The 115,343-nt window shown below is 64.9% G+C and carries 100 protein-coding genes, 2 tRNA genes and 1 other RNA gene (1 of these 103 running past the window's edge); 53 read left to right on the top strand and 50 right to left on the bottom strand.

Features of this window, described 5'->3' with window-relative positions:
- The 3 genes in view from ACETPF_RS00515 to grpE are tightly spaced (at most 42 nt apart) and all read left to right on the top strand, a layout consistent with a single transcriptional unit that may run on beyond the window.
- Nucleotides 1–24 carry the final stretch of a DUF6438 domain-containing protein gene (locus ACETPF_RS00515; RefSeq protein WP_373932318.1) on the top strand. It extends 486 nt beyond the left edge of the window, so only the last 24 of its 510 coding nucleotides appear in the window; the start codon falls outside the window, past its left edge; the stop codon is at nt 22–24.
- Nucleotides 25–66: 42 nt separating this feature from the next.
- Nucleotides 67–1,110: a heat-inducible transcriptional repressor HrcA gene (hrcA, locus tag ACETPF_RS00510; RefSeq protein ID WP_373932317.1), complete on the top strand. Its 1,044-nt coding sequence runs from the start codon at nt 67–69 to the stop codon at nt 1,108–1,110.
- Nucleotides 1,107–1,658: a nucleotide exchange factor GrpE gene (grpE, locus tag ACETPF_RS00505; RefSeq protein ID WP_373932316.1), complete on the top strand. Its 552-nt coding sequence runs from the start codon at nt 1,107–1,109 to the stop codon at nt 1,656–1,658. The genes hrcA and grpE overlap by 4 nt, the downstream gene beginning before the upstream one ends.
- A 26-nt stretch (nt 1,659–1,684) precedes the next feature.
- Here grpE and ACETPF_RS00500 read toward each other — a convergent pair whose 3' ends face one another.
- The 3 genes from ACETPF_RS00500 to ACETPF_RS00490 all read right to left on the bottom strand — a co-directional run bounded on the left by ACETPF_RS00500 (nt 1,685) and on the right by ACETPF_RS00490 (nt 5,655).
- The gene (locus ACETPF_RS00500; protein WP_373932315.1) at nt 1,685–3,313 is read right to left on the bottom strand and encodes a phytoene desaturase family protein; all 1,629 of its coding nucleotides are present in this window, start codon (nt 3,311–3,313) and stop codon (nt 1,685–1,687) included.
- A gap of 4 nt (nt 3,314–3,317) precedes the next feature.
- The gene (locus ACETPF_RS00495; protein WP_373932314.1) at nt 3,318–4,604 is read right to left on the bottom strand and encodes an aromatic ring-hydroxylating oxygenase subunit alpha; all 1,287 of its coding nucleotides are present in this window, start codon (nt 4,602–4,604) and stop codon (nt 3,318–3,320) included.
- A 61-nt stretch (nt 4,605–4,665) separates the two neighbouring features.
- A complete protein-coding gene (locus tag ACETPF_RS00490; RefSeq protein WP_373932313.1) occupies nt 4,666–5,655 on the bottom strand; it encodes a bile acid:sodium symporter family protein in 990 nt (329 codons plus the stop codon).
- Between the two features lie 100 nt (nt 5,656–5,755).
- On the opposite strand from ACETPF_RS00490, the gene ACETPF_RS00485 reads away from it, so the two are divergent.
- Nucleotides 5,756–6,514 (top strand): enoyl-CoA hydratase-related protein, encoded by a 759-nt coding sequence (locus ACETPF_RS00485; protein ID WP_373932312.1) that lies wholly within the window; start codon nt 5,756–5,758, stop codon nt 6,512–6,514.
- 51 nt (nt 6,515–6,565) lie between these two features.
- Here the strand turns inward: ACETPF_RS00485 and ACETPF_RS00480 are convergent, their stop codons facing one another.
- Both ACETPF_RS00480 and ACETPF_RS00475 read right to left on the bottom strand, forming a co-directional pair.
- A complete protein-coding gene (locus ACETPF_RS00480) occupies nt 6,566–6,877 on the bottom strand; it encodes a hypothetical protein (protein ID WP_373932311.1) in 312 nt (103 codons plus the stop codon).
- 85 nt (nt 6,878–6,962) lie between these two features.
- Entirely contained in the window at nt 6,963–7,463 is a 501-nt protein-coding gene (locus ACETPF_RS00475; protein ID WP_373932310.1) for a MarR family winged helix-turn-helix transcriptional regulator, read from the bottom strand.
- Between the two features lie 129 nt (nt 7,464–7,592).
- On the opposite strand from ACETPF_RS00475, the gene ACETPF_RS00470 reads away from it, so the two are divergent.
- A tRNA-Gln gene (locus ACETPF_RS00470) sits at nt 7,593–7,667 on the top strand.
- Between the two features lie 212 nt (nt 7,668–7,879).
- Nucleotides 7,880–10,156 carry a glycoside hydrolase family 3 N-terminal domain-containing protein gene (locus tag ACETPF_RS00465; protein WP_373932309.1) on the top strand — a complete coding sequence of 759 codons (2,277 nt, stop codon included), beginning with the start codon at nt 7,880–7,882 and terminating at the stop codon, nt 10,154–10,156.
- 854 nt (nt 10,157–11,010) lie between these two features.
- Here the strand turns inward: ACETPF_RS00465 and ACETPF_RS00460 are convergent.
- Nucleotides 11,011–11,433 carry a sugar transporter gene (locus ACETPF_RS00460; protein ID WP_373932308.1) on the bottom strand — a complete coding sequence of 141 codons (423 nt, stop codon included), beginning with the start codon at nt 11,431–11,433 and terminating at the stop codon, nt 11,011–11,013.
- An 87-nt stretch (nt 11,434–11,520) separates the two neighbouring features.
- Here ACETPF_RS00460 and ACETPF_RS00455 point away from each other — a divergent pair, with 87 nt between their 5' ends.
- Nucleotides 11,521–12,024, top strand: a complete 504-nt coding sequence (locus ACETPF_RS00455; RefSeq protein WP_373932307.1) for a 2'-5' RNA ligase family protein — start codon at nt 11,521–11,523, stop codon at nt 12,022–12,024.
- Here the strand turns inward: ACETPF_RS00455 and ACETPF_RS00450 are convergent.
- From ACETPF_RS00450 to ACETPF_RS00440, 3 genes are all read right to left on the bottom strand, one after another.
- Nucleotides 12,021–13,247, bottom strand: a complete 1,227-nt coding sequence (locus ACETPF_RS00450; protein ID WP_373932306.1) for an NAD(P)/FAD-dependent oxidoreductase — start codon at nt 13,245–13,247, stop codon at nt 12,021–12,023. The two genes, ACETPF_RS00455 and ACETPF_RS00450, sit on opposite strands and share 4 nt — an antisense overlap.
- 70 nt (nt 13,248–13,317) lie before the next feature.
- The gene (locus ACETPF_RS00445; RefSeq protein WP_373932305.1) at nt 13,318–15,072 is read right to left on the bottom strand and encodes a hypothetical protein; all 1,755 of its coding nucleotides are present in this window, start codon (nt 15,070–15,072) and stop codon (nt 13,318–13,320) included.
- Complete coding sequence (locus ACETPF_RS00440; RefSeq protein WP_373932304.1) at nt 15,069–16,775, bottom strand: Hsp70 family protein; 1,707 nt, start codon at nt 16,773–16,775, stop codon at nt 15,069–15,071. Before ACETPF_RS00440 ends, ACETPF_RS00445 begins: the two co-directional genes overlap by 4 nt.
- Before the next feature lie 141 nt (nt 16,776–16,916).
- Between ACETPF_RS00440 and purU the strand changes: the two genes are divergently transcribed.
- Nucleotides 16,917–17,771, top strand: coding sequence for a formyltetrahydrofolate deformylase (purU, locus tag ACETPF_RS00435; RefSeq protein WP_373932303.1), 855 nt, complete (start codon nt 16,917–16,919; stop codon nt 17,769–17,771).
- A gap of 4 nt (nt 17,772–17,775) precedes the next feature.
- On the opposite strand, the gene ACETPF_RS00430 is transcribed toward purU, so the two are convergent.
- A complete protein-coding gene (locus ACETPF_RS00430; RefSeq protein WP_373932302.1) occupies nt 17,776–18,291 on the bottom strand; it encodes a hypothetical protein in 516 nt (171 codons plus the stop codon).
- Nucleotides 18,292–18,430: 139 nt separating this feature from the next.
- On the opposite strand from ACETPF_RS00430, the gene ACETPF_RS00425 reads away from it, so the two are divergent.
- The 6 genes from ACETPF_RS00425 (at nt 18,431) to ACETPF_RS00400 (ending at nt 25,223) form a co-directional block, all read left to right on the top strand.
- Complete coding sequence (locus tag ACETPF_RS00425; RefSeq protein WP_373932301.1) at nt 18,431–18,943, top strand: hemerythrin domain-containing protein; 513 nt, start codon at nt 18,431–18,433, stop codon at nt 18,941–18,943.
- 19 nt (nt 18,944–18,962) lie between these two features.
- Nucleotides 18,963–19,305, top strand: a transfer-messenger RNA (tmRNA) gene (gene ssrA, locus ACETPF_RS00420).
- A 245-nt stretch (nt 19,306–19,550) separates the two neighbouring features.
- Nucleotides 19,551–22,157, top strand: a complete 2,607-nt coding sequence (locus ACETPF_RS00415) for a TonB-dependent receptor (protein ID WP_373932300.1) — start codon at nt 19,551–19,553, stop codon at nt 22,155–22,157.
- Between the two features lie 280 nt (nt 22,158–22,437).
- The gene (locus ACETPF_RS00410) at nt 22,438–23,979 is read left to right on the top strand and encodes a GspE/PulE family protein (protein WP_373933030.1); all 1,542 of its coding nucleotides are present in this window, start codon (nt 22,438–22,440) and stop codon (nt 23,977–23,979) included.
- Nucleotides 23,980–24,189: 210 nt separating this feature from the next.
- Nucleotides 24,190–24,480: a hypothetical protein gene (locus ACETPF_RS00405; protein ID WP_373932299.1), complete on the top strand. Its 291-nt coding sequence runs from the start codon at nt 24,190–24,192 to the stop codon at nt 24,478–24,480.
- Nucleotides 24,477–25,223, top strand: a complete 747-nt coding sequence (locus tag ACETPF_RS00400; protein ID WP_373933029.1) for a prepilin peptidase — start codon at nt 24,477–24,479, stop codon at nt 25,221–25,223. Before ACETPF_RS00405 ends, ACETPF_RS00400 begins: the two co-directional genes overlap by 4 nt.
- Before the next feature lie 12 nt (nt 25,224–25,235).
- Here ACETPF_RS00400 and ACETPF_RS00395 read toward each other — a convergent pair whose 3' ends face one another.
- From ACETPF_RS00395 to ACETPF_RS00355, 9 genes are all read right to left on the bottom strand, one after another.
- Nucleotides 25,236–27,008: a DEAD/DEAH box helicase gene (locus ACETPF_RS00395; protein ID WP_373932298.1), complete on the bottom strand. Its 1,773-nt coding sequence runs from the start codon at nt 27,006–27,008 to the stop codon at nt 25,236–25,238.
- Nucleotides 27,009–27,328: 320 nt separating this feature from the next.
- A complete protein-coding gene (rplA, locus tag ACETPF_RS00390; protein ID WP_373932297.1) occupies nt 27,329–28,027 on the bottom strand; it encodes a 50S ribosomal protein L1 in 699 nt (232 codons plus the stop codon).
- A gap of 4 nt (nt 28,028–28,031) precedes the next feature.
- Nucleotides 28,032–28,463 (bottom strand): 50S ribosomal protein L11, encoded by a 432-nt coding sequence (gene rplK, locus ACETPF_RS00385; RefSeq protein ID WP_373932296.1) that lies wholly within the window; start codon nt 28,461–28,463, stop codon nt 28,032–28,034.
- Between the two features lie 188 nt (nt 28,464–28,651).
- Nucleotides 28,652–29,188 (bottom strand): transcription termination/antitermination protein NusG, encoded by a 537-nt coding sequence (gene nusG, locus ACETPF_RS00380; protein ID WP_373932295.1) that lies wholly within the window; start codon nt 29,186–29,188, stop codon nt 28,652–28,654.
- Between the two features lie 21 nt (nt 29,189–29,209).
- Complete coding sequence (gene secE / locus ACETPF_RS00375) at nt 29,210–29,416, bottom strand: preprotein translocase subunit SecE (RefSeq protein ID WP_328280623.1); 207 nt, start codon at nt 29,414–29,416, stop codon at nt 29,210–29,212.
- Nucleotides 29,417–29,586: 170 nt separating this feature from the next.
- Nucleotides 29,587–29,662: transfer RNA gene (locus ACETPF_RS00370), tRNA-Trp, on the bottom strand.
- A gap of 64 nt (nt 29,663–29,726) precedes the next feature.
- The gene (locus ACETPF_RS00365; protein ID WP_373932294.1) at nt 29,727–30,641 is read right to left on the bottom strand and encodes a YihY/virulence factor BrkB family protein; all 915 of its coding nucleotides are present in this window, start codon (nt 30,639–30,641) and stop codon (nt 29,727–29,729) included.
- 60 nt (nt 30,642–30,701) lie between these two features.
- On the bottom strand, nt 30,702–34,163 hold the full coding sequence (mfd, locus tag ACETPF_RS00360) for a transcription-repair coupling factor (RefSeq protein ID WP_373932293.1): 3,462 nt from the start codon (nt 34,161–34,163) through the stop codon (nt 30,702–30,704).
- Nucleotides 34,164–34,304: 141 nt separating this feature from the next.
- Nucleotides 34,305–34,568, bottom strand: coding sequence for an FAD assembly factor SdhE (locus ACETPF_RS00355; protein ID WP_373932292.1), 264 nt, complete (start codon nt 34,566–34,568; stop codon nt 34,305–34,307).
- Nucleotides 34,569–34,656: 88 nt separating this feature from the next.
- Here ACETPF_RS00355 and recG point away from each other — a divergent pair, with 88 nt between their 5' ends.
- Nucleotides 34,657–36,720 carry an ATP-dependent DNA helicase RecG gene (recG, locus tag ACETPF_RS00350; protein WP_373932291.1) on the top strand — a complete coding sequence of 688 codons (2,064 nt, stop codon included), beginning with the start codon at nt 34,657–34,659 and terminating at the stop codon, nt 36,718–36,720.
- Nucleotides 36,721–36,957: 237 nt separating this feature from the next.
- Here the strand turns inward: recG and uvrC are convergent, their stop codons facing one another.
- From uvrC to ACETPF_RS00315, 7 genes are all read right to left on the bottom strand, one after another.
- Entirely contained in the window at nt 36,958–38,871 is a 1,914-nt protein-coding gene (uvrC, locus tag ACETPF_RS00345) for an excinuclease ABC subunit UvrC (protein ID WP_373932290.1), read from the bottom strand.
- A 50-nt stretch (nt 38,872–38,921) separates the two neighbouring features.
- Complete coding sequence (locus ACETPF_RS00340) at nt 38,922–39,644, bottom strand: SDR family NAD(P)-dependent oxidoreductase (RefSeq protein ID WP_373932289.1); 723 nt, start codon at nt 39,642–39,644, stop codon at nt 38,922–38,924.
- Nucleotides 39,645–39,751: 107 nt separating this feature from the next.
- Complete coding sequence (locus ACETPF_RS00335; RefSeq protein ID WP_373932288.1) at nt 39,752–40,366, bottom strand: F0F1 ATP synthase subunit B family protein; 615 nt, start codon at nt 40,364–40,366, stop codon at nt 39,752–39,754.
- The gene (locus ACETPF_RS00330) at nt 40,359–40,853 is read right to left on the bottom strand and encodes a F0F1 ATP synthase subunit B family protein (protein ID WP_373932287.1); all 495 of its coding nucleotides are present in this window, start codon (nt 40,851–40,853) and stop codon (nt 40,359–40,361) included. The genes ACETPF_RS00335 and ACETPF_RS00330 overlap by 8 nt, the downstream gene beginning before the upstream one ends.
- 89 nt (nt 40,854–40,942) lie before the next feature.
- Nucleotides 40,943–41,170 carry a F0F1 ATP synthase subunit C gene (locus ACETPF_RS00325; RefSeq protein WP_004207392.1) on the bottom strand — a complete coding sequence of 76 codons (228 nt, stop codon included), beginning with the start codon at nt 41,168–41,170 and terminating at the stop codon, nt 40,943–40,945.
- Nucleotides 41,171–41,214: 44 nt separating this feature from the next.
- Nucleotides 41,215–42,000, bottom strand: coding sequence for a F0F1 ATP synthase subunit A (locus ACETPF_RS00320; protein ID WP_373932286.1), 786 nt, complete (start codon nt 41,998–42,000; stop codon nt 41,215–41,217).
- Nucleotides 42,001–42,030: 30 nt separating this feature from the next.
- Nucleotides 42,031–42,372 (bottom strand): AtpZ/AtpI family protein, encoded by a 342-nt coding sequence (locus tag ACETPF_RS00315; RefSeq protein WP_373932285.1) that lies wholly within the window; start codon nt 42,370–42,372, stop codon nt 42,031–42,033.
- Nucleotides 42,373–42,557: 185 nt separating this feature from the next.
- Between ACETPF_RS00315 and ACETPF_RS00310 the strand changes: the two genes are divergently transcribed.
- The 8 genes from ACETPF_RS00310 to ACETPF_RS00275 all read left to right on the top strand — a co-directional run bounded on the left by ACETPF_RS00310 (nt 42,558) and on the right by ACETPF_RS00275 (nt 48,739).
- On the top strand, nt 42,558–42,863 hold the full coding sequence (locus ACETPF_RS00310) for a metalloregulator ArsR/SmtB family transcription factor (RefSeq protein ID WP_373932284.1): 306 nt from the start codon (nt 42,558–42,560) through the stop codon (nt 42,861–42,863).
- A 55-nt stretch (nt 42,864–42,918) separates the two neighbouring features.
- A complete protein-coding gene (recO, locus tag ACETPF_RS00305) occupies nt 42,919–43,653 on the top strand; it encodes a DNA repair protein RecO (protein ID WP_373933028.1) in 735 nt (244 codons plus the stop codon).
- A gap of 49 nt (nt 43,654–43,702) precedes the next feature.
- A complete protein-coding gene (gene leuB, locus ACETPF_RS00300; protein WP_373932283.1) occupies nt 43,703–44,746 on the top strand; it encodes a 3-isopropylmalate dehydrogenase in 1,044 nt (347 codons plus the stop codon).
- Between the two features lie 61 nt (nt 44,747–44,807).
- Entirely contained in the window at nt 44,808–45,800 is a 993-nt protein-coding gene (locus tag ACETPF_RS00295; protein ID WP_373932282.1) for a threonine dehydratase, read from the top strand.
- Complete coding sequence (locus ACETPF_RS00290; protein WP_373932281.1) at nt 45,797–47,005, top strand: trans-sulfuration enzyme family protein; 1,209 nt, start codon at nt 45,797–45,799, stop codon at nt 47,003–47,005. Before ACETPF_RS00295 ends, ACETPF_RS00290 begins: the two co-directional genes overlap by 4 nt.
- 31 nt (nt 47,006–47,036) lie before the next feature.
- Nucleotides 47,037–47,447, top strand: a complete 411-nt coding sequence (apaG, locus tag ACETPF_RS00285) for a Co2+/Mg2+ efflux facilitator ApaG/CorD (RefSeq protein WP_373932280.1) — start codon at nt 47,037–47,039, stop codon at nt 47,445–47,447.
- Nucleotides 47,444–48,235 carry a LysR family transcriptional regulator gene (locus tag ACETPF_RS00280; RefSeq protein WP_373932279.1) on the top strand — a complete coding sequence of 264 codons (792 nt, stop codon included), beginning with the start codon at nt 47,444–47,446 and terminating at the stop codon, nt 48,233–48,235. The genes apaG and ACETPF_RS00280 overlap by 4 nt, the downstream gene beginning before the upstream one ends.
- Nucleotides 48,236–48,241: 6 nt before the next feature.
- Nucleotides 48,242–48,739 (top strand): hypothetical protein, encoded by a 498-nt coding sequence (locus tag ACETPF_RS00275; RefSeq protein WP_373932278.1) that lies wholly within the window; start codon nt 48,242–48,244, stop codon nt 48,737–48,739.
- Between the two features lie 6 nt (nt 48,740–48,745).
- On the opposite strand, the gene ACETPF_RS00270 is transcribed toward ACETPF_RS00275, so the two are convergent.
- Both ACETPF_RS00270 and parE read right to left on the bottom strand, forming a co-directional pair.
- Nucleotides 48,746–50,026 carry a serine hydrolase gene (locus ACETPF_RS00270; RefSeq protein ID WP_373932277.1) on the bottom strand — a complete coding sequence of 427 codons (1,281 nt, stop codon included), beginning with the start codon at nt 50,024–50,026 and terminating at the stop codon, nt 48,746–48,748.
- 92 nt (nt 50,027–50,118) lie between these two features.
- On the bottom strand, nt 50,119–52,095 hold the full coding sequence (gene parE / locus ACETPF_RS00265) for a DNA topoisomerase IV subunit B (protein ID WP_373932276.1): 1,977 nt from the start codon (nt 52,093–52,095) through the stop codon (nt 50,119–50,121).
- 163 nt (nt 52,096–52,258) lie between these two features.
- Between parE and ACETPF_RS00260 the strand changes: the two genes are divergently transcribed.
- The gene (locus ACETPF_RS00260) at nt 52,259–53,113 is read left to right on the top strand and encodes an outer membrane protein (protein ID WP_373932275.1); all 855 of its coding nucleotides are present in this window, start codon (nt 52,259–52,261) and stop codon (nt 53,111–53,113) included.
- Between the two features lie 70 nt (nt 53,114–53,183).
- Here ACETPF_RS00260 and ACETPF_RS00255 read toward each other — a convergent pair whose 3' ends face one another.
- On the bottom strand, nt 53,184–53,870 hold the full coding sequence (locus ACETPF_RS00255; RefSeq protein ID WP_373932274.1) for a GcrA family cell cycle regulator: 687 nt from the start codon (nt 53,868–53,870) through the stop codon (nt 53,184–53,186).
- Between the two features lie 118 nt (nt 53,871–53,988).
- Here ACETPF_RS00255 and ACETPF_RS00250 point away from each other — a divergent pair, with 118 nt between their 5' ends.
- Nucleotides 53,989–54,858 carry an ABC transporter permease gene (locus tag ACETPF_RS00250; RefSeq protein WP_373932273.1) on the top strand — a complete coding sequence of 290 codons (870 nt, stop codon included), beginning with the start codon at nt 53,989–53,991 and terminating at the stop codon, nt 54,856–54,858.
- Nucleotides 54,859–54,861: 3 nt separating this feature from the next.
- Here the strand turns inward: ACETPF_RS00250 and ACETPF_RS00245 are convergent, their stop codons facing one another.
- Nucleotides 54,862–54,984, bottom strand: coding sequence for a hypothetical protein (locus ACETPF_RS00245; RefSeq protein ID WP_373932272.1), 123 nt, complete (start codon nt 54,982–54,984; stop codon nt 54,862–54,864).
- Nucleotides 54,981–56,294, bottom strand: coding sequence for a UDP-glucose dehydrogenase family protein (locus ACETPF_RS00240; RefSeq protein WP_373932271.1), 1,314 nt, complete (start codon nt 56,292–56,294; stop codon nt 54,981–54,983). The genes ACETPF_RS00245 and ACETPF_RS00240 overlap by 4 nt, the downstream gene beginning before the upstream one ends.
- A 158-nt stretch (nt 56,295–56,452) precedes the next feature.
- Between ACETPF_RS00240 and wecB the strand changes: the two genes are divergently transcribed.
- The 5 genes from wecB to ACETPF_RS00215 all read left to right on the top strand — a co-directional run bounded on the left by wecB (nt 56,453) and on the right by ACETPF_RS00215 (nt 62,256).
- Nucleotides 56,453–57,565, top strand: coding sequence for a non-hydrolyzing UDP-N-acetylglucosamine 2-epimerase (gene wecB / locus ACETPF_RS00235; protein ID WP_373933027.1), 1,113 nt, complete (start codon nt 56,453–56,455; stop codon nt 57,563–57,565).
- 163 nt (nt 57,566–57,728) lie between these two features.
- Nucleotides 57,729–57,965 carry a hypothetical protein gene (locus ACETPF_RS00230; RefSeq protein WP_373932270.1) on the top strand — a complete coding sequence of 79 codons (237 nt, stop codon included), beginning with the start codon at nt 57,729–57,731 and terminating at the stop codon, nt 57,963–57,965.
- Between the two features lie 94 nt (nt 57,966–58,059).
- Entirely contained in the window at nt 58,060–59,355 is a 1,296-nt protein-coding gene (wecC, locus tag ACETPF_RS00225; protein WP_373932269.1) for a UDP-N-acetyl-D-mannosamine dehydrogenase, read from the top strand.
- 99 nt (nt 59,356–59,454) lie between these two features.
- Entirely contained in the window at nt 59,455–60,150 is a 696-nt protein-coding gene (locus tag ACETPF_RS00220) for a polysaccharide biosynthesis/export family protein (protein WP_373932268.1), read from the top strand.
- A gap of 81 nt (nt 60,151–60,231) precedes the next feature.
- The gene (locus tag ACETPF_RS00215; protein ID WP_373933026.1) at nt 60,232–62,256 is read left to right on the top strand and encodes a GumC family protein; all 2,025 of its coding nucleotides are present in this window, start codon (nt 60,232–60,234) and stop codon (nt 62,254–62,256) included.
- A 147-nt stretch (nt 62,257–62,403) separates the two neighbouring features.
- On the opposite strand, the gene ruvX is transcribed toward ACETPF_RS00215, so the two are convergent.
- Both ruvX and ACETPF_RS00205 read right to left on the bottom strand, forming a co-directional pair.
- Entirely contained in the window at nt 62,404–62,874 is a 471-nt protein-coding gene (ruvX, locus tag ACETPF_RS00210; RefSeq protein ID WP_373932267.1) for a Holliday junction resolvase RuvX, read from the bottom strand.
- 16 nt (nt 62,875–62,890) lie between these two features.
- Nucleotides 62,891–64,012 carry a DUF3089 domain-containing protein gene (locus ACETPF_RS00205; RefSeq protein ID WP_373932266.1) on the bottom strand — a complete coding sequence of 374 codons (1,122 nt, stop codon included), beginning with the start codon at nt 64,010–64,012 and terminating at the stop codon, nt 62,891–62,893.
- A gap of 126 nt (nt 64,013–64,138) precedes the next feature.
- Between ACETPF_RS00205 and gatC the strand changes: the two genes are divergently transcribed.
- The 4 genes from gatC (at nt 64,139) to ACETPF_RS00185 (ending at nt 67,943) form a co-directional block, all read left to right on the top strand.
- Nucleotides 64,139–64,426 carry an Asp-tRNA(Asn)/Glu-tRNA(Gln) amidotransferase subunit GatC gene (gatC, locus tag ACETPF_RS00200; RefSeq protein ID WP_373932265.1) on the top strand — a complete coding sequence of 96 codons (288 nt, stop codon included), beginning with the start codon at nt 64,139–64,141 and terminating at the stop codon, nt 64,424–64,426.
- A 120-nt stretch (nt 64,427–64,546) separates the two neighbouring features.
- Nucleotides 64,547–66,031, top strand: coding sequence for an Asp-tRNA(Asn)/Glu-tRNA(Gln) amidotransferase subunit GatA (gene gatA, locus ACETPF_RS00195; RefSeq protein ID WP_373932264.1), 1,485 nt, complete (start codon nt 64,547–64,549; stop codon nt 66,029–66,031).
- Nucleotide 66,032: 1 nt separating this feature from the next.
- On the top strand, nt 66,033–67,535 hold the full coding sequence (gene gatB, locus ACETPF_RS00190) for an Asp-tRNA(Asn)/Glu-tRNA(Gln) amidotransferase subunit GatB (protein WP_373932263.1): 1,503 nt from the start codon (nt 66,033–66,035) through the stop codon (nt 67,533–67,535).
- 24 nt (nt 67,536–67,559) lie between these two features.
- Nucleotides 67,560–67,943 (top strand): hypothetical protein, encoded by a 384-nt coding sequence (locus tag ACETPF_RS00185; RefSeq protein WP_373932262.1) that lies wholly within the window; start codon nt 67,560–67,562, stop codon nt 67,941–67,943.
- A gap of 162 nt (nt 67,944–68,105) precedes the next feature.
- Here ACETPF_RS00185 and ACETPF_RS00180 read toward each other — a convergent pair whose 3' ends face one another.
- The 4 genes from ACETPF_RS00180 to ACETPF_RS00165 all read right to left on the bottom strand — a co-directional run bounded on the left by ACETPF_RS00180 (nt 68,106) and on the right by ACETPF_RS00165 (nt 75,336).
- A complete protein-coding gene (locus ACETPF_RS00180; protein WP_373932261.1) occupies nt 68,106–71,315 on the bottom strand; it encodes an autotransporter outer membrane beta-barrel domain-containing protein in 3,210 nt (1,069 codons plus the stop codon).
- Between the two features lie 89 nt (nt 71,316–71,404).
- Nucleotides 71,405–73,855, bottom strand: coding sequence for a TonB-dependent receptor (locus ACETPF_RS00175; RefSeq protein WP_373932260.1), 2,451 nt, complete (start codon nt 73,853–73,855; stop codon nt 71,405–71,407).
- Entirely contained in the window at nt 73,839–74,768 is a 930-nt protein-coding gene (locus ACETPF_RS00170) for a FecR family protein (protein WP_373932259.1), read from the bottom strand. The genes ACETPF_RS00175 and ACETPF_RS00170 overlap by 17 nt, the downstream gene beginning before the upstream one ends.
- A gap of 55 nt (nt 74,769–74,823) precedes the next feature.
- Nucleotides 74,824–75,336 carry an RNA polymerase sigma factor gene (locus ACETPF_RS00165; RefSeq protein WP_373933025.1) on the bottom strand — a complete coding sequence of 171 codons (513 nt, stop codon included), beginning with the start codon at nt 75,334–75,336 and terminating at the stop codon, nt 74,824–74,826.
- A gap of 140 nt (nt 75,337–75,476) precedes the next feature.
- Here ACETPF_RS00165 and ACETPF_RS00160 point away from each other — a divergent pair, with 140 nt between their 5' ends.
- The 9 genes from ACETPF_RS00160 to ACETPF_RS00120 all read left to right on the top strand — a co-directional run bounded on the left by ACETPF_RS00160 (nt 75,477) and on the right by ACETPF_RS00120 (nt 95,451).
- On the top strand, nt 75,477–76,670 hold the full coding sequence (locus tag ACETPF_RS00160; RefSeq protein ID WP_373932258.1) for a serine hydrolase domain-containing protein: 1,194 nt from the start codon (nt 75,477–75,479) through the stop codon (nt 76,668–76,670).
- Between the two features lie 156 nt (nt 76,671–76,826).
- Nucleotides 76,827–79,298: a glycogen/starch/alpha-glucan phosphorylase gene (locus ACETPF_RS00155; RefSeq protein WP_373932257.1), complete on the top strand. Its 2,472-nt coding sequence runs from the start codon at nt 76,827–76,829 to the stop codon at nt 79,296–79,298.
- Nucleotides 79,298–81,457, top strand: coding sequence for a 1,4-alpha-glucan branching protein GlgB (glgB, locus tag ACETPF_RS00150; protein ID WP_373933024.1), 2,160 nt, complete (start codon nt 79,298–79,300; stop codon nt 81,455–81,457). The genes ACETPF_RS00155 and glgB overlap by 1 nt, the downstream gene beginning before the upstream one ends.
- 32 nt (nt 81,458–81,489) lie before the next feature.
- Nucleotides 81,490–82,752, top strand: coding sequence for a glucose-1-phosphate adenylyltransferase (gene glgC, locus ACETPF_RS00145; RefSeq protein WP_373932256.1), 1,263 nt, complete (start codon nt 81,490–81,492; stop codon nt 82,750–82,752).
- Nucleotides 82,753–83,024: 272 nt separating this feature from the next.
- A complete protein-coding gene (gene glgA / locus ACETPF_RS00140) occupies nt 83,025–84,473 on the top strand; it encodes a glycogen synthase GlgA (protein ID WP_373932255.1) in 1,449 nt (482 codons plus the stop codon).
- Nucleotides 84,470–86,341, top strand: a complete 1,872-nt coding sequence (glgX, locus tag ACETPF_RS00135; protein ID WP_373932254.1) for a glycogen debranching protein GlgX — start codon at nt 84,470–84,472, stop codon at nt 86,339–86,341. Before glgA ends, glgX begins: the two co-directional genes overlap by 4 nt.
- A 109-nt stretch (nt 86,342–86,450) precedes the next feature.
- A complete protein-coding gene (locus ACETPF_RS00130) occupies nt 86,451–92,918 on the top strand; it encodes a hypothetical protein (protein ID WP_373932253.1) in 6,468 nt (2,155 codons plus the stop codon).
- Between the two features lie 529 nt (nt 92,919–93,447).
- Complete coding sequence (locus ACETPF_RS00125; protein ID WP_373932252.1) at nt 93,448–94,719, top strand: sensor histidine kinase; 1,272 nt, start codon at nt 93,448–93,450, stop codon at nt 94,717–94,719.
- 300 nt (nt 94,720–95,019) lie between these two features.
- Complete coding sequence (locus tag ACETPF_RS00120) at nt 95,020–95,451, top strand: GNAT family N-acetyltransferase (RefSeq protein WP_373932251.1); 432 nt, start codon at nt 95,020–95,022, stop codon at nt 95,449–95,451.
- On the opposite strand, the gene ACETPF_RS00115 is transcribed toward ACETPF_RS00120, so the two are convergent.
- The 6 genes from ACETPF_RS00115 to ACETPF_RS00090 all read right to left on the bottom strand — a co-directional run bounded on the left by ACETPF_RS00115 (nt 95,448) and on the right by ACETPF_RS00090 (nt 100,977).
- A complete protein-coding gene (locus tag ACETPF_RS00115) occupies nt 95,448–95,999 on the bottom strand; it encodes a hypothetical protein (protein WP_373932250.1) in 552 nt (183 codons plus the stop codon). The two genes, ACETPF_RS00120 and ACETPF_RS00115, sit on opposite strands and share 4 nt — an antisense overlap.
- Before the next feature lie 68 nt (nt 96,000–96,067).
- Nucleotides 96,068–96,682: an outer membrane protein gene (locus ACETPF_RS00110; protein WP_373932249.1), complete on the bottom strand. Its 615-nt coding sequence runs from the start codon at nt 96,680–96,682 to the stop codon at nt 96,068–96,070.
- 345 nt (nt 96,683–97,027) lie between these two features.
- Complete coding sequence (locus tag ACETPF_RS00105; RefSeq protein WP_373933023.1) at nt 97,028–97,858, bottom strand: alpha/beta fold hydrolase; 831 nt, start codon at nt 97,856–97,858, stop codon at nt 97,028–97,030.
- 747 nt (nt 97,859–98,605) lie between these two features.
- Nucleotides 98,606–99,538, bottom strand: coding sequence for an SDR family NAD(P)-dependent oxidoreductase (locus ACETPF_RS00100; RefSeq protein ID WP_373932248.1), 933 nt, complete (start codon nt 99,536–99,538; stop codon nt 98,606–98,608).
- Between the two features lie 245 nt (nt 99,539–99,783).
- Complete coding sequence (locus ACETPF_RS00095; RefSeq protein ID WP_373932247.1) at nt 99,784–100,413, bottom strand: FMN-dependent NADH-azoreductase; 630 nt, start codon at nt 100,411–100,413, stop codon at nt 99,784–99,786.
- Between the two features lie 84 nt (nt 100,414–100,497).
- Nucleotides 100,498–100,977: a carboxymuconolactone decarboxylase family protein gene (locus ACETPF_RS00090; RefSeq protein ID WP_373932246.1), complete on the bottom strand. Its 480-nt coding sequence runs from the start codon at nt 100,975–100,977 to the stop codon at nt 100,498–100,500.
- Nucleotides 100,978–101,217: 240 nt separating this feature from the next.
- Here ACETPF_RS00090 and ACETPF_RS00085 point away from each other — a divergent pair, with 240 nt between their 5' ends.
- Nucleotides 101,218–101,541 (top strand): hypothetical protein, encoded by a 324-nt coding sequence (locus ACETPF_RS00085; protein WP_373932245.1) that lies wholly within the window; start codon nt 101,218–101,220, stop codon nt 101,539–101,541.
- Between the two features lie 267 nt (nt 101,542–101,808).
- Here ACETPF_RS00085 and ACETPF_RS00080 read toward each other — a convergent pair whose 3' ends face one another.
- Nucleotides 101,809–102,315 carry an Rrf2 family transcriptional regulator gene (locus tag ACETPF_RS00080; protein WP_373932244.1) on the bottom strand — a complete coding sequence of 169 codons (507 nt, stop codon included), beginning with the start codon at nt 102,313–102,315 and terminating at the stop codon, nt 101,809–101,811.
- 99 nt (nt 102,316–102,414) lie between these two features.
- Nucleotides 102,415–103,095, bottom strand: a complete 681-nt coding sequence (locus tag ACETPF_RS00075) for an alternative oxidase (RefSeq protein WP_373932243.1) — start codon at nt 103,093–103,095, stop codon at nt 102,415–102,417.
- 168 nt (nt 103,096–103,263) lie between these two features.
- Here ACETPF_RS00075 and ACETPF_RS00070 point away from each other — a divergent pair, with 168 nt between their 5' ends.
- The 5 genes from ACETPF_RS00070 (at nt 103,264) to ACETPF_RS00050 (ending at nt 106,683) form a co-directional block, all read left to right on the top strand.
- Nucleotides 103,264–103,656, top strand: coding sequence for a group III truncated hemoglobin (locus ACETPF_RS00070; protein WP_373932242.1), 393 nt, complete (start codon nt 103,264–103,266; stop codon nt 103,654–103,656).
- A 155-nt stretch (nt 103,657–103,811) separates the two neighbouring features.
- A complete protein-coding gene (gene hmpA / locus ACETPF_RS00065) occupies nt 103,812–105,026 on the top strand; it encodes an NO-inducible flavohemoprotein (RefSeq protein ID WP_373932241.1) in 1,215 nt (404 codons plus the stop codon).
- A 3-nt stretch (nt 105,027–105,029) separates the two neighbouring features.
- On the top strand, nt 105,030–105,251 hold the full coding sequence (locus ACETPF_RS00060) for a hypothetical protein (RefSeq protein ID WP_373932240.1): 222 nt from the start codon (nt 105,030–105,032) through the stop codon (nt 105,249–105,251).
- Between the two features lie 287 nt (nt 105,252–105,538).
- The gene (locus ACETPF_RS00055) at nt 105,539–106,225 is read left to right on the top strand and encodes a response regulator transcription factor (RefSeq protein ID WP_373932239.1); all 687 of its coding nucleotides are present in this window, start codon (nt 105,539–105,541) and stop codon (nt 106,223–106,225) included.
- A 77-nt stretch (nt 106,226–106,302) separates the two neighbouring features.
- On the top strand, nt 106,303–106,683 hold the full coding sequence (locus ACETPF_RS00050; RefSeq protein WP_373932238.1) for a response regulator: 381 nt from the start codon (nt 106,303–106,305) through the stop codon (nt 106,681–106,683).
- Here the strand turns inward: ACETPF_RS00050 and ACETPF_RS00045 are convergent.
- A complete protein-coding gene (locus tag ACETPF_RS00045) occupies nt 106,680–107,348 on the bottom strand; it encodes a response regulator transcription factor (protein WP_373932236.1) in 669 nt (222 codons plus the stop codon). The genes ACETPF_RS00050 and ACETPF_RS00045 overlap by 4 nt on opposite strands.
- A 281-nt stretch (nt 107,349–107,629) precedes the next feature.
- Here ACETPF_RS00045 and ACETPF_RS00040 point away from each other — a divergent pair, with 281 nt between their 5' ends.
- The 4 genes from ACETPF_RS00040 to ACETPF_RS00025 all read left to right on the top strand — a co-directional run bounded on the left by ACETPF_RS00040 (nt 107,630) and on the right by ACETPF_RS00025 (nt 112,338).
- Nucleotides 107,630–109,210 (top strand): MFS transporter, encoded by a 1,581-nt coding sequence (locus tag ACETPF_RS00040; protein WP_373932234.1) that lies wholly within the window; start codon nt 107,630–107,632, stop codon nt 109,208–109,210.
- On the top strand, nt 109,207–110,385 hold the full coding sequence (locus tag ACETPF_RS00035; protein ID WP_373932232.1) for an HlyD family secretion protein: 1,179 nt from the start codon (nt 109,207–109,209) through the stop codon (nt 110,383–110,385). Before ACETPF_RS00040 ends, ACETPF_RS00035 begins: the two co-directional genes overlap by 4 nt.
- Nucleotides 110,382–111,785: an efflux transporter outer membrane subunit gene (locus ACETPF_RS00030; RefSeq protein WP_373932230.1), complete on the top strand. Its 1,404-nt coding sequence runs from the start codon at nt 110,382–110,384 to the stop codon at nt 111,783–111,785. Before ACETPF_RS00035 ends, ACETPF_RS00030 begins: the two co-directional genes overlap by 4 nt.
- A 133-nt stretch (nt 111,786–111,918) precedes the next feature.
- Nucleotides 111,919–112,338, top strand: a complete 420-nt coding sequence (locus ACETPF_RS00025; protein WP_373932228.1) for an Ohr family peroxiredoxin — start codon at nt 111,919–111,921, stop codon at nt 112,336–112,338.
- Nucleotides 112,339–112,342: 4 nt separating this feature from the next.
- On the opposite strand, the gene ACETPF_RS00020 is transcribed toward ACETPF_RS00025, so the two are convergent.
- The 4 genes from ACETPF_RS00020 to ACETPF_RS00005 all read right to left on the bottom strand — a co-directional run.
- Nucleotides 112,343–113,317 carry a LysR family transcriptional regulator gene (locus tag ACETPF_RS00020; protein WP_373932227.1) on the bottom strand — a complete coding sequence of 325 codons (975 nt, stop codon included), beginning with the start codon at nt 113,315–113,317 and terminating at the stop codon, nt 112,343–112,345.
- Nucleotides 113,275–113,673, bottom strand: a complete 399-nt coding sequence (locus ACETPF_RS00015; RefSeq protein ID WP_373933022.1) for a DUF6438 domain-containing protein — start codon at nt 113,671–113,673, stop codon at nt 113,275–113,277. The genes ACETPF_RS00020 and ACETPF_RS00015 overlap by 43 nt, the downstream gene beginning before the upstream one ends.
- A 405-nt stretch (nt 113,674–114,078) precedes the next feature.
- Nucleotides 114,079–114,546: a cupin domain-containing protein gene (locus ACETPF_RS00010; protein ID WP_373932225.1), complete on the bottom strand. Its 468-nt coding sequence runs from the start codon at nt 114,544–114,546 to the stop codon at nt 114,079–114,081.
- An 8-nt stretch (nt 114,547–114,554) separates the two neighbouring features.
- Nucleotides 114,555–115,343 (bottom strand): IS3 family transposase (locus tag ACETPF_RS00005; RefSeq protein ID WP_373932223.1); only part of this gene is annotated, 789 nt, incomplete at its 5' end.

The raw sequence follows: 115,343 nt of genomic DNA, 5'->3' as shown, positions 1-115,343 counted from the left end.
AAACCGGGACCGAGCGCCCGATGAGGACATCTTGAGCCGACCTGCGCTTGGGCCTAGATAAGGACCATGTCGGTCATCCCGGTTTCCGAACTCAATGATCGCGCACGCGATGTTTTCCGCCTGGTGGTGGAGAATTATCTGGGCACTGGCCTGCCGGTGGGATCGCGCACCATCAGCAAGATGGCGTCGCTCAGCCTCTCGCCCGCCTCGATCCGCAATGTCATGCAGGATCTGGAGGAGTTGGGCCTGCTCGCCGCGCCGCATACATCGGCGGGGCGGATGCCGACCGAAACAGGGCTGCGCCTGTTCGTCGACGGCATGATGCAGGCGGCCGAGCCGTCCGAGCAGGAACGGCGCGCGATCGAGGCGGGCATCGCCGAAAGCGGCCCGATCGAGGAAGCGTTGTCGGCGGCGACGGCGGCGCTCAGCGGCCTTTCCGCCTGCGCCGGCATCGTCATGGTGCCCAAGCGCGAGCCGGTGCTGCGCCAGTTCGGCTTCGTGCCGCTCAACGCGCGCCAGGCGCTCGCGGTTCTGGTCGGGCAGGACGGGTCGGTCGAAAACCGGGTGCTGGACCTGCCCGAGGGCGTGACGCCGGTGATGCTGAATGAGGCGGCGAATTTCATGTCGGCGCGCTTTGGCGGCCTCACCCTGCGCGAGGCTGGAGAGGCGCTGGCGCGGGAGATGGAGGCGGAGCGGGGCGCGCTCGACCGCGCGGCGCAGGAATTGGTGCGGCGTGGCATCGCCATCTGGTCGCACGACGCCGACGACCGCCCGGTGCTGATCGTGCGCGGCCAGTCGCACCTGCTGGACGACGGCACCGCCGCCGACCTGGAGCGGGCGCGGCAACTGCTCGAAGCGTTGGAAGGCAAGCAGGAGATATTGGACCTGCTGCGCGGCGCGCTGGCGGGGACCGCGACCAAAATCTTCATCGGGTCGGAAAACAAGCTCTTTTCCCTGTCGGGTTCTTCGGTCATAGCCGCGCCCTACCGGGGGGCGGACGGCCGGGTCGTCGGCGTGGTCGGCGTGATCGGCCCGACGCGCTTGAACTATGCCCGGGTGATCCCCATGGTGGATTTCACCGCACAGACGCTGTCGAGATTGATGAGATGAGCGAAGACAAGAATTTGGAAAATACCGAAGCTGTTGACACCCTGCCCGAGGACGCCGCGCCTGCGGCTGATGGCGTGACGGACCGGATCGCCGCGCTGGAGGCCGAACTGGCGACCGCCAGGCAGGACATTCTCTACGCCCATGCCGATACGCAGAATGTGCGCCGCCGGCTGGAAAAGGAACTGGCCGATGCGCGCGCCTATGCCGCGACCGCCTTCGCCCGCGACATGCTGTCGGTAGCCGACAACCTCAGCCGTGCGCTCGCCGCGATCCCTGCCGAACTGCGCGATGATGAGAAGTTCAAATCGCTGGTCGTTGGCCTCGAAGCCACCGGGCGCGAGTTGGACAGCGTGTTCGGCCGCAACGGCATCACCAGGCTGGAGTCGGTGGGCCAGCCGCTCGATCCCAACAAGCATCAGGCGATGATGGAAGTGCCGTCCGCCGACGCCGCGCCGGGCACGATCCTCGTCGAAATGCAGCCGGGCTACATGATCAAGGACCGCCTGCTGCGTCCCGCGATGGTGAGCGTGGCAAAAGCGCCGGAATGATGGCTTAGCCGATCGCGTCGGGCCGGCTATGGTCTTCCCCGGCCTTCGCGGGCGCTCCGCCATCGCCCCAACAGCGTCCCGTCCTTCAACACCGCCCGCGCCGCATTATGCCCCGGCGCGCCGGTCACGCCGCCGCCCGGATGCGTCCCCGCGCCGCACATATAGAGGCCCTTCACCGGCCCGCGATAGGCGCCATGGCCCAGCACCGGGCGCGCGGCCCACATCTGGTCCAGCGTCAGATTGCCGTGCATGATGTCGCCGCCGACCAGCCCGAACTTGCGCTCCAGGTCCAGCGGCGAGTGGATCTGCCGCGCGATCACGCTCTTGGCGAAACCCGGCGCATGGGCCTCCACCGTCGCGATGATCGCGTCCGCCGCCGCCTCGCGCTCGTCGTCCCAACTTCGTCCGTCGGGCAACTCCGGCGCGAACTGCTGGCAGAACAGGCTGGCGACATGACAGCCCTCGGGCGCCAGACTGTCGTCGATGGTCGACGGGATCAGCATCTCGACGATCGGTGCCTTCGACCATCCGTCGCGCTTCGCGTCGATGAAAGCGCGATCCATATAATCGAGCGTCGGCGCGATGATGATGCCCGACCTATGATGCTCGCCCACGCCCGGCAGGCAGGCGAAATCGGGGAGGGCGGACAGCGCGACATTCATGCGGAATGTGCCTGACCCCGCTTTGAACGTCTTGATCCGCTTCACGAAATCACCGGGCAAATCGGCCGCATCCATCAACCGCTCGTAAAGCAGCTTGGGCCCGACATTGGCGATGACCGTGCGGCCCATCACCTCTTCGCCGCTTTCCAGCCGCACGCCGACGGCGCGCGCGCCATCCACCAGCACCCGCGCCACCGGAGCGTCGAGGCTGATCTCCACCCCCATGGCGGTCACGACCTTCGCCATGATCTGCGTGATCGCCCCCATGCCGCCGACGCAATGGCCCCACGCGCCCTTCGTGCCGTTCACCTCGCCGAACACATGATGCAACAGCACATAGGCGCTGCCCGGCGTATCGGGCGAGGCGTAATTGCCGACCACCGCGTCGAAGCCGAATGCCGCCTTCACCGCCTCGCTCTCGAACCAGCCGTCCAGGAAGGATCGCGCCGACTTGGTGAACAGGTCCAGCACATCACGCTGTTGCTCTAGGCTGAGCGCCGCGACGCGCCGCCCCTGTTTCAGCGCCTCGACCACCATGGTCATGCCGTCACCGACATTCGGCGGGCTTTTCAGCACCAGGTCGCGCAGCACGTCGGCCACGACTTCCAGCGCGTCATAATAGGCCGGCAGCGCCTCGGCGTCCTTCGCGCTGAACTTCGCGAACTCCGTCCGCGTGCGCGCGAGACCGCCGCCCAGCTTGAGGTAACCGCCATCCTCTGTAGGAAGGAAATTGCTGATCGGCCGCTCGATCACGCGATACCCATGGTTGGCGAGTCTCATGTCGCGGATGACCTTGGGATTGAGCAGGCTGACCGTGTAGCTCGCGGTCGAATTGCGGAAGCCGGGATGGAATTCCTCGGTCACCGCCGCCCCGCCGACGACATCGCGTCGCTCCAGGATCCGCACCTTATATCCCGCCCGCGCCAGGTAGAAGGCGCAGACCAGGCCATTATGCCCGCCTCCAATGATGACGGCGTCATAGGATTTGGTCATTATGTTACCTTCGCCTCTTTAGCCCCTCCCCTTTAGGGGAGGGGTTGGGGTGGGGCCATGCGTCTGGCGCGGGGTTCGGCGTGGGGCACGCCCCCACCCCTCGGTCCCCTCCCTTAAAAGGGAGGGGATGAGAAGAAGACCATCCCGCTCGCGGCGCTTCCCGCAACCGCGCCTCCGGTATCAACCCGCGCACCCGCGCGCAGAAATGCCGCAGCGCCACCTCCTGCTCGCTGAGCGGCCCCACGGTAAAACTCCACGACGCCATCCCTGCCTGCACGCGGCTCACCAGTGCGGTGTCCTCGGCATTGACCTGCCGGTTGATGCGCCAGTTGAGGTAGCGCGCCGCCTTCATCTCACGCCGGGCGTCGGGCAGCGCATAGCTGATCTCGCGGATCAGCGTCTGTGTCGGCGAGACCGGCAGCCAGGCCATGAAATCCACCTGATCGGGGTAGATGTCGAAGGCGAAATTGGGCCACAGCTTGAAATAGGTCCACAGCCGTTGCCGATCTGCCGGTAGATGCGGCACGGCGGGCAGGAAATGCTGGTAGGCGCGCTCCGACAGGTTGGCGGAGGGCTTGTCGACGATCGGCCCCCACATCTTGTCGGCATGGCCCGACGCCGCGACGCCATAGCCGTCGCCCATCAGCCTCTTGAGGCCCGGATGCGCGACCGCGATATGCAGCCCGTCCGAATAATTGTCGCCGATATTCTTCCAGTTCACGGCGCGAGGCCGCAGCGGCACGCGCCCGAGCGCCCGCAATTCGGGGAAGCGATAATGCGCGATCTCCGCCGCGTAGGGGGCCATCATCTCCGCGACCGAAGGCCCGTCCTCATCCTCCAGCCGCACGAACAGGAAGCCCTGCCAGCTTTCGACCGACACCGGGGCCAGCCCATGCGCCGCCACGTCGAACCCCGCGCCATAGCTCGCCTTCATCGGCACGCCGGTCAGCCGCCCGTCGGTCGCATAGGTCCAGCCATGATAGGGGCAGACCAGCTTCTTCGCGCAACCGCTTGCGCCATCCACGATCCGCGCGCCGCGATGCCGGCAGACATTGGTGAAGCCGCGAGCGACGCCATCCTCGCCCCGGATCAGGAGGATATTTTCGCTCAGAAAATCAAAGGTCTGATAGTCACCGATGTTGGCGATATCGCTTTCATGGCAGACGATCTGCCAGGCCGGGCGAAAGATGCGCTCGACCTCCGCCGCGAAAAAATCGGGGTCGCGATAGGTCCAGGCCGGCAGGCTCCATCCCGCATCGGCATCATGACCCTGTTCGCTTCCCCCATTCATCGGACCGCCCCCAGCCGCAGATATTTTTACGCTCGTATAACAGCCGCCGATTGATGTCGAATCAGTTGTCCAGCTCGCTGTCCAAATCCGGGTCGGTCCGCCCCGCATAGCGCCGCGCCAGCACTGCGCAGGCCATCAGCTGAATCTGGTGGAACAGCATGACGGGTAGCAGGATCGGCCCCACCGCGCTCGCCGGAAACAGCACCCCCGCGATCGGCACGCCCGACGCCAGGCTCTTCTTCGACCCGCAGAATTGCAGGACGATGGCGTCCTCCCGCGACAGCCCCATCGCTCGCGCCAGGCCCCAGGTAAGCAGCAGCACCACCGCGAGCAGCCCGACGCACCATCCCGCCAGCACCGCCAGTTCCGCCGCCGACACCTTGGCCCAAAGTCCTTCGACCACGGCGGCGGAAAAGGCGGCATAGACGACCAGCAGGATCGATCCCCGGTCGACCCGCCCGATCGCCGCCCGGTGCCGCTCGACAAAGCCGCCGATCCACGGCCGCAGCAGATGCCCGATGACGAAGGGCAACAGCAGTTGCAGCACGATCCCTTCGACCGCGCCGATCGATATCAGGCTGCCGTCGCCGCTTCGCTGCATCAGCATCGCAACCAGCAGCGGCGTCGCGACGATGCCGAGCAGGTTGGAGAAGGACGCGCTCACCACTGCCGCTGCCACATTGCCGCGCGCGATCGCGGTAAAGGCGATCGACGACTGCACTGTCGATGGCAGCAATGTCAGGAACAGCAGCCCCGTCCGCATGTCGGCCGGCACCATGCCGCTGTGCGCCACCGCCAGCCCGAGAATCGGGAAAATCACGAAGCTCGTCGCCAGCGTCGCCAGATGCAGCCGCCACGCCGCTGCCCCGCCGACGATCGCCGCACGCGACAATTTGGCTCCGTGCAGGAAAAAAAGCAGCACGATCCCCCCGTCCGCCGCCACGTCCGCGACCCGCGCGCCGACACCGCGCGCAGGCAGAGGCGACGCTAGGGCAACGGTCAGGATCAGCAGCAGCAGGAACGGGTCCAGCGCCTGGCGCAAGCGGCGCATTCTTGTCTCCGATGGGCAATCAGCAAAAATAGGGGGATAGACGCGGGGCGCTGGCTGCGCCAACAACTTCGCCTTGGACCCGCGCAAGGAGAGGCAAGGCGTGACCGACCATATCGTCGTCCAGGATCAGGATGGGGTGATCGAGATTCATATCGACCGCCCGGACAAGAAGAATGCGCTGACGGCGGCCATGTATCGCCGCATGATCGCCGTGCTGGCGGACGCTGCCGCGCGCCCCGATGTCGCCGTGGTGCTGATCGCCGGGCGGGGTGACGCCTTTTGCGCCGGCAACGACCTTAAGGATTTCATGGCGGGTCCGGAGGGCGGGGCCGCCGCCTTCGACTTCATTCGCGCCATCGCCGCCTTCGACAAGCCGGTCGTCGCTGCGGTGCAGGGCCTTGCCGTGGGCGTCGGCACGACGATGCTGTTCCACTGCGACCTGATATACGCCGCGCCCGACGCGCGTTTCGTCATGCCTTTTGTGAATTTGGGGATCGTGCCGGAAGCCGGCTCCAGCCTGATCGCGCCCGCCATGATGGGGCATCCGAAGGCAGCGGCGATGCTGCTGCTGGGCGAGCCAATGGATGCTGAGGGCGCCGACCGTGCAGGGCTCGTCACCGCTATTGTCCCTGCCGACGCGCTGCTGGCCCATGCCCGCGCGAAGGCCGTCGCGCTGGTCGCCAAACCGCCCCACGCGCTCGCCGCGACTCGCCGCCTGATGCGTGGCGACCGTGCCGCGCTCGACGCCCGTATCGAGGAGGAAGCGCGGTTGTTCCGCGACACCATGGCGTCGGCCGAAGCCCAGGAAGCCTTCGCCGCCTTCTTCGAAAAGCGCCCGCCGGTGTTCAAGCGAGCATAACGGCCGGGGCAGCGGACGAGCGCGCCCGCAGGGCGCGCTCGCCATCATTGTTCAGTTCTTGAGGTCGCGGCCCGCATTTTCCAGCGCCTGGCCGGCGTCCCGCTTTGCCTCGGCGCCTTCGCGCTTCGCGTCGGCGGCCGCCCGGTCGGCGGCGGCGTCGACCTTCTCCGCGCCATTGTCGATCGCATCGCCCGCCTTGTCGAGGCCGTTGTCGATCTTCTCGCCGGCGGTATCGACCGCCTGGCTCACGTCATTGCCGATCGAAGCGCCGGCATTTTCGACGCTGTCCTGCGTCTTTTCCGAGCAGGCCGACAGGCCGGTCGCGGCCAGCAATGCGGCGGCGGCGATCAGGGGTGTACGCATGGTGGCTCCTCTTGCCAGTCTATGGAGCCTCATAAGCGCAGGAAGCGGAAGAAGGTTTCGCAGGCTCAACTTTATCTGTGCCGCGTCACCCACCGTGCAGGCCGAATACCATTGATCGTTCGGCTTCCGGGATTAGCCCCTCCAGCACCCGCCAGAAGCCTGTCACCGATCCCTGGCCAGCCAGCGTGTAGGCCGCCGCCATCTTTTCGCGCAGCGCCCGAAACAGCTCTGCCTCCAGCGCCTTGCCTTGCGGGCTGAGCCGAAGCAGCTTCTGCCGCCGGTCGCTCGTCCCCGACCGTGTTTCGATATAGCCGCGCTCGACCAGGTCGCCCAGCACCCGACCCAGCGACTGCTTGGTGATCGCGAGCAGCCGCAGCAATTCCTTCACGGTAAGGTCGGGCTGGCGCGAGATGAAATAGAGCGCGCGATGATGCGCCCGCCCCAGCCCTTGCGCCGCCAGCCCGTCGTCGATCGAGCGGGTAAGCGCCGAATAGCCGAAATAGAGCATCTCGATACCCCGCCTGATCTCGTCCTCGCGCAGGAAGAGGGGAGAGGCGGGAGCGATCTGGGCGTTGGAAACCGACATGAAGATGGATGATCCGGCAAGGGATGACGCGCCCTTATATTGCCGTCATCAAACTATCATGACTAGGCTTTCCTTTCGCCGATGAAGCGCTATAGAGCGTCCCGCGCCGGCGTCCCGCGCTGGCGCTGCTGGGGCGTAGCCAAGCGGTAAGGCAGCGGTTTTTGGTACCGCCATGCGGAGGTTCGAATCCTCCCGCCCCAGCCACATTCAGCTCGGTCGTGGATTTCCCCGCCTCCCGTCGGCCCGCTCGCGGATGAGCGGGACGCGAAATCATAGGTCGGAAGAATATCACCGATCGATCGGCTCGCATCCACCCCTGCCGCCTCCCGACCATAGTTTGCGATGCAACATCATGCGCCATGGTGCGTTGGGTTGGACAAGGTGCGTTCATCCATGGTCCTCTATTTCCGCGCGCGATGAGCATCGACCGACGCGATCTGCTGCTGGGCGCCCTGTCTGGAGCCTTGACCCTCGTCCGCCCTTCGCGCGCCCTTGCCGCCGATGAAGTCGCACGGATCGATGCTCTGATCGCGAAGATGACGCTGGAGGAGAAGGCCGGGCAGATGACCTGCCTTGCCGACAGTTTCCGGCCCTTCAACCCGCCCAATCCGCAGGTCGGCATCCAGGACGAAAAGCGCCTGGCCGATGAAATCCGCCGGGGCCGCGTCGGATGTCTGTTCAACGGCATCGGCGTTGCGGGTGCGCGCCGGGCGCAGGAGATCGCGCTCGAAAAGAGCCGGCTCGGCATCCCGCTGCTGTTCGCGGGCGACGTGATCCATGGCCTTAAGACCATCTTCCCCGTGCCGCTGGCCGAAGCGGCCAGCTTCGATCCCGACCTCTGCCAGCGCACCGCCCGCGCCGCCGCTGTCGAGGCGACCTCTGCCGGCCTGCACCTGACCTTCGCCCCGATGGTCGATGTCGCCCGCGACCAGCGCTGGGGCCGGGTGGTGGAGGGGGCGGGGGAGGACGTGACCCTGACCGGCCTGCTCTCGGCCGCCCGCGTCCGCGGCTTCCACGGCCGCGACCTTCGCCGCGACGACGCGCTGCTCGCCTGCCCCAAGCATTTCGCCGCCTATGGCGCGGTTGCCGCCGGCCTCGAATATGGCAATGTCGACATCAGCGAAGAAACGCTGCGCGAGACCCATCTGCCCCCCTTCGGCAAGGCTTTCGCCGCCGGCGCGCTCACCACCATGGCCGCCTTCAACGAGATCAACGGCGTGCCCGCCACCGCCGACAGCGAACTTCTCACCGACATTCTCCGGGGCGAGATGCAGTTTCGCGGCTTCGTCTTTTCCGACTATACCGCTGACGAGGAACTGGTCGCCCACGGCTTTGCCGAGGATGCGCGCGACGCCGCGCGGCTCGCCGTCCTGGCTGGCGTCGACATGTCGATGCAGAGCGGCCTCTACATCCGCTACCTGCCGGATCTGGTGAAGAGCGGCGCGGTGCCGATGGGCACGATCGACGTCGCGGTGCGCCGCATCCTCTATGTGAAGGCGGCGATCGGCCTGTTCGACAATCCCTATCGCTCGCTCGACGAGGAAGCGGAGCGCACGCGCATCTTCACGCCCGCGCACCGCGCTCTCGCCCGCGAAGCCGCGACCCGCTCGATCGTGCTGCTCAAGAATGAGGGCGACCTGCTCCCCATCGACCCGGCCAAGGGCCAGAAGATCGCGCTGATCGGTCCCTTTGCCGAAGATCGCGACAATCTCTATGGCCCCTGGGCCTTCTACGGCGATCCCGGCGCGGGCGTGGACATTGCCAGCGGCCTGCGCGCCGCGCTGCCCGATCCATCGCGCCTCACCGTCACGCGCGGCTGCGACATCGCCACCCCTATCGAGGGCGGCATAGCCGACGCGGTCGGGGCGGTGAAGGCAGCCGACATCGTCCTCCTAGCTATAGGCGAATCCCAAGCGATGTCGGGCGAGGCCCAGTCCCGCACCGTCATCGAAATTCCCCCTGCGCAGCAGGCGCTGGCCGACGCGATCGCCGCCACGGGCAAGCCCGTCGTCGTCCTGCTGCGCCACGGCCGCGCGCTCGCCCTCCATGGCGGCGTCGCCGACGCGCGCGCGATCCTCGCTACCTGGTTCCTCGGGAGCGAGGCGGGCCATGCCATCGCCGACATTCTGCTGGGGAAGGCCGACCCTTCGGCCAAGCTGCCCGTCAGCTTCCCGTGGGAAAGCGGGCAGGAACCCTTCTTCTACGACCGAAAATCCACCGGCCGCCCGGTGACGGGGGAGGGGCAGACCGAATATAAAGCGCGCTACGCCACCACCGACAACAGCGCGCGCTTCCCCTTCGGCCACGGCCTTGCCTACACCGACTTCGCGCTCGACCAGCTTCGCCTGTCGGACACCGCGCTGCGCTGGGACGCTGCCATCGAAGTCACCGTGCGCGTCACCAACCGGGGCAAGCGCAAGGGCAGCGAGGTCGTGCAACTCTACACCCGCGACCGCGTCGCCAGCCGCACCCGCCCGATCCGCGAACTCAAACGCATCGAGCGCGTGACGCTCTCGCCGGGCGAAAGCAAGACCGTCCGCTTCTCGTTGTCGCGGGTCGATCTGGAATTCGTCGGCGCCCGCAACCAGCGCCTCGCCGAGCCCGGCGCCTTCGACCTCTGGGTCGGCCAGTCGAGCCTGGGCGGGCTAAAGGCCCAATTCACCCTCTACGCCGCGCCGGTGGAGGCGGGGTAGGGGATGGGCAGACTCTCTCGTTCTACGTCATCCCAGCGAAAGCTGGGATCTCATTTTTCTTTCGACCCCATTGTAAGAACAACAGAGACGCCAGCCCTAGCTGGCATGAACTGGAGGTGTTGGCTATTATGTTGCTCATCGTTTTCAATGCCGATAACCAATCCCGATGGTTCATAGATTCCGCCTGACCGTGTGGCTTTCTCTCGCTTGCATTTCCCCGATCTCGTCGGCGAATGAAAAGATATCCCCGCTGCCTTTAGTCAAAGAAAGCCAAAGCGTAGAGATTGCAGGACATGTCTATCGCTACCCTCACCAAGGCGACGCTTTCCCTCGATACTTCGGTAAACCAATGCCGACCGCAGTGGAATTTCGTGTCCCTAATTGGTTCTGGATAGATATTTGGAGCAAGGTCGCGCCTGTTAAGGGGTGGATGGCAGCTGGCGAACGCGAGACCAGTCTTCTTTACCTTACATTACCTAATGACTTGTTTCAGTGGAACGAGCATCATGATGACCTTCGAATACCTCCCGTCAGAGGGCCACTGCAACTCATTGCCGAGAATAAGTCGATGCGGATATGGCGGTCTTCAGATCGAGAGACATCGGCTGGGAACCGCCTTCATATTAATTTTGAGGGTCGAACGGACTTCTACGTAACGTGTAATCAGCAAACGGTCGGAGACTGGTCACGCTCATGTGACATATATTGGAACGATAGTGGTGTTCTTCATCATCTAAGTATAGCTGGAGACTGGGTCGAACATGCACCAGCGGTTGTTTCGGAATACGCACGAGTTGTGAAGGGGACTGACCTTTATCCGTGGCCAACTCCATAAAGGCTACGCTCGCCTGCCCTCACCGCAACACCCGCTTCGCCACCAGCATCCGAGCATAGAGCAACTGCCCGATCGCGATCAGGATCACGACGATCGGGAAGCCCGCCGCCACCACGAACCCCTTCTGCGCGATCAGGTCGGTCGCGCCCAGCGTGTAGCCGAATTGCACCAGCACCGCGATCAGGCTGACGAGGAACAGGCTGGCCGCCGCCGCCTTCTTAACGAGCAGCAGCACCGCGCCCAGCGTTCCCGCACCCACCGCGACCGCATAGACAGCCCATAACCATCCGGGCATTTCGGCAAAGATTCGCGCGCCGACCGGGTCGGTCTTGGCGAGTTCCCCTAGGTCCATGCCATATTGCATCGCAAAGGCCGCTACCCCCATGAGGTTCCAGAGCAGCAGGATGATGCCGATGACAAGGACGACGCGCGGCGTGGACATGGTGAAACCTCCCCTGACGCGGCGGCGAGTCGGTCCCGGGCCGCCCGGCGCGCATCATATACCCGCCGCGCTCGATACGATAGCGTCATGAGCGCGCCGATCATCATCAGCGCGCTGATGGGTCCGGCCGATTTCGCCTGGGCGGACGCGCTGCGCCGCGCGCATTTCCCGCCGGAGCGCAACCATCTCGCCGCGCACATCACTTTGTTTCATCATCTCCCACCCTCTGCGCTGGAGGAGATGACGACCCGGCTCAAGGCGCTCGCCGCCGGCCCGCCGCCCGCTGCCCGCCTGACCGAGGTGATGCTGCTGAGGCGCGGCGTCGCCTTCCGCATCGACAGCCCGGCACTGCTCGCGATACGCGATGATCTGGCGGACGCTTTCGCTGGCCTCCTGACCCCGCAGGACCAGGCCCGCCCGCGCCTCCACGTCACCGTCCAGAACAAGGTCGATCCCGCGACGGCGAAGGTGCTCGCGCAAGACCTCCGCCGCGACTTCCGCCCCCGCCCGCTTGCCATCGCCGGCCTCGCCGCCTGGCACTATCGCGACGGCCCATGGGAGCTGGCGGCGAAGGCGATGTTCCGGGGTTAGGCCAGCCCCACTTCCTTCAGTGGCACGCTCGCGTCAGCCAGCTGCGCCACGTCCAGCGCCGCGCCCGACAGCACATGGGCGCGGCCCTGCACATAATCCTTGACCGCATTGACGCAATCGAACGCGATCACCTTGCCGCCCTTCAGATACACGATCGAAAAGCTGCGCGTCGCCGGATCGCCGCGCAATACCGTCTGGTCGAACCCGGTCGACAGGCCTACCGTCTGGAGCTTCAGATCATATTGGTTGGACCAGAACCAGGGCACCGCATCATAAGGCTCTTCCTTGCCCAATATGTGCGCCACGGCGGTCTTGGCCTGGTCGTTCGCATTCTGCACCGACTCGATCCGCATCGTCGCTCCGCCGGCGAAGCGGTTGGCGTGTGCCGCGCAATCGCCCACGGCATAGATGTCGGGCAGGCTGGTGCGGCAATATTCGTCGACGTCCACGCCATTGCCGCCCGCCGCGCCCGCGGTGATCAGCGGCCCGGTTTCGGGGATGATGCCGATGCCCACGATCACCATGTCGGTCGCGATCCGCTCGCCATCCGCCATCAGCACGGCGGTTGCCTTGCCGTCCGTCACCTCGATGCAATCCATCCGCGCGCCGGTCCTCAGGTCCACGCCATGCGCGCGGTGCTCGGCTTCGTAGAAGCGCGACAATTCCTCGCCCGCGACCCGCGCCAGCACCCGGTCCAGCGCCTCCAGCAGCACGACCTGCTTGCCGAACTTGGACAGCACCGCCGCCGCCTCCAGCCCGATATAGCCGCCGCCCACGATCGTCACATGGCTGATGTTGTCGAGCTGCGCCATCATCGCGTCGACATCGTCCCGCCGCCGCACGCCATGGACATTGGGCGCGTCCGCGCCGTTGCAGGTCAGCCGGCGCGGGCTGCCGCCGGTGCACCAGATCAGCTTGCCATAGCCGATCTCTTCATCGCCCACGGTCACGAACTTGGCCGTCGGATCGACGCTCTTCACCCGCTTGCCCAGCAGCATGTCGATATTGCGCTCGGCCCAGAAGGCGGCGGGGCGAATGAGGATGCGCTCGAACGTCTTTTCGCCCGCGAAATATTCCTTGGACAGCGGGGGCCGCTCATAGGGCGGGTCTTTCTCATCGCCGATCATGCCGACGCTGCCTTCGAAGCCCGCCTGCCGCAGCGCGATCCCCGCCTGCGCCCCCGCATGGCCCGCGCCCACGATCAGAACGTCATAATAGCTCATTCCTGCCGATCCTCTCCATGTCCGACGCGCGCTGCTTGGCGGTTTTTAGGAGCGGGCGCAAGGCTCGCCGCTACAGCCGGGGCAGCAAAGCGGCTCTCTCCTCAGCTCTTGCGTCCAGCGTCGCGCTCAGCAGCGCGATCTGTGTCAGGCACTGCGTCCGATCGTCGCCGATGTTGCGAAACGCATCGCTGACCTGGTCGATGCCAAGGCCGGACCGCTCCACCACCTGCGCCACGATCTCGCCCGGAATGGTGAAGCTGCCGCGCACATCGGGCGGGTTGGGATTGCCCGGCATGGCAAGGACCAGATCGGCGATGTCGGGGCGCAGCTTCTCCCGCTTGGCCGCAGGCACCAGCGAAGCCTCGGCCAATCCTCCACGCCGGAACATCGCCGTGCATTGGCGCCAGTGTTCGCCCTTCAGCAGCCGTGCCTCGCTCAGCCGATGGCGCTGCAACGCGGTCAGCGCCTCGCCGCCGGCCTCCCGCGCCAGCAGCGCGTAGCGCTCGCGCATCAGACCCTCCATCGTGTCGACATATTGGGCTTGGGTGCGACCCATGTCGAGCCCGGTTCGCCAGTTGCTTTCGAACAGCTGATAGACCAAAGGCGCGCGCGTCCGCAGCGCGTCGATCGTCATGTCGGGACCAAGCGCCCGTCGCACCGCCGCCTCCATGTCCGCCTCAACATCGCCGAGCCCGCCGGGCACGCGCGGCGCGACCGCCACAAGCGGCGCACCGGCCCCGCCGATCTGCACCGGGGTCTTTTGCTCGTTCGGATGATAGACGCTGGTCGCGATACGCGCGATCAGCTGCAACGCGAAGAAGGCGCCGATTGCCATCGTCCACCACCGGATCGGCCGCTCGTTATGCGCTTCCCAGAGCGCGATGCGGTGCCAGTTCAGCCGCTGTTCGACCTCGGGATAGTCGCGCCGGATGGTGCCGATCAATTCGTTGATCTTGTCGCCCTGCCACCACAGCGCGCGTCCCTGGCCGACGCGCGTCGGCTTCGACAGTTGCTTCCAAGCCCCGTGCAGCGGATGTCCCTTCTGCTGGACGGCGTCCGCGAACCGATCGGACGCCAGCCGCCGGTTGATGAAATCGATCGCGCGCGGCGCGTCGATCTGCCCTTCGCGCGCGCTCCAGCCGAACAGCGCCGCCGCATGACCGAGCAGGGGGTGAGATCGCGGCCATGCGCCCGCCAAGATATGGGAGAGCCACTCCTCCAACCTGGCGTGAAGGTCGATTGCGCCTTGCTGCGCGTCGTCGTTCAGCCGGTCGATCAGCGCGATCCCCCGGTCGATCTCGTCCCCCCGCATCGGCTCGTCCTGCGACTCCGCGTCCGGGTCGGGGTAGAGCAGGGCATGGAGCGCATGGTCGGGGCGGCCGGGATCATACTGTATCTCGGCATGGGGCGCGGTCACCGGGCTCCACCAGATCGGCCCCGCCTGCACATCGCTGGCATCGTCCTGCCCAGCCGACCGGACATTCGGCGCGAGATCGGCGACGGACCACGGCGCCTCGATCGCCTGCTCGACCGAAACCGTCCCGCCCTGCTCCAGCGACAGGGCAGGCGGGCCCATCGGCGGCGCCGGGCAGGCCAGCACTACCTCTATGCCGGGCGAGGGGGCAGCCTCGGCTGGATCGGCCACATCGGTTGTAACATCGGCCTCCGCCAGCGCCAGGTCGCGCGCCGCACGCAGCGCGGCGAACCCGTCCCGGTCGGCGTCGGGATCGATCGCCTTCAGCCTCGCTGCATAGGCGCTGCGGATCGCGCGCTTGTCGTCGGTCGGGGCAATAGCCAGCAGCCGCCATGCCGCCGCCGGGGTCACAGCCCATAATCCTGTTCGATGAGGTCGAGATTGTGCAGCAACAGTCGCCGCTCCTCAACGATCAACCGGTGATCCTGCGTCGTCAGCACCGATTCAAAGCGCGTGATCCACTGGCCGATCGCCTCGCGCCGCTCGCCGATGAACGCTTCATAGGCTTTGCGCGCGCGGCTCAGGGCCGCGACATTCTCCATCGCCTCGCGCGGGTGGAATTTCAGCGCGGCCAGCTTCGCGCGCCGTGCCTCGAAATCCCGGTCCGCCTTTTTGTCGCCTTCATCCACGATCACGAGATTGCGGGTCTGCCCCGTCTCGGGCACCACCACATCCACCTCAAGCAAGCCGCTGCTGTCATAGCTGAACCGGCAATCGACCACCACCTCGCCGGCGGGGCGTGGGGGCACCGGAATGCTGATCGACCCCAGCAGCACGTTGGACGCCACATCGCGCGATTCGCCCTGATAGATGCCGAATTCGATATGGCGCTGATTGTCGCCCAGCGTGCGATAGCTTTCGACCCGGCTGACCGGGATCGGCGTGTTGCGCTCGATGATCGGCGAAAACAGCCCGTGATGCAGGTTGCCGCGCGCGTCCCGCTCGCTGTGGTTCACACCCAGGGTGAAGGGGCACACATCGGTCAGCCGGATTTCGTCCAGCGCCGCGTCGCGCGCGAGCAGCCCCGCCTGCACGGCCGCGCCGAGCGCTACGGCATGGTCGGGATGGACGCTGCTGTTGGGGAAACGGCCGAACATCCGCGTGATCGCCCGCCGGACGATCGGCATGCGGGTCGCGCCGCCCACCAGCACGACCTCGCTCAGCGTCTTGACGTCGATATCGGAGTCCCGCAGCGACCGCAGCACCGGGTCGCGCAGCCGCGTCACCAGCGCCTGCGCCTGTTCTTCGAACGCGCGCGCGGTGATCATGGCGCGACGCTGCTCGCCGCCTACCGTCAGCATGAACGGCGCCTCGTCCGCCACCGACAGCGCTCGCTTTGTCTGCTCGGCCGCCGCGCGCAGCCGCGCCTCGACAAGATGCGGCGCGTCCTGCGCCAGCCGCCCCTCGGGATCGACGAGCGGACGCGCCATGGCGACCAGGCAGTCGTTGAAATCGTCACCGCCCAGATGATTGTCGCCCGCCGAAGCACGCACTTCGACAATGCCGTCGAACATCTCGACGATCGACACGTCGAACGTGCCGCCGCCCAGGTCGAACACCAGAAAAGGCTCATGCTCGGCCCGCGAATGGACGCCAAAGGCGAGCGCGGCGGCGGTTGGCTCGTTGATGAGCCGCCGCACCACCAGCCCCGCCAGTTCGCCCGCCTGTCGTGTCGCTTTGCGCTGCCGGTCGTTGAAATAGGCCGGCACGGTGATGACGGCATCGGTGATCGGCTCACCGCAAAAGGCTTCGGCATCGGCCTTGATCGTGCGCAGTACGAAGGCGGAAAGCTCCTCGGGGCTGTAGCTGTGCCGCCCCATCTGCGCGCGACTCTGCGTTCCCATATAGCGTTTGAAGCTGGCGACGGTACGATCGGGATCGGTGGTCTGCCGGTCGCGCGCCGCCGCCCCGACATGGATCGTCCCGTCCTCGTCGACGCTCACCACCGACGGCGTCAGCCATTCGCCGAGCGCATTGGGCACCAACTGAGGCGCCCCCTCGCGCCAGATCGCCGCCGCGCTGTTCGTCGTCCCCAAATCAATTCCGAGAATCATTCGTCCCCCCGCGCGGCAGATTTACGCAGCCCGCCCGCAAATGCCACAACCCATTGATCCCGGACGCGCCCTGATCGAGCCACGTTGCAACCCGCCCCCACTCTGCGCTAGGCGCGGGCCGGATCGAGCGAGCGGGGACGCATGGAAAGCTGCACATTGACCCTTCAATGCGACGACCGGCCAGGTCTGGTCGCGGCGGTGGCGGGCTGTCTCGCGGCGCAGGGCGGCAACATCGTGGAAGCGGCGCAATATAATGACCGCGAAAGCGACCGCTTCTTCATGCGGGTCGAATTCGACATTCCCTCCGAACGCCATCTGCTCGACCTGTGCGACAGCTTCGGCACGGTCGCGCGACCGGCGGCGATGCAGTGGAAGATCCGCCGCAACGCCCGGCTGCCCAAAGTCCTGCTGCTGGTCAGCAAGTTCGACCATTGCCTCGGCGATCTGCTCTACCGCAACCGCATCGGCGAACTCGACATGGAGATTGTCGGCATCGTCGGCAATCATCCCGCGAACGCCCTGTCGGTCGCGGTGCCGGCCGACATCCCCTATCATCACCTGCCCGTCACCCCCGACACGAAGCCCGCGCAGGAAGCGCGCATTAAGGCGCTCGTCGGCGAAAGCGGCGCGGAACTCGTCGTCCTTGCCCGCTACATGCAGATATTGTCGGACGATCTCGCCGCCTTCCTCGCGGGTCGCTGCATCAACATCCATCACAGCTTCCTGCCGGGTTTCAAGGGGGCGCGGCCCTACCATCAGGCGCACCGGCGCGGGGTGAAGATGATCGGCGCGACCGCCCATTATGTCACCGCCGACCTCGATGAAGGGCCGATCATCCATCAGGATGTCGAGCCGGTCACCCATGCCGATTCGCCCGACGACATGGTCCGCAAGGGGCGCGACATCGAACGGCGGGTGCTGGCCGAAGCGGTGCGGCTGCATCTTCAGGACCGGGTGCTGCTGAACGGCGCGCGGACGGTGATCTTCCGCAGTTAAGCGTTCAGCCGTTCCGCCAAGCCTCCAGCGCCTTGTCATAGGCGCGCCGCGCCTTCGCCACCGCCGCTTCCAGCCGCTCCTGCTCCCGCTGGCTCTCCCGCCGCAACCTGGCGATTTCCGCCACGATCCGCGCGCGCTCGGCCTCCAGCCGTTCCAGCGCGTCCTCCCGCTCCCCCTGCCAATCGGCCAGTTCCCGCTCGGCCGCTCGCAGCCCGTCGCGGCTGGGCCTAGGCGGGGCAGGAGCCTTCGCCTTGCCCCGCGACCGGGACGTGACCGGGCGGGCAGGGGGCTCGGCCGAGGCTAGGTGTTCGCTCACGCTGCCGCGCGCACGCTTGATGACGACGACGGGCTGGCCAAGCGGCGCTTCCATCAGCGCCGCGTCGGTCACTTCCTCCGCCGCGCCGCGCGCGAACAGATTGGCGTCGGCACCCCATGCCGCCAGCGCCGCCTTGCGGCTGGGCGCCGCGACATAGGCGTCGTGAAAGCCGATCGGCGTGCGGAAGACCTTGAGACGCGGCATGACGGATGTGAAACGCCGCATCACCGTCGCGGCTCCGCCAGTAACATGGATTAGCGGCCGGGCGATCTCGCAAGGGGCGCGGGAACCGCGCCTTCATCCAGGCGATTGCATGTCGGCTTTGTAGCTGAGGAGGACGACCATGGCGAAACAGGAGTTTACCGATGCGATCGCGCTGCTGAAGGCCGACCATCGCGAGGTCGAGGACTTGTTCGAGAAATTCGAGTCGGCGAAAGGCGCGACCCGCAAGCAGGACATCGCCCGCAAAATCTGTCTCGAACTCAAAATCCACACGATGATCGAGGAGGAGATTTTCTATCCCGCCTTCCGCGGGAAAATCGAAGACGACACGCTGGACGAAGCCTATGTCGAGCATGACGGCGCAAAGTTGCTGGTCAACGATATAGAGGCCGGATCGCCCGACGACGATTTCTACGACGCCAAGGTAAAGGTGTTGTCCGAGGAGATCAAGCATCACGTCAAAGAAGAGGAAGCGCAGAAGGAGGGCATGTTCGCCCAGTGCCGCAAGACCGACGTCGATCTGGTGGCGCTGCGCGACGCGATGCTCGCGCGCAAGCAGGAACTGATGGCGCAGGCGAAGGCGGAGGGCCTTCCACCGGCCCAGCCCCGCGCGGTGAACCTCACCCCCGCCTGAAAACCGCGCCCGACCGCAGCGACTTGAAAAAGCGGGCGGCCGGGCGCATATGGGTTTTGCCGGGTTCGCCCGGCTATGGTGATAAATTGTGTCGCATAATAGGCGCAGCGGACCCGGGGGCAGTACCCGGCGGCTCCACCACAAAGGCCCTTCCGGGGGCTTTCTGACGGGGCCGAACTAGGATCGACGTGTGTTGAAAGGCGATGTTTTCACCCGGCCCGTGTAAGCCGTTAAACTGTGCAAAACTCACAAGTGCCAACGATAACGAAGCACTCGCCATTGCAGCGTAATTGAGGGCCTAACGGCCTGACATTACTCTAAAATAGCGCGGTTGAACCCACCGGGCAACAGAAGGGAGTTCAGCGGCACGGGAGGCGCCGGGCAACAGAAGCCTCCCACTGATCCCGTTTATGCACCGTTTCGTGCAGTGTTTTTGTGCGCCGCAGCATCCGCGCGGTTCGCCATATCTGTGGCCTGTGGGCCGCAGACATAAATCAGAAATTTAAGAGTCTCCAATCTGTAACACAGATTACGCTTCCGTGTAACACGCATCCCCTAGCGGCCCCCTCAACCAAGGAAATGGTTGGAATCACTCAAGGGGAATATCATGCGTTTCTCCCACGCACTTCGCTGTAGCCTCATGCTGGGCGGCGCCATCGTCGCCGTCGTCGCTCCGTCCGTTCACGCACAGGATGTTGCGCCGCAGGAAGCAGCCGCCGATGACCAGGGTCTGGGCGAAATCGTCGTCACCGCCACCAAGCGCGAGACGAACCTTCAGGAAACGCCCATCGCGATCGCGGTCGTGGGCGCCGAAGTGCTCAAGGACCGTCATGTCCAGAGCCTCTATGACCTCGCCGACGGCGGCGTCCCGTCGCTGCGCGTCGCCACCTTCGAGGCGCGCCAGAGCGCGCTCACCATCGGCATCCGCGGCATCGTGCCGCTCGACGCCAACCAGCCCGCGCGCGAACAGGGCGTCGGCGTCTATATCGACGGCGTCTATCTCGGCCGCCAGCATGGCCTGAACGCCGCGCTGTTCGACGTGGAGCGCGTCGAAGTGCTCAAGGGCCCGCAGGGCACCCTGTTCGGCCGCAACACCGAAGGCGGCGCGCTGTCGATCGTGTCGAAGGCGCCGACCGGGGAGTTCGGCGGCCGGGTCAGCGGCGGCATCGGCAATCTGGGCGCCTATACCACGTCGGCCCATCTCGACCTGCCGAAGTTCGCCGGCTTCTCGATCAAGCTCGACGGCGTGATCCAGCATCAGGACCCCGTCACCCGAAACCCGCTGCCCGGCCAGGTCGGCTGGGGCTTCTACCATCGCAAGGGCGGCCGCGCCGCCGTGCGCTGGGAGCCGACCAGCACCATCACCAACGATTTCGCCTACGACATTGCGCGTGACGAAAACTCGCCTTTCTACAGCCAGCTGCTGAACTACAACCCCAATGGCTGCCTCAGCGGCGGCACCAACGCCGCGCCGATCGCGATCCCCGCGGGCAGCGCCTGCGTGACCCCCGGCACCGCCTTCACCAGCAGCCAGGGCACGGTCCGCCCGCTGCTGCCGGGCGTCGTGGTCAACGGCAAGACGCTGATGCGCGAAGCCGATATCGGCGTGCCGCAGCGCGCCAGCGTCGATAAGACGCACGGCTTCACCAACATCCTGAAGTGGAAGGCGTCGCCGGAAATCGAGCTGCGCTCGATCACCGCGTGGCGCGGCGTGGACGTGGAACAGTGGGACAATTCGGGCGGCGCGCACCGCGTTCCGACCATCAACCTCACCGCGTCCTGCGCCGGCGCCAACTGCGCCTTCAGCCGCTACAGCCTCGCCGACCTGCGCCAGCGCCAGTTCAGCCAGGAACTCCAGGCGGTCGGCTCAGTCGGCAGCGTCGATTATGTCGCGGGCCTCTACTACTTCAACGAGCATGTCAGCGATGACGCCGCGACCCCCAACTCCATGGGCGCGACGGCGATCGTCACCAACGGCGTCGTCACCGGCGCGACCTATGCGCCGATCCCCTTCTGCACCGCCTCCACCCCCGATTTCGTGGGCAAGGCTGTCAACGGCTGCTCGATCGACCGCGCGTCGGAAGTCTGGTCGAAAAGCTATGCCGCCTATGGCCAGGTCACCTGGAACGCGACCGATGCGCTGCACCTGACGGTTGGCGGGCGGTACACCCGCGACAAGAAGCGCGGCGTCCTCCACTGGTCGCGCGGCGTCAACTATGACACCGCCAGCCAGGCCGTGCTCGACCGCAACGGCTATAAGCCGCTCGACGAGACCTGGAGCCGCTTCAACCCGATGGCGACGATCGCCTATGATTTCGCGGACGGCATCCACGCCTATGCCAAATATGCGACCGGCTACCGCGCCGGCGGCGCCAGCTCGCGCACGTCCGACTATCGCGCCTTCGATCCCGAAGACGTGAAATCCTACGAACTCGGGCTGAAGACCGATTTCTGGGATCGCCGTGCCCGCTTCAACCTTGCCGCCTATCGCATGGACCGCAAGGACAGCCAGGTCGACCTCAGCACCATCCAGCCGACCGCGACCGGCAACTTCAACAATCTCGTGACCTTCAACGCGCCGGGCACGACGAAGATCTGGGGCATCGAGGCCGACCTGATCGTGGAGCCCATCGACGGGCTGCGTCTGACGGCATCCTACGCCTATACGCATACCAACGTGCCGCCGGTGGACGTGACCTACACCTCCTTCTGCGCCGCCGTATCGCAGCCTGCCTGTCCGACGACGACCACGCCGGTCGCAACCACCACGGTGCCGCAGAAATTCTACATCGTGTTCACGCCCCGCAATGCGGCCAGCGGCGCGATCGACTATGCGCTGCCGATCGGCGGCAACGACGCGCAGCTGCGCTTCCACCTCGACGCCAACTACTCGCAGGCGACCCAGGCGTTCGACCAGTTCGCGACAAAGGCGGACGCCTCCTTCGTGGTGAACGGCCGCATCTCGCTCGCCGATCTGCGCTTCAACGGCGTGGGCGACCAGAAGCTGACGCTCGCCGTCTGGGGTCGCAACCTGTTCAACACGCAATATGTCTATCGCCGCGATCCGTCGAACAGCATTCCGGCGGTGCAGACCAGCCAGGCCGCCGGTGCGCCCAACGTCCTGCTGATCGGCAACAATGGCGGCATTCTGGGCGATTACGGCAATTTCAACATGCCGCGTACCTTCGGTCTCGAAGGCACGATCAGCTTCTGATCGATCGCGCAGCGAAAAAGAAGGGGGGCTGGAGCCGGCGGTTCCAGCCCCTTTTCATGGCTGCGGGCGATGGCGCGGCTCTGTCATATCACCGCCATATAAATGTCATTCTGCCGTAAGCTCCTCTCCCTAGCAGCCACCCTGCCACAGGTTTGAGGCAGCGCGCGCCGGGCGCTCGACCCTGGGGGAGGGGAAAGCGGTGAGCGACGAGCAACATTCCAGTGCTCCTGTAAAGGCAGGAGGCCAAGGGTTGAGCGCGAGCCCTGGGCGCCACGCGATCCTGCTTCCGCGGGAGCGCGAAGCAGGCACCTTTGACCCCATTCTCCCACGCCCGATCGACCTCCCCTATGCCTTCGCCCGCGCGAACGGCGTTCTCCTCCTCGCTGCCGAAGGCGATCGCCTGACAATGGCCGTGCGCGAAGGCAGCGATCCCCGCGTCCTGCTCGAAGTCCGCCGCTATCTCGCCAGGAGCTTCGACATATGCTTCGTCGATCGGGCCCGGTTCGACCGCCATCTGTTCGATCATTATGCCGTGGACGGCAGCGCCACCGCCGTGACGGACGCCCTGGACCCCGGCACGGACGAGCTGGACATCCCGGCCGCCGACATCCTCACCGCCGACCATCTGCTCGACAGCCTCGACAGCGCACCCGCCATCCGCCTCATGAACGGCATCATCGCGCAGGCCGTGCGGCAGGCGATCAGTGACATCCATATCGAACCCTATGAAACGGGCCTCATCGTGCGGATGCGCGTCGACGGCGTGCTGCGTGAAACGCTGCGGATGCCGCCCCATGTTGCGCCGGCCGTCGTCAGCCGCATCAAGGCTTTGGCCCGGCTCGACATCGCCGAACGACGCGTGCCGCAGGACGGGCGCATCGGCCTGACGCTGGGCGGCAGGCTGGTCGACATGCGCGTTTCCACGCTGCCGAGCCGCACCGGCGAGCGCGTGGTGCTGCATATCCTCGACAGGGAGGATGCAGCCATGGCCCTCGACCTCCCGGGCCTGACGGGCGCCCCCGATCGCATCTTGCGCGACTGCGTCAGCGAGCCCAACGGCATCATCCTCGTTGCAGGCCCGACCGGATCGGGCAAGACGACCACCCTGTATGCCGGTCTGCGAAAGCTCAATGACGGCAGCCGCAATATCCTGACCGTGGAAGACCCGGTCGAATATCCGATCGAGGGCGTCGGCCAGACCCAGGTCGATGCCAACATCGGCCTGACCTTTGCCGCCGGCCTGCGCGCCATACTGCGGCAGGATCCCGACGTCGTGATGGTCGGCGAAATCCGCGACCGCGAAACTGCCGAGGTCGCGGTGCAGGCGTCGCTCACCGGTCACCTCGTTCTCTCGACCGTCCGCACCAACGACTCGGTCGCCGCGATCACCCGGATGCGCGACATGCGGGTCGAACCCTTCCTGCTGGCCTCGACCCTGCGTGCCGTCATCGCCCAGCGGCTCGTCCGCCGCCTGTGCCAGCATTGCCGCGAGCCGGTGCAGGCGGACAAGTCCGCGAGCGCGCTATTGGGCTTCGACCCCGGCACCATCATCTACCGCGCGCGCGGGTGTGAGGAATGCGTCGGCACCGGCTACAACGGCCGCATCGGCGTGTTCGAGGCTATCCGGGTGGATGATACGATCCGCCGCCTCATCAACGACGGCGGCGACGAATCGCTGATCGCGCGCCATGCCTTCCTCAATGCCCCCAATCTCGGTTCGGCCGCGCGAGCGCTGGTGCGCGACGGCCAGACGACCGCCGAAGAAGCGATTCGCGTCTCCCGCCGCGACGCGACCGAGGTGGAAACCATCGCCGATGGCTGATTTCGTTTATGCCGCGCGCGCACCGGCATGGGAGCTGCGGAAACTCATGGGCGCGATGGACCCAATGCGCCCCGAAAAATGAGCCTATCCACATATCGTTCCGACAACGTAATGATATTTTGCCTGCATTCGGCCGCTTTCCAAAGACCGCCAAACAACTGTACAATTCGCTGTCCAAATTGCTCGTCAATGCGCTGCTCTTCGGTAAAGATGAGGGCCTCGGTCGCCAGCGCCTCGCGCTTCGATGATGGACCAGTCCACCGACCTCAACCCGGCCCGGCGTTTAGTCGGCCCGGCAGCCATGGCCGCAACACGTTGACATCGTCGCTGGTCAGCCAGCCAAGCCGTGAAGAATTCGCCTTGCGGATCTGGCTCTCAGCCCGCTACACCGCCGCAATGCGCGCCAATACCGCCGATATGGCGCTCACCGCAGTCCTGGGGCAGGCGGGCTTCGCTGGCACCGGCAACGCGCAATCGCGCAACATCGAAGGCCAATGGTGATCGATCCGGTTGCGGCGATTCTGGGCGCGCTCGCCGGCGCTATTTTGGGCAGCTTCCTCGCCACCCTCATCCTGCGCTGGCCACAGGGGCGCAGCGTGCTGCGTGGCCGCTCGGCCTGCGACGGCTGCGGCCGCACGCTGGGGGTGCGCGATCTCGTGCCCCTGCTCAGCGCGCTCGCCAGCCGCTATCGCTGCCGCACCTGCGGCGCGCGGATCGATCCACTGCATTTCTGGACGGAGGCGGGCTGCGCGGTGATCGGCGCGGCGGCGCTCGGGCTGTCGCCTGATCTGGGCGGCATTGGCTGGGCGCTGCTCGGCTGGCTGCTGCTCGCCCTCGCCATCCTCGACTGGCGGCATTACTGGCTTCCAGACGCGCTCACCCTGCCGCTCGCTTTTTTCGGCCTCACCATCGGCCTCTGGGCGGGGGAGGCGACTCTGCCGGATCGCATCATCGGCGGGGCGGCGGGCTATGGGGCTCTGCTCGCCGTCGCGATCGGCTACAAGCGGCTGCGCGGTCGTGAAGGACTGGGCCTGGGCGACGCCAAACTGCTCGGCGCGCTCGGCGCCTGGTTCGGCTGGCAGGCTTTGCCCCTCATCCTGCTCATCGCATCGCTTCTAGGGCTGGCCGTCATGTTGGCCCTCGGCCGCGCCCGCAGCGCCACCGCCCGCGTGCCGCTCGGCGCCTTTCTGGCCCTTGCCGCACTGCCGGGCGGTCTCGCCGCGACACGCCTCCTCGCGCCATAGGCTTGCCCGTGGTCAGCGGCCGCGCGGTGGCCCCTTGCGTGAGCCGCCCGCGCCTGCACCCTTGAACGGGCGGGCGCTGTGCGGGCGGGCGTTGCCGGGGCCGCCACGCGGGGGTCCGCTGCGGTTGGGGCGATCGCCATTGGCCGGGCGCAGCTGCTTGCGGTTTTCGCGGGCTTCCTGACGCGGCGCGCCTTCCACAGCCTGGATCGCCACGTCGGCGCCCTCGTCACTCGCCTCGCCGCTGCGCTTGACGGCCGCGATGAATTTGCCGGCGATCGCCTTGGGAATTTCAAACATCGTTTCGTTGGTGGCAATGCGGATCGCGCCGATGTCCTGCCGCGACACATGGCCGCGCCGGCAGATCAGCGGCAATATCCAGCGCGGATCGGCATTCTGGCGGCGGCCGATGTCCATGCGGAACCATTGTGTATCCTCGAAGCCCGGACGCGGCCCGTCGTTGCGGACGGGCGCCTCGCTGCGGTCGAGCAGTTCCTCCGGCGCCGGCAGCGACGCCCGCGCGCTCTTGACCAGCATCGCCGCGATTTCCTTGGCGCTCTTTTCCGCCAGCAATTCCGCACCCAGCGCCCAGTCGGCTTCGTCCAGCTCCGCCTTTTCCATCAGCGTGGCGCGCAGGCGCAGATTATCCTGTTCCAGAATCGCTTCGCGGCTCGGAGGGGTGCCCCATTCGACCGGGATCTTCGCCCCACGCAGCATCGATTCGACGCGGCGGCGGCGGGGGTAGGGGACGATCAGGACCGCCGTGCCCTTCTTGCCCGCGCGTCCGGTGCGGCCGGAGCGGTGCTGCATCGTCTCCGCGTCGCGGGGCAGTTCGACATGGACGACCAGGCTGAGCGAAGGCAGGTCGATCCCGCGTGCCGCGACGTCGGTTGCCACGCACACCCGCGCCCGCTTGTCGCGCAGCGCCTGAAGTGCGTGGTTGCGCTCATTCTGGCTATGCTCGCCCGACAGCGCCACGGCGGTAAAGCCACGCTCGGTCAGACTGGAGTGCAGGTGCCGCACATTGTCCCGCGTGGCGCAGAACAGCATCGCCGTTTCCGCTTCATGATAGCGCAGCAGGTTCACCACCGCATTTTCGATGTCGGAGGGCGCGACGGTCAGCGCCTGATAGCTGATGTCGCCATGGCCGCGTTCCTCGGTCACGGTCGAAATCCTCAGCGCGTCCTTCTGATAACGCTTGGCGAGCGCGACGATCGGCTTGGGCATGGTGGCGGAGAAGAGAAGCGTGCGCCGGCCTTCGGGCGCACTGTCGAGAATGCCCTCCAGATCCTCGCGGAAACCCATGTCGAGCATCTCGTCCGCCTCGTCGAGCACCACGGTGCGGATCGCCGACAGGTCGAGCGCGCCGCGTTCGAGATGGTCGCGCAGGCGGCCGGGGGTGCCGACGACGATATGCGCGCCGTGTGAAAGCGCCCGGCGTTCCTTGGCTGCGTCCATGCCACCGACGCAGGTCGCGATCCGCGCGCGCGCCGCGCCATAGAGCCATTCCAACTCGCGGCTCACCTGGAGCGCGAGTTCGCGCGTCGGCGCGATCACCAGTGCCAGGGGCAGGCCGGCGACAGGCAGCCGTTCCGCCTCGCCCAGCAATTCGCCTGCCATGGCAAGGCCGAAGGCAACCGTCTTGCCCGAACCGGTCTGTGCGGACACGAGAAGGTCGCGGCCGACCGCCTCCTCCTGCGTGACTTCGGACTGGACGGGGGTCAGCGCCTCATAGCCTTTGGCGACGAGCGCCTGGGACAGGAGGGCGGGGAGAGTTTCAAAAGCCATGTTCTTGTTATCCATCGGTAAAAGCGACCCGCCATAAGCCGACGGATACATGCGAGACCTTGTGTGCTTTCAATAGGAAAGCCCGGAGCGGTAGGTCAGACGCTCCACGTTTGATGATCGCGCATCATTCGCGCGCTTCCGTCATGCCGGACTTGATCCGGCATCCCGCTTTTTCGCCGGGCTTATGCCTCGAACAAGCGGGACCCCGGATCAAGTCCGGGGTGACGGCTGAAAAAATAGGGGCCGTCAACCCTTGAAACAAGAAAGCCTCCTTCCCCGCGTGGAGGAAGGAGGCTTCCCAATCACTTATCGTCAGCCGATCAGATCGAGGCGACTTCCGCCACGTCGACCTTCACGCCCGGCCCCATCGAGGAGGACAGGGCGATCTTGCGGACATATTTGCCCTTCGAGCCCGAGGGCTTCGCCTTGACGATCGCGTCGACGAAGGCGTCGAAGTTCTTGCGGAGGTCTTCCGCCGGGAAGCTCGCCTTGCCGAGGCCGGCGTGGATGATGCCGGCCTTCTCAACGCGGAATTCGATCTGGCCACCCTTGGCGGCCTTCACGGCTTCGGCGACGTTCGGCGTCACGGTGCCCAGCTTCGGGTTGGGCATCAGGCCCTTGGGGCCCAGTACCTTGCCGAGACGACCCACCAGACCCATCATGTCGGGGGTGGCGATCACGCGCTGGAAGTCGATATTGCCGGCCTGGATCGATTCCAGCAGGTCTTCGGCGCCCACGATGTCAGCGCCGGCGTCGAGCGCAGCCTGAGCCTTGTCGTTGCGGGCAAACACGGCGACGCGGACGTCCTTGCCGGTGCCGGCCGGGAGCGTCACCACACCACGGACCATCTGGTCGGCGTGACGGGGATCGACGCCCAGGTTGATCGCGATCTCGACGCTTTCGTCGAACTTGGCGGTCGCGTGCGTCTTGATGAGGCCCAGAGCCTCGTCCACGCCATGCAGCTTCTCGCGGTCGATCGCGGTCGCCAGGGCCTTCGCCTTCTTGGTCTGCTTTGCCATGGTCTTAGCCCTCCACCACTTCGAGGCCCATCGCGCGGGCGGAGCCTTCGATGATCTTCGTCGCTGCGTCGATGTCGTTGGCGTTCAGATCGGGCATCTTGGTCTGCGCGATCTCGGCCAGCTGCGAACGCTTGATCTTTCCACCGGAAATCTTGCCCGGCTCCTTGGAGCCCGACTTCAGGTTAGCGGCCTTCTTGATGAGGTAGGTCGCCGGCGGCATCTTCGTGATGAAGGTGAAGCTGCGATCCGCATAGACGGTGATGACGGTGGGCAGCGGGGTGCCCTTTTCCATCTTTTCCGTCGCGGCGTTGAACGCCTTGCAGAATTCCATGATGTTGACGCCGCGCTGACCCAGGGCAGGGCCGATCGGCGGCGAGGGGTTGGCGGCGCCGGCCGCCACCTGGAGCTTGATATAGCCCGTAATCTTCTTAGCCATTGTCACTCACTCTGTTGCTGGACTTGCCCAAAGGCGCGCCCGGTTCAAGTTTAGCGGTTCAAGCGGCGGACCATGATCCGCCTTCCGCAGTTTCCCTTTGTCGTCATGCCAGCAAAGGCTGGCATCTCAGGCCGCAAAGGGCACGACCTGAGGCACGAGACCCCAGCCTTCGCTGGGGCGACGTATGATTATTTCGAGAGTTCGACCTGCTCGAAATCCAGTTCGACCGGGGTGGCGCGGCCGAAGATCGACACCGACACCTTGACCCGGTTCTTTTCGAAATCCAGTTCTTCGACCACGCCGTTGAAGCTGGCGAAGGGGCCATCGAGCACCTTGACGCTGTCGCCGATCTCGTAATCGACATTGACCTTGTGCTTGGGCGCGGCCTCGGCTTCCTTCTGCGCGCCGAAATAGCGGGCGGCCTCGCTCTCGCTGATCGCCTGCGGCTTGCCATTGGGGCCAAGAAAGCCCGTCACCTTCGCCGTGTTCTTAACAAGGTGGTAGATGTCGTCGTTCATCGCCAGCTTGGCAAGGACATAGCCGGGCATGAACTTGCGCTCGACCTGCACCTTCTTGCCGCGCTTGACTTCGGTCACGGTTTCGGTGGGCACCTCGACCTGCTCGACCAGCTGGGAAAGGCCCATGCGCTCGGCTTCGGACAGGATCGATTCCTTGACCTTGTTCTCGAAGCCCGAATAGGCGTGGATGATGTACCAGCGCGCCATGTTACCCTGTTATACTCCCAATCAAGCCCGGCCCGCCGCGATGCCCAGCAGCCACTGGACGATCGCGCCGAAGAAGGTGTCGATGCCGAAGAAGAAGAGGCCCAGCAGCGACGTCATGATGACGACCATCACGCCGGTCATGATCGTTTCGCGGCCCGTGGGCCACACGATCTTCGACGCTTCGGCCCGCACCTGATTGACGAATTCGCCGGGGGTAACCTTCGCCATCGCCTGCCTCAAAATCTTTCCATATCAACGCCGATTCGCGGAGCAACAGTCCGCCCTCCCGATCCCGCCCATCGGGGCGTCCGGGGGATGCGGCCGCTGGCTCCGCGACACTGTTCGCCGACCATCTGGCTGCGCGGCCCCGAACAATCAAGGTCTTTGCAACAGGATAGTGGCAGGAGTGGAGGGACTCGAACCCCCGGCATTCGGTTTTGGAGACCGACGCTCTACCAGCTGAGCTACACTCCTGCACCGGCCCCTGGCCGGCGAAGGCGTGCCCTTTAGCGTGGGCAGGGGGGCAGGGCAAGCGCCATTATGGCGCGGCGGGTGCTTCGGGCAGCTGCGTGTCCTTGCTGGTCTGCCGCTCCGCTTCCTGGTTGAGCTGTGCGCCCAGTAGCACCACGAAGGCCGACACATAGAGCCAGAGTTGCAGCACCACGACCGCGCCGAGCGACCCGTAAGTCTCGTTATAGTTTCCGAAGCGCGAGACGTAAAAGGAGACGCCCAGCGTCGCCAGCAGCCAGAAAAGCGTCGCGACGACCGATCCCACCGTCAGCCATTGCCAACGCGCTCTGCGCCGGTGCGGCCCAAAACGGTAGATGAGCGCGAAGATGAGGCTGGCGAACAGACCCGCCGCGATCCAGGTCAGCGCCTTGGTAATGGCGATGGCTATCGGTCCCCATCCACTCGTCAGATCCTCCAGGAAACCCAGCACCGACGCGGTGAGCACGCCCACGACCACGACCAGCACCGCCGAGAATGTGATGCCGAGCGAAACACGGTAGAAAGCGAAGATGTTGCGCGCTTCCGTTTCCTCATAGACGATATTCAGTGCCTCGATCGTCGCGGAGGCGGCGCGCGTCGCGCCATAGACGGCGAAGGCGAGCGCCAGCAGCAGGCCTAAGCCGACGGCAGGCTTCGTCGTCGTGACGATCGAGAGCAACTGGTCGAAGATCAGCTTGGCGGCCTCGCGTGGCACTACGGTGATGAGCGAGCGGACATGCTCCGCCACCAGCGCGGGATCGCCGATCAGGCCGTAGGTCAGCACCACCGCCAGCAGCAGCGGGGCGATCGATAAAAAGGCGTAGTAGGCCACACCCGCGGCCAGCAGGCTGAGATGATTGGCACCAAGCTTGGCATAGACGCGCTTGACGATCTCCCACCAGCCGCGCGCCGGTATCTGCCAGGGCGCATCGACATGCACCTGCTGCTTCACCCGTTCCGTCATGCGCTTCCCCTTGTTGGTCCATGGCAAGCGCGCGAGGGGAGGGGAGGTTCCGAAGCCGGTTCAGCCGGCCGCCTTTGCCAAGCCTTTCGACAGTTGGAGCGCACCGTTGAGCCGCGCTTGCGGGTCGGCCCAGGCGCGGTTGACGACGACCTTGCTGTCGGGGCGCAGGCGGGCGACGCCGTCCAGCTTCTGAATGTAGGCGACGAGGTTTTCCGGCTTCGGAAAGCGATCCTCGAAGAAGCTCACCAGCGCGCCCTTCGGCCCGACATCGATCTTGGCGATGTTGGCGGCGACGCAATTCTGCTTGATCTCGATGATCTTGAGCAGGTTTTGCGTCGGCAGCGGCAGCTTACCGAAACGGTCGATGAGTTCGGCGGCGAAGGATTCAAGCGCCTGCCGATCCTCCAATTCGTTGATGCGGCGATAAAGACCCATGCGCAGGTCAAGGTCGGGCACGAATTCCTCGGGGATGAGGATCGGCGCGTCCACGGTGATCTGGGGCGAAAAGTCCTCGCTGCGGCGCTCGGCGGCGATGCCGCCCGCCTTGGCGTCCAGGATCGCGTCCTCCAGCATCGACTGGTAGAGTTCGAAGCCAACCTCCTTGATGTGGCCCGACTGCTCGTCGCCCACGAGGTTGCCCGCACCGCGAATGTCGAGATCGTGGCTCGCGAGCTGGAATCCCGCGCCCAGCGTGTCGAGATCGGACAGCACTTTGAGGCGCTTTTCGGCCGTGTCGGTGATGATCCGGTTGGCCGGCGTGGTCATATAGGCATAGGCTCGCGTCTTGGAACGGCCGACGCGGCCGCGGAGCTGGTAGAGCTGGGCAAGACCGAAGCGGTCGGCGCGGTGGATGATGAGCGTGTTGGCGCTGGGGATGTCGAGGCCCGATTCCACGATGGTGGTGGACAGCAGCACGTCGTAGCGCTTGTCGTAGAAGGCGGACATGCGCTCCTCGACCTCGGTGGCGCTCATCTGGCCGTGGGCGACGATGGGCTTCACCTCCGGCACATCGGTGCGGAGGAACTCTTCGACCTCGGTCAGGTCGGCGATGCGGGGGACGACGAAGAAGCTCTGCCCGCCGCGATAATGTTCGCGTAGCAGCGCTTCGCGGATGACGACCCCGTCCCAAGGCATGACATAGGTGCGGACCGCCAGGCGGTCGACAGGCGGGGTCTGGATGACGGAGAGTTCGCGCAGGCCCGACATCGCCATCTGGAGCGTGCGGGGAATGGGCGTGGCGGTGAGCGTCAGGACATGAACGTCGGTCTTGAGGGACTTCAAGCGTTCCTTGTGTGTCACGCCGAAGCGTTGCTCCTCGTCCACGATGACGAGGCCGAGGCGCTTGAACGCAATGCCCTTGGCAAGCAGAGCGTGGGTGCCAACGACAATGTCGATGCTGCCGTCGGCCAGGCCCGCCTTCACTGCCTTCGCCTCCTTGTCCGGGACGAGGCGGGAGAGGCGGCCGATCTCGATCGGGAAGCCGCGGAAACGGTCCACGAAATTCATATGATGCTGGCGCGCGAGCAGGGTGGTGGGGCAGATGACGACGACCTGCATCCCCGCCATCGCGGCGACGAAAGCGGCGCGCAGCGCGACCTCCGTCTTGCCGAAGCCCACATCGCCGCAGACCAGCCGGTCCATCGGCTTGCCTGCGCCAAGGTCTTCGATCACGTCGCTGATGGCGCGATCCTGGTCGTCCGTCTCCTGATAGGGGAAGCGATCGACGAAGGCGGGGTAGCCGGCATGGTCCGGTTCCGCGACCGTGGCGGGGCGCAGCGCGCGGGCGGCGGCGGTTTTCAGCAGTTCACCCGCGATTTCGCGGATGCGCTCCTTCATCTTGGCCTTACGCCGCTGCCACGCCTCGCCACCCAGCTTGTCGAGGCTTACGCCATCCGTCTCCGACCCGTAGCGGGAGAGGACTTCGAGATTTTCGACCGGCACGTAGAGCTTGTCGCCGCCCGCATATTCCAGCGCGACGCAATCATGCGGCGCTTTCGCCACGGGGATTTGCGTCAGGCCGTCATAGCGGCCGATGCCGTGATCGCGGTGAACGACAAGGTCGCCGGGGGTGAGGGTGGCGAGTTCCTGGAGGAAGGCGTCGGCGCTCTTCTTGCGCTTGGCGCGGCGGACGAGACGGTCGCCCAGCATGTCCTGTTCGGTAAGGACGGCTACGTCGGGCGCGGTGAAGCCATGGTCAAGGCCGAGGACCATGAGCGTGACCCGGCCATCGGCGGCGAGGCCCAGTGCCTCCTGCCAGTCGTCGGCCAGGGCAAGGCGGGCGACGCCATGGTCGGCGAGCAGGCCGGAAAGGCGTTCGCGCGCGCCGGCCGAATAGCTGGCGATGACGACCCGCTTCTTCTGGCGGCGCAGCGCGTCGATATGCTTGCCGACGGCTTCGTAGATATTGGCGTTCTGCGCGCGTTCGGGGGTGAAATCGCGCGGGCCGTCCACCGCGAAGTCGAGCACGGTCGCGCTTTCCGGTTCGTGGAAGGGCGTGGTCGCGTGCATGGGTTCGCTCGCCACAGCGGCGTCCCATTCTGCGGCGTTGAGATAGAGCGCTTCCGGTTTCAGCGGGCGATAGGAACCGGGATCGGCGGACTTCGCCTGGACCCTGTTGGCGTGATAGTCTCGGATCGCCTCGAATCTGCTGTCCGCCGCGCCCGCGACGCCATGGTCGCGCACAATGACGGCATCGCCCAGATGGTCGGTGAGGGGGACTAGTTTCTCTTCGAACAGCGGGAGCCAATGCTCCATGCCGGCGAGGCGGCGGCCGTCGCTGACTGCCTGATAGAGCGGGTCGCCCGTTGCGGTCGCGCCGAAGGTTTCGCGATAGCGCAGGCGGAAGCGCTTGATCGTATCCTCGTCCAGCAGCGCTTCGGAGGCGGGGAGGAGGGTGAAGCCGTCGACGGCCCCGGTCGTACGCTGGTCGGCGGGGTCGAAGCGGCGGACGGTCTCGATCTCGTCGCCGAAGAAGTCGAGGCGAAGCGGCTGCTCCTCGCCGCCGGGGAAGAGGTCGACAATGCCGCCGCGAATGGCGAACTCGCCCCGGTCGTGCACCGTATCGGTGCGGACATAGCCGTTCGCCTTGAGCATCTCGGCCAGACGCTGGATCGCGATCCGCTCCTTGGGCGCGAGCTTTGCGACCAACTGCCGGACGCGGAAGGGAGTGAGCGTGCGCTGGGTCATCGCCGCCAGCGTGGTGACGACGAGCTGCGGGCCTTTGGATTTGGCCTGCAGGGCATAAAGGCCGGCAAGGCGGGCGGAGGCAGCGCGCAAAGAAGGACTGGCGCGGTCGTAGGGGAGGCAGTCCCAAGCCGGAATGTCGATCACCTCCAGCTCGGGCGCGAAGGTCGGCGCGGTGTCGGCGACGGCGCGGGCCTGCTGCTCGTCGGCGGCGATGAAGACGGCACGTGTCGGGGCGGCCCGGGCGAGGTCGGCGAGGAGCCAGGGCTGGAAGCCGGCCGGGATGCCGGAGAGGGTCAGAGGGGCGGAGGCGCGGAGGATTTTGGCGAGGTCGGTCATTTTTTTCTCATTCATCCTCCCCTGAAAGGGGAGGTGGCAGGCCGAAGGCCTGACGGAGGGGTGTCGCGCTATCGAGGGGGTGACACCCCTCCACCACGCCCTTCGGGCGCGGTCCCCCTCCCCTTGCAGGGGAGGATGACGTCAGACGATCTTGATGAAATCGAGCTTCAGGAAGCGGTCCATCATCGGGCCTTTCCATTCTTCCGGCACGGGAATAGTGCCAAGCGCCCAGCCCATGATGTCGGCGTCCTGTTCTTCCATGAAGCGCTCGAACCAGGCGGCTTCTTCTTCGTTCCATGTCGTGCGATAGCGGTCGAAAAAGCCACCGACGGTATAGTCCGCTTCCCGCGTACCTCGGTGCCACGCGCGGAACTTCAGGCGGCGCAGGCGGGGATCATCGTTCACAATTTGTTCCTTGGCGGGACATGGCATAGCCCGCCGATCGGGCGTTTGTCACACCGTCCCGGCTGGGCTAGATGCGGGTCAGATAGCCATGCGACCCGATATTCTCAATCCGCTCTTTGCCGAAATATCCCTCTTCAAGGGGGTAGGCCCCGCACTCGCGCGGCCGCTGGAGCGGCTGGGGCTTGCGCGGGCGGTGGACGTTGCTTTCCATCTGCCGGTGAGCTGGGTGGATCGGCACCTGACAGACGCGCTCGACATGGCCGATGCGGGGCGGGTAATTGGGACGATCCTGACCCCGATCGACTATCGGGCGAGCGGCAGCGCGCGTGCGCCGTTCCGGGTGCAGGCGGTGGACGGGCGGGGCAATGGCGTCAGCCTCGTCTATTTCGGCAAGAACAGCGCCTGGCCGCGCAAGCTGCTGCCGCTCGGCGAACCGAAATTCGTGTCGGGCAAGCTGGAAGCCTATGGCGAGAACCTCCAGATCGTACACCCCGACCATGTTCTGCCGCCCGAGGAGGCGGGCACGATCCCGCCGCGCGAACCGGTCTATGGCCTGTCCGAAGGGCTGACCAACAACCGGATGCGCGACCTGGTCGTGCAGGCGCTGGCGCGCGCGCCCGACCTTTCCGAATGGATAGAGCCCAGCCTGCTCGGTGGAAAAGGCTGGCCGGGCTGGCGCGAGGCGCTGGCGCGCGTCCATGCCGATCCCTCGGACGCCGTGGCACGCGAGCGGCTGGCCTATGACGAGATTTTTGCTGGGCAACTGGCGCTGATGCTGGTGCGGCAATCGTCGCGGCGCAGGCGGGGCGTGCCCATAGAGGGCGACGGGCGGCTGCGCGCAATGCTGACGCTTCCTTTTGCGCCGACCGGCGCGCAGCGGCGGGCGATTGCCGAGATCGAGGGCGACATGGCGCAGACGACGCCGATGCTGCGGCTGCTCCAGGGGGATGTCGGATCGGGCAAGACCTTGGTGGCGCTGATGGCGCTGCTGAATGCGGTGGAGGCGGGGATGCAGGGGGCGATGCTGGCCCCGACCGAAATATTGGCGCGGCAGCATTATGAGACGCTGCGGAAAATGGCCGCTGGCCTGCCCGTCGAGATCGCCATCCTGACCGGGCGAGAGAAGGGCCGCGTGCGGGAGGCGACCTTGATGGGGCTCGCCGATGGCAGCATCGACATTCTCGTCGGCACCCACGCCATCTTTCAGGAAGCGGTGCAGTATAAGCGGCTGGGCCTCGCGGTGATCGACGAGCAACATCGGTTTGGTGTCGCGCAGCGGATGATGCTGGCGAACAAGGCGGAACGCGCGCCGCATCTGCTGGTGATGACAGCGACGCCGATCCCCCGCACCCTGACACTGACCTACTATGGGGAGATGGACGTTTCCCGCCTGGACGAGATGCCGCCGGGGCGGCAGCCGATCCAGACGCTCGTCATGTCGGCCGGCCGGCTGGACGAGGTGGTCGAGGCGCTCGCCCGCCATGTCGAGAGTGGGGGACAGGCTTACTGGGTGTGTCCGCTGGTGGAGGAGAGCGAGACCAGCGACCAGGCGGCGGCCGAGGCTCGGGCGGAGTCCTTGAAACTGCGATTCGGGGATCGGGTGGGCCTTGTCCACGGTCGGATGAAGGGGCCGGAGAAGGACGCGGCGATGGAAGCCTTTGCCGTCAACCGGACGCAGATATTGGTGGCGACGACGGTCATCGAAGTAGGGGTAGACGTGCCCAACTCGAGCCTGATCATCATCGAGGGGGCGGATCGCTTCGGCCTCGCGCAACTGCATCAGTTGCGCGGCCGCGTGGGGCGAGGGGACAAGCCATCGGTTTGCATATTGCTGCGCGGCAACGCGCTGGGCGAGACATCGCGGGCGCGGCTGGCCCTGATGCGCGAGAGCAACGACGGTTTTCGCATCGCAGAGGAGGATCTGAAGCTGCGCGGCGCGGGCGAGGTGCTGGGCACGCGCCAATCGGGCGAGGCGGTGCTGAAGCTGGCGAGCCCCGAGCATGTAGCCGCGCTGGTCGACGCGGCTCGGGACGACGCGCGCCTGCTGATCGAACGGGATGGCGGGCTGGACAGTGCGCGGGGACAGGCGGCGCGGACCTGCCTTTACCTTTTCGAGAAAGATGCGGCGGTGGGGCTGTTGCGAGCCGGGTGAGCCCCGTTCCGCGGTCGCAGTCGAGCCGATGGACGCCGCATTTTTCGGCGACCAGCCGAGCGTCCGAACGAACGTCATCTGGACCCTGGGCCATCGTGACCCGGATACGATTGTTACGCACTTGCGCCGGTCGGCGTTCGACCGGTTCAACCGCGCCGCCCGGTTGCGGCGCTTCTTAAGCGACGGCGCCGCCCCGGCAAGCGGGTCTATATCCTACCTCTATCATGCGCTTCCGCGTCACCCGTGGAAATAGTCATAAACCTGCTGCGCCACCGCCTTAGACACGCCCGGCGCGCGTTGCAGATCTTCGAGCGCAGCGTCTCTCACCGCGCGAGCCGTGCCGAAATGCATCAGCAGCGCCTTCTTGCGCGCGGGGCCGATGCCGGGCACTTCGTCCAGCGAGGAAACGGTGATCGCCTTGCTGCGCTTCGCCCGGTGGGCACCGATGGCGAAGCGGTGCGCCTCGTCGCGTAAGCGCTGGAGGTAGAAGAGGACGGGGTGGTTCAACGGGAAGGTAATTTCCCGCCCGTCCATCAGGTGGAAAACCTCGCGCCCTTCGCGGCCATGATGCGGCCCCTTGGCTACGCCGATCATGGTGACGTCCTCGATCCCCATTTCCTCCAGCATCGTTCGCGCTGCGGACAGCTGCCCCTTGCCGCCATCGATCAGGACCAGATCGGGCCATTCGCCGCTTTCGCGATCGGGGTCTTCCTTCTGCGCGCGACCGAAGCGGCGTTCGAACATCTCGCGCATCATCGCGAAATCGTCGTTGCTGATCTCGGGGTTTTTCATGTTGAACTTGCGATAGGCGTTCTTGCGGAACCCCTCCGGCCCCGCCACCACCATCGCGCCCAGCGCGTGCGCGCCCTGGATATGGCTGTTGTCGTAGATTTCGATGCGGTCGGGCACGCCCTCCAGCCCGAAGGTTTCGACCATTTCGTCCATGATTCGGCCCTGGCTGATCGATTCCGCCAGCCGCCGGTCGAGTGCCTCCACCGCGTTGCGCTGCGCCTGCTTGATGAGGCGGGTGCGGTCGCCGCGCTGGGGCACTTCGATGCGGACACGGCTGCCGGCCCGCTCGGTCAGCGCCTGCGACATGAGTTCGCATTCGGCGGGCTCGCGATCGGCGAGGATAAGCTTGGGTGGCGGCACTTCCTCGTAAAATTGCGCCATGAAGCTCTCCAGCACCTCTTCCGTCGCCACGTCAGCAGTGTGCACGGGAAAGAAGCTGCGATGGCCCCAATTCTGGCCTCCGCGAATGAAGAAGGCCTGGATGCACATCGCCCCGCCTTTCTCCGCCAGCGCAAAGATGTCGGCATCGCCCAGCCCCTCGGCATTGATCGCCTGGCTCCCCTGGATGAAGGTCAGTGCTTTGAGCCGATCCCGGATCACCGCCGCCTGTTCGAAATCCATCGCGTCCGACGCCTGCTGCATCGCCGCGCCCAGCTTCTTCTGCACGGCGGTCGACTTGCCGCCCAGGAAATCCTGCGCGTCGCGCACCAGTTCGGCATAGCCCGCCTCGTCGATCCGGTCGACGCACGGCGCCGAGCAGCGCTTGATCTGATAGAGCAGGCAAGGGCGCGAGCGGTTGGCGAAGAAACTGTCGGTGCACGACCGCAGCAGGAACAGCTTTTGCAGCGCGTTGATCGTGCGAGTCACCGATCCCGCGCTCGCGAACGGGCCATAATAGCGCCCCTTCGCCTTGCGGGCGCCGCGATGCTTCTGCACCCGGGGAAACGCATGATCCTCGCGCAGCAGGATGAAGGGGAAGCTTTTGTCGTCGCGCAGCAGCACATTATAGGGTGGTCGGTAGCGCTTGATCAGCTGCGCCTCCAGCAGCAGCGCCTCGGCCTCGCTGTTGGTGGTGACGATGGTCATGCTGCGAGTCTGCGCGACCATGCGCTGGAGCCGCTTGGGCAGGCGATCGACCTGGGTGTAGTTGGCGACGCGGTTCTTGAGCGCCCGCGCCTTGCCGACATAGAGCACGTCGCCCCGCGCGTCGTGCATCCGATAGACGCCGGGACGGATCGGCAGCGTTTTCAATACGGTGCGGATCGCCGCCACGCCGGTGTCGATGTCCGGCTGGCTGCCGGTGACGGTGTAAGTCGCCTTGTCTTCGTTGAAACGGTCTGGGGATTGCGGGCCGGACATGCCTTTCCAGATAGCGTGGCCGGCCTGTTTGGCAATGGTCACGGCCGCGCTCAGAAGGGGACGACCGCGCCGTCCCAGGCCAGGCACTGCCCCGACTTCTCCGGCGTCAGAGCATCCAGCACCGAAAGCAAACACTCGGCCGCGTGGTCCGGCGCGAACAGCCTCCCGTCCGCGACACTGCGTTGAAATGGCGCGGACAGGCTGGTATCGACGGTGCCGGGATGCAGCGTCACCGCAATCCCTTCCGGGTTGATCCGCGCCAGCTCGACAGCGACGTTGCGGATGATCATGTTGAGCGCGGCTTTAGACGCGCGGTAGGCGTACCAACCGCCGAGCCGATTGTCGGATATGGAGCCGACCCGCGCCGACAAAGCGGCAAAGACCAGCCGGCCGGAGCGGGGCGGGCGAGCAAGCATATGTTTGGCGATCAGCGCAGGGCCGGTCGCGTTGATCGCGAAAAGGCGCGCATAGGCATCGGCGCTTTGTGCCCGCAGCGACTTTTCCGGCTGGATCGCGCCATCATGCAGCGTCCCGGTCGAGACGATGATCAGGCGTGGCGGCGCATCGGCCATGATCCGCGCTGCGGCTTCTATCGCGGATTCGTCCTCCAGGTCGAACCGGAATGGCACGATCTTGCCGATTCGCGGCACGAGCGTTCGGGCGCCGGCATAGACGGTTGCCACGTCATCCCGAGCCGCAAGCTGCCGGACCAGCGCCCCACCAATGCCGCCGCTCGCGCCGAAAACACATGCTGTGACAGGGGATGACTTCATTCCCTGGGCTTAGCGTCGCCGCGAGGAAACGGCGACATGGCCGACGGGGCAAGCGCAAAGGGCCGGCGCGTAAACGAGCCGGCCCATTTGTCAGCGATCGAACCGGATCAGTTGATCGTGCCGAGCCCGCCAATGGCCCGATCGACCAGCGCCTTGTCGGCCTGCGCGTCATGGCCCTGCGCGATCAGCGTTGCGGCGGCAGCGGTGGCAGCATTCACAGCCTTCGCGCGAATTCCCGCGATCGCCGCGCGTTCGGCCGCGCCGATCTTGTCCTCGGCCATTTTCTGGCGGCGGACGACGAGTGCTTCGGCATTGACCTTGGCATCCTGGATCAGCGCTTCGGCCTCATGTTCGGCGGCAGACCGCAACGCGTCCGCCTCGCTCGCGGCTGCGGCGAGCTTCGCCTCATATTCACCCTTCAGCGCTTCGGCTTCGGCGCGCAGCTTGGACGCTTCGGCCAACTGCTCGCGAATCTGAGCGATCCGGCCGTCGAGTGCCTTGCCGATCAAAGCGGGCACCTTCTTGACGAGCAGTATGGCGATGAACACCGCCATCGCCAGGCTGACCCAGGCCGTCGCGTCCATGCCCACCGCCTTGGGATCGGTGTGGGGCGCCACGCCTTCATGGGCGGCGGTGCCGGTCGGCTCCAGCCCTTCGGCATGGATCGCCTGGTCAAGGTTCGGGGTCTCTTCCCCGTGCTGCTGTGCTGCTGCCTCAGCCATGGGCCAGTGCCGCCTTTACTGCGTTGCGGGCCGCTTCCTCCGACGCTTCCACGCCGGAGATGCGCGCCACCATGTCGCGCGCCGCATCGGCGGCGACGGTTTCGATCTGCGTCAGCGCCGCGTCGCTTGCGGCTTGGATGCGCGCCTCTGCGGCGGCGATCTTCGCCGCCACCTCGGCATCGACGGCCGCCAGCTTCGTTTCCGAAGCCTTGGCCGCGTCCGCCTTCGCCTGTGCCACGACTGCCTGCGCGGCGGTGCGGTTCTGGGCGTCGCGGACCTTGTAGTCAGCTTCGGCTTCGTCGGCGCGGGCGAAAGCCGCCTTGGCCGCGTTCAGGTCGCCCGTGATCTTCGCGTCGCGTGCGTCCGCCGTGCCCTGCACCTTTGGCACCATGCCAAGGCCGATGACGAAGAAGACGAAGCCGAACGTCAGCAGCAGCCAGAATATCTGGCTGGAATAGGTTTCGGCGATTTGCGCGATTTGAGGCATTTTACGGGGTCCGTCCGGTCAGAGGGCGGTCAACAATATCGACGATCGGACGCGCGACAGCCAGCGCCGCGTGTCCGATCGCCTGTAAATCAGGCCACGAACACCAGGATCATGGCGATGACGAACGCCAGCAGACCCAGAAGTTCCGCCGCGGCGAAACCGATGAACAGGCGGCCCTGCTGGCCGTCGGCAGCGCCCGGATTGCGCAGCGCGCCTTCCAGGAAGCTGCTGAACACGTTGCCCACACCGAGGGCGGCGATGCCCGCACCGATGGCGGCCAGGCCAGCACCGAGCAGCTTTGCGGCTTCTGCGTCCATGTCGTAAACTCCTTTGTTAAATCAGTTGAAAAGGTTGGAAGTAATCAGTGAAGATTTTCGGCGTCGTTCAGATAGACCGACGTCAGCAGCGCGAACACATAGGCCTGGATGACCGCGACCAGCATTTCGAGCGCGCTGATGCCGATCATCAGGATGAAGCTGGCCGAACCGACGGTGAAGCCGAGCAAAGGCGACGCGTTCGCACTGTTGATGACGAAGCCGGCAAGCACCTTCAGCAGCACGTGACCGGCGGTCATCGCGACGAAGAGTCGCAGGCCAAGGCTGAACGGGCGGACCATGAAGGACACCAGCTCGATGAAGAAGAGCGGAACGACCATCAGCGCCGGGGTGCCGTGTGGCACGAACAGCGAGAAGAAGTGCAGGCCATGCTTGGCGAAGCCCACGATCAGCACGATCGAGAAGCTCATGATTGCGAGCACGCCCGTTGCCGTGAAATGACTGGTGAAGGTGAAGGGGTGGAGCCCGAACAGGCCGAGCGGCAGCAGACCCAGCAGGTTCGCCAGCAGGATGAACATAAACAGCGAAAATACGTAGGGGATGTACTTCCGGCCCTTGTCGCCGATATTGGCGATCAGCAGGTTCTTGATGAAGCCGGTCATATATTCGACCGCCATCTGCCAGCGTCCCGGCACCAGTTCGCGCTTCATGCCGCCGACGACGAAGATCCACAGCACCAGCGCGGCGAGCACCATATAGAGCGCGCTGTTGGTGAAGGCGATGTTGAAGCCGCCGATCGACAGATGATCCGTACCGAACAAAGGTTCGATGGCGAATTGGTGCATCGGATCGATTTTGCCGGATTCTGCCACGGTGACCCCTGTAACGCTTCGCTAGTCGGACTAGGGTGAGGACGGTCCCTGTTCGTCGGGACGCTTCACCGTCGTCAATCTGATGATGTTCCTGAACGCCGCCACGATCCCAAGACCGAGTAAAACGAGCAGAAGCCATGGGGATGTACCAAACAGCCGGTCCAAGACCCAGCCGATCAGCGCACCGCCGACAAGACCACCGATCAGTTCCGCGAGCACTCGGTTGCCGAGGCGGGTTCCATCGTCCGCCGCCTGCTCCGTCGCCCCCTGCCTGACCTTTTCGGCATGCTCGGCCCGCGCGATCCGTTCTTCGAGTGAACCGATCCGCGCGTCCTCCCCCGCCGGGTCCTGTCCGGGTGTGTCCGCCGCCATGGTCATCCTTCCGCGCTATCTCTATCGCGGGGGCATGACGTTCGGCGGTGCACCCGTCAAGGCGACGCCCCTCTAGGAAGGGTCTGCCGGCGAGTCAACCCGCGCGAAGGCCAGAAATTCCGCCATTTGTCGCTGAGCGCCCAAAGGGATTGCACAGCGATATTTTCTTATTTAGCTAAATAGCCATGGACCGGATTTTCAAAGCACTGGCGTCCGAGCCGCGGCGGCGCATCCTGCGCTATCTGACGGCGGAGCCGATGACGGTGGGCGAGATCGCCGACAATTTCGAGATGACGATGCCGTCAATCTCCAAGCACTTGGCCGTTTTGCGCGAGGCGGGGTTGGTGCGCGAGCGCAAGCATGGTCAATATATGCTCTACACGCTGGAAAGTGAGCAATTGACGAGCGGGCTATATCGCTTCCTCGCTGATTTTTGCGATCAGGCAAGAAGCATCGCTGATGGACAGGGAAAGGGTCGACGGCGCGAATGACCGCCCTTGGCATCATGGCCTTTCTGCCATGGGCGAGGAACGCTATCTGATAAACATGCCCAGCTTCGTCACCTCCGGGATTATATGTGCCGTGCGGCATCATGGCGAGCATGGCGCGATCGCGCGGCTGCTGACCCCCGACCATGGGCTGACGCCGGGTTATGCGCGTGGCGGCCGGTCGCGGGCGATGCGGCCGGTGCTGCTGCCGGGCAATGTGGTGAAGGCCGAGTTTCGCGCGCGTACCGAGGAGCAGCTTGCGGGCCTGACCGTCGAACTCGCCCATAGCCGCGCGCCGCTCCATGCCGAGCCGCTGCCCGCCGCCGCGATCGCCTGGAGCTGCGCTCTGACCGCCGCCACCCTGCCCGAGGCGACGCCCTATCCCGCGCTGCATCAGGCGCTGGGCGGCCTGCTTGACGCGGTGGAAGCGGCGCCGGCGGCGCGCGGCTGGGCGGTGGCGCTGGTGCGCTACGAATTGCTGCTGCTCGCGAAACTGGGCTTTGGTCTAGACCTTACCCGCTGCGCCGCGAGCGGAGATGCAACCGATCTCGCTTATGTCAGCCCGCGCAGTGCCGCCGCCGTCAGCCGCCAGGCCGCAGTTGGCTATGAAAACCGCCTCCTGCCGCTTCCGCCTTTCCTGCTGGAGGGCGGCGCAGGAGACTGGACCCAGATCCTCGACGGGTTGCGCCTCACCGGCTTTTTCCTTGAACGCTCGCTGTTGACAGACCGCCGTGCCGATGTGCTGACCGCGCGCGAAAGGCTGGTGGAGCGTCTGAAAAGGGCGGTTGCGTGAAACCTCCTGTCTTCATAAGGGGCAGCGACGCAATTTAAGGAGTGCCGCCATGCTCATCGCCCTGTTCGCCGGAGACGGCATCGGTCCCGAGATCGTCGTCCAGGCGAAGCGGGTGCTCGATGCGCTGGCGATCCGCGGCCTGACCTATGAAGAGGGGCTGGTTGGCGGAGCGGCCTACAAGGCGGTGGGGCATCCTCTTCCCCCGGAGACCCTCGACTTGGCGAAGCGCGCGGACGCCATCCTGTTCGGCGCCGTAGGCGATCCCGATTGCGACGCGCTGGAACGGCACCTGCGGCCCGAACAGGCGATATTGGGCCTCCGCAAGCATCTTGGCCTCTTCTCCAACCTGCGCCCGGCCAAGGTATTCCCCGAACTCGCCGACGAATCCGCGCTGAAGCCCGAAGTCGCCGCTGCCATCGACCTGCTGATCGTGCGCGAGACCAATGGCGACGTCTATTTCGGCGAAAAGGGCTTCCGCACCACCCCTGACGGCCTGCGCGAAGGCTATGACGTCATGTCCTATAACGAGGCCGAGGTCCGCCGCATCGCCCATGCGGGCTTCCAGGCGGCACGCGCCCGGCGGGACAAGCTCTGCTCGGTGGACAAGGCCAATGTGCTGGAAACGAGCCAGTTGTGGCGCGATACGATGATCGAGGTGGCGAAGGAGTATCCTGATGTCGCGCTCAGCCATATGTATGTCGACAACGCCGCGATGCAGCTCGTACGCAACCCCGGCCAGTTCGATGTTATCGTCACCGGCAACCTGTTCGGCGACATCCTGTCCGATCAGGCGAGCATGTGTGTCGGATCCATCGGGATGCTGGCGTCCGCGACACTGAACGAGAGCAACCAGGGGCTGTTCGAGCCGATCCATGGTTCCGCGCCCGACATTGCCGGCACGGGCAAGGCCAACCCGCTTGCCACCATCCTGTCGGCGGCGATGATGCTGCGCTATTCACTGAACCTGCCCGAGCAGGCCGACCGGATCGAGGCAGCGGTGGCGAAGGCACTGGCCGAAGGGGCACGGTCTCCCGACCTTGGCGGCAGCATGTCCACCGTGGAGATGGGCGACGCGGTGCTGGCGGCGCTCTGACCGGGCCAGTTCCGCCGCATCGGTCCTGTCCTGCGTCGGGCTGCATCGATAAGGGCGGGCGATGACCGACCTCTCGCTTCCTTCGCTCCGCGCCGCCGCCGCCATGGTGCATGCGCACGTCCCGCCGACGCCGCAATATGCCTGGCCGCTGCTCGCCGCGCGCACCGGCTGCGACCTCTGGGTGAAGCATGAGAATCACCTGCCCACCGGCGCGTTCAAGGCGCGCGGGGCTATCACCTATATCGACTGGTTGCGCCGCGTCCATCCCGAGGTGACGGGCATCATCACCGCGACGCGCGGCAACCACGGGCAGGCGCAGGCGCGAGCCGCGACCGCCGCCGGACTCAGCGTCACCATCGTCGTGCCGCACGGCAATGCGCTGGAGAAGAACGCCGCGATGCGCGCTTTCGGCGCGACGCTGATCGAGCATTGGCATGACTTCGACAGCGCGAAGGCCGAAGCGGCCCGCTTGTCTCGCGAGCAGCGGCTGTTCATGGTCCCGCCCTATCATGACGAGCTGGTGCGCGGCGTCGCAAGCTATGGCCTCGAACTGTTCGATGCGGTGGCGGACATCGACACCGTTTATGTGCCGGTCGGCTGCGGATCGGGCCTGTGCGGCACGATCGCCGCGCGCGACGCGCTGGGCCTTGGGACCAAGGTCATCGGCGTCGTCTCAGCCCATGTCGATGCTGCTAAGCGGAGCTTCGAGGCGGGCCGGCTCATTTCCTCGCCTACCGCCTATACCTTCGCCGATGGGGTGGCAGTCTGCACCCCCGTCCAGCCGGCGCTCGACTATTTCGGTCCGCGCGCCGACCGCTTCGTCGCTGTCACCGACGATGAAGTGGCCCAGGCGATCCGCGTCTATTGGGAGGACACCCATAATCTCGCCGAAGGGGCGGGCGCGGTCGCGCTCGCCGCGCTGCTTCAGGAAAAAGATGCAATGCGCGGCAAGCGGGTTGCGGTAATCCTGTCGGGCGGTAATGGCGACAGAAGCCAGATGGCCGAAATATTGGCGGGCGGCACGCCGAAAGTGGACATGCGGAAAGCAATATGAAGCGCAAGAGCGGACAGGACCGGGAGATCACGAAAAACTGGAAGCCGGCGACGCTTGCCGTGCGCGGCGGCACTGCGCGCACCGAATATGGCGAAACGTCCGAAGCGCTCTTCCTGACCAGCGGTTATTGCTACGACCGGGCCGAGGATGCCGCCGCGCGTTTCGCCGGTGAGCAGGTCGGCATGACCTACAGCCGGCTCCAGAACCCCACCGTCGAGATGCTGGAACAGCGCATCGCCCTGCTCGAAGGGGCGGAGGCGTGCCGCGCCACCGCCACCGGCATGGCGGCAATGACCGCCGCTTTGCTGTGCCAGCTTTCCGCCGGCGACCATGTCGTCGCGGCGAAAGCGGCGTTCGGCTCCTGCCGCTGGCTGACCGACACGCTGCTCCCCCGCTTCGGCGTCGAAACCACCACGATCGACGCGCACCGGACCGAGGAATGGGAAAAGGCGATCCGCCCCAATACGAAGGTCTTCTTCTTCGAAACCCCCGCCAACCCAACCATGGATCTGGTCGATCTGGAGGCCGTGTGCGCCATCGCGAAGGCGCATGGCGTCACCAGCGTGGTCGACAATGCCTTCGCCACCCCGGCGCTCCAGCGGCCGATGGATTATGGCGCTGATGTCGTTGCCTATAGCGCGACCAAGATGATGGACGGCCAGGGCAGGGTGCTGGCCGGCGCGATCTGCGGCACGCAGGACTGGATCACGAACGTGCTGCTGCCCTTCCACCGCAACACCGGGCCGACCCTTGCTCCCTTCAATGCCTGGGTGGTGCTCAAGGGGTTGGAGACGCTGGACCTGCGCATTCGCCGCCAGAGCGAGAATGCGCTGAAGGTTGCAACCTTCCTCGAAACCCGCCTGCCCAAGGTGCTCTATCCCGGCCTCGCCAGCCATCCCCAGCACGCGCTGGCGAACAAGCAGATGCAACTCGCCGGCCCGATCTTCTCGCTCTACACCGGCGGCGGCCGGGCGGAGGCGCATGGGCTGCTCAACGCCCTGCAACTGGTCGATATCAGCAACAATATCGGCGATTCGCGCTCGCTGATGACCCATCCGGCCTCCACCACCCATTATGGCATGGCGGAAGCGGCAAGGCTGGAGGTCGGCATCACCGAGGATATGTTGCGCCTCAATGTGGGCCTCGAAGACCCCGATGACGTGATCGCCGACCTGGATCAGGCGCTGCGGGCGATAGGGCGTTGACGGGCGCGGGGGCAGGGCGCATTTCTCCGCCATGACCAGCAGCACCCTCGCGCTTTTCCCGTTCCACGCGATGACCCGCGACATCGGCGTGCATGTCGCCGTGACCTATCTGCCCGAACAGTCGGAGCCGGACCGGGGGCGCTGGTTCTGGGCCTATCATATCCGTATCGAAAATCGCGGCGACCAGCCGGTGCAGCTTCTGACCCGCCACTGGATCATCACCGATGGGCGCGGCGCGCAGCACCGGGTCGATGGCGACGGCGTGGTCGGCGAGCAGCCGGTGGTGCAGCCGGGCAAGAGCTACGACTATGTCTCGGGCTGCCCACTCGGTACGCCCACGGGCTCCATGAGGGGCAGCTATCGCATGATCGGCGTCGATGGCGATATGTTCGATGTCGCCATTCCGCATTTCGCGCTGGTCGCCCCGGCGGTGGCCGAATGAAGCGCACCCATCTGCCGCTCAACGGCCTGCGCGTTCTTGACGCGGCCGCGCGGCACCTGTCCTTCACCCGCGCCGCCGACGAGCTGGCGGTGACGCCGGCAGCTGTCGGGCAGCAAATCCGCGCGCTGGAGGATATGCTGGGCGTCGTCCTGTTCCGCCGCACGCCCAAGGGGCTGGAACTGACACCCGAGACCGAGGCCGGCCTTGACGCGCTGCGCGCCGGCTTCCTGGAGTTCGAGGAAGCGGTGCGCGCGATGCAGGCCGGACAGTCGAGCAATGCGCTCACCATCGCCGCGCCGCGTGATATCACCGCGAAATGGCTCCAGCCGCGCCTCGCCGCTTATGCCGCCAGCCAGCCGGACCTCAGCTTCCAACTCATCGCGGCGGACGAGGCCCTCGATTTCACGGAGGCCAATCTGGACCTCGCGCTGCGCTTCTCCGACGGGGCGGGCGAGCATGAAGGGGTTAAGATCGGCGAGGCCGCCTACGTCACCGTGGAGGCTGCGGCGGGCGGCCCCGATCACCGCATCGACTGGCCCGGCTGCCCGGCGGGCGACAAGCCCGCGATCATCCGTGTCGCGGACGGTGGCCTTGCCATCGAGGCCGCCGCCAACGGCTTTGGCCGCGCGAGCGTGCCGCTGCTGCTCGCCCAGGCGGATATTGAGGCGGGGCGGGTGCGGCAGGTCGGCGACACTGATCCGACGAGCCAGGCTTACTGGCTGATCGCGCCTTTGCCCCAATGGCGGCAAAAGAAGGTCAAGGCGTTGGTCGAGGCGCTGACGGGGTAAAGTGCGATGATGAAACACGGGATGACGATGGCGCTGGTCGCCGTTATGGCTCTGTCGGCCTGCAACTCTGGCGAGCAGGCTACGATCGCCGCGCAGAAGCCCGACAATGTGACCGCTGCTCCGAATGCCGCGGCCAATGTTGCCGAAGCACCGGCCGACAACGCCGTCGATGGCAATGCGTCGGCGGCAGGCGACCCGGAAAGCCCGCTCTACGGAGACTGCTATTTGCGGATCGACGGCAAGGTCTATCTCGACATCAAGAAGGACTGTCCCATCTTCCCGCTCCGTGACGGGCAGGGCAGCCTGATCCTGAACTCCGATGGTGAAAATGAGGTCAAAGGCTATTTCGCCTATCTGACGCCCAATGGCGACGGCACCGCAGGCGCGAGCTGGAACGAGGAGCCTGGGGCTACCCACGCGCAGGCGCAGCTTTCCGAAAAGCTCAAGCGCGACGGTGCCTGCTGGGCCGACGAGCGGGTCCGCATTTGCGCTATGAAGCGCTAATCCCGCCTATCGATCCGCCAGCAGGTTGAGCGCCCGCGTCATCAGTGCCACGAACTGCGCTTCCTCGACCCGCGCGGCCGGATTGTTCCACATGCCGCTCATCGCATACCAGCGGCCGTCCTGCCCCTGCGCCAAGAAGTTCATGGCCATGACACCCGGTTCGCTGCCGCCTTTGTAGCCCAGATAGCGCCAGCGCTTGGCGTCGGCGGGCGCGATGCCCGGACTGACTGCCAGAATCGGCAGCGCCTCGCCGCCCCGCCGCCTCAACCAGTCGAGCAGGCCGATCATGTCGCGCGGCGAAGCGAACCATTCGATGCTTTCGATCGCGGTCGGCACCTCGGCGACGCTGCCGACATCGACGTTCGCCGCCGTGAGCCGCGCGGCCGCCTCGCTCAGCAGCGCACGCCGGCCCTCTGGCGATGCGGCTTCGTAGCGCCGGCGAAGATCGGCATTTCCCGGCATCTTGAGCGCGAAGGCTTCGGCCGTGGTCAGCACCGGAAGCGTTTTTCCGGCAGCCGCATGGCCGGTCGCGGCCAGCATCGCATCGACCTTCTCCCGCCCCAGCACCTGCATCAGCGTGTCCGCCGCGCTATTGTCGCTTTCTGCAATCATCGCGGTGGCGAGGCTGTGCAGCGTAATCGGCGCGCCATCGGGCCACTGCATCAGCCGCCCGGAAAAGCTCTTCGGACCGAGCGGCGCAACGTCACTCCAGCGCCGTTCGCCCGCCGCTGTCGCGCGGACCATTTCGGCGAGCAGATAAAGTTTGAAGCTGGAGCCGGTCGCCATCTGCGGGTCGGCGTCGCGCGCATACAGCAGGCGCGGCGCGCCATCCTCCAGCAGCGCGACGGCAAAGGCGGTCCGGCCGGGGAGAGTGGCGATGTCAGCCATCACCTTGTCCATGCTGTCCTGAGACACCTTGGCCCCGACGATATGCAGTCCGACGACCCGACTAGGCGCTTGCGGCGCGACAACCAGCGTGAAGCCCACCGTCGCGCGCTCATACCGCACCTCGACCTGACCCGCCGTATCGCTCGTCCGGCTGACCGCGCCCAGCGCCAGCGGCTTGCCATGCTGCGCGCGCAGATCGGCGGCGATGGTCCGCCAGCGGTCGACGGGCACGGCTTCCAGGAAGAGGGTGGAGAAGAAATCGGTCTCCTCGCCAGGGGCGGTGAGGACGCGGACGAGTTGAGCAGCGCGCGCCTGATAGGCGGGGGAGGGTGCAGCCTGCGCGCCGGCAAACAACATGGCGATTACCACCCACAAGCCCGCCATGATACGCGCCGCCATGGACTAGGCGCGCCGATAAAGCCCCTCCCCTTCAGGGGAGGGGTTGGGGTGGGGGGACGCCACTCGCGCAACGTCAGGCGGATAGTTCCCCCTCATGCGTCGATCGCTTCGCCGTCCACCGCCGCCGCATTTTCCTGAATGAAGGCGAAGCGGTGCGCCGGGTTGGTGCCCATCAGCCGATCGACCAGGTCGCGCACCTGCTGCCGGTCCTCGACATCGTCAGGCAAAGTGATGCGGATGAGGCTGCGTGTCTTGGGGTCCATGGTGGTTTCGCGCAGCTGCATCGGGTTCATTTCGCCCAGCCCCTTGAAACGGCTGACATCGACCTTCTTGCCTTTGAACTCGGTCCGCACCAGCTCCGCGCGATGCGCGTCATCCTTGGCGTAGAGGCTCTTGCCGCCTGCCACGAGCCGATAAAGCGGTGGCTGCGCGAGATAGAGATGCCCGCGCCGCACCAGCTCCGGCATTTCCTGGAAGAAGAAGGTCATCAGCAACGTCGCGATATGCGCGCCGTCCACGTCCGCGTCGGTCATGATGACGATGCGTTCATAGCGGAGATTGTCCGGATTGCAGTCCTTGCGCGTGCCGCAGCCCAGCGCCAGGATCATGTCGGCGATTTCCTGGTTGGCGAGAATCTTGGCGGTGTTGGCGGACGCCACGTTCAATATTTTGCCGCGAAGGGGCAGAATCGCCTGCGTCTTGCGGTCGCGCGCCTGCTTGGCCGAACCACCCGCGCTGTCGCCTTCGACCAGAAAGATTTCAGCGCCTTCCGGGTCATCGTTGGAACAATCCGTGAGCTTGCCGGGCAGGCGCAACTTGCGGCTGTTGGTCGCGGTCTTGCGCTTGACCTCCTTTTCCTGGCGTCGGCGGAGCCGCTCGTCCATGCGGTCGATCACATAGGCGAGCAGCGCCTTCCCACGGTCCATATGGTCGGTAAGGAAGTGGTCGAAATGATCGCGCACGGCGTTCTCGACCAGCCGCGCGGCATCCGGGCTGGTGAGCCGGTCCTTGGTCTGGCTCTGGAACTGGGGATCGCGGATGAAAACGGACAGCATGATCTCCGATGACGTCATGATGTCGTCGGCGGTGATGTCCTTGCCCTTTTTCTGCCCGACCAACTCGGCAAAGGCGCGAATGCCCTTCACCAGCGCTGCGCGCAAGCCCGCCTCGTGCGTGCCTCCGTCGGGCGTGGGAATGGTGTTGCAGTACCAGCTGTAGCTACCGTCCGACCAGAGCGGCCAGGCGACCGCCCATTCAACGCGCCCCGCTTCGCCAGGAAAATCCTGATTGCCCGAGAAAAAGACGCTGGTCGCGCATTCCCGGTCTCCCACCTGTTCCTTAAGATGATCGGCAAGCCCGCCGGGGAATTGGAACACCGCTTCCGCGGGCGTATCGTCGCTTATGAGGTCCGGCGCGCATTTCCATCGGATTTCGACACCGGCGAACAGATAGGCTTTCGAGCGGGCGAGGCGGTAGAGCCGCGCCGGCTTGAACTTCTGTTCCCCGAAAATTTCCGTGTCGGGCACGAAGCTCACCAGCGTGCCGCGCCGGTTGGGCGCCGCGCCGACCTTCGCCAGATCGCCCTGCGGCAGGCCGCGCGAAAAGCTCTGGCGGAACAGTTCCTTGTTCCGCGCCACTTCTACCACCGTGTCGGTCGACAATGCGTTGACCACCGAAATGCCCACGCCATGGAGCCCGCCCGACGTGGCATAGGCTTTCCCCTCGAACTTGCCGCCCGAATGGAGCGTCGTCAGGATCACTTCCAACGCGGACTTGCCGGGAAATTTGGGGTGCGGATCGACCGGAATGCCGCGCCCGTTGTCGGTAATGGTCAGCCTGTTGCCGGCTTCCAGCGTCACCTCGATCCGGGTGGCATGGCCTGCCACCGCCTCGTCCATGCTGTTGTCGAGCACCTCGCTCGCGAGATGGTGCAGCGCGCGCTCGTCGGTGCCGCCGATATACATGCCCGGCCGCCGCCGCACCGGCTCCAGCCCTTCCAGCACTTCGATCGCGGAGGCGTCATATTGGGGCTGGGTGGCGGCGTTGGCGGCGAACAGGTCTTCGGACATGGCACCAGCTATAAGCGGGCGCGTGGCGCGCGCAAGCGTTGCGCGGTCGCAACACCAGCCATCAAAAGTTACAATCGCCTGTGAAACAAACTTCGCGTCGGGATCGTTAGCGGCGGGTCAGATGGGGATCAGCGTCCCTGTCGCAGGCGAGGAGTGAATATTAATGAAGATTTCCGCAATTGCGCCGCTTGGCGCCACCCTGGCGTTCGTCCTGGCGACTCCAGCCATGGCGCAGGACGATGGCGCTACGGCCGATTGGACCGGCCCCTATATCGGCGGCACCCTGGGCTATAACTGGCAGCCCAACAGCACCGCAAACGTCTCCGAGCAGCTGTTCTTTGACACCAACGGCGACGGCCAGTTTGACGATACCGTCCGCACGCCGGCCGGAGGCAATGCCTTTTCGCCCGGCTTCTGCAACGGCAAGCGCACGGGCCCGGCAAGCTGCTCGCGCGGCGACCGGGACGGCAAGGCGGCCTGGTCTGGCATGCTTGGCTATGACATGCAGATGGGCAATTTCGTGGTCGGTGCGGTCGTGGAGGCCGGCCAGTCCTATGGCAGCAACTATGTGACGGGCTTCAGCACCACCCCCGCCAGCTACACGATGGTCCGCCGTCTCGACTGGGAAGCAGCCGGCCGTCTGCGCGCGGGCGTAGCGCTTAACAAGACGCTGGTCTACGCGACGGGCGGCGTTGCCTATGGCAAGTTCAAGAACAGATTCCTGACCACCAACACCGCCAATACCTTCACCGAAAGCAACCGGACCGAAGATGATTGGGGCTACACCTTCGGCGGCGGCATCGAGCACAAGGTCAGCGACAATTTCTCGATCGGCGTTCTTTACCGCTACACCCGCTTCAATCCGAACGACTATACGGTGACGGTGACGCGCGGCAGCGCCCCGGCGAACAACCCGTTCGTCAATCCGGCGACGACTTCGGGCCAGACGGTCATCGGCCGCAGCAACGAGCAGTATACGACGCAGAGCGTCCGCGCGACCGCCGCGTTCCGCTTCTGATCGCCTCATGACTCAAAAGAAAAGGGCCGCCCCACCGGGCGGCCCTTTTTCTTTTGCCCCGTGCGCCGGATCAGCGTACCCGCGGCCCGCCAAAGGGAAGCGGCGGCGGCGGTCGCCGCGTGCCACGTGGCAGTTGCGCCTGATAGGCGCGCCCGCAATGCTCGACGCAATAGGGGAAGCCGGGGTTCACCGCCTCGCCGCAGAAATGGAAGTCCGGTTCGCCCGGATGACCCATTGGCCATTTGCAGATGCGTTCGGTAAGGTCGAGCAGACTGGTCTTGTCAGCGATTTCCGGGCTCGGCTTGGCCGGCACCAGCCGGCGCGGCGGCGCGGGCGGGATCGGGGCCTGCTGGTCACCCGGTCCCTGGCGCAGGAACCCGCCGGGGCCGACCGAGATGATGCGCGGCTGTGGCGCGGGGGCTGGCGAATCCTCGGCGGGGGGCTGCGCGGCGACCGGCGCGGCAGGAGCGACGGGCGCGACCGGGCGGGGCGCCACGATCGCGGGCTGCACCGGCGGAACCGGCGCAGCGGCGCGCGGGGCTTCCGGCTCGGGCTTGCGCGGCGGAGGCGCTGCGCTCTTCTTCACAGGCTCATTGGCCTTCACCGGCGACGGGCGCGACTGCAGCCCCAGGCGATGGGCCTTCCCAATCACCGCATTACGGCTGACCCCGCCCAGTTCGTCGGCGATCTGGCTGGCGGTCAGGCCGCGTTCCCACATCGCCTTGAGCTGGTCGATACGCTCGTCGGTCCAGGACAATGAAAAACTCCTCACAAATTCGCTCGTGCCTCCTATATGGGGAAGCGAGTGCGCGGGTTCAAATCCCTGAACCCAAACCCCTTGCAGCACAACGGACCAGCCGATAGTCGATCCGCCCATGAACGACCAGCCCCAAATTGCCCTCGATGCGACCGCTTCGACGCCGATGCCGCCCTTCGCCGAGCCCGGCGTGCCGCAGATCCGCAACATCAACTGGGCCGGCACATGGGCGCTCTATCGGAAGGAAGTGCGCCGCTTCATGAAGGTGCAGCTCCAGACCGTCTGGGCGCCGGCGATCACGACGCTCATGTTCCTCATCATCTTCATCGTCGCGCTGGGCGGAAGCGGCCGGACGGTCAGTCTGAATGGCCAGGCGGTGCCCTTCGCCGATTTCATCGCGCCCGGCCTCATCATCATGGGAATGATCAACGCCTGCTTCGCCAATGCCAGCTTCGCGCTGATGGTGGGGAAGGTGCAGGGCACGCTGGTCGATTATCTCATGCCGCCGATATCGGTCGGTGAACTGCTCTTCGCCCTGGCGGCCTCGTCGGTCACGCGCGCTGTCTTCGTGGGGCTTGCGCTGTGGCTGGCGATGATCGCATGGCCTGGCGTGCATGTGACGCCGGCACATCTGTGGGCCGTCATCTGGTTCGGCCTGCTCGGCACCAGCTTTATCGCTTTCCTGGGCGTGCTGACATCGATTTGGGCGGAGAAGTTTGATCATGGCGCGGCCATCACCAACTTCATGATCGGCCCGCTCGCCCTATTGTCAGGCACCTTCTATTCGATCGACCGGCTGCCGCCCTTCTTTCAGGGTATCAGCCACGCCAACCCCTTCTTCTACATTATTTCCGGCTTTCGCTATGGCTTCGTCGCGGCGGCCGATACCAATGTCGTCGTGGGCAGCAGCGTGCTGCTGACGCTCAACCTTATCTTCGGCACGCTGTGCTACGTGCTGCTCCAGCGCGGCTGGAAGATCAAGGCGTAAGCGTCAGATAAAGGCTGCGAAAAGGGGTACGATCAGCCCCATCAGGAACAGCGTCCCGGCCGCGATCAGCCAGTGATGCCAGCGGGGGAGGGCGTTGCCGCCCTCCTGCTCCCATGGCCGGATCAACTGCCCTGACCGCCGACCCGCGAAACGGCGAAGCCCGCCGCCACCGCTTCCTCAACGGGATAGATGTTGCGCAGGTCGACCAGCACCGGCTGGGTCATCACCGCCGCCAGCCGCTTCAGGTCCAGCGCGCGGAAGATGTCCCATTCGGTCACCAGCACCAGCACATCCGCGCCCTGCGCCGCCTCATAGGCGTCCTTCGCCATGGTGACATTGGGCATCATCGGCGCGGCGACATGCGCGCCCTCTGGATCATAAGCGACCACCCGCGCGCCCGCATCCTCCAGCGCCTGCACGATGGCCAGGCTCGGCGCGTCCCGCATGTCGTCGGTGTTGGGCTTGAAGGTGAGGCCGAGCAGCGCCACCGTCTTGCCCCGCGCGTCGCCGCCCAGCGCCTTGACGATCTTGCGTCCCATCGCCCGCTTGCGCAGGTCGTTGACCTGCACCACCGTCTCCACGATGCGGATCGGCGTGTCATAATCCTGCCCCGTCTTGACCAGCGCGAGCGTGTCCTTGGGGAAGCAGGAGCCGCCATAGCCCGGCCCCGCATGAAGGAACTTGCTGCCGATCCGGTTGTCGAGGCCGATGCCGCGCGACACGTCCTGCACCTCCGCGCCGACCGCCTCGCACAGGTCCGCCATTTCGTTGATAAAGGTGATCTTGGTCGCCAGGAAGGCGTTGGCGGCATATTTGATGAGCTCGGCCGTCCGCCGCCCGGTGAACATCACCGGCGCCTGATTGAGATTCAGCGGGCGATAGATTTGCCGCATCACCGCAATGGCGCGCTCGTCGCCAGTGGTGCCCACGACCACGCGGTCGGGCCGCTTGAAATCGCCGATGGCCGCGCCCTCGCGCAGGAATTCGGGGTTGGACACCACCTGAATGGCGAGGTCGGGCTTCAGCTCGCGGGCGATCCGCTCCACCTCGTCGCCGGTGCCGACCGGCACGGTCGATTTGGTGACGATGACGGCGGGCGCGTCCAGCGCTTCCACGATCTCCTTCGCGGCGGCATAGACATAGGACAGATCGGCATGACCATCACCCCGGCGCGATGGCGTACCTACCGCAATAAAGATCGCATCGGCACCCTTGACGCCTGAGGCGAGATCGGTGGTGAAGGTTAGGCGGCCGGCGGCGGCATTGGTAGCGACCAGTTGATCGAGCCCCGGCTCGAAGATCGGCATCGTGCCTGCCTCGATCGCCGCGATCTTGCCCGCATCCTTGTCGACGCACACCACGTCATGGCCGAAATCCGCAAAACAGGCCCCGGACACCAGGCCGACATAGCCGGTGCCGATCATCGTGATCTTCATAAAATCCGTATCGCCCCTGAAAGGATGTTTGGGTTGCCGGCCTCTAGCATAGCGGCAGGCCGTTGCAAAAGGCCGTGCAGACTATCCTACGTTCAGCCGATGGTTACGATTATCTGCCACAGCGGCGGCAGGCGGGACGGCATGAACGAAGGATGATGATGAAGGTTGCGCTGGTGTTCGGGACGCGGCCCGAAGCGATCAAGATGTTCCCGGTGGTCCATGCCCTGCGCGCGCGGCCCGGCATCGATACGCGCGTCATCGTGACGGCGCAGCATCGTGGCCTGCTCGATCAGGTGCTGGACATCGCCGGCATCGTCCCGGACATCGACCTCGACGTCATGGTGCCCAATCAGACGCTCGACGGCCTCACCGCCAAGCTGATCGTGGAACTGGGCAAGGCTTTCGACGCCGAAAGGCCCGACCGCATCCTCGTCCATGGCGACACGCTGACGACGATGGTGGCGAGCCTCGCCGCCTATTATCGCAAGATTCCGGTGGGGCATGTCGAGGCGGGCCTGCGGAGCGGCGACATCCACCATCCCTGGCCCGAAGAGGTCAATCGCCGCGTCGTCGCCTGCATCGCCGACATGAACTTCGCGCCGACGCAGGCCGCCGCCGACGCCCTGCTGGCTGAAAATCGCGATCCGGCGAGCATCCACATCACCGGCAACACCGTGATCGACGCGCTGCTCGCCACCCGCGACCGCGTGCTGGCCGATCCGGCGCTGGCGAGTGGCCTCGATGATCTCGCCGCGCGCTTCGCGGGCAAGCGCATCGTCGCCGTCACCAGCCACCGCCGCGAGAATTTCGGCGGCGGCATGGAGGCGATCGCCCGCTCCATCGCCGACATCGCCGCACGCCCGGACGTGGCGGTGATCTTCCCCGTCCACCCCAACCCCAATGTTCGCCCCGTCATGGACGCGGTGCTGGGCGACCTCCCCAACGTCGCGATGATAGAGCCGCTCGACTATCCCCATTTCGTCCGCCTGCTCGACATGTGCCACCTCGTCCTCACCGACAGCGGCGGCGTGCAGGAAGAAGCCCCCTCGCTCGGCAAGCCGGTGCTGGTGATGCGCGAAACCACCGAACGGCCCGAGGGCGTGGCGGCGGGCACGGCGAAGCTTGTCGGCACCGACCGCGCGCTGATCGTGCGCGAGGTTCTGGCGCTGCTGGACGACGAGGACGCCTATCAGGCGATGGCCCGCGCGCATAATCCCTTTGGCGACGGGCAGGCGGCGGAGCGAATCGCCGAGATCATTGCGGGCGCATAATAAACGCGACGCACCGGCCACAACCTGCTAGGGACGGCCCATCGCCGCGAAATCAAGCCTGCAAGCCTTCGCCCCGACCGAGAGACCATCGCGCTCCCGCTTGCCAAGCAAGGAGCGTTCCCATGATCCCCATCGTCCATTTCCGCGCCGCCGGTGCCCGCGCATGAGCCGCGCCATCAACGTGAGCGCGCCGGTCGCCGATGTCGAGGCGCTCTGCGCGAAGCATGACGTCGCCATTTCGGTCATCGAGAAGCTGACGTCGGGCGGCACGCGCGTCGTCCTGCTCAATCCCGACGGCGCCGATCGCATCCGCGCGCTCATGAAGACGAAGATCATCACGACCCCCGTCGTGCGATCGCCCATGCACATGGCGCGCCAGCCCGCGCCCCGCTACCGGTAACGCCCGGCCGGCCACCGCGCCGGCCGCCATTACCGAAATCTTCAGCATTTCCGGGCACAAGATCGGCCGAAATATCGGCGATCAAGGACCATCCATGCCCGTAGATTCCAAGCAGAAGGTTTCCGTCATCGGCCTGGGCTATATCGGCCTGCCGACCGCTGCGCTGATCGCGCGCGGCGGCGCGCAGGTCGTGGGCGTGGACGTCAGCGCCCATGTGGTCGAGACGGTCAATTCGGGCCGCGTCCATATCGAGGAAGTCGATCTCGACGGCCTCGTCCAGGGCGTCGTCGCGCGCGGCAACCTGCGCGCCAGCTTGACGGTCGAGGACAGCGACGTCTTCATCATCGCCGTGCCCACCCCGGTGGCGGAGGACCGGGCGCCCGACATTTCCTATGTTTTGAAGGCCGCGCGCACCATCGCCCCGGTGCTCAAGGCCGGCGACACCGTGATCCTCGAATCCACCTCGCCCGTCGGCACGACCGAAGCGATGCGCGACGTCATCGGCACCATGCGCCCCGACCTCAAGATGCCCGGCACCGGCGTCGCGGGCGACATCGCCATCGCCTATTGCCCCGAGCGCGTGCTGCCAGGCCGCATCCTCGTCGAACTGATCGACAATGATCGCTGCATCGGCGGCATCACCCCCCGCTGCGCGCGCAAGGCGCTGGGCTTCTACCGCCAGTTCGTGCGCGGCGCGTGCATCACCACCACCGCCCGCGCGGCCGAAATGGTGAAGCTTGTCGAAAACAGCTTCCGCGACGTCAACATCGCCTTCGCCAACGAACTGTCGGTGATCGCGGAGAATATGGACATCGACGTGTGGGAGGTGATCCGCCTCGCCAACCGGCACCCGCGCGTCAACATCCTCAATCCCGGCCCGGGCGTCGGCGGTCACTGCATCGCGGTCGACCCCTGGTTCATCGTCCATGGCGACCCCGAAAATGCCCGCATCATCCGCACCGCGCGCGAAGTGAACGACGGCAAGACCGACCATGTCGTCGCCAGGGCCTCCGACCTGATCGACGCCTTCCCGCATGAGGAGGTCGCCTGCCTCGGCCTCGCCTTCAAGGCGAACATCGACGATTTCCGCGAAAGCCCGGCGGTGAAGGTCGCCGCGCGCCTCGCCCGCCGCTACGGCCGCCGCGTCAAGCTGGTCGAACCCTATGCGCAGGCGCTGCCGATGGAATTCGCCGGCACCGGCGCGGAGCTGATCGATCTCGATACGGCTCTGGAACAATGCGGCGTCTTCGTCATTCTTGTCGATCATGACATGTTCAAATCGGTTCCCGTCGACGAGCGCGCCGGCAAGGCGGTCTATGACACGCGGGGAATCTGGCCGGATCAGCCGCGCCGGATGGTCGAACCCGCGCCGGGCCGTATCGCCGTCTGATCCGCGCCGCGCTTCGGCCCGTCCCACTTCCGGTTGCCATGGGCCTGTCGCGCCGCTAACCGCCTGCCTTGTCGGGGTTGTGACGAGGCAGGAGCGCGGATGAGGCAGAAACACGGCATCATCGCGCTTGCCTTGACGGCGGTCCTGCTTGCGGGATGCGCCACCGCGCTCGACGCGCCGAAGGGCGAATCCGCCTATGCGCTCGTCCCGCCAGCGCCAGCGGTCGGCATCGACTATCGCATCGCACCTGACGATGTTCTCCGCGTCCAAGTCTATCATGAACCCGGCCTCAGCTTGGAGGACGCGCAGGTGACCGCTGCCGGCATGGTGCGGATGCCCCTGATCGGCGATGTCTCCGTCGCGGGCCTCACCTCCGGCGAGGCGGCGGACGTGATCGCCGGGCGGCTGGGCGAACGCTATCTGGTCAACCCGCAGGTCACGCTTTTCGTCAAGAAGGCGGTTGGCCGCCGCATCACGCTGGACGGCGAAGTGCGCGAACCCGGCCTTTACCCGGTCGAGGGCCGCCTGTCCCTGCTTCAGGCAGTCGCGCTTGCCAAAGGACCGACCCGGCTCGCCGGCCTGAACCAAGTGGTGGTTGTGCGCCAAGTCGAGGGGCAAAGGCAGGCGGCGATGTTCGACCTTGCCGCAATCCGCCGCGGCAAGGCGCCCGACCCCGAAATCCTGCCCGGCGACCAGATCATCGTCGGCCTCTCGCAGGCGAAAGCGATACTAGGCGGGGCGCTGCTCGCGGTGCCCGCGCTTGCGGCCGGCTTCATCGCGCTGGACGGACGCTGAGCCATGGACATCACGCCTACCCCGATCCGTGACGAAAATGACAGCCGCTCCTATGGCTGGAATACCCGCCTTGCCGACCGGATGCGCCATTACGGCGCGGTGCTGCGCCGCCACCGCATCATCCTGTTCGTCACCATGGCGCTCTGCCTGCTGGCCGGCGCGCTCACCATTCTCCTCTCGACTCCCGATTACCGCGCGACCGCCTCGGTCGAGGTGGAGGATGTGCCGGCCGGTGCGGCAGGCTCCGGCGCGGCCCAGCGTGTCACCGCGCCCGCCGACACCGAAGCGCTGATGCAGACCGAGCTTGAGGTTCTCCGCAGCCGTGCCCTCGCTGAAGATGTCGCGCGCGATCTGGCCCTGGTCGGCACGCCCACCTTCTTTCAAGGCATGGACGAGCCCCGCCCAACCGAGGGCAAGGGCAGCCTTTCGCAGCGGCAGGTCGAGCAGGACCGCGTCGTGCAACTGCTGCGCGATCATCTGGAGGTCGATCTGCCCGGCAAATCGCGCGTTCTTCGCATCAGTTTCGTCAGCGCCGACCCAATCCTCTCCGCTCGCGTCGCCAACAGCTATGCCGACAGCCTGATCCGCGCGGACCTCAAGCGTGGCTTTGAATCGGGCGTACAGGCCCGCCGCTTCTTGCTGGGCGAGTTGGATGGCGCGCGCCGCGACCTTGCCCACGCCGAGCGTGACCTGGCCGTCTATGCCGCCCGCAACGGCGCGCCCGAACCCGCTAACGCCGACAAGCCCGCCCCGGAAGGCGTTACCGCCGCCCGCCTCGCGCAATTGAACGGCTTCCGCGCGCAGGCGGTGGCAGAGCGCATTTCCGCGCAGAAACGCTGGGAAAGCGCCCGCCGCGCCAGCGCCGACACGCTGCCCGAAGTGCTCGGCAACGGCGCGATGCAGCAAATCATGGCCGATCGCGCCCGGGCTCGCGCAGCGATCGCCGAGGAACGCCAGTTCCGCAAGGACGCCCATCCCGAAATGCGCGAGGCCCGCGCGAAGCTGATTGCGCTCGACGAACAGGCCGATGCCATGGCCGGCACCATCCGCAACAGCTTGCGCGAGCAATTTGAGGTCGCGCGGCGCGGCGAGGAGCAGATCGCGCGCGAGATCGCTGATTTGGAGCAGCAGGCGCGGATGGAGCAGGGCCGCGACGTCCAGATGGGAATCATGGAACGTTCGGTCGATACCTACCGGATGCTGCACGACAGCCTGCTCCAGCGATATCGCGACATGGCCTCGCAAGCCGGCTTCCAGGCCGGCCGGATACAGCCGCTCGACCGCGCCGCCGTGCCGACCCGACCCTTCTCGCCCAAGGTGGGGGAGACGCTGCTGTTCGCGGCGCTGGGCGGGCTGGCGCTGGGTCTTCTGCTGGTCGGCGCGCGCCATATGTTCGACGACGCGGTGACCTCCGCCGATACGTTGGCCGAGCGAGTGGGGATGCCGCTCCTTGGCGCGGTGCCGGTGACGGGCGACAATCCACAGCCGCCGGAGGTTTTCGCGCCTATCGCTTCGTCTCTGCTGCTCGCGTCGGCCGGCGGCTTGCCGCGCTCAATCCTCGTCACCAGCGCGCAGGAGGGGGAGGGGAAGTCGCTGACCTTGAACGCCCTGTCCCTCGCATTGGCGCGGCTCGGCAAGCGGGTGCTGGTGATCGACGCCGACATGCGCCGCCCGGCCCAGCACCGCCTGTTCCGCCTGACCCCAGAGGGCGGCATCAGCGAACTGCTGACCGGACAGGCCGACCTTGCCGATGTGGTGGTGGATACCGGCGTCCCGAACGTCTCGCTCCTCCCATGCGGTGCGGTGCCGCCCAACCCGGCCGAACTGCTTGCGACCCCGGCCTTCGACTCGCTGCTGAGCGACGTGCGCGAGCGCTATGACACGGTCCTGATCGACGCGCCGCCGATCCTGGGCCTCACCGACACGATGCTGCTCGCCGCCAAGACCCAGGTCAGCATGTTGGTGGTCGAATGGGGCCGCAACCACCATGGCGGGCTGCGCGTCGCGGCGGAACGCCTGCGTCGCGCAGGCGGCGCGGTGGTGGGTGCGATCCTGACAAAACAGCAGGGCCGCGCCTTCGACTATGACTATCACCGGGCGGGGTAGGGGGTGATACGTCCAACCGTCGCGCCGAGGCGGTTCGTGTCGCGCGGAGCATTGCGTTGAGCCGCTGCATATTTCGTTGATGTCATTACCAGGCCGCGCGCGAGTCCGGTATTCGGAGGGCAGCCTGCACAGCACGATCCAAAGGTATCAAAGCCCCCCGACCAGCCCGTCGATCGCGCCCTGCAAAATGTAGCTCGCCGCCAGCTTGTCGACCAGTTCGTCGCGGCGAGCCCGGCTGGCGTCGGCCTCCAGCAGGGTGCGGATGACGGCCTGGGTGGACCAGCGTTCGTCCCAAAGAAGGATCGGCAGGCCAAGGTCGGCGATGTTGTGGGCAAAGGCGCGGCTGGCCTGCGCGCGCGGCGAGCTGCTGCCATCGAGATTGAGGGGAAGGCCGATGACGATGCCCTTCACCTGCTGCTGCGCGATGAAGGCGGCTAGGCCGATCTTGTCCTTGCCGAACTTCGTTCGCGCCACGGTGTAGGCGGGGCTGGCGATCGACCAGCCAGCGTCACACAGGGCCAAGCCGATCGTCCTGGTGCCGACATCCATGCCGATCAGCCGGCCCCCTTCGGGCAGAGCGTCGCGGAAGGCGGCGCGGTCGGTGGTCACCAAAGTCATGGGCTGGGCGGCCCTGTCACTCTTTCAGGAAAGCCGCCAGCCTTTTCTGGGCATCCTCCCGTACATTGGCCCAAAACAGGCCGTAGTCATAGATATGGTAGTTGTTGCCCGGCAGGGTGAACGGTCCCATGTCCACTGGATCGCCGATCATCAGCACGCCGCTGGTGTCGCAGCGGGCCGGGACGATCCCGGTCAGCAGCTTGGGTGGCTTTCCGTCCTCGCGGGCGTCGAGCGTGCCCTTGTTGGCGCTGGCCGGAGCGGCGCCGTTGAACGCGCCGGTGATCGGGTTGGTGCAGAGCATGTGGGTGCCCTTGCGCGGGCGGCCGGTATAGCCCTTGTCGCGCTCGAACGTCTCGATGATCGCGGACGGGTCTGCCGGCTCGGCATAGCTTTGCCAGCTGACGATGCAATGCGCCTGGTCGCGCCGCGCGCAGGCGGGGAGGCCGAGCGCGGGCAGGTCCGCCTCCACCGAAACCGGCCAGCCGACCGCATAGACGGCAGCGACGCGATCGGAGACAGGCTTGCCCGCCACCTGTTCGCGCAGCAGTTGCAGCAGGTGGCGAGTCCCCTGACTATGCCCCGCGAGGATCAGCGGGCCGGTCGGGTTCGCCTTGAGGAAAGCGGCGAACGCCTGCGCCACGTCGCGATAGGCGGCCGCGAGCGCTTGGTCGCCGGCGGGCTTGTCGGTCAGGAAGGCACCGTAATTGGCCTGCCGATAGCGCGGCGCCCACACCGCCCCGGCAGCGTTGAAGGCGCTGGCCTGGCCCATGACGAAGCGCATGGCCGTCGCGGCGGTGTCCTTGTCGTCAAGCCCGGCGTTCCAGTGGGCGTCGCCGAAAGTGGTAATGTAGCTTGTGGGATGGATGAAGAAAATCGCGGCCTTAGGCGCGCCCGCGGCCGGCGGCGCAACGCCCGCAGGAGTCCATAGGGCGGGATTGCCCTTCAAAATGTCGGGCCGGGCGATCCACATGCCGGCGTCAACATAGGCGCCGGCAGGCAGCGGCTGGACCTGCTGGAAGGGCTCGCGCGGGACCATCACCATGCGAATGAGCGCGTTGCCCCACACCCGATAGGCAAGCAGCGCCGCGATCACCAGAACGACGAGGCCCGCAATCACATAGAGGAATTTCCGCGCCACCGTCCCGTCTCTCCAACCGATCGGCGAAAGGCCACCGTCCGCGCACTGTCTGGCGCACGCGCACGTCCCGCGCAAGGGGCGCGAAAGCCGCTTGAAGCGCGCGGGCGCGGGTGGTAGCGGCGGCCCATGTCGATAGACCTTCAGACCGTGAAAAAGATCGCCAGCCTGTCGCGCATTTCGGTGACGGAGGCCGAAGCGCAGGCAATGGTGCCCGAACTCAACAACATCCTCGGCTGGGTGGAGCAACTGGGCGAGGTGGACGTGACCGGCGTCGAGCCGATGACCGCCGTCATCGCCAATCACCAACGGCTGCGCGACGATGTCGTGACCGATGGCAATGTCCGCGACAAGGTGTTGGCGAACGCGCCGCAGGCCGAGCATGGCTTCTTCGCGGTGCCGAAGGTGATCGAATAGAGCGCTGCCGCCTTCGCCGCTCGCCTTGGGCCTGTCGAAGGTCTCGGCCGACCGGAGGGAGGCCACTTCACGTCGCTCAGCAGAGGGCTTCGACAAGCTCAGCCCGAACGGGGATAATGTGTGACCAATCTTACCGACCTCACTGTAGCCGAGATCCGCGACGGCTTTAGCGCCGGAGACTTTTCCGCGCGCGAAGTAGCCGAGGCTTTCAACGCCAATGTCGCGGCGGCCAAGGCGCTTAACGCTTTCATCATCGAAACGCCGGAGAAGGCGCTGGAGGCCGCCGACGCGGCCGACCGGGCGAAGGCGGCGGGTGAACCGCTGGGCGCTCTGGCCGGCGTGCCGATCGGGATGAAGGATCTATTCTGCACCCAAGGTGTCCAGACCACAGCCGCCAGCCATATGCTGGAAGGCTTCACGCCGACCTATGAATCCACCGTGTCGGGGAAGCTCTGGGCGGCGGGCGCGGGGATGCTGGGCAAGCTCAATCTCGATCAGTTCGCGATGGGCTCCTCCAACGAGACCAGCTACTATGGCAACGTCATTTCGCCCTGGCGGCGCAAGGATGGCGGCAACGCGGCGCTGGCGCCCGGCGGCTCCTCGGGCGGGTCTTCGTCGGCCATTGCCGCACGGCTGTGCCCTGCGGCGACCGGCACCGATACCGGCGGGTCGATCCGCCAGCCCGCCGCCTTCACCGGTATCAGCGGTATCAAGCCGACCTATGGCCGCTGTTCGCGCTGGGGCATCGTCGCCTTCGCCTCTTCCCTCGATCAGGCCGGGCCGATGGCGCGGACGGTGCGCGACAACGCCATCCTGCTTGAGGTGATGTCGGGCTTCGATCCCAAGGATTCGACCTCGCTCGACCTGCCCGTGCCGCAGTGGGAAGCAAACCTGTCGAGCGACCTTAAGGGCATGACCGTCGGCATTCCGAAGGAATATCACCCCGATGGCCTTAACCCCGAGATCGCGGCGATGTGGGATCGCGGTATCGAATGGCTGAAGGATGCAGGCGCGAACGTGGTGGAGGTATCGCTGCCGCACACGCAATATGCGTTGCCGACCTATTACATCATCGCGCCGGCCGAAGCGTCCTCCAACCTCGCCCGCTATGACGGCGTGCGCTATGGCCAGCGTGACCTGCCCGACGGCGCGGGTTTGCAGGACATGTATGCCGCCACCCGCGCGGCGGGTTTCGGACCGGAGGTCAAGCGTCGCATCATGATCGGCACCTATGTACTCTCGGCCGGCTTCTACGACGCTTATTATACCCAGGCGCAGAAGGTGCGCGCGCTGATCGCCCGCGATTTCGAGCTTGCCTTCGAAAAATGCGACCTGCTGCTGACGCCGACCGCGCCCAGCGCTGCCTTTGCCCTTGGCGAGAAGCAGGCCGATCCGCTCGCTATGTATCTGAACGATGTCTTCACCGTCCCGGCGTCGCTGGCGGGCCTGCCGGCGATGGCGGTGCCGGGCGGGCTGGACGCGACGGGGCTGCCGATCGGTTTGCAGATTATCGGCAAGGCGCTGGACGAGCAGACGGTGCTGAACGCGAGCCTTGCATTGGAAGAACGCGCAGGTTTCGCGGTGCGCCCGGACAAGTGGTGGTAATATGACTGAATCAACCTATCGCATCCAGGGCGCAACCGGCGAGTGGGAGGTCGTGATCGGCCTGGAGGTTCACGCGCAGGTGACGTCGAACGCCAAGCTCTTCTCCGGCGCGGCGACCGCGTTCGGGGCCGAACCCAACACGCAGGTCAGCCTGGTCGACGCTGCCATGCCCGGCATGTTGCCCGTACCCAACCGGGAATGCATCCGTCAGGCGGTGCGGACCGGCATGGCGATCGACGCGCAGATCAACAAATGGTCGCGCTTCGACCGGAAGAATTACTTCTACGCCGATTTGCCGCAGGGCTACCAGATCAGCCAGCTCTACCACCCGCTTGTGGGCGAAGGGCAGATCGACATCGTGCTGGACGAGAAGAATCCGGACAGCAGCACCAAGACGATCGGCATCGAGCGCATCCACGTCGAGCAAGACGCGGGAAAGCTGATGCACGACCAGCATCCCACCCGCTCCTATGTCGATCTCAACCGATCGGGCGTGGCGCTGATGGAGATCGTGTCGAAGCCGGATATGCGTTCTCCCGCCGAAGCAGGGGCTTATCTTGCAAAGCTCAGGACGATCCTGCGCTATGTCGGCTCGTGCGACGGCAATATGGACCAGGGGTCGATGCGCGCCGACGTGAACGTCTCCGTCCGCAAGCCGGGCGAACCGTTCGGCACGCGCACCGAGACGAAGAACGTGAACTCGGTTCGCTTCGTCATGGCCGTGGTCGAACATGAGGCGAACCGGCAGGTCGATGTGCTGGAAGCGGGCGGCACGGTGGTGCAGGAAACGCGGCTCTACGACCCCGACCGCAATGAGACGCGGTCGATGCGGTCGAAGGAGGATGCGCACGACTATCGCTACTTCCCTGATCCTGACTTGCTGCCGCTGGAACTGGACGACGCGTTTCTGGAGGAATGCCGGGCATCGTTGCCCGAATTGCCGGATGCCAAGCGCCGCCGCTACGAGCAGGATCTGGGGCTGTCCGCCTATAATGCCGCGACGCTGACCGCCGACGCTGACACGGCCCGCTGGTTCGAGGCGCTGCTGGCCGAAGGCGCGCGCATCCAGCAGAAAAGCGAAGGAGAAGTCGCCAAGGCGTCGGCCAACTGGCTGCTGTCGGAACTGTACGGCGCACTCAACCGGCTTGGCAAGAGCCTGGAGGAAAGCCCGGTAAGCCCCGAAGAAGGCGCGGAACTTCTGGCGCTGGTGGCGGATGGCACGATCAGCGGCACGATCGCCAAGCAGGTGTTCGAGATCATGCTCGAAACCGGCGAGCGTCCCGGCAAGATTGTCGAGGAAAAGGGCCTCAAGCAGACCTCAGATACCGGCGCGATCGAGGCGGCAGTGGCCAAGGTGCTGGCCAACAATGAAGACAAGGTCGCCCAGTACAAGGGTGGGAAGGAAGCGCTGTTCGGCTTCTTCGTCGGCCAGACGATGAAGGCGATGCAGGGCAAGGCCAACCCGCAGGTCGTAAATAAACTGGTGAAGAAGGGGCTTGCCTGAAACGACTTAACTGTTTGATATGGCATGAGCAGAATCGACGGCGGGGGCGTCGTCGGGCTGCTTCTTTGGGGGTGCTTCATGCGTTTAGTTATGATTGGCGCGTTGGTTTTCGCGCTTTCGGCCTGTGCCTCAACCCAGACGGTTTTGGACAAGCAGCCGACGGAGGTCTTTCATTCGACCCAGTCGGCTAATGAGGTCGCTTTCTGCCTTTCCAACAAAAATAATGTGCCCGCGATGGATCGGGATGACGGCTCCAAGGTCGTGCTGCTCAAGAACGGCTATGGCGGCGTGTCGCTCGCCTTCTCGATCTACCCAGAAGGGACCGGCAGTCGGATCGAATATCGCAAGCAGTTCGGTACGATCGGCGGTATCTGGAAACAGTGCGTCGGGGCAGAGTCTCCGAAGTAGGATCAGCCTCAATCGACCCTGAAAATGAAGGGGCGCCGCCGGCTCGCACCGGCGACGCCCCTCTTTTGTGCCGTGGCGCCCTTGGGGATGGGCATTTGCCATGGCGGAACAGGCGGGTCGGGAGGGTCTGGGGGTGTGACCCGCCTGTTCATTCCCTAGACGTCACAGCACGAAATTAACCGTCGCACGAATCGACAGGGCGACATGGTCCTGCTGTTCTTCCGCGCCGACCTCGCCGCCGACGCGGAAGGTGTCGGTGCCGCCATAGAGGCGCGCGCGGCCTGTCCAGCCGCTGGTGCGATCCTCCGCCACCAGGGTGAAGCGGTCGCCGCCCTTGAAGAAGGCGGTGGTGTCGCCGAGCGATCCGCTGACGATCTCGCGCCGGCCGCCTTCCAACTCGACCCGGAACCAGCCATCCTCGCGGGTCAGGCTGCCCATGTCATAGCCGGCGGTCAGCGTCCCGTTCACCGTCGTTTCGTCGCTGGTGCGGCCGAGGACGGTGAGGTTGAAGGCGTCGCCGCCGCCGCTTTCGGCATAGCCATCCTCCTTCAGCCGGTAATAATCGATGCCAAGCGCCGGGCGCAGGCTGAAGCGGCCCATCTGCATCTGGTAGGACGCACCGGCGGTCGCGGAGTAAAGTTTGCCGTCCCAGTTTCCTTCGGCCTTGCGGATGACATCGCCGACATCGAACTGGCGCGATCCGTCGGACTGGATCGTCGCGGCGGACAGGCGGGCGAAGGCCTGGAACGGACCCCATTGCCCGCGCCAATGCGCCGCCAGCTCAAATTGGTCGGAATCGACTGCGTTGCCTGCATCACCCGCCGAATCGCTGGCGTGGATGTAGGCCAGGCCCGCCCCGAATGCGCCGATGCCGGTCAGATATTCCGCACCGCCCCCCGCGCCCCAACCGGTGATGTCGTAGGAGCCGGTGCTGCCCACGCTCTTCGCCCCGCCAAAGCCGACTTGCTGGAGCCAGAAACCGAGCCGCCCGTCCTTCGTGCGGTAGATGCCGTTGGGGTCCGACAGGATGCGTGCGGTGGCGCGCGAACCGGACGTCACCGCCTCGAATGTGCCGCCGGCATGATCGGGCAGCATCTGACGCAACGCCGCGTCGAGCATCTCGCCGTCCGCGATGCCGAGATAGGCACCCGCGACGGCTGAATCCTGGTCCAGCGCCCGAAAGATCGCGGGATAGGCCTGGGCGATCGAGCCCTGAAGGCCGAGGTCCGCGACGCTCTTGGCGGCGATCGAGAGGGTGACGGTGCCGGCGGCGGCGTCACCGCTGACGCTGCCCTTGAACAGATAAGGCAACACCGCCGCCTGGCCGAGCGTCGGCGCTCCGGTCAGCGACCCGGCGCGCACGATGACGTAATTGCCGGTCGATCCCGCCACTTGGGTCAGGTTCACCTTCACCTGAGCCCCGCTGGCGAAACTGGCCGCCCCCGCGACATCATAGCTGGTGTGCGTCCCCTTCGCCGCGTCGATGGTGACGCCGATGGTTGAGGTGCCGCTCGCCGACAGCGAGGCGAGCGCGACCCGGCCGCTGTTGGTGGCCGACAATGTGCCACCATTCAGCACGACCCCTACATTTCCGGCGTTGGCGATCGCGCCCGAGAAAGACGAGGTTCCGCCCAGGGTAAATGATCCGCTGCCGTCGCCGAAATCGACGTCTCCCGCCATTTTCGCGCTGCCGGCCAGGCTGAGCGTCGCGCTGCCCGTGCCAAAGGCGATGTCGCCGGTCAGGCTGGACGCGCCGGAGAAGGCGACGCTGTCATTGCCTGAACCCAGGGCGAGATCGCCGGTGATGTTGCCGGCCGAGACCGCCAACACGTCATTGCCCGCACCGAGCCGGATGTCGCCGGTGATGGAGGGTGCTGTTGCGTTGGCGGAAGCCAGCGCCTGGCTTATCGACACGCCGCTGTCGTTGGCACTGAGGTCGATGGCGACGTTCGACCCCGCCTTTCCGCCATTAGCGGTGACACGGCCGCTGTTGGAGAGATTGGCAAGCGTGCCTGATGCGTCAGCGATGGCGACGGCCGCGCCCTTGTCGGTGCTGACGGCGGTGGCGTTGACCGTGCCGCTGATGCTGAGGGTGGAGACCGACGCGCCGCGATCGATCAATATGGCGCGCGCCACGGTGCCATCCTTGCTCGATCCGGAGGCGGTGACCGTGCCGCCGACGTCGATCGTACCCGCGCTCGTACCGCTGCCGATGCGCAGGGCGGTGGCGTTGCTGTCATAGGAGGACGCTGCGATCGTTCCCTTGATCTGTACACCCTTGGCGATCTGCACCGCGCCGCCCAGGCCGCCCACCGACAAGCCGGTGGCGTCGATGCCGTCATAGACGCCATAGCCGGCAATGCTGCCGTTGACGATCAGGCCATAGCCGCTGTTGCCTGCTGCGACCGCGCCGATGCTGGTGCTTTGGGTCGCAGACCCGATCTGCACCGCCGCCGCGCGGCCATAGGTGACGATGGAGGCCGAGCCTTCGCTGGCGTCGGTCAGCCCGTCGCCGTCCACGTCGGGCTTGGTCGAATCGAGCGCTGGCGGGATGTCGAAGATGATGCCGCCGCTGACATTGCCGGCGATCACCACCGCCGAACCGCCTTGGAGCAGGTCGTCGGTGTCGAGCTTGCTGACGTCGGACGGACGGGTGGTCGATCGGTAGCCGGTGCTGGCGATGCTGCCCTGAATCTTGAGCGCACCGTCGATATTACCGAGGAGGGCCGCGCCGATGCTGTTCGCGCCCTGCACGGTGGTCGTGCCGCGCAAGGTCACATTGCCGGTGACGCCGTTGGCCAGCACGCCGACGCCATTGTCGCCCACGACCCCGATCGTCCCGCTGGTGGAAAGCGCGCCATTGAGCGCTGCGTCCAGGCGGATACCGGACGACTGCGTGCCTTCGATCGAAATGGTGCCGCTATGGTCGATGGCCCCGCTGTGCGCTGCGCCGGACTGAAGCCAGATACCCTTCTTGTTCGTACCCTTGGCGAGCGCTCCGTCGAGGTCGCCGTCGCTGTCCGTGTCGGTGGCGGTATAATTTTCCGTCAGGGTGATCGTGCCGCTGTTGGTGATCGCACCGCTGGTTCCAGGGGCGATCGCGATGGCGGTGACGTTGTCCGCGTCGTTGATCGTGATGGTGCCGGCGTTCGTCACCTTGTTGTTGCTGTCCACGCTGACGGCCGTGCCGCCGGTCAACGTGATCGATCCGCCCGACGCGATGCTGATGTCGTCGGATGCGCCGCCCTTAATGGTGGATGTCCGCACTGCCGTGGTGGTGGCGGTGCTGATCGTCGTTTCCGCCGCCGCGTCGGCCAGACTGAGCGCCGCCAGCGCCGGGGCGATGGCCGTGCAGGCCAGTAGATGTCGCATGATGTCTCCCTATGCGCGCCGCGTTCTGTTCTTCGCGGCCTGTGCAAGGGACGGCGCGGGGCGGCGGGTTCCGTCCCTACGGGGATCGACTAGAAGGCGAAGTCCATGCCGATCCGCACGCTGCGCGGCCGGAGCGGCGTGAAATAATCCGGGCTGAGGTCGAAGGGCGTGCCCAGCGAGAAGCGGTTGCCGTTGCTATCGAGCAGGTTGGAGAGCGACAGCGAATATTGCACCGGCCCGCGCGTCAGGCTGGCCGACAGGCTGGTGTCGACATAGTCGCCCTGAGTCTGTCCCAGTATCGGGCCGACGCCCAGGCGGGACTTGCCGACATAGCGCGCCGAACCCGACAGGTGGAGCCTCGCCGTGTCTCCCATCCGCGCCCGCCAGTCGACCGCCACACGTCCGCCCAGATTGGCGACATTTGGCACGCTGAGCGACGCGCCCTTGTATGAAAGGGCGCGGACGAAATCGGTCGGCCGCGTGAGACGGCTGTCATTGTAGATGACGCTGCCATCGAGCGTGAGCGCGGAAATCGGCCGCAGAACGATCCGCGCTTCGACCGTGTAAATCCGCCCGTCGCCGATATTGGCGGTGGTCGGCAGGCCGATCCGGTCGGTCACGTCGGCCTGGATGTCGCGCCAGTCGGTGTAAGCGATGTTGGCGCTGGCGGCGAAAATGTCGCGGCCAGGCACGCCCTTGCGTGCGCCGACCTCGATTGTCGATGCGCGGTCGTTCTGAAACCGGCGGACCCGCTGGTCATCGACCGCAAGCCCGCCGGGGCGGAATCCCTGCTGAAAGCGGGCGTAGAGGGTGACATCGGGAATGGCGTCGGTCAGCAGCGCGGCGGACGGCAGAAAGATAGTCTCGCTGCGGTCTGCCTGCGCCTCGGCACGGGCGAGATCGGCGCTGGAGAGGAGCGCGACGGGATCGAGCGCCTCGCCCGACAGCCGGCTATTGGTCAGTCGGCCACCGACCGTGGCGATCAGACCCTTGACGGGCTCGAAAGAGGCTTCGCCGAACAGGGTCGCTTCCCGGACGATATTGCGGACGCCCGTAGCCGGTGCAGCCCGCCCCCCACCGTAGAGCGGAACGCCGGGGATGATCTCAGGCAGGAAGCTTGCCGTACCGAACGCCGTCAGCGACCGATGGAGATCGGAATGGCTTTCGAGATAGGAGGCCCCGAGAATCCAGCCAAGGCCATTGTCGAGATCGCGGACCAGCCGGTTCTCGGTCGAAAAGATGCTGACCCGGTTGCGCTGGCGGAACAGCGCGACGGGACTGTCGGGCTGGGTCGCGTCGTAGCTTTCGCTCAGCCGGTGGCGGACATAGCCGGTCGATGAAACGAAGCGCAGACTGTCCCATTGCCGCTCCACCCGGACATTGCCGAGCAGATAGTCGGACGCATAGGGCTGCGCGACCGCGGAGGCGCGAGCCAGCCCGCCGACCGAACGCGCGGCATATTGGGCGTCGTCGCCGTCGATATGCTGATACACGCCGGTAAGGTCGATCGTCCACGCTTCGTCCGGGGCAAAGCGCAGCGCGGCGCGGCTGCCCCAGGTGCGGACCCGGTTGACGTTGTTTTCACCGCGGCCGGCATCGTCGATATAGCCGCCGTCCTGCACGCCATAGCCGACGACGCGCAGCGCCAGCTTTTCCGGGACGATCGGCAGGTTGAGCGTGGCGGCTAGGTCGCCGCCCGGATCGCCATGCTGGATCGCGGACAAGCCGGCCGAAACCTGCCCGCCGATTTCGCCAAGATTGGGCGCGTTGGGCATGATGCGGATGATGCCGCCCAGCGACCCCGCGCCATAGAGCGTCCCCTGCGGTCCTTCCAGCACCTCGACCCGACCGACGTCGTAGAGTTTGAGGTCGGGGTCGGGCGCGGCATAGTTGAGCCGCATATCGCCCAGATATTGTCCGGTGGTCGCCTGGGTCGGGCCGACCACGCCCGAATCGGCGATGGCGCGGATGAAGAGCTTGTTGCGCCCGTTGCCCGCATGGGTGGAACTGAGGCTCGCCACGCGCGAGAGGAGCGTTGCGGTGCCGCCCGCGGCCTCGCCGCTCGAAAACTCGCGCGCATCGAGCGCCTCAACCATGCCGGCGTAGCGGGGCAGGGGGGTATCGCGTTTCGATGCGGTAACGACGATCTCGGCGGCCGGCGGCTCGGGGGGCAGGGCGGCGCTGGCGGGGGCGGCTGGCGCTGGCGCACCGGCCGGCGCGGCACGCGGCGCGCGCACGATCCGCCAGCCATTGCCCGCGACCCGCACCGCCTGCGCGCCGCTGCCCTTCAAAAGGCGGCGCAGCGCCGCTTCGGCGGATAGCCGGCCCCTGACCGCGGGTGTTGCGATACTTGCGAGCGACTGATCGGAGATGCCGATATTGACCCCGGTCTGGCGGCCGAGCGCGATCGCCGCCTCTCCCAGCCGGCCGGGGGCGATGATGATATCCTGTCTGTCCGCCCCGTAAGCGGGGGTTGCAAGGATAGTGACGCTTGCGAAGAGAGGGGCGGCGACGGTCAGAAGGTCAGCTTTGCGGACCATCCCCTTCTTTCAAAAGCCATGAGTTGCCCTGCCGCACGGCGGTGAGGCCCATCAGTGGAGCGGCCTCGGCAAAGAAACGCGCCGGATCGCGGTCCAGCCGGATCGTGCCGGTGAAGCGTTGCGCGCGGGCACTTGCTGTGGCCTCCAATCGAACGCCAAGCGACCGACCGATATCCTGGCTGATCTGCGCGATGGTCGCGTTGGCGTAGATGAGGCGACCTTGTCGCCAGCTCGCCACCGCTTCAGGGGCAATCGCCATGACCCTCAGCCCCTCGGCATCCTCCGCCAGCCCGCGCCCGGCAGGGAGCTGGATAGCCTCCGCGCCCGGATTATACACGACCTTGCCTTCCGACACGCCGATGCGGGTCGCATTGTCGGCATGCACGATGTTGAAGACCGTGCCCGCGTCCTCGAACACGTCATCGCCCACGGTGACGCGGAACGGGTCGGCGGCGTCGTGGCGAACGGTAAAGGCGGCCTCGCCCGCGTCCAGCGCGGCGAAGCGAGGATTGTTGCGGTCGAAGCGCATCGTCGTGCCACCGTTCAGCTCGACCCGCGTGCCGTCGTCCAGCGCGATGGTGCGGGTTTCGCCCGGCTGTGTGGTGACGCTGTAGATGTCGCTTCGCGTGAACATGCCGATCGACACGGCCGCCACCAGCGCCGCCGCCACCGCGCCGCCGCCGATCCAGCGCAACGGGCGCCAGCCGCGCGGGCCGGCGTCGTTGGCGGCGACCGGCATCGCGACAGGCTCGGTCGGCAGCCAACTGTCCAGCTCGCTGTCCGCCGCCATCAGCGCGTCATAGGCCGCGCCATGCGCCGGGTCCGCCTCCAGCCAAAGGGTGAAGCCGTCCCAGTCGGTGAAATCGGGATCGCGCGTGCGGACCAGCCAGTCCAGCGCTTCCTCGTCGATCATGGCTGCTGCCCTGTTTCCATTCTGCCCCTCAACCGCTCTGACGCCGCCGACCCGATCATTCCGTATCGAATTTCTGCTTCAGCGCCAGCATCGCCCGATAGGCCTTCTGCAAGTCCTTCTCGACGGTGGTGAGGCTGACCCCCAGTTCTTCGGCGATCAGCTTTTGACCCACCCCTTCGATGCGGAAGCGGCGGAACACCAGTTCGACGCGCGGACCAAGCTCGCGCAAAACGGCTCGGGCCTGTTCGAGCCGCTGGTTCAGGATCATCCGCTCGTCGATCGCGGTCGCTTCGGTTGGGTCCGCCATCACCCCGCCGGCGCCCTCCGACCAGTCCTGCTCGCGCCGTTCGCGCCGGGTGGAGGAGCGATAGCGATCGAGCATCAGGTTGTTGGCGGCGCGATAGAGATAAGGGACGGGGTCGGCGACCGGCCCCAGATCCTTCGCCTCCAGCTTCATCCACATATCCTGCAACAGATCTTCGGCGTCCTCGCCGGCTCCACGCGCGCGCAGGAAGCGCAGCAGCGCAGGCCGGTGAGCAAGGAAGATCGCGGATAGGCCGTCGGCCATGCCTGTCATGTCCAGTCGAGCAGCATAATGGCGCGTTGCCATAGAGGGGGTTGCGGGGTCTTGGCAATTGCCCAGGCGGTTTACCTGGGCCTGTGGCTGGGTTAGCGCAAGGACATAGGCGACAAAGGACAGACGGCATCATGGCGGGCGTGACGGACAGGGCGGCGGCGCGGGCGGCGGGCATGGACGCCGATCGGCTCGATGCGCTGGTCGACATGCTTGATCGCACCTATGTCGCCACCGGCCGGTTGCCGCACATGCAGATGTTCCTCTCGCGCGGCGAGCAGCCGTTGCTATCCGTCGTGCGCGGGCAGGCGCGAGCCGACGGCACGCCGCTCAGGGAACACGCGCTCTACCGCATCGCGTCGATGACGAAGCCTGTGACGTCGGTCGCCTTCCTGATGCTGGTTGAGGAGGGGAAGGTCGCGCTCGACACGCCGGTGACCGATGTGATCCCGGAGTTCGCCTATCTTCGCGTCGGCAGCGACGATGGTCCGCCACCGACGCGGCCGATGCGGATGATCGACCTGATGCGCCACACCTCGGGCCTTACCTACGGGCTTCAGCGGCAGACGCCCATCGACGCGCGCTATCGGGCGCTGGGGCTGGACGATTTCCAGCAGAAGCGCACGTCCGATCAATTTATCGCTGACTTGGCGACGCTGCCGCTCGAATTTTCGCCGGGCGAGCGCTGGAATTATTCGGTGTCGACCGATGTGCTGGGCGTTTTGATCGAGCGGTTGACGGGTGAGGATCTGGGCTCGGTGTTCCGCCGTCGCATCTTCGATCCGCTGGGGATGGGGGACACGGGTTTCGCCGTGCCCGACGAGAAGGCTGATCGGCTGACCGACGCCTGGCGGCTGGACGAAAGCGGCGGCATCAGCGTCGCGGACCTGGGCGCGCGAAGCGGTTGGCGCAGGACCGGGCGATTCCTGTCGGGGGGCGGGGGGCTGGCGTCGTCGGTCGCCGACTATCACCGCTTCGCTCGCATGTTGATGCGCGGCGGCGAACTGGATGGCGTTCGACTGCTCTGCGACGAGACGGTGCAAGCCATGCGGCGCAACCAGCTACCGGGCGGCGGCGACCTCGCAGGCCTGTCGAGCGCAATGTTCAGCGAAGCCGATTATCAGGGCGTCGGCTTCGGCCTCGGTGTTGCCATGGGGCTGGAGCATGGGGAATATTATTGGGGCGGGGTATTCTCGACCTATTTCTGGATCGATCCCGTTACTCGGATCATCGGCCTGTTCATGACCCAGCATCTTCCCTCCAGCACCTACCCCATCCGCGCTCAGTTGCGCGCCGGGGTCGCGGCGGCGGTATTGCCGGACGATTGAGCGACGCAGCTAAACCAGATTAGCGCGTGCCCCGGATCGAATGGCAGTTGCGTCCGTTGTTGTTGCAGCGCAAAAATCGCGATGGAATGGGGCGGACGGCTGTGTCATCATCGGTCCCACCAACAGCCAAGGCGATTTGCATCAGGGGGACCGCGCATGAATCTCAAGGCCCAGGCGGAGCTGCCCAAGCCCGCGCCGCGTCAATCGGACCCGGACATATTGGCGCATGAGATCGTCGAGCGCCTGACCTATCGCATCGGCAAGAACGCTGTCGCCGCCAAGCCGCACGACTGGCTGCATGCCGTCATCATGGAGATACGTGACCGGGTAATCGACGCCTGGATCGCCTCCACGCAGAAAACCTATGAAGAACAGGGGCGGCGGGTCTATTATCTGAGCCTCGAATTCCTGATCGGCCGGCTGATGCGCGATGCCGCGTCCAATATGGAGATGCTGGGCGATCTTCAGGGCGCGCTCGACCGGCTCGGGGTCGATCTCGACCTCATCGCCGCGCTGGAGCCCGACGCGGCGCTCGGCAATGGCGGCCTTGGCCGGCTTGCCGCCTGTTTCATGGAGAGCATGGCGACGGTGGACGTTCCCGCCTATGGCTATGGCATCCGCTACGTCAACGGCATGTTCCGACAGGAGATTTCGGACGGGTGGCAGGTTGAGCTGCCTGAGACCTGGCTCGCGCACGGCAATCCCTGGGAGTTCGAACGGCGCGAGGCGAGCTACGAGGTCGGCTTTGGCGGCCGCGTCGATCCGGCCGAGGGCGAGGACGCGGGGTCGCACCAGATGCGCTGGCGGCCGGGCGAGCGCGTGATCGCCATCGCCTATGACACGCCGATCGCCGGCTGGCGCGGCAAGCGGGTCAATACGCTGCGCCTGTGGGAAGCTCAGCCGATCGATCCGATCCTGCTCGACAGGTTCAATGCCGGCGATCACCTCGGCGCGCTGGCTGAAAGCAACCGAGCGGAGGCGCTGACCCGCGTTCTCTATCCGGCCGACTCCTCGCCGGCGGGGCAGGAATTGCGGCTGCGGCAGGAATATTTCTTCTCCTCCGCGTCCCTTCAGGACATTGTCCGCCGGCATGTCCAATATTTCGGCGACGTGCGGACTTTGGCGGACAAGGCAGCGATTCAGCTCAACGACACCCATCCGGCCGTATCGGTGGCGGAACTGATGCGAATATTGGTCGATGACCACGGCCTTGATTTCGGCGAGGCGTGGGACATTACCCGCCGCACCTTCAGCTACACCAACCATACACTACTGCCCGAGGCGCTGGAAAGCTGGCCGGTGCCGCTGTTCGAACGGCTGCTGCCGCGCCACATGCAGATCGTCTATGCGATCAACAGCCGCCTGCTGGGCGAGGCGCGCCGGGCGGGCGGCTTCGACGACCGCGCGGTCGGCACGATCTCGCTGATCGACGAGGGCGGCGAGCGGCGGGTGCGGATGGGCAATCTGGCCTTTGCCGGGTCGCACAGCGTCAATGGCGTCTCGGCTTTGCACACGGAACTCATGAAGGAGACGGTGTTCGCCGACCTGCACCGGCTCTATCCTGCGCGGATCAACAACAAGACCAACGGTGTTACTTTCCGCCGCTGGCTGATGCAGTGCAATCCTGGGCTGACCGGGCTGGTGCGCGACGCGATCGGCGAGCGTTTCCTGGACGATCCCGAGGCGCTGCGCGATCTGGACAATTTCGCCACCGACAGCGCGTTCCAGCGGAAATTCCTGGAGATCAAACGGGCGAACAAGGCGGCGCTGTCCGACCTGCTCCGCAAACGGGTCGGCGCGCGGATCGACCCGGCGGCGCTATTCGACATCCAGATCAAGCGCATCCACGAATATAAGCGGCAGTTGCTCAACATCGTGGAGGCGGTGTCGCTCTACGACCAGATACGCTCCCACCCGGAAAAGGACTGGGTGCCGCGCGTCAAGCTGTTCGGGGGCAAGGCTGCGCCGAGCTATCATAACGCCAAGCTCATCATCAAACTGGCGAACGACGTGGCCCGCGCGGTCAATCATGATCCGGCGGTGGCGGGGCTGCTCAAAGTGCAGTTCGTGCCCAATTACAATGTCTCGATGGCCGAGGTGATGATCCCGGCTGCCGATCTATCCGAACAGATTTCGACCGCCGGCATGGAAGCGTCGGGCACCGGCAACATGAAGTTCGCGGTCAACGGCGCGCTCACCATCGGCACGCTCGACGGCGCCAATGTCGAGATGCGCGACCATGTGGGGGAGGAGAATATCATCATCTTCGGTCTCACCGCGCAGGAGGTGAACGAGCGGCGCGCCAGGGGCTACAGTCCCCGCGAGGTGATCGAGGGCAGCCGCGAACTAGGGCAGGCGCTTCAGGCGATTGCTGGCGGCGTGTTCTCCCCCGACGATCCCGATCGCTACAAGGGGCTGGTGCAGGGGCTGTACGACCATGACTGGTTCATGGTCGCCGCCGATTTCGACAGCTATTCCGCCGCGCAGCGCCGGGTCGAGGCGATCTGGCAGGATGAGGCCGCCTGGGCCGAAAAAGCGATCCGCAACGTCGCCCGCATGGGCTGGTTCTCGTCCGACCGCACGATCCGTGAATATGCCGCCGACATATGGAAGATGGGCCAGGGATGATGCTGACGCCGGAGCAGATCGAGCGGCTGGTAGCCGGCAGGGACGATGATCCCTTCGCCACGCTCGGCGTGCATCCGGCGGACAAAGGCTATGTTGCCCGTACGCTGCTGCCCGAGGCGGTCAGCGTCTCAGCGGAGACGCTGGCGGGGAAGCCCGTCGGCGATCTGAAGCTGATCCATCCCGACGGCCTCTTTGCCGGGCAGGTGTCGATCCGCAAGCAGCAGCCGCTGCGCTATGTCGCGACCTATGGCGACGGAGGCACCTACGCGCTGCTCGATCCCTACAGCTTTGGCCCGGTGCTGGGGCCGCTCGACGACTATTTTCTCGCCGAAGGATCGCATCTGCGCCTGTTCGATAAGTTGGGCGCGCATATCCTGACCCATGAGGGCGTGAGCGGCACCCATTTTGCGGTGTGGGCGCCCGACGCGCAGCGCGTGTCGGTGGTCGGCGACTTCAACCGCTGGGACGGGCGACGCGGGCCGATGCGCCGGCGCGCCGATGTGGGCGTATGGGAAATATTCGTGCCGGAGGTCGGCGCGGGCACGCCCTATAAATATGAGATTGTCGGCGCGGACGGCGTGGTGCTGCCGCTGAAAGCCGATCCCTTCGCCTTCCAGTCCGAGCTGCGCCCCTCGACCGCCTCGATCGTGGCGGCGCCGATGGACCATGTGTGGGGCGACGATCGGCACCGCGACTATTGGCGGCAGGCTGATGCGCGCCGCCAGCCCATGTCGATCTACGAAGTCCATGCCGGCTCCTGGCAGCGGGCAGACGATGATGGGTTCCTGGACTGGGACGAACTGGCGCGGCGGCTGATTCCCTATGTCGTGGGCATGGGCTTCACCCATATCGAGCTGCTGCCGATCAGCGAGCATCCCTATGATCCGAGCTGGGGATACCAGACGCTGGGCCTCTATGCGCCGACAGCGCGGTTCGGCGATCCGGCGGGATTCGCGCGCTTCGTGGACGGCGCGCACCGGGCGGGGCTGGGCGTTCTGCTCGACTGGGTGCCGGCGCATTTCCCGACCGATGAGCATGGCCTCGCGCGGTTCGACGGGACCGCGCTCTACGAACATGCCGACCCGCGCAAGGGGTTCCATCCCGACTGGAACACCGCCATCTATAATTTCGGCCGGCGGGAAGTGGCGCAATTCCTGGTCAACAACGCCCTGTTCTGGGCGGAACGCTATCATGTCGACGGGCTGCGCGTGGATGCCGTCGCCTCGATGCTCTACCTCGACTATTCGCGCAAGGCGGGCGAATGGATTCCCAATGCCCATGGCGGGCGCGAGAATGTGGAGGCGGTCGCGTTTCTTCAAGCGATGAACAAGGCGCTATACGGCCAGCATCCCGGCGTCGTCACCATCGCCGAGGAATCGACCAGCTGGCCGGCGGTGTCCGCGCCGGTACATAGCGGGGGCCTGGGCTTTGGCTTCAAATGGAACATGGGCTTCATGCACGACACGCTGCGCTATCTCGCGCGCGATCCGGTGCATCGGGCGCATCATCATGACGACATCACCTTTGGCCTCGTCTATGCCTTCAGCGAGAATTTCGTCCTGCCTTTGAGCCATGATGAGGTCGTGCATGGCAAAGGGTCGATGCTGACCAAGATGGCCGGCGACGACTGGCAGAAATTCGCGACGCTGCGCGCCTATTATGCGTTCATGTGGGGCTATCCGGGCAAGAAGCTTCTGTTCATGGGGCAGGAATTCGCCCAGCGGCGCGAGTGGAGCGAGGCGCGCGCGCTTGACTGGGAATTGCTCGATTCCGACGCACATGTCGGGGTGCAGCGGCTGGTCGCGGACTTGAACCGTGTGTACCGTTCGCGTCCCGCGCTTCACGCGCGCGATTGCGAGCCGGATGGCTTCGAGTGGGTGCTGGCCGATGCCGCCGCCGACTCGATCTTCGCCTGGGTCCGTCGTGCGCCCGGCGCTCGGCCGGTGGTGGTCGTCAGCCACTTCACCCCGCTGCTTCGCCACGGCTATCGGCTGCGACTCCCTTCGGGCGGGCGCTGGCGCGAGATCGTGAACAGCGACGCGGCGGATTATGGCGGCAGCGGCGCGGGCAATATGGGCTTGGTAGAAGCGGACGAAGAGGGCTGGGCCAATATCACCATCCCGCCCTTCGCAACCTTGCTGCTGGAACTGGATTACTGAACAAGAATATGGGCGATCAAGGAGAGGCCCCCATGACGCAGACAAAATATCAGCCGATCGCGCGCGATGCCATGGCCTATGTGCTTGCTGGCGGGCGGGGCAGCCGCCTTGCCGAACTGACCGACCGCCGCGCCAAGCCGGCGGTGCATTTCGGGGGCAAGGCGCGGATCATCGACTTCGCGCTGTCCAACGCGCTCAACAGCGGCATCCGCCGCATCGGCGTCGCGACCCAGTATAAGGCGCACTCGCTGATCCGGCATTTGCAGCGCGGCTGGAACTTCTTCCGCCCCGAACGCAACGAGAGCTTCGACATATTGCCCGCCAGCCAGCGCATTTCCGAAAGCCAATGGTATGAGGGCACGGCCGACGCCGTGTTCCAGAATATCGACATCATCGAAGCCTATGCGCCTGAATATATGGTCATTCTGGCGGGCGATCATGTCTATAAGATGGACTATGAGCTGATGCTCCAGCAGCATGTCGACAGCGGGGCGGACGTGACCGTCGGCTGTCTGGAAGTGCCGCGCATGGAGGCCGTGGGCTTTGGCGTCATGCATGTCGACGAGGCTGACAATATCACCGCCTTCGTCGAAAAGCCGAAAGACCCGCCCGCCATTCCCGGCCAGCCCGACGAGGCGCTGGCGTCGATGGGCATCTATGTCTTCCGCACCAAATTCCTGATCGAACAACTCCGCCGCGACGCAGATACGCCGGGCAGCAAGCGCGACTTCGGCGGCGATCTCATCCCCTATATCGTCAAGCATGGCAAAGCCGTGGCGCATCGTTTCTCCAGCAGCTGCGTTCGCGCGGAAAGCGAGCTGGTCCCCTATTGGCGCGATGTCGGCACGATCGACGCCTATTGGCAGGCGAGCATCGACCTGACCGACGTGGTGCCCTCGCTCGATCTCTATGACCGCAGCTGGCCGCTCTGGACCTATTCGGAGGTCACGCCGCCCGCCAAGTTCGTGCATAATGAGGATGGCCGGCGTGGATCGGCGACCTCCTCGCTGGTTGCAGGCGGCTGCATCGTGTCGGGCTCCTCGCTGCACCGCAGCCTGCTCTTTTCTGATGTGCGGACGCACAGTTTCTCGTCCGTCACCGAAAGCGTCATCATGCCCAACTGCGTTGTCGGGCGCGGCGCGCGGCTGCACAAATGCGTGGTGGACAGCGGCATCATCATCCCGCCCGGCCTCATCGTTGGCGAAAATCCCGAACATGACGCGCAACGCTTCCGCCGAAGCGAAAGCGGCGTGTGCCTGATCACCCAGCCGATGATCGACCGGCTGGTGGCGTGAGTGGGGATGGAAACCGGATTCGCATGGGAAAATCCTCCCTGAAAGGGGAGGGGGACCGCCCGCGTAGCGGGTGGTGGAGGGGTTGAGCAGGTTCAGATTGCCCCCGGCAATCTGAAGGTCATGCCCGGGGGGGCATGACCGACCTACTCAACCCTCTCGTGAACGGGACACCCCTCCGTCTGGCCTGCGGCCAGCCACCTCCCCTTCCAGGGAAGAATGAATGCAATGTATCGGCGGAATTTAGGCGGCTGAAAGTTGCTTCGGAATAAAGGATGATGATGAAGCTGCTGTCCGTCGCCTCCGAAATCTATCCGCTTATCAAGACCGGAGGTCTCGCCGACGTGACCGGCGCTCTGCCCGGCGCGCTGGCGGAGCACGGAGTCGCGGTACTATCGCTGGTGCCCGGCTATCCTGCGGTCATGGCGCGGATCGGCAAAGGCAAGCTGGTGCGCCGCTATGACGATTTGTTTGGCGTCAAGGCGGCGGTGCTTTCGGCGCAAGTCGACGGGCTTGACCTGCTGGTGCTCGACGCGCCCGATTTTTTTACCCGCGAAGGCGGACCCTATGCCGATCTTGGCGGCAATGACTGGAGCGACAATTGGCGGCGCTTCGCCGCGCTGTCCCGTGTCGGGGCGGACGTCACCGAAGGCGCTCTGAAGGGCTGGCGGCCGGACATTGTCCATGTCCATGACTGGCAGGCGGCAATGACCGCCGCCTATGTCCGCTTCGGCTCGGCGGCGTCGGTGCCCAAGGTGGTGACGATCCACAATCTGGCTTTCCAGGGCCGTTTTGGCGCGGATATCTTCCCGCAACTCGGCCTGCCGCCCGAGGCATGGGGCGTCGATGGCGTCGAATATTATGGCGGCATCGGCTATCTGAAGGCAGGGCTCGTGTCAGCCGACGCGATCACGACGGTCAGCCCGAGCTACGCGCAGGAAATCCGATCCCCGGTCCATGGCATGGGGCTGGATGGCCTCATCAATGGGCGTGTCGATCGCCTCCACGGGATATTGAACGGGGTCGATACCGGCATCTGGAACCCGGCGACCGATACGCTTATTCCCCGCCCCTATGGAATGCGGGCGCTAGGCGCGCGCGCCGCCAACCGGAGGATGCTGGAAAAGCGGTTCGGGCTGGATCATGACGCCGCGCCGATCTTCATCATCGTCAGCCGCCTGACCTGGCAGAAGGGCATGGACCTGATGGTCGACGCGATCGACCATCTTGTCACGCTTGGCGGCAAGCTTGCCCTGCTGGGGTCGGGCGATCATCCGCTGGAGGGCGCGTTCCTGGGGGCGGCGGAACGGCATCGCGGCCGAGTGGGCGTCCAGATCGGCTACGACGAGCCTCTGTCGCACCTGCTCCAGGCGGGCGGCGACGCTATTCTCATCCCATCGCGCTTTGAGCCGTGCGGCCTGACCCAGCTTTACGCGCTGCGCTATGGCTGCGTTCCGGTGGTGGCGCGGGTCGGCGGCCTGGCCGATACGGTGATCGACGCCAATGAAGCAGCGGTGAGTGCCGGCGTGGCGACCGGCGTCGTCTTCGCGCCGTCTGATCCACTTTCGCTGCACGGTGCGATCAGCCGGATCGTGGCGCTCCATCGCGACAGGGCGACGTGGCAGTCGATGCAGCGGGCAGGGATGCGATCGGACGTATCCTGGACCCGCAGCGCCGCCCGATACGCCGTGCTCTACCGGTCGCTCCTGGCGGGGGCGGAATGACCTTGGGGCCGGTCGTAGGACCGCAGGGTACGCGCTTTGCGGTCTGGTCGCCCGACGCGGCGCAATTGTGGCTGTGCCTGTTCGATGAGGACAATCGCGAAACCCGTCTGCCGATGCTGCGCGACGCCGAAGGGCGCTGGCATCTGGAGGTGGTGGGCGTTGGGGCCGGTGCGCGATACGGGCTACGCGCCGACGGCGATCATGACCCCGATGCGGGGCTTTGGTTCGATCCCGACAAGCTGCTGCTCGATCCCTATGCAAAGGCGATCGACCGGGCGTTCGGCTATGATCCGGCGCTCGCGGCCCCGCGCGGCGAAGGGGGCGACACCGCCCCGCTAATGCCCAAAGGCGTGGTGACGGAGCCGTCGCCCGCGCGCCTCGTCCAACGACCGCACTTCACGCCCGGCGGCCTCATCTATGAGGTTCAGGTGCGCGGCTTCACCATGCTGCATCCCGATGTGCCGGAAGGCCAGCGCGGCACCATCGCGGCGCTCGCGCACCCGGCCATCCTCGCGCACTTGAAGGCGCTTCATGTCTCGGCGGTTGAGCTCATGCCGATCAACGCCTGGATCGACGAACGGCATCTGGGGCCGCTCGGCCTCACCAACGCCTGGGGCTATAATCCGGTGAGCTATTTCGCGCTGGACCCGCGCATCGCGCCCGGCGGAATGGCCGAACTGCGGGACACGGTGGCGAAGCTGCACGATGCGGGCATCGGAGTCATCCTCGACATGGTCTATAATCATGACGGGGAAAGCGACCGGCTCGGTCCCACGCTTTCGCTGCGGGGGCTGGATGGCCGCGGCTATTTCCGGCGGGACGTCGAGGGCCGGCTGATCAACGATAGCGGAACAGGCAACAGCATTGCCTGCAACGCGCCGGTCGCGCAGGCGCTGATCCTGGATTCGCTTGCCTGGTTCGTGGAGCAAGCGGGGGTGGACGGGTTCCGCTTCGACCTTGCGCCCGCGCTTGGGCGGGTGGAGGCAGGGTTCGATCCCGACGCCCCCCTGCTGCGGGCGATGCGCGCCGATCCACGCCTGTCCGACCGTATCCTGATCGCCGAACCATGGGACATTGGGCCAGGCGGCTACCAACTCGGGAACTTCGGCGAGGGCTGGCTCGAATGGAATGATCGATATCGCGACGAAATGCGCCGATTCTGGCGCGGCAACAGCGGCACGATCGGCGCGTTCGCAACGCGGCTGGCGGGATCGTCCGACATTTTTGCCGGCCAAGAAACCCGCAGCGTCAACTTTCTCGCGGCGCATGACGGGTTCACCCTCGCTGACCTGACAGCCTATGTGCAGCGCCATAACGAAGCCAATGGCGAGCATAATCGCGACGGCCATCATGACAATTTAAGCTGGAACAACGGCGTGGAAGGGCCAAGCGACGATCCGGCGATACAGGCGGCGCGACGGCGGGACGTCATGGCGCTGCTATCCATCCTGTTCCTGTCGCGCGGAACGATCATGCTGACCGCAGGAGACGAATTTGGCCGCACGCAGCGGGGCAATAACAACGCCTACTGTCAGGACAATGCGATCGGCTGGGTCGATTGGGCGGGGCGCGACCCGATAATCGAGGCCCACGCCTTCGCCCTCGCCGCGCTGCGTGCCGAAACACCGGCCTTGCAAGGCACAGACTTCCTGTCAGACGCCGACGTGGCGTGGCTGGACGAGCAGGGCCACGCTCTTACCACCCGCCAGTGGGAGGAGCCGCATCGCCGCCGGCTGATGCTCCGTTTCCGTAACGGCGGCCTCGCGCTGTGCGTCAACGGCGCGGCCGAACCATGCGCTTTCCTCCTCGATGGGGAGGCGATCGGCGTGCCCGCTCGTTCGATCCTGGCCTGCCGCTCCGACCGCTGAACCTACCCCGCATACCCTAAACAGGGCATGCGGATTTCTCCGGGCGTCCTATTAATCCAGCCAAATACGGGCAGTGTGCCCCGGTCATGATGGTGTGTGGAGAGGGACGATGGCGAACTATACCGGCGATGCCGACAATAATGTCTATACCGGCACGAGCGGCGCAGACACGATTTCCGGCGCGGGCGGGGACGACACGCTATCGGGTCTGGGCGGCAACGACATCATCAATGGCGACAGCGGCGACGACCTTCTCGATGGCGGCGACGGCGACGATCTGCTGAACGGCGGCGACGGCAATGACGAGATCATCACCGGAACCGGCAATGACACCGTCGTAGGCGGCGACGGCGCGGACTATATCGATGTCGGCGCCAATCTGAACGCGCTGGACCGGATCGACGGTAGCGTTGATGGGGGCAGCAGCATCGACGTCATGTCGATCTACGGCATCTACAATGATTATATCCTGTTCGACGCCGACACCGTTCGCAATGTCGAGCGCTTCTCGATCGGATCGGGGCAGGTGAAGCTGACGCTCCACGCGCAAACCAATGTCACTTGGATCGACGCCGGCGGGCAGTTGCAGACCGACTTTCTCTACCTCAACGGCGCGGCCGCGACCAACGCTATGCAGATCACTGGCGGCGCGGGCAACGACATCATCACCGGCGGCAGCGGCCCGGACATCATCATCGGCGGCCTCGGTCAGGATGTGCTGAACGGCGGCGCGGGCAATGACCAGATTATCGGCGGGCTGGACGGCGACACGCTGAGCGGCGGCGCGGGCAACGACGTATTCACCTTTACCTACAACACGCCCCGCTCGGACAGCTCGCCCTCGACCATCGACACCATCCTCGATTTCGAGGGGGCAGGGGTCACCGGCGGCGACAAGATCGATCTGCCCGGCTACGCCTATGGACGCGGCATTGTGTTCAACGCGACGCCGATCGACTTCACCTTCGTCGTGGGCGGTGGGGCATCGGGCGTGCAATTGCCCGCCGCGCTGGTGGGCGACGGCTTCGCCGACGTTGTGTGGAAGAATAACAGCAGCGCCGGGCGCGTCGAACTGTGGGTTGACGTGGACGATAACGGCCAGTTCTCCGAACTTGACATCTACACCTATATCAACGGTGCGACCTCACTGACGCAGGAGGATTTCACCGACACCTTCCCGGTGTGGCGCGGCACGCTGGGCAATGACACGCTGTTGGCGAGCGCGGGCGCGATCACGGCCTATGGCCTGGGCGGCAACGACAATATGCGGGGCGGCGACGGGAACGACGTGCTGTTCGGCGGTGAGGGCGCGGACGTGATCCGGGGCGGCAACGACAGCGACTCATTGAGCGGTGGCGACGGGAACGACACGATTTACGGCGACGCGGGCAATGACAATATTGGGGGCGGGGCCGGCGATGACGTTCTGATCGGCGGGGCTGGATACGACTATATTTACGGCGAGGACGGTAACGACATCATCACGGCAGGGACAGCCGGCAGCTATGTCGACGCGGGCTATGGCAACGACACGGTCACCGGCAGCGCGGTGGGCGATAATCTCTACGGCAGCTATGGCAATGACACGATCAACGCCGGTGCGGGCGACGACATTGTCGATGGCAGCTACGACAATGACATACTGAACGGCGAGGCCGGCAATGACACGATCAACGGCAGCTATGGCGACGACGTCATCACCGGCGGCGACGGCAATGACACGCTGAGCGGCACCTATGGCATCAACAGCATCAATGCAGGCGCGGGCGACGACATCGTCGCCGTCGGCACCGAGGCGAACAGCCGCGACACGGTGACCGGCGGGACCGGTGCGGACACATTCCGCCTGTCCAGCTACTGGCTCTATGGCAGCTTCTCCGCACCCCATGTCATTACGGATTTCAACCGGACTGACGGCGACAAGCTGTCGCTGATCCATGTCGACAGCGACAATAATGGTGCGGTGGACATCAACGGCACGCCTTTGGTGTTCCGGGGCGAACTGTCGTCTTCGCTCTATTATGACGGCGCGCCGCTGCCTGGCAGCGACCTTGGCAGCGGCTTCACTCAAGTGTGGTGGAGCCGGATCGGCAGCGGCGGCACCGCCAAGACCGTGCTGATCATTGATTCGGACCGCGACTTGACCCTGACCTCGGCCGACTATGTCGTGGAGTTCGCCCCCGGCACCATCGCCGACGTCCAACTGTCGGATTTCGCAGGAAGCCACTTCCAGGCTTTTGCCGGCACGGCGGGTGACGACAGTTATACCGGCAATGCAGGCAATAATCTGATCTACGGTCTGCTGGGCAACGACACCTTGTCGGGGCAGGACGGCAACGACACCATCACTGGCAATGACGGCAACGATACCCTCTATGGCGACGCCGGGAACGACAATCTGAACGGCGGTGCCGGTGCCGACATCCTCTATGGCGGCAACGACAGCGACTCATTGAGCGGTGGCGACGGGAACGACACGATTTACGGCGACGCGGGCAATGACAATATTGGGGGCGGGGCCGGCGATGACGTTCTGATCGGCGGGGCTGGATACGACTATATTTACGGCGAGGACGGTAACGACATCATCACGGCAGGGACAGCCGGCAGCTATGTCGACGCGGGCTATGGCAACGACACGGTCACCGGCAGCGCGGTGGGCGATAATCTCTACGGCAGCTATGGCAATGACACGATCAACGCCGGTGCGGGCGACGACATTGTCGATGGCAGCTACGACAATGACATACTGAACGGCGAGGCCGGCAATGACACGATCAACGGCAGCTATGGCGACGACGTCATCACCGGCGGCGACGGCAATGACACGCTGAGCGGCACCTATGGCATCAACAGCATCAATGCAGGCGCGGGCGACGACATCGTCGCCGTCGGCACCGAGGCGAACAGCCGCGACACGGTGACCGGCGGGACCGGGGCGGACACGTTCCGCCTGTCGAGCTTCTGGCTCTATGGCAGCTTCGCCGCGCCCCATGTCATCACGGATTTCAACCGGACCGATGGCGACAAGCTGTCGCTGATCCATCTCGACAGCGACAATAATGGCGCGGTGGACATCAACGGCACGCCTCTGGTGTTCCGGGGCGAGTTGTCGTCCGCGCTCTATTATGACGGCGCGCCGCTGCCTGGCAGCGACCTTGGCACGGGCTTCACTCAGGTCTGGTGGAGCCGCATCGGCAGCGGTGGCACCGCCAAGACCGTGCTGATCTTCGACTTCGATCGCGACCTAACCCTCACCTCGGCCGACTATGTCGTGGAGCTCGCCCCCGGCACCATCGCTGACGTGCAACTGTCGGACTTCGCGGGCAACCATTTCCAGCGCATCATCGGCACGCCGCAGGACAATGTCTTCGAAGATACAGACGACGCGCATGTCTATTACGGCGTCGACGGCAACGACACGATCAACGGCAATGGCGGCAACGACACGCTGGTCGGGGGCGCGGGCGTGGACATCATTACAGGAGGGCAGGGTAATGACTCGCTGTATGGCGGGACTGGCGACGATAATCTGAACGGCGGCGTCGGCACCGACAGCCTTTATGGTGAGGACGGCGACGACCTGATCCGCGGTGGCGACGACGCCGACTATATCTTAGGCGGGGCGGGCAGCGACGAACTGCATGGCGAATTCGGCGCGGACACCATATATGGCGAGGGCGGTGACGACCGAATCTATGGCGGCGCGGACAACGACTACATCAGTGCCGGCGACGGCGCGGACTATGTCGAAGCAGGCGACGGCGACGACACGGTCGATGGCGGCTATGGCGCGGACCGCATTGTCGGCGGCGCGGGCAACGACAATCTCAACGGCAGCTATGACGACGACATATTGGAGGGCGGCGAGGGCAATGACACGCTGATCGGCTCCTATGGCTGGGACATGGCCAGCTATGCCAACTCCAACCAGGCGGTCATCATCGACCTGAGCGCCGCGTCCAACGTCTATGCGCTGGGCGGCAATAGCGGCACCGACACGCTGATCGATATCGAGGGCATCATCGGTTCCGCCTTCAACGACACGTTGATCGGCACGGACGGCGATAATGTGTTCGAGGGCGGCGCGGGCAACGACTGGCTCGAAGCGCGCGGCGGCGTCGATACGCTGAGCTATGTGAGCGCTGCGGCCGGCATCACCATCTCGCTCGCCTCGACGGCGGCGCAGGTGACCGGCGGGGCAGGCACCGACACGATCAGCGGGTTCGAGAATGTGACCGGATCGGCCTATAACGACGTCATCACCGGGTCCACCGCTAATAATCTGCTGCTGACCGGGGCGGGCGACGACCGCGTCTTTGCCGGCGACGGCGAAGATATCGTGCGTGGCGGCGATGGCGCGGACGTGCTGCGGGGCGAAAATGGCGACGACCAGGTGTATGGCGACGCCGGCAACGACACGCTGCTGGGCGGCATCGGGCTCGACCTGCTCTATGGCGGCGAGGGCGACGACAATGTGAAGGGTGAGGCGGGCAACGACCGCCTTTATGGCGAAGCGGGCGACGATCTGCTCGAAGGCGGGGAGGGCGACGACCTGCTGCTGGGCGGTGAAGGCAGCGATACGGCGACCTACGTGACTGCTGCGGCTGGCGTAACGGTCACCCTGGGCATCGCGCTGGCGCAGGATACAGTGGGCGCGGGCACCGACACGCTTGGCGGGATCGAAAATCTCACCGGATCGGCCTATGCCGATCTGCTCACCGGCGACGCCGGCGCCAACATCCTGACCGGCGGTGGGGGCGACGATACGCTGGACGGCGCTGCGGGCGCTGACCGTATGGTCGGCGGCCTCGGCAACGATATATATCTGGTCGACGACGCAGGCGACGTGGTCGCCGAATCCGCGAACCAGGGCGACGATCTGGTCCGCACCACGCTCGCTTCCTACACGCTGGGCAACAATGTCGAGCGGCTGACGGGGCTCGCATCGACCGGCCAGACGCTGACCGGTAACAGCCTCGCCAACACCATCACCGGCGGCTCGGGCAATGACGTGCTGAACGGCGGCACGGGTGCCGATACGCTGATCGGGGGGCTGGGCGACGATGTCTACATCATCGACAATGCCGGCGACAGCATCACGGAGCTGGCGGGCGAGGGCACGGACGAGGTCCGCACCAGCCTCGCCAGCTACACGCTCGGCGCAGCGCTGGAAAATCTGACCGGCACCCTCGCCACAGGGCAGACGCTGACGGGCAATGGGTTGGGCAATATCATCCGCGGCGGCGTCGGAGCGGACACGATGACGGGCGGCCTTGGTGATGATGTCTATTACGTCAATAACTTAGCGGACAAAGTGGTCGAGAATAGCGGCCAGGGCTTCGACGTGATCTTCAGCTCAGTCACCTACGGTCTCGCCGGCCGCAATATCGAGCAGCTCACTTTGACGGGTTCAGGTGACATCAACGCCACGGGCAATTCCCTGTCCAACAGCTTGGTCGGCAACATCGGCGCCAATATCCTGAACGGCGGCGGCGGCGACGACATTATGGCGGGTGGCCTCGGCAACGATCTCTATTATGTCGACGAGGCTGGTGACGTGGTGATCGAACTGGTGGCGCAGGGCGTTGACGAGGTTCGCACCACCCTAACGAGCTACGTTCTGGCCGCAAATGTCGAAAATTTGATTGGCGTAAATGCCGCTGGCCAGTCTCTCACCGGCAATGCTCAGGCGAACGACATCACCGGATCGACGGGCAATGATATCATTGACGGGGGCGCGCTGGCCGATACGATGACGGGGGGGCTGGGCGACGACATTTATTATGTCGATCATGTGCTGGACAAGGTGGTAGAAGCCAATGGCGAGGGCAGCGACACCATCTTCGCGTCGGTTAGCTACGGTCTTGCCGGCCGTGCCATCGAGCAACTGACGCTGGTCGGCAACGACAATATCAACGCGACCGGCAACAGCTTGGTGAACAGCCTGACCGGGAACAGCGGCGCGAACATCCTGAATGGCGGCGGCGGCGCGGACACCATGGCAGGAGGTCTGGGCGACGACACTTATTATGTCGACGACACGGGCGACAAAGTGATCGAAGCGAGCGGCCAAGGCTATGACACGATCTTCAGCACCGTCACTTACAATCTCAACAATCGCGCCGTCGAACAGCTGACGCTCACCGGAACCGCCAATATCAACGCCAGCGGCAACACGCTTGCCAACGGCCTCACCGGCAATAGCGGCGCAAACGTCCTGGACGGCGGCGCCGGTGCCGACACGCTGACCGGCGGGGCCGGGCAGGACCAGTTCCGCTTTTCCACCGCACTGGGCACGAGCAATGTCGACCAGATCACCGACTTCAGCGTTGCCGACGACACGGTCGTCCTCTCCTCCGCGATTTTCGCGGCAGCAGGGCCGGCAGGCACGCTGAACGCCGGGGCGTTTGTCATCGGATCGGCGGCGGCGGACGCCGGCGATCGCATCATCTACAACAGCGCCACCGGAACGCTGTTCTACGACGCGGACGGCACCGGAGCGGGCGCAGCGGTGGCCTTCGCCCAGATCGGCGCGGGCCTGTCGCTGACCAATGCCGATTTCCTGATCGGTTAAACGGGGGAGAGGGCCGCTCGCGCCACCCGGCGCGGGCGGCCTCTTCATCGCGGGCCAACGCTGGCACAACTTTGTTACGACATTTTGCCTAAGATCCACTGCTTATGCCGGTGCATCACGGGAATATCCCCTCGCGATCAGCTTTCGGCGAGACAAGCCGCTAGAGATTCTGGACGTCCTCCGGCGCAAGGATATTGGAGATCCTGTCGGGATACCCACCGACGTTCCACTTTATCTCTCCACCCATACGATCTTGCTTGCGACTTAGAGGGCGACCGCCCTCTCGGGCATCACTCCGTTATTCGTATATCGGTATCCATACCCGTTCGGGGATTGCATCGTTGCCTAGGCGGAGCCAATTTGTCCGCAGGCGAGCTACAGTGGCGATGCTGGATCAGCGGATTTTTCAAATCTCTTAGCCGAGACCCTGTCTCGCCCTCATTCCTGGGGATCGCGAGAAGCGGGATCTATCGGGCGACTACGAACGGCAATTTTGGTCTGCACGACCACCAATCGAAAGAGCCGATGGATGAGCAACCAGCTGTCAGAGGCGAAAGCAACCGTTCTGTCGCTCGATGAGAGCTTCGATGCGGAAGAGGTATCGGGTCAGGAGGCCAAGACCTTCTCCCGCCTGCTCAAGCACATGCCGATAGCTTTATGGCAGGTGGACTCGACGAGTCCCGCGGACGCGTTCGAGAAGTTGAAGGCGGACGGAGTAGTGGATATCGAGGCCTACCTCCTGCAGAATCCCGAGCTGATTGAGTTTGCCTGTGACACGGTGATGGTCACGCGGGCCAACGATGCGGCGCTGGCCCTGATCGGAGAGACTGACGACGCTTTCTATCCCAGATCGGTGCGCCACATCTTCGAAGCGACGCCGCAGGCCGCCGTTCGGGTGATGGTCGCACACTTTCATGGCCGTAGGACCCATGTCGAGGAATTGCGGATCAACACCGCCGATGGACGCGTCGTGGACGTGCTTTTCCTCGTTACATTTCCGAGGCCTCCCGAACGCCTCGACGTCACGTTCATCATGATGCTGGAAATCACCGACCGGCTCGCGACGGAGGCGCATCTTCGGCAGCTTCAGGCGGATCTGGCTCACGCGTCACGTGTCTCCACCCTCGGCGAACTGGCAACTTCGATCGCGCACGAGGTGCGTCAACCGCTAGGCGCCATCATGCTGAACGGCACCACGAGCTTGCGGTGGCTTGAAAGGCCGGAGCCGAACCTTCCCAAGGCGCGTCAACTCATAGAAAGGATGGTGGAGGCCGCAACTCAGGCAACCGAGATCATCGATCGCATTCAGGGGATGGCTTCGAAGCGGGTGCCCATCCGGACGAGGATCAAGTTGAATGAGATCGTCGATGTTGCGCTGCGCTTCGTCCATCACGAGAGCATCGAGAGGAGGGTGGCAATAAGAGCCGATCTCGACCCTGACATCCACGACATCGATGGTGACCGCATTCAGCTGCAACAGGTCATCGTCAATCTACTGGTCAATGCGATGCATGCGATCGACTACCGCACGTCTGTTGGGCCGAGACAGGTGGCGGTGTCCACGAGGATGGATGCAGCGGATCGGGTTACGCTTGTGGTGGCCGACACGGGTCCGGGAATTGCGGAAGAGCATCTGGACAGCCTGTTCGATGGCTTCTTTTCCACCAAGCCGGAGGGTATGGGAATGGGGCTTACCATCTGCAGCAGCATCATGCGGTCCCATAACGGGAACATCAGCGCTGCCAACCGCGAAGGCGGTGGTGCGATATTCACCTGTAATATGCCTGTCGCGGGCGGTTGAGCAGCTGCGGCGGCTATTGCCGATCCAAAGCCAGCGCCGCCGGACCTCCAATGCCGCGTTTGGCCAGTGGCTGCTACCTGCATTTGCGCCATCTGATCTACTCCACGGCTGGAAAGAGCAACCACGGATGGTCGACATGGGCAGCCGATCTGGATGGGATCTGCGTCTTCCAAAGCCCTGCCACGGCGCAGTTAGGGTTTAAGAAAGCGCCAGGCGCTCGCGATGATCGACGGCTCGGCCTTGCGCCCGCAATGCAGGGTGCGACGTCATGCTATAAGAGAGGACGAAGGAGGGTTTCCGATGGAGATCAGGGAATTGACGGTTGGTAATGATCTGACGGCATGCATCCCCGTCATGCGCGAACTCCGACCGCATCTGCCGCCAAATGACACAGAGGTTGTCGAAAGAATACGAAGGCAGATGGGGCAAGGCTATCGCCTGCTAAGTCTTGAAAGCGGCTGCGAAGTAGTGGCGCTGGCAGGCTTCAGGATGCTGGAGAATCTGGTCTTCGGCAGGTTCCTCTACATCGACGACCTCGTCGTCGCCGCGAATGCGCGCAAGCGGGGGCATGCGGAAAGGCTCCTGGACGCAGTCCGGGAGATCGGCGTGACGGACCAGCGGGAATTTCTCGCACTGGACACCGCCGTGACCAATGTCGCCGCCCAGCGGGTGTATCATCGCTGCGGTTATGAGACGGTCGCACACCATCTCATACAGCGTGTTGCGCCTTAGCGGAACTGCTGCTCGCGAGGAGCGACGAGCGAGGCCAAGGTGGCGAATGTCAGACTGGCGACTATCACGCTCACCATCGTCTCCTCGAGCGCGGTCTGCATCGCGAGGAAGACGAATATCGCCACCACCGATATCAACAACCATCCGGTGGTCTGGGTCCGCTCCCTGGTCGAATGCGCGGAGTGACGGAGCACGAGGTCGATAGCGATCTCGGCTTGCCCGGCGGAGTAGCCTGCGTCCGAGAGATGGCGTAGCATCGCCGCGTCGGCCTCACCGCGGACCCTGGCCATGATGGCGAAACGACGCAGTTCTTCGAGTGGCTCGCTCGCCAGGTGGTTCGGCTGCTGCCTTCCAACCAGGTTGGCCAATCGGCTGCCCCATCTGGATGGCCTCTGGATTGACCTTGGCGTGTCCTGCATCGAAAGCTGGATCACGGCGCGTTCGATCTTCGAAAGGCTCTCGGCGCTGCTCTTTCCGATCGATGAGATGGACGACGAGGCTGCTTCGATGACATCATGATCAGCTATGTTGGAATAGGCGTAGCCCATGGCCTGCCTCCTGCAGCGATGGATCGTCCCCGACCGCAGTATCGGTCGGGGCGCCTCCAGGGATGGGCTCAGAAGTGGTAGGCGACGCCGACCAGAGCCTGATGACGCTGAAACGTGGTGTCGCTGCCGCCCAGGTCGCTGTAACGATATTCTACACGGGCGGAGACCTTCTGGGTGAGCATGCGTTCCACGCCGCCGCCCACCGACCAGCCATCGAAAGTGTCCTTGTTGTAACGCGATCCAGCAGCATCGATGATGCGGACCGAACTGCGCAGGTTCTCGTAGCCGCCGCGGACATACAGGAGGGTCTTGTCGTCGACGAGGTAGCCGGCGCGAACGCCAAGGTCGAAGCTGCGTTCAGGATCGATGCTGGCGAGCATGCCGCCTCCCGAGCGCGTGACGGCATCATCGAAGCCCATGCTGAAGCCAGCTTCGGCCGACAGGACTATCCGATCGGCGACCTTGCGATTGTAGCCTGCAAAGATGCCTGCGGTTGCCGAATCCTGAGAGCGCCCGACATTTGCGCGGCCGATGTCGGTATCGGCGTCGCCGACCTTGTTCCTGTTCCAGCCGGCTTCAATGCCCGCGTACGGACCTTGGAACGCTTCCTGTGCGGCAGCTGGCGCGGCAGCGGCGATCGCTGCAACGATGGCGAGCGGGGCGAAGGTGATCAGAGATTTCATGGCACTTACCTTTCGTTCATGCCGCCGCGGCTCGCTGCGTTGGTCGGCGATCTTTCGTCAGGCGTGACGCACTTGTGATCAGCAGGGTGAGTGCCACCGTTGGCCGACCGCCTCATTGCGATCGGCTGGTTCCGGCTTTGTCTCTGTTCCCTATCGTTCGAGAGCGTCGCTAGACGCACCCTAGGTAGCTCCGGTCACTCGATGTTATTATCGACCACAATGCCATGTCATTCATGCTGGAATGGGAGGAATGACCAAACCTGTGCAGACGTGGGGGCGGGGCTGGCTGGCCGGACGGAGCGAGGGCGGCCGGACCGAGGAAGGTCCGGCCGCCGATCGCTCGGCCTATTTCCGAATGAAGGCAAGCAGATCCGGATTGAGTATGTCGGCGTGGACGGTCAGCATCCCATGCGGGTAGCCCTTGTACACTTTGAGCTCACCCTTTTTCAGCAGCTTGATGCCGATCTCCGCAGAGTCTGCGATCGGCACGATCTGATCATCGTCGCCGTGCATCAGGAGAACCGGCACGTCGATCTTCTTCAGGTCTTCGGTGAAGTCGGTTTCGGAGAAGGCCTTGATGCAGTCATAATGTGCCTTGGCGCCTCCCATCATGCCTTGGCGCCACCAGTTGTCGATCGTGCCTTGGATCGCTGTGGTGCCCGGGCGGTTGAACCCATAGAATGGGCCTGAGGCGATATCGATGTAGAACTGGGCGCGGTTTGCAGCGAGCGCGGAACGGAAGCCATCGAACACCGAGAGCGGCAGGCCGCCAGGATTGCTGTCCGATTGGACCATCACCGGTGGGACTGCGCCAACCAGGACCGCCTTTGCGACGCGACCGGGCTCCGCTCTCGCGACGTAGCGAGCGACTTCGCCTCCGCCAGTTGAATGGCCGATATGCACTGCGCGATGCAGTTCGAGATGTGCCGCGAGTTCGACGACGTCCTGCGCGTAGGTGTCCATGTCGTTTCCGGCGTCCGTCTGCGTCGAGCGCCCGTGGCCACGCCGATCATGCGCAACGACGCGGAACCCATTCTCGCGGAAAAAGATCATCTGCGCGTCCCAGTCATCGGAGCTGAGCGGCCATCCGTGATGGAAGACGATCGGCTGGAGGTTCCTTGGGCCCCAATCCTTGTAGAAGATGCGGGTGCCGTCTTTGGTCGTGAAGTTATCCATCGTCATGCCTTTCGCGTTCGAGTTGGCAGGCGGCGCAGCGGCCGCGATCTGTGTCGAGCTGATGATTCCGGCTGCAGCTATTCCCCCCAGCATTTCGCGACGGGTGGAATGGAGCGACTTGAGGTCGTCCGGGCCGAAGGGAGGCGTCATGAATGTGATCCCCTTCCCGAGAGATGGGCCGCGATGACGACCCGGTGGGCCCCGGATCGGTCTTTCAGGGTTCCGCTCTCTCGGAAGCGGGACGCGGCGGTTGCGCGATATGGGCGGCCGACCGATGCGTCTTGAGACCACCGGACGGAACCGACCGCAATCGCGCAAGCGAGACTGCAGGACGGTCCATGACAGGATAGCCCTAGCGCAGGTTGGCAACGACCGCCGTAAGGGTGAGAAGCGGTTATACGAATGGGTAGGGCGCGCGAGTAGCTCATGGTCTCTGGAGGCTGCGCAGCCGCGAAACTAAGGTCGATCGCCGAGCGACCGGCTGTAGATGTGAGGACGACCAGCTTCAGGTTCTGGAAGGTGACGCGCATGGCGGCGAGCACTGGGACGTCGATCACGCGGAGCCCCGCACTCAGGAGTTGCCGGTTGATTGGGAAGGTGAGCTAGCCGGGGCTGGGAGCGAGCAACGCATCGCGGTGTCGTCGAAAGCGTCCGGCTCTACGCTTTAGATCCTTGCGGACGGCTGGGTATGCTTGACTGCCGCGCGGCGCACGTCGACCGCTTCTATTGCCAGACCTGCCGTGTCGCTCAAGACACCCCGCCTCGATCGATTAGCCCGTGTGCGAGTGTCCACAGACGCTCGGCATTGTCCGCATCCAGGGCATATGGCGCGACACCGCCGGAGAAGTCCGTCGGCCGTTTCACGACGACATGTGCCTGGTTGCAGTCCTCGAAGTACAGCCCTCCAACGCCGTTCAGCAGCGGCGACGCGGCCACAAGGGCTGAAGTGGCGGCTCCTTGCTGCGCCGTCTTCCGCAATGGTTGCGGTGTCTGCAGCCCGCCGGTGTGCTGTTGCAAACCTGTGGCGATTGCCCCTGGATGGAGCGTATTGCTCAGGATTCCGTCGTCGGCCCAGTGGTGCGTGATGGCGACTGCGAGCAGCGCGGTTGCGGTCTTGGATTGCCCGTAGGCCATGATTGGTGAATAGGGCACGAAGTCGAATGACAGATCGTCGAATAGCACAGGGCAGAACTGATGACCGCTCGAACTCAGCGAAGCGATGCGCGCGCCTCCTGCCCGGGCCAGCGCTGCGCGGAGGCCGACGGTCAACGCGAAATGGCCGAGGAAGTTGGTTGCGAACTGCATTTCAAAGCCTTGCGGGCTGCGTTGCAGTTGAGGTAGCGCCATTATCCCGGCGTTGTTGACCAGCATATGTAGCGGTCCGGTCCAGCCGTCTATGAAGGCCGCAACCGAATTGAGGTCGGCCACGTCCAGATGTCGGACATCGATCGCGGGATTGCCTGTAGAATGACGCAGGCCATCGACCACCGCCTTCGCGGCATCGGGACGACGGACCGCCAGGGTGACGGACGCGCCGGCCGACGCGAGGGCCCGTGCGGTCTCGACGCCGATGCCCGCTGCGCCACCTGTGATGATCGCGGCCCGGCCTGTGAGGTCGACACCATTTAGAACCTCTAAGGCTGTCGTCTCAAAGCCAAATGGGGTCGTTATCCTCTTCATCGCGTACTCCCAAGCATGTCCTCCGCCCGTTGCGGACGGGCCGGACGCAAGCGCCGGCCCGTCCTTGGCCACAGGTGCCGCAGGGCGATGGCACCTGTAGAACGCTCGAAATGGGGGATGTTCCGAGCATGCCCGGCATGGCCTTCGCTGATGTTGGGGGCTATCAGACCAAGTGCCAGCGGTGATCATCCCTCAGTATGGGGACGGACACGCGTTTCGCCCCGACGCGAAACGGGCGATCTCCTTCATGCATATGAGTGGTTTGCCTCGTTCCGCCCGAACACTGCGTCGCGAGCGATGGCATGGCCCCCTGCGATGGCGACCTCCTCTGCCCGCACCGGGCTGGCGAGGCCGTCGAGGTAGATGAATTTGAGATCGTCGATGCCGATCGTCGCAAGGACATCGCGAAGATAACCGGTCAGATGATCGGGCTGGAACTTGCCCGGTCCCGATACGATGCCCCCGGCAGTCACGACCACCAGCGTTGGGCGGTCCGACAGAAAGCCCTTCTTGATGCCGCCGACGGTGGCAAACGTCCGTCCATAGCGGAGCACGAAGTCGATCCACATCTTCAACGATGCCGGGACGGTGTAGTTGTGCATGGGTGTCGCAACGACGACAAATGCGGCTTCCTCAAGTTCCCGGATCAACTGTTCGGATAGCGTGAACACCTCTTCGTCATGTGAGTGGCCGCCCACGATCGCATCGGCATAGACGGAGCGGATGGTGGCATCGGCGAGCGCGGAAAGGTCTCTTTCGACGACATCCAGCGATGGGTGCCTCTGCCTGAGGTTTTCCACCGCCTGCATGGCCAGGATGGTGCCACGCGATGCGCGCCCATATGGGCTTGCGGTGACGAGAAGGATGGATGGCATCTGTGTTCCACTTCGTGTCTGGACCGGGGGAGCGCCGGCTGTTCGCTTGCGCGACGATCCCCCTCTGTCGTCCGGCGGTCCCGATCAGATCAGGTTCGCCTTATCGAGGCCGAACGCCTTGTCCTGGGAGCCGGGGACCGACTGGAATGCTATGGATGCGCGGTTCCAGGCGTTGATCACCATGATCGTGTAGGTCAGGTAGACCGTCTCTTCCTCGGAGAACTGGGCGCGAACGATGTTATAGATCTCGTCGGGCACGCCATGGGGTGACAGCTTGGTGAGCGCTTCGGTCCATTCGAGCGCGGCGCGCTCCCGATCGTTGAAAAGCGGGGACTCGCGCCAGATCGCGATGTGGTGGATGCGTAGCTCGCGTTCGCCGTGGATCTTCGCCTGCTTGATGTGCATGTCGAGACAGAAGGCGCAACCGTTCAGTTGCGAAGCCCGCATCTCGACAAGGCCGAGGATGGTCTCCTCGACGGTGCCCTTCTTCGTGGCAAAGGTCAGTTCCATCAGCTTCTGCGTGAGGGCGGGAACCTGCTTGAGGTGATCGATACGCTGGGACATTCTCCGTACTCCTTCTTGTTCGGTGGTAGCGCGGAGATACGGACCCGTAATTCATACGATTAGGTAGGTGAATGCCATCTGATTGATGCCGATAAGGGCCTAATAGCCGGATGGGGATTAGCGCTAGCTTCGCCGTCGGATACCGACGAAGCCAGGCTTCCGCAGGCACCTCCGGCGATTTCTGATCCGGGGCACCTGCATTTTTGGAGGCAGGGCACGGATAAGTGTGGAGCGAGCTTGATGACCATCAAGATTGGTAGTGGATTGCAGAACTTCGCCTTTCCCGCAGGCTATACCGGCCCCAGCGGCGGAAAGCAGAGCGGTGGGGTTCAGGCGGATGCCAATCTGAGCCGCGCGATCGAGGAACTCAAGGAAGCTGCCGCGAAGACGCCAGCCGAGCGCGCGCGCGATGCTGTCCTCAAGAAGCACGGCATCGACGAGAAGGGCTACAACGAGCTTGACGCAGCCGCGCGCAAGGCAATCGATGAGGAAATCGCAGAGGCGGTGCAGCGCACGGTCGGCGCGAAAGAGAAAGCCGAAACTAGTTTCATAAGGATGGGCTGAGGCCAGCCCCCGCTGCTTGGCGGACGATCGGTCCGCTGATGCGCCGGGCCGTCGACCGCTGCCGGCTCTGCATCAAGGACAATCGCGCGCAGGGGGCCCAGATTTGTCGCGGAGGCAATGGAGCGGTGCCGGTCGGCGTCCACCGTGCGGCCGCCTCTCCGGTGCAGAACGAGCGACGCGACCGCTTCGTCGTCATAACTCGACGCTTCGGGTCTGGAGCGTTCGCAACTGGGGTCATCTCGGTAAGCTAGGGAGTCGCAGACGACTTCATTCGGGTCGCTGACCCGGATCATTCCGGCTGTTGGAGTGACCGTCGTCCTCTGCCACGGACTGGATCACGTCCTTGAGTGGAGCGGATCGATCGAACAGCCCGCGCAGATCAGTTCGGCGCTTGAGCACGTCATCGAGGGTGTATTTGTCCAGCACTGCCAGGAAGGCCCGCGTAGCTTCGTTCAGGATTCGGGGAAGGGTACAGGCCGACTCGATGATGCAGGAACTGCAATCGACCAGGGTGAAGCCGCTCTCGGTGTGGCGGACGATTTGCCCGATGGTGATGTCGCTGGCCGGCCGGCCCAGCCGAAGTCCGCCATTTCTGCCACGTATGGTTATCAGAAGCCCGGCCTGACCCAAATCCTGGGCGACCTTCTTGAGGTGATCCTTGGACACGCCGTACACATCTGCGATTTCCTGGATCGAAGATAGGTCTCCCTCGTCACGTGCGCCCACATGAAGAAGGACACGCATGGCGTAGTCGGTATAGCGGGTTAGCTGCATGGGGCAGTTCCGTCGTTCGAAAACATTGCGATGGCATGACGCACAAAGCGGCCCGGCTCAAGCCGGACCGCTGGAGACATGGTCGAAGAGTGGCCGAAGTCAGGCTGCAATATGTAGTTCTTCGGCATGTTCGGGATAGGGGGCAACCTCGCGCGCTTCCTGACCACCCAGCGCATCCGCGAAGCCATGATTGACGTCCCTGTGATGCGCTTCGTCGGCGCGGACGACCAGCACGACGTCCCGCAGCGTGGCATCGGCTGGCAGCTTCCAATAGTGGATGGCAAGGGCAGGGGCGGGGCGATCGGCGATCTCACCGGCGTCGATGGCCTGCAGGAAATGGGTGTAGCTGATGACGGCCTCTTCCTCGAAATAGCCAACGACGCGATGGGCGATACGCGGAGCGGCTAGGTAGATGCCGAAGAACGCGCAGTAGAACCCCCACTGGACGAGGAGGATGAGGAGCCGCTCCAGCATGTTGGGCTGCGCGACCTTGATGAAGGTCATGAGATGCATCCGCTCGTTCTCGGCTTCCTCCATCAGCGTGCGAATCCACCCATTGTCATCGACCATGCGGCGAAGGCACTTCAGATGGGTCAAGGTGGCACCCACCATCCCGGGGACCGCAGCGACGGTCTCGATCACGATGGCGCGATGGGTATGCCTCTGCTGGAAGATCAGGTCCGCGAAGAAGCGCAGGGTCTTGGTGAAGCCCCACGCGACGCGATCTCCGAAATCCTCGGGTTTGCGGTGCTCGATGCTAACGGCGATTTTCTCGTACATCTCGATTTCCTCCCTTTGCTGCGCGGCCCGTCGGAAGGGTGAGTCGCTAAAGGTGCATTATGTATGCCCCTTTAATAGGAATGGCGCAACAGGAAAGATGCAGTTGACATACACCTTTTTGAGTTGGAAGATAGGTGCATAAAAATTGCACCTTAATGGAGTCGCTCGATGGCGCATCCCCCATTTATCGATGAGGCGATGATACGACCGCTGGTCCTGGCATTCTATCGTCGAGTGCGTGGCGACCCGCTCCTCGCGCCTGTGTTCGATGCCCATGTCAGCGATTGGGAGGACCATCATGGGAGGCTGACCGACTTCTGGTCTTCGATCATGCTGACAAGCGGGCGGTACAAGGGAAGTCCGCTCGCTCTCCACCTCATGCATGCCGATGCCATGACGCCGGATCGGTTCGCCCGATGGCTGGAGCTCTGGCGAGAGACCGCCGAGGAGATGCTGCCGCCTCCGGGCGCCGCCGCCGTGCAGGTCAAGGCTGCGCGCATCGCAGAGAGCTTCCAGCTCGCCATAAGATACCGGCGATCTCCGACCCCGGCCGCCACCTGACGACTTCACCGCGTCGCGAGTTCTGACGGACCTCCCTATCCCCCGGCAGCTCGAACCTATCCCTCGGTCCGGTCTCCTTCACGACCGGAATCCTGGAAACTTTTCCACTGCGCCTGCGCCGACCGCGTGGGTGATCATCCATGAAGGAGACTGAGATGACCGAACCGCTTTCCGCCGCCACCATTGCCATCGTCAAGGCCACCGTTCCCGCGCTCGCAAAGCACGGCACGGCCATTACGACGGCGATGTACGCACGCCTCTTTCAGGACGAACACATTAAGGCCCTCTTCAATCACGCCAACCAAGGGGAGAGCGGTGCCCAGGTCCACGCGCTTGCGGCGGCCATTTTGGCCTACGCCCAGAATATCGAGAACTTAGGCGTGCTTGTCCCGGTCGTGGAGCGCATCGCCTACAAGCATGTTGGCTATCATATCCTTCCCGAGCACTATCCTTACGTCGCCAATGCATTGCTTGCCGCGATCAAGGAGGTGCTTGGTGAGGCGGCAACGGACGAGATACTCGCTGCCTGGGGCGAAGCCTATTGGTTCCTCGCCAATATCCTGAAGGCGAGGGAGGCGGTCCTTAGGAACGAGATAATGGCATCTGAAGGGGGCTGGACCGGCTGGCGCCGCTTCGTCGTAGCCGAAAAGATCCGCGAGAGCAGTGTCATCACCTCGTTCGTTCTGCGTCCGGAGGATGGAGGCCCCGTGCTGCGCCACAAGCCCGGACAATATCTCACCTTCCGCCTGAAGCCGGACGGCTCGCCGGATCTCAAGCGCAACTATTCCATCTCCTGCGGACCCAATGACGACCATTACCGCATATCGGTAAAGAGGGAGGATAACGGCCAGGGCGGTTCGCGCTTCCTCCATGATTTCATCCAGGAAGGCGATGTACTAGAGGCAACGCCGCCGGCGGGCGACTTCTTCCTTTCCGACGCACCGCAACGACCAGTCGTTCTGCTGTCCGGCGGCGTTGGCCTGACGCCGATGGTCAGCATGGCGGAGGCGATCGTCCGTGATCATCCCCACGTCGAAGCGCATTATGTCCACGGCACGATGAACAGCGATACGCACGCCTTGGACCGCGAAGTGCGTGAACTGGCCAAGGGTTGCCCGAACCTCCATGTCTCCGCGTTTTACAGCGACCCGCAGCAATGCGATGTCCTTGGGGAATCCCACCAGGGCGAGGGTTTCATCTCCATTGATTGGCTTCGCGAGAACACGCCGCTGACGCAGGCGGATGTGTTCCTATGCGGGCCTAAGCCGTTCCTCCGCGCATTCGTCGCCGAACTGGCACTGGCGGGCGTGCCTTCCGATCGTATCCACTACGAGTTCTTCGGACCCGCCGACGAACTCATGGCGGCATAGGCGATGCAGGAGGAGGAACTCGATTGCGTGCGGGTTGTCGGTGACGACGGCAGCTGGCTTATCGCGATCGAGTTCCGGCTGTTGGATCGGTGGCAGGGACATCGCGGAACCCGCCGGGTCATAGGCAGGCGCCAATGGCGGCTGTGCACTGGGGAGGTTCTTGATATCGTCGATAGGGATGCATTCATCGTGCGGGCGACGGGCGAACTGCTGCACCGGTTGTGACGACGTCCGCGACGCGCCTTGGAGCGGTATCCCTCCTTGGCCTACGGATTGGTGGCGGGCCCACACCGATTATCCGGTTCGTGTCCGCCTGATGGATGCCCAAAATGTCGTAAGGCCCGCCCAGTTCACGGCGCACGTTGGAATTGGCAGCGTCTGTTCTATCGGAGAGCCCGACCCCTGACCTTTGGGTTGAGTGGCCGAACCGCATCATACGAAAGGATATGAAGGGGCTTCTTCCTTGGTCGCTTCCTGCCTCTCTGCTATCGTTCCACGAAGGAGCGACATGTTTGGTCGAGGATGGTTCTCTTGTTCCGCACACGCCCCCGGGGCTGACCGTCATTATCGACGAGCGACCGTTGGTGGTAATTGCCGACGACAGTGGGAACCTGCGTGAAGCGCTCGAGGAACTGTTTCTGTCCGTCGACATCGAGACGATCAGCTTCGGAAATGCGAGGATGCTTCTCGACAGCGACCTCCCCGATCGACCCGGTTGCTTCATCCTCGATGTTCGCATGCCGGGTCTCAGCGGGCTTGACCTCCAGGCGCAGCTTGTCGAGTGCGGACATCTGATGCCGATCATATTCCTCACCGGCCATGGTGACGTGCCGATGAGCATCAGGGCCATCAAGGCCGGAGCATTCGACTTCAAGACCAAGCCCGTGCGGGATCAGGAGCTGCTCGATGCGGTTGCCGCAGCGGTCGAGGTCGATCGCGCGAGGCGCGCCAATGACAGGGTGTCGCATGATAGCGCATCGAAGTTCAGCACTCTCTCGCCGCGCGAACGCCAGGTGCTCGAACTCCTGGTGGGTGGTTTCCTGAACAAGCAGATCGCCTATGAACTCGGGGTCACGGAGGTCACCATCAAGCTGCACCGCGGCAGCGTCATGAAGAAGATGGAGGTGGCGTCTGTGGCGGAACTCGTCAGGATGTGGGACCATATCCCGGTTTCGATCCGTCAGGGCGTAGCGGCATAGACTAGCGTATGGCTTCCGCGCCATGCTGAAATGCGCGATTGGGGTTATGTCTGGTTTCCGGGTCAAAGGAACTCCGCTTGCAGCATATCCCATTGATTGCGGTCGTCGACGACGATGCGGGCATGTGCGATGCGATCGCGGAACTCCTTGAGGTGTTGGGCTTCGAAACCGCGCGCTTCCGGTCGGGACAGGAATTTCTTTCGAAGCTGGCCCAGATGCGGTTCGACTGCCTGGTCTCCGACATCAGGATGCCTGGGATGGATGGATATGAGCTAGGCCGGCGAGTGGCTGCCATAGCCCCTGCTACTCCCCTCATCTTCGTAAGCTCGAGCGAGGACGAACTGGACCGGGTGCGGGCGTTGGGGTCCGGAGCGTCAGCGTATCTGCGCAAGCCGCTGAATGCGGAAGACTTCAAGCGTCAGATCGATCTCGCCCTGGAGCGCGCCGCTCACCACTAGTTGCCGTGCGCTTCGGACTGTTGTTGCTCCGTGCGGCTGATGGCGAAACCTAGAAGCCGGTCCATTCGGACGAGATCCTGCACGTTGCCGGCCTGCAGCTTGTGCATGGCATTGCTGCGGTGAATCTTGACCGTGATTTCGCTGAGCGACAGGGCATCGGCGACCTGGCGGTTTTTTCTGCCGGACAGAATGAGCGATGCCACCTGTTTTTCACGCACGGTCAGCATGGCGAACCTCAACCTGACCTGACCGCTTTCGACCGCCACGGATCTGGAATGTCGATCAAACTCGATCGCGGCGTTCGCTGCGTCCAAGACATCCTGGTCGCGAAAAGGCTTCAGGAGGAAGTCCCTGGCTCCCGCTTTCAGGCCACGCACCGCCATGGGAATGTCGGCATACCCGCTCATGAAGACCACAGGAAGGAGGAAACCGTGTGCGGGCAGCCGTTCCTGCAATTCCAGACCGCCAAGTTGCGGCAGACGCACGTCGCACAGCAGGCAGCCAGGCGAAACGGGGTCAGCCTTGTCGAGGAATTCCGGCGCGGTCGCATAGCTTTGCGTCTTTAGTCCCACTGACAGGAATAGCTCCTCAAGAGCTTCACGAATGCCCAAGTCGTCGTCGACGATCTGGACGATCGGCTCGCTCGTGACATGGTGTGCTTCCATCCTTCTCTCCGGTGCTGGCGGCGAACGAGCCGGCCTTGGTGGGGCATAGTCGCGCATACTTTAGCCCTAATCGTAGGGCGGCACCACCATACCAAAGGATGGGGAGCGCATAGCCCGTCCCTTGTCCGAGCGAGCCCGAGAAATTGCGTGCCCGCAGGCGATACCATGGGATGGTCATTACTCGCTCATTGGCATCAAACATCTGACGATTAGCCCGATAATCGCAGGAATGGGTCGAGCCTATCCTCCCTATGTCACGCGAGCATCCATGGGAGATTCAATTGTCCGCACCTGCCGAACAGAAGCCTCCCTACGCGGCGCTCGCCGTCGCCGGATATGGCGCCGTGCTGGGGTCCCTCTTCCCACTGGTAGCCGTGTTCAGCGCGGCGGACATTTCGGGGGGGCTGGACGTGGCTGCGGACAGCGGAGCGCTGGTAAACACCTTTCAGAACCTCGGTGCCATGGCAGGCATACTCGCTACGCCAGCGTTTGCGTTCGGTATCGGGCGGGGAAGGGCGATGTCGGTCGCCGCCGCCGGTTTCGTCTTCAGCTCGATACTGTGCGCTCTCGCACCGAACCTGCCCGTCATGCTTTTCGCGCGGACCCTCCACGGCGTCTTCGGCGGCGCCATGCCGCTGATGTTCATGCTCTTGGTCATGACGACGCTAACCCCTCTCAGCGGACGCTTCGAGGGTATGGCGCTGTTCGCCGCGTCGACTTCGCTTTTTTTCGGCATCGCCGCGACAGTGGGTGGCTCGCTTGTCGACACGTTCGGATGGCGCAGCCTGTTCTGGGCACAGGCGTTGCTCGCTCTGCCCTACTGGGCCCTTTCGACAAAGGTGATGACAAGCGAGAAGGGCCGCATCGAGATGCTGACGGGAGCGGATTGGCCCAACTTCATCCTTCTGTCCCTCGGCCTGGCGATGGTCCTCATCGCAGGATCGGAGGGTGAGAGGCATTTCTGGTTGGAGGCGTGGTGGGTGCCTGCTCTGCTGGTTGGCGGAGCGATTGTGATCGTATCTTCCGTCGTGGGGTTGCTTCGTACCGGCAAGCCACTTCTCATTCTCGCGGTATTTCGGCGGCCTACCTTCACATGGGGCATCATCCTGTCCCTCTTCTTCCGGTTCGGGCAGATGTTTGCCGTCTATATCGTGCCGTCCTACTTGGGCCGGTTGCAGGGGTATCGGCCCGTGGACACGGGCACGGTTCTCTCGGCGATGGCACCGACGACCGCCGTTGCCCTTGTCGCATCATATTTGTGGGCCCGCCGCTTCGACAGCAGGTGGCTCCTTTCGGCCGGCCTGACCAGTTTCTCTGCGGCAGCGGCCCTGTGCGTGCCGATCACGCCGGAATGGGCAGCCGATCAGTTGCGCGCCGGTGCTGCGGTCGCTGGCCTAGGCATGGGTTTCTTCAGTGTCGCGGTTCTTCGCTTCGCGACCTACCAGGTGACGATGCAGGACGGCCCGACCGTGGGCATCATCTTCAACCTGACGCGGGTGTTCGGCATAGTTTCCGGGCTCGGAATCCTCTCCCATCTGGTCGTCGAGCGGGAGAAGTTCCATTCCGCAGCGTTGGTGGAAAGCCTCAGCACGACGTCGCCGGAGACGGCGCAGCGCCTTGCCCAATCCGCCGGGGCATTCTCGCGCTTCAGCGCCGACGGCGATCTGGCGCACGCCTCGGCGATTGCCGCGCTTGGGCGTGCCGCCGCAGGGCAGGCCTTCACGCTCGCCTTCGCCGACGCCTTCCTGATCTTGGCGATCTCGCTCGCGGTGGGCGCGGTAGTCGTCTGGGCATTGCCAGCAGTTCCGGCCGAGGTGCCGGCCCCGCAGGGGAACTCCATACCGAAAGGGATAGCCGCATGAACAACATTGCAATGTCGCGCACGGAGCCCGGCATGGCGGGCGAGCGCGCAGCCGCCTCGCCAAAGGCCTGGAGCGCCGGCAGACGTGTCGCCACCGCTCTGCTGGTCGGCGGAGCAGCCGTCGGGGCGGTTGCATGTCTCTACGCCTACGGCCCCCAAAGTGTCGCCTTTGTCACGACGGACAATGCGTATGTGAAGGGGGATGTGACTTTCATCTCGCCCAAGGTTCCAGGCTACGTCACTGCTGTGCTGACCGAGAACAATGCCAAGGTTGTGCCCGGCCAGGTTCTGATCCGGATCGACCCCACTGACTATCGATCCGCGGTCGCCGATGGCGAAGCTGCCATTGCGCAGGCCGAAGCCTCGCTTAGGCAAATAGGTGCCCAGGAGCAGCTGCAGGAAGCGCAGATACGTGCAGCGGACGCTAATGTCACGTCGGCGAAGGCGAGCGCCGTCCGCAGCAGCGCGGACTTCAGGCGGTCGGATGCGCTGGTCGGGCAGGGCGCCGTCAGCCGCCAGCTTTTCGAGGCGGCAGAAGCGGAAAATGTGCGGTCGCGCTCTTCCGTCGCGCAGACGGAAGCGCAGGCACAGGTTGCCCGTCGGCAGCTTGGGGTGCTCGGCGCGCAGCGTCTGACAGCGCAAGCCCAGATTCAGAGCGCCCGTGCGAAGCTGGTGCGCGCACGAGCGGATCTGGATCGGACCCAGATCACTGCCCCTCGGGAGGGGCGGGTGGCGGCGCGCAACATACGGCTGGGCGAATTCGTGAACACGGGCACGCGTCTTCTTGCGATCACCCCCACCCGTGGGTTGTGGATCGAGGCCAATTTGCGCGAAACGCAGCTGGCGCGGATACGCTCGGGCGATCGGGTGCAGGTCGGCGTGGACGCCGTGCCGGACGTCAGCTTCTGCGGCGTCGTCGAGGGAGCATTCGGCGCGAGCGGATCGGAATTCTCCGTCATCCCCCCGGACAACGCCACGGGCAACTTCACGAAGATCGTCCGCCGTTTCACGGTTCGCATTCTTCTCGATCCCGATCAACCGGGTCTGGAACGCCTATCGACCGGCATGTCCGTGACGCCGCGGATCGAGGTCGGCTCTCATGAGGACGGCCGCTCTCATGGCGGTCTTGTCTCCTGGCTGGTCGGAGGATCGTTCACGTGCGGGAAGCGGTCGTGAGCCGGTTCCTCGTCCTTGCAGCCGCAGCTCTCCTCGCGGGATGCGTGACGCCGCCAAAGCTCGGACCCTTGCCTGAAGTCCGAACGCCGAAAGCCTACTCCGGCGCTGAATCCTTTTCGGCCGGGTCGACTGCTTGGCCAGGCGACGGCTGGTGGCAAGCCTATGGCGACCCTCAACTAAGCGCGCTGGTCGAGGAGGCCCTGGCCAACGCGCCGACGATGGCGCAAGCGGCCGCCAGACTTCGTCGTGCGGAGGCCATGGTGGGATCGGCAAGGGTGACATTGCTCCCTTCAGTCACGGCGGATGGGTCTTTGACCGTCAGCAGGCCCAGCGCGAACCTTGGTATCCCGGTGACCCCGGAACGCCAGGGCTACCAAGACTATGGCCGGGCAACCCTTGGCTTCTCCTGGGAACTGGATTTTTGGGGAAAGAACAGGGCCGCCGTCGCCGCGGTGACCTCCGAAGCAGAGGCGGCAAGGGCGGATGTCGCTGCCGCGCGGCTCATCGTTTCCGCTTCCGTTGCGGCAACATATGCCGATCTCGTTCGCCTCTATAGGGATCGTGACGTCCTGGAGGAGACCCTGAACGTTAGGCAGCGATCACTCGATCTTGTTCGGGCGAGGGTCCAGCACGGCTTTGACTCGGACGCTGATCTCGCGCAGGCCGAGGCCGGACCCCCGGCCGCGCGGTCGGAGCTTGCACAAGCCGACGAGGCAATCGGGCTGACGCGCAATCGCATGGCGGCCCTTCTCGGCGCCGGTCCCGATCGAGGACTCTCCATCCGGCGTCCCACGGCACCGGCGCTCAAGACCTTCGGACTGCCGCCGAATCTTTCGGCCGACTTGCTCGGCCGTCGGCCCGACATCGTGGCGGCGCGCTGGCGGGTCGAGGCCGCCGGCAGGCGCATCAAGGTCGCCAGAGCGCAGTTCTATCCGAACGTGAACCTGCTCGGGCTCATAGGTTTTGAAGCTCTGGGCATCGGTAACTTGCTGAACGGCGGCAGCGACATCGGATCGGCCGGGCCTGCTATGAGCCTCCCGATCTTCGATGGTGGCAGGCGCCGGGCCAATTACCGCGGCGCGCGGGCGGAATATGACGCGTCCGTAGCCATGTACGACGAGGTACTGACGCAGGCACTGCGCGAGGTAGCGGATGCCGCGGTGAGCAGTCGTCGTCTCGTGGACGAAGTCGCCGGTGCAGATCAGGCGATGGCGGCCACCGAACGAGCCTACAGGCTGGCCCAGTTGCGCTACAGGGAAGGTGCGATCGACTATCAGTCCGTTCTGATCGTGGAGGATCGTCTTCTGGCCCGCCGCCGCATCGCGGCTGCCTTGCAGGCGCGGGGCTTCATCCTCGATGTCGCCCTCGTTCGCAGTCTCGGCGGTGGGGTGCTCGACTAGGGTCATTGCGCCCCAATGGGCATCAATGATGTGGCCCCTTGCCCATTATTTGGGGGCCTGCGGTGCTCTAAACGGAAGATGAGGCTGTTCCGGAGCCGTTGAACGACCGGCCACCCCGAAGAGGAGTTCCAGCATGAGCAATTTATACAATGTGTCAGCCACCGCCATAGGTGGGCGGTCTGGTTTCGCATCCAGCAGCGATGGTCGATTGAAGGTCGAACTCTCCACGCCATCGGTGCTTGGGGGCGATGACGGTCCGGGAACCAATCCCGAGCAGCTCTTCGCAGCGGCCCATGCGGCATCGCTTCTCGCAGCGATCCGTCAGGTCGCCGCTGCACGAGGCGTGAAGGTGCCATCTGACAGCAATGTCACGGCGACGATCGCCGTCGATCGCCAAGGTGAGGATGTGCTGAGCCTGAGCGTCGCCCTTGCGGCGGATATCCCGTGCATCGACGTTGCGGCGGCTACATCCATTGTCGAGGAGGCGATGAGGGTCTGCCCGATCGCCCGCTCAACCGGCGACCAGGTCTCTGCGGTCGTGCATGTCGACTGAGACGTCATGCGCTTGCGTCGCGGCGTTCCCTGCTCTTGCGCGTGTAATAGTCGCGAAGCCATTCGATGAACACGCGGACGCGGGCGGGTCGCGCTACCCCGGGTGGTGTGACCATGTACGCCGACACCGTCGCCGCCGACCACTCGGGCAGTAGCGGGACGAGGCTGCCCGACTTGAGCTCCTCGTCCATGAAGAAATCGGGCAGCAGCGCCACCCCTATGCCCGCAACCGCAGCGGGCACCACGGCGATCGCATGATTGATGTGAAACCTGCCCGACATGCGGACCGTCACGGATCCGTGCTGGGGATGGTCGAACTGCCAGTCCAGCCCCCAGGGAACGTTCGTCGGAATGATGGCAGGAAACCGAGTCAGCTCATCGGGATGCTCTGGCACTCCATACTCCTCGATGAGCGAGGGGGCGGCGACAAGGGGGCGATTGAACGAGATCAGCCTTACCGTCCTCAGGGTGCTGTCTGGTGGCTGGCCTGGTCTGATGCAGACGTCGTAGCCGGAGGCGATGAGATCGACATCGTCCTCCGTCAGGCAAAGGTCCATCTCGATGTCGGGATAGTCACGCAGGAACATGGGGATTATGGGCACGATCGTGGCCAGACCGAAGGCGGTGCCGCAGGCGACCCTGATCTTCCCGCGCGGGATCGCGGCCTCCTCCACAATGTCGGCCTCGATGGCACGTCCGTCGGCTAGGATGCGAGCGGCCCTGAATACCGTAAGGCGACCGGTCTCGGTGAGGGATAGCTTGCGCGTGGTTCGGTGAAACAACGTGGTCTGCATCCGCTGCTCCAGACGGGTTACCGCCTTCGAGACGGTCGTGCTTGCCAGGCCGAGTTCCTCGGCGGCGTGACTGAAGGAGCCTAGTTCCGCGACCTTCGCGAAGATCGCCCATGCTTCGAAGTCCGGTATGTGCGGCATCCGGCTCAGCCCCTTGATGCACCCGGGCGTGTCACCTGCTTCGCCCATGCCGATATGCCAAGGCGCTCAGGGACGGATTGAAGCAGGACATCGAGCTTCTGCCCCGGGCCGCCGGAACAGCGGCTCTGATGCGTCGCTACCGCTTCGCGGCCATCGGCGCGACGCCAAGTGATGGTGTATGTGCTGGTGTCGGTGATCGCCGCGTCGCATTCGACCCGCTGCGTGGTCCCGTCAGCGGGTCGATATTCTGCGAGATCCGCTTCGAGAGAGCTGTACGTGGCAACCCCGGCATCTCGACGGCGCTCGCCGATCACTGCGGTATGGCGCTCACCGGTGAACACGATCCTCCCGGTGGAGCCGACCTCGGTGCGGTAGACCGGACAAAAGCCGAAGCAGGGGCCCACCGCTATCGTGATGCTGCCGCCGACATCGGCGGCTGGTTCGGCTTGGGGCCGGGTGGTGCTTGTGGCGCAGCCTGCAAGAAGGAGGAGCGCGCTCGTGTTCACGGCCGTCCGAATCGAATAATGCACTCTGTTCTCCGCTTAGCTTTCCAGTGGCGATCTTAGCATTAGACGTCGCGCTCGTCGCTTTTCCCGAAGCGTGGTGGCCGCGCGCCACGGCGGGCGGTTCGGAGCGGCTGTATTTCGACTGTGCGCGCCGTTCCCGCCGGGACGCGGCGCACCCACTCGATGTCTGTCTGCCCTAGATCACAGCGGAGCAAAGATGGTCGTGAAGGGCATCGCGAGTCCCCCGTGGGGTCGTTGGCGGATTCACCGATCCCGCATCGGCGACGATTGGCCGACTGGGCTTCAGTGATGACTATCGAATGTGGTCAGCGGGCCGTCATTGTCGTCCAGGATGAAGATGGCGAGCAGCTTTGCCGGCTCGGTCTTGCTTGCGTTGGCGCTGACGCCGTGCTGATCACCGGGGCTTTCCGTCCAATATTCGCCCGCCTCGTAGGTTTTGGGAGGGCCGCCGTTGACCCCGCTGACAATTGCCCCCTCAAGCACGTACGCAGTGATGAATGCGGACTTCGCATGCGTGTGGGCTGGCGAACTGTCGCCCGGGGCGTAGGTGACGAGAACGGTTCGGATCGTCTTTCCCGGGATATTGGTGATGGGGTGTGAGAAGTCGGGCTTGATCGAGGATAGGGTCGGTGCCTTCTGATCGTCCTGCGCATGTGCGGCAGTCGATCCCAGCAGCCCGGCCACGAGAAGTGCGGGAAGGACGAAACGCATGGTGATGCTCTGGACTTGTAACGGTTTTGCGCCGGTCACCCATCTCATTATGCCACCTGGGCTTCGAATGCGAGCGGGCTGATGCCGCCCAGATATGAATGGCGGCGACGGGAATTGTAGAAGCCGTTGATGTACTGGAAGATGGCTGCCTCTGCTTGCCGCCGGGTTGACCAACTCTGCCGCCAGATCATTTCCGCCTTCAGGGATTTGAAGAAGGTCTCGACAGCGGAGTTGTCGTAGCAATTGCCCTTGCCGCTCATCGATGGACGCAGGCCATAGGCCTGCAGCTTCTTCTGATAGTCATAAGAGCAATATTGGCTGCCGCGATCGGAGTGGAAAATGCAGCCCTCTGGCGGCTGACGCAGCCGCACCGCCATATCCAGTGCGCGGATCGCCAGATCCTTTTTCATCCTGTCACTGACCGCCCAGCCAACGACACGGCGACTGTGCAGGTCGAGAATGACGGCCAGATAGAGCCAGCCCTCTGACGTCCAGACATAGGTGATGTCGCCCGCCCATTTGCGGTTGGGTGCATCGGCGGCAAAGTCGCCGTCCAGCCAGTTCGCCGCGACGCCCAGGCGGTGGTGGCTGTCGGTCGTAACCTTGTGCCTGCGTGTGCGGACGGGCTTGATCCCGTTGATCCGCATCAGCCGTCCAACACGACGTTCGCCAACGTTGAGCCCTGCTTCCTTGAGCTCCATCGTCATCCTGGGACGACCGTAGCTGCCAAGGCTCAGGCTATATTGTTCCCGGATATGGGCCAGCACCCTCATGTCCGTCCGCTCCCGGTGGCTTATCGGTCGCGAACGCCAGGAACGATAGCCGCGCTCACTGAC

The organism is Sphingobium agrisoli (genome assembly GCF_041877245.1).
Lineage (GTDB): Bacteria > Pseudomonadota > Alphaproteobacteria > Sphingomonadales > Sphingomonadaceae > Sphingobium.
The sequence above is the reverse complement of the archived record's forward strand: the minus strand, read 5'-3'. Positions and strand labels throughout refer to the sequence as shown.

Bases quoted from the DNA above. Each gene is read 5' to 3' on its own strand.
- apaG (WP_373932280.1), top strand. From the start codon at position 47,037: ATGACCAGCAGCACCCTCGCGCTTTTCCCGTTCCACGCGATGACCCGC.
- ACETPF_RS00080 (WP_373932244.1), bottom strand. From the start codon at position 102,315: ATGCAGCTAACCCGCTATACCGACTACGCCATGCGTGTCCTTCTTCAT.
- ACETPF_RS00460 (WP_373932308.1), bottom strand. From the start codon at position 11,433: ATGTCCACGCCGCGCGTCGTCCTTGTCATCGGCATCATCCTGCTGCTC.
- rplK (WP_373932296.1), bottom strand. From the start codon at position 28,463: ATGGCTAAGAAGATTACGGGCTATATCAAGCTCCAGGTGGCGGCCGGC.
- ACETPF_RS00310 (WP_373932284.1), top strand. From the start codon at position 42,558: ATGGACCGGATTTTCAAAGCACTGGCGTCCGAGCCGCGGCGGCGCATC.
- ACETPF_RS00220 (WP_373932268.1), top strand. From the start codon at position 59,455: ATGAGGCAGAAACACGGCATCATCGCGCTTGCCTTGACGGCGGTCCTG.
- ruvX (WP_373932267.1), bottom strand. From the start codon at position 62,874: ATGACTTTGGTGACCACCGACCGCGCCGCCTTCCGCGACGCTCTGCCC.
- ACETPF_RS00250 (WP_373932273.1), top strand. From the start codon at position 53,989: ATGAACGACCAGCCCCAAATTGCCCTCGATGCGACCGCTTCGACGCCG.
- ACETPF_RS00230 (WP_373932270.1), top strand. From the start codon at position 57,729: ATGAGCCGCGCCATCAACGTGAGCGCGCCGGTCGCCGATGTCGAGGCG.
- grpE (WP_373932316.1), top strand. From the start codon at position 1,107: ATGAGCGAAGACAAGAATTTGGAAAATACCGAAGCTGTTGACACCCTG.
- ACETPF_RS00365 (WP_373932294.1), bottom strand. From the start codon at position 30,641: ATGACGGAACGGGTGAAGCAGCAGGTGCATGTCGATGCGCCCTGGCAG.
- ACETPF_RS00110 (WP_373932249.1), bottom strand. From the start codon at position 96,682: ATGAAATCTCTGATCACCTTCGCCCCGCTCGCCATCGTTGCAGCGATC.
- ACETPF_RS00175 (WP_373932260.1), bottom strand. From the start codon at position 73,855: ATGGTCCGCAAAGCTGACCTTCTGACCGTCGCCGCCCCTCTCTTCGCA.
- glgA (WP_373932255.1), top strand. From the start codon at position 83,025: ATGATGATGAAGCTGCTGTCCGTCGCCTCCGAAATCTATCCGCTTATC.
- ACETPF_RS00075 (WP_373932243.1), bottom strand. From the start codon at position 103,095: ATGTACGAGAAAATCGCCGTTAGCATCGAGCACCGCAAACCCGAGGAT.
- ACETPF_RS00280 (WP_373932279.1), top strand. From the start codon at position 47,444: ATGAAGCGCACCCATCTGCCGCTCAACGGCCTGCGCGTTCTTGACGCG.
- ACETPF_RS00240 (WP_373932271.1), bottom strand. From the start codon at position 56,294: ATGAAGATCACGATGATCGGCACCGGCTATGTCGGCCTGGTGTCCGGG.
- ACETPF_RS00165 (WP_373933025.1), bottom strand. From the start codon at position 75,336: ATGGCCGACGGCCTATCCGCGATCTTCCTTGCTCACCGGCCTGCGCTG.
- wecC (WP_373932269.1), top strand. From the start codon at position 58,060: ATGCCCGTAGATTCCAAGCAGAAGGTTTCCGTCATCGGCCTGGGCTAT.
- ACETPF_RS00095 (WP_373932247.1), bottom strand. From the start codon at position 100,413: ATGCCATCCATCCTTCTCGTCACCGCAAGCCCATATGGGCGCGCATCG.
- ACETPF_RS00215 (WP_373933026.1), top strand. From the start codon at position 60,232: ATGCGCCATTACGGCGCGGTGCTGCGCCGCCACCGCATCATCCTGTTC.
- ACETPF_RS00465 (WP_373932309.1), top strand. From the start codon at position 7,880: ATGAGCATCGACCGACGCGATCTGCTGCTGGGCGCCCTGTCTGGAGCC.
- ACETPF_RS00340 (WP_373932289.1), bottom strand. From the start codon at position 39,644: ATGAAGTCATCCCCTGTCACAGCATGTGTTTTCGGCGCGAGCGGCGGC.
- wecB (WP_373933027.1), top strand. From the start codon at position 56,453: ATGAAGGTTGCGCTGGTGTTCGGGACGCGGCCCGAAGCGATCAAGATG.
- ACETPF_RS00295 (WP_373932282.1), top strand. From the start codon at position 44,808: ATGACCGACCTCTCGCTTCCTTCGCTCCGCGCCGCCGCCGCCATGGTG.
- ACETPF_RS00275 (WP_373932278.1), top strand. From the start codon at position 48,242: ATGATGAAACACGGGATGACGATGGCGCTGGTCGCCGTTATGGCTCTG.
- uvrC (WP_373932290.1), bottom strand. From the start codon at position 38,871: ATGTCCGGCCCGCAATCCCCAGACCGTTTCAACGAAGACAAGGCGACT.
- ACETPF_RS00105 (WP_373933023.1), bottom strand. From the start codon at position 97,858: ATGGATAACTTCACGACCAAAGACGGCACCCGCATCTTCTACAAGGAT.
- ACETPF_RS00270 (WP_373932277.1), bottom strand. From the start codon at position 50,026: ATGGCGGCGCGTATCATGGCGGGCTTGTGGGTGGTAATCGCCATGTTG.
- ACETPF_RS00045 (WP_373932236.1), bottom strand. From the start codon at position 107,348: ATGGAAGCACACCATGTCACGAGCGAGCCGATCGTCCAGATCGTCGAC.
- ACETPF_RS00060 (WP_373932240.1), top strand. From the start codon at position 105,030: ATGCAGGAGGAGGAACTCGATTGCGTGCGGGTTGTCGGTGACGACGGC.
- ACETPF_RS00395 (WP_373932298.1), bottom strand. From the start codon at position 27,008: ATGGCTTTTGAAACTCTCCCCGCCCTCCTGTCCCAGGCGCTCGTCGCC.
- ACETPF_RS00185 (WP_373932262.1), top strand. From the start codon at position 67,560: ATGAGCAGAATCGACGGCGGGGGCGTCGTCGGGCTGCTTCTTTGGGGG.
- ACETPF_RS00415 (WP_373932300.1), top strand. From the start codon at position 19,551: ATGCGTTTCTCCCACGCACTTCGCTGTAGCCTCATGCTGGGCGGCGCC.
- ACETPF_RS00020 (WP_373932227.1), bottom strand. From the start codon at position 113,317: ATGGGCGAAGCAGGTGACACGCCCGGGTGCATCAAGGGGCTGAGCCGG.
- ACETPF_RS00170 (WP_373932259.1), bottom strand. From the start codon at position 74,768: ATGATCGACGAGGAAGCGCTGGACTGGCTGGTCCGCACGCGCGATCCC.
- ACETPF_RS00035 (WP_373932232.1), top strand. From the start codon at position 109,207: ATGAACAACATTGCAATGTCGCGCACGGAGCCCGGCATGGCGGGCGAG.
- mfd (WP_373932293.1), bottom strand. From the start codon at position 34,163: ATGACCGACCTCGCCAAAATCCTCCGCGCCTCCGCCCCTCTGACCCTC.
- ACETPF_RS00425 (WP_373932301.1), top strand. From the start codon at position 18,431: ATGGCGAAACAGGAGTTTACCGATGCGATCGCGCTGCTGAAGGCCGAC.
- ACETPF_RS00440 (WP_373932304.1), bottom strand. From the start codon at position 16,775: ATGATTCTCGGAATTGATTTGGGGACGACGAACAGCGCGGCGGCGATC.
- ACETPF_RS00090 (WP_373932246.1), bottom strand. From the start codon at position 100,977: ATGTCCCAGCGTATCGATCACCTCAAGCAGGTTCCCGCCCTCACGCAG.
- ACETPF_RS00180 (WP_373932261.1), bottom strand. From the start codon at position 71,315: ATGCGACATCTACTGGCCTGCACGGCCATCGCCCCGGCGCTGGCGGCG.
- glgC (WP_373932256.1), top strand. From the start codon at position 81,490: ATGACGCAGACAAAATATCAGCCGATCGCGCGCGATGCCATGGCCTAT.
- ACETPF_RS00495 (WP_373932314.1), bottom strand. From the start codon at position 4,604: ATGAATGGGGGAAGCGAACAGGGTCATGATGCCGATGCGGGATGGAGC.
- ACETPF_RS00335 (WP_373932288.1), bottom strand. From the start codon at position 40,366: ATGGCTGAGGCAGCAGCACAGCAGCACGGGGAAGAGACCCCGAACCTT.
- ACETPF_RS00155 (WP_373932257.1), top strand. From the start codon at position 76,827: ATGAATCTCAAGGCCCAGGCGGAGCTGCCCAAGCCCGCGCCGCGTCAA.
- recG (WP_373932291.1), top strand. From the start codon at position 34,657: ATGCGACCCGATATTCTCAATCCGCTCTTTGCCGAAATATCCCTCTTC.
- ACETPF_RS00125 (WP_373932252.1), top strand. From the start codon at position 93,448: ATGAGCAACCAGCTGTCAGAGGCGAAAGCAACCGTTCTGTCGCTCGAT.
- ACETPF_RS00325 (WP_004207392.1), bottom strand. From the start codon at position 41,170: ATGGACGCAGAAGCCGCAAAGCTGCTCGGTGCTGGCCTGGCCGCCATC.
- ACETPF_RS00405 (WP_373932299.1), top strand. From the start codon at position 24,190: ATGAGGGCCTCGGTCGCCAGCGCCTCGCGCTTCGATGATGGACCAGTC.
- ACETPF_RS00290 (WP_373932281.1), top strand. From the start codon at position 45,797: ATGAAGCGCAAGAGCGGACAGGACCGGGAGATCACGAAAAACTGGAAG.
- parE (WP_373932276.1), bottom strand. From the start codon at position 52,095: ATGTCCGAAGACCTGTTCGCCGCCAACGCCGCCACCCAGCCCCAATAT.
- ACETPF_RS00455 (WP_373932307.1), top strand. From the start codon at position 11,521: ATGAGCGCGCCGATCATCATCAGCGCGCTGATGGGTCCGGCCGATTTC.
- ACETPF_RS00330 (WP_373932287.1), bottom strand. From the start codon at position 40,853: ATGCCTCAAATCGCGCAAATCGCCGAAACCTATTCCAGCCAGATATTC.
- ACETPF_RS00120 (WP_373932251.1), top strand. From the start codon at position 95,020: ATGGAGATCAGGGAATTGACGGTTGGTAATGATCTGACGGCATGCATC.
- ACETPF_RS00160 (WP_373932258.1), top strand. From the start codon at position 75,477: ATGGCGGGCGTGACGGACAGGGCGGCGGCGCGGGCGGCGGGCATGGAC.
- ACETPF_RS00100 (WP_373932248.1), bottom strand. From the start codon at position 99,538: ATGAAGAGGATAACGACCCCATTTGGCTTTGAGACGACAGCCTTAGAG.
- glgX (WP_373932254.1), top strand. From the start codon at position 84,470: ATGACCTTGGGGCCGGTCGTAGGACCGCAGGGTACGCGCTTTGCGGTC.
- ACETPF_RS00500 (WP_373932315.1), bottom strand. From the start codon at position 3,313: ATGACCAAATCCTATGACGCCGTCATCATTGGAGGCGGGCATAATGGC.
- recO (WP_373933028.1), top strand. From the start codon at position 42,919: ATGCCCAGCTTCGTCACCTCCGGGATTATATGTGCCGTGCGGCATCAT.
- nusG (WP_373932295.1), bottom strand. From the start codon at position 29,188: ATGGCGCGCTGGTACATCATCCACGCCTATTCGGGCTTCGAGAACAAG.
- ACETPF_RS00490 (WP_373932313.1), bottom strand. From the start codon at position 5,655: ATGCGCCGCTTGCGCCAGGCGCTGGACCCGTTCCTGCTGCTGCTGATC.
- gatB (WP_373932263.1), top strand. From the start codon at position 66,033: ATGACTGAATCAACCTATCGCATCCAGGGCGCAACCGGCGAGTGGGAG.
- ACETPF_RS00450 (WP_373932306.1), bottom strand. From the start codon at position 13,247: ATGAGCTATTATGACGTTCTGATCGTGGGCGCGGGCCATGCGGGGGCG.
- ACETPF_RS00115 (WP_373932250.1), bottom strand. From the start codon at position 95,999: ATGGGCTACGCCTATTCCAACATAGCTGATCATGATGTCATCGAAGCA.
- hmpA (WP_373932241.1), top strand. From the start codon at position 103,812: ATGACCGAACCGCTTTCCGCCGCCACCATTGCCATCGTCAAGGCCACC.
- ACETPF_RS00260 (WP_373932275.1), top strand. From the start codon at position 52,259: ATGAAGATTTCCGCAATTGCGCCGCTTGGCGCCACCCTGGCGTTCGTC.
- ACETPF_RS00430 (WP_373932302.1), bottom strand. From the start codon at position 18,291: ATGCCGCGTCTCAAGGTCTTCCGCACGCCGATCGGCTTTCACGACGCC.
- hrcA (WP_373932317.1), top strand. From the start codon at position 67: ATGTCGGTCATCCCGGTTTCCGAACTCAATGATCGCGCACGCGATGTT.
- ACETPF_RS00475 (WP_373932310.1), bottom strand. From the start codon at position 7,463: ATGTCGGTTTCCAACGCCCAGATCGCTCCCGCCTCTCCCCTCTTCCTG.
- rplA (WP_373932297.1), bottom strand. From the start codon at position 28,027: ATGGCAAAGCAGACCAAGAAGGCGAAGGCCCTGGCGACCGCGATCGAC.
- ACETPF_RS00130 (WP_373932253.1), top strand. From the start codon at position 86,451: ATGGCGAACTATACCGGCGATGCCGACAATAATGTCTATACCGGCACG.
- ACETPF_RS00085 (WP_373932245.1), top strand. From the start codon at position 101,218: ATGACCATCAAGATTGGTAGTGGATTGCAGAACTTCGCCTTTCCCGCA.
- glgB (WP_373933024.1), top strand. From the start codon at position 79,298: ATGCTGACGCCGGAGCAGATCGAGCGGCTGGTAGCCGGCAGGGACGAT.
- purU (WP_373932303.1), top strand. From the start codon at position 16,917: ATGGAAAGCTGCACATTGACCCTTCAATGCGACGACCGGCCAGGTCTG.
- secE (WP_328280623.1), bottom strand. From the start codon at position 29,416: ATGGCGAAGGTTACCCCCGGCGAATTCGTCAATCAGGTGCGGGCCGAA.
- ACETPF_RS00480 (WP_373932311.1), bottom strand. From the start codon at position 6,877: ATGCGTACACCCCTGATCGCCGCCGCCGCATTGCTGGCCGCGACCGGC.
- ACETPF_RS00025 (WP_373932228.1), top strand. From the start codon at position 111,919: ATGAGCAATTTATACAATGTGTCAGCCACCGCCATAGGTGGGCGGTCT.
- ACETPF_RS00070 (WP_373932242.1), top strand. From the start codon at position 103,264: ATGGCGCATCCCCCATTTATCGATGAGGCGATGATACGACCGCTGGTC.
- leuB (WP_373932283.1), top strand. From the start codon at position 43,703: ATGCTCATCGCCCTGTTCGCCGGAGACGGCATCGGTCCCGAGATCGTC.
- gatC (WP_373932265.1), top strand. From the start codon at position 64,139: ATGTCGATAGACCTTCAGACCGTGAAAAAGATCGCCAGCCTGTCGCGC.
- ACETPF_RS00315 (WP_373932285.1), bottom strand. From the start codon at position 42,372: ATGGCGGCGGACACACCCGGACAGGACCCGGCGGGGGAGGACGCGCGG.